Source organism: Brevundimonas diminuta (assembly GCF_050310045.1).
Classification (GTDB): domain Bacteria; phylum Pseudomonadota; class Alphaproteobacteria; order Caulobacterales; family Caulobacteraceae; genus Brevundimonas; species Brevundimonas diminuta_F.
Genome location: NZ_CP190005.1, coordinates 2,820,300 through 2,910,000, shown reverse-complemented (window position 1 = coordinate 2,910,000; position 89,701 = coordinate 2,820,300). Strand labels below are relative to the sequence as shown.

The window sequence follows — 89,701 nt, the reverse complement described above, 5'->3', positions numbered from 1 at the left end:
TCTCCGCGAAATCTATTTAGGTAGAGCGTCCGACGAATACCCTGGGGGGTAGAGCACTGGATGGTTGCGGGCTGCGCGAGCGGTACCAATACTAACCAAACTCCGAATACCCAGGAGTACTATCGGGCAGACACACGGCGGGTGCTAACGTCCGTCGTGAAAAGGGAAACAACCCTAACCATCATCTAAGGCCCCCAAGTCATGGCTAAGTGGGAAACGATGTGGGATTGCTTTGACAATCAGGAGGTTGGCTTAGAAGCAGCCATCCTTTAAAGAAAGCGTAACAGCTCACTGATCAAGCGATCCTGCGCGGAAAATGTAACGGGGCTAAAGCCATGCGCCGAAGATATGGGTTTGCAGTTTACTGCAAGCGGTAGCGGAGCGTTCCGTAAGCCTGTGAAGGTCAACCGTGAGGTTGGCTGGAGGTATCGGAAGTGAGAATGCTGACATGAGTAACGATAAACAGTGTGAGAAACACTGTCGCCGAAAGACCAAGGGTTCCTGCGTAAAGCTAATCTGCGCAGGGTTAGTCGGCCCCTAAGGCGAGGCTGAAAAGCGTAGTCGATGGGAAGCAGGTAAATATTCCTGCACCAGCTGGATGTGACGGATGGCATAAGTCGTCGGGGCTTATTGGATTGTTCCCGGCGGTGGCGTCGTCCCTGGAAATAACTCCAGCAGAGACCGTACCCGAAACCGACACAGGTGGTCAGGTAGAGTATACCAAGGCGCTTGAGAGAACTGTGCTGAAGGAACTCGGCAAATTGCACGCGTAACTTCGGAATAAGCGTGACTCACCCTGGGCAACCAGGACTGAGTGGCACAAGCCAGGGGGTAGCGACTGTTTAGCAAAAACATAGGGCTCTGCGAAGCATCAATGCGACGTATAGGGTCTGACGCCTGCCCGGTGCCTGAAGGTTAAAGGGAGGAGTGAAAGCTCCGAACTGAAGCCCAGGTAAACGGCGGCCGTAACTATAACGGTCCTAAGGTAGCGAAATTCCTTGTCGGGTAAGTTCCGACCTGCACGAATGGCGTAACGACTTCCCCACTGTCTCCAGCACAGGCTCAGTGAAATTGAATTCCCCGTGAAGATGCGGGGTTCCCGCGGTCAGACGGAAAGACCCTATGAACCTTTACTATAGCTTCGCCTTGGCGTTAGCGACCGTATGTGTAGGATAGGTGGGAGGCTATGAAACCGGGGCGCCAGCTCTGGTGGAGCCATCCTTGAAATACCACCCTTACTGTCGTTGACGTCTAACCGAGGGCCGTTATCCGGTCCCGGGACATGGCGTGGTGGGTAGTTTGACTGGGGCGGTCGCCTCCCAAAGTGTAACGGAGGCGCGCGATGGTTAGCTCAGACCGGTCGGAAATCGGTCGTCGAGTGCAATGGCATAAGCTAGCCTGACTGCGAGACTGACAAGTCGAGCAGAGACGAAAGTCGGCCATAGTGATCCGGTGGTCCCGCGTGGAAGGGCCATCGCTCAACGGATAAAAGGTACTCTAGGGATAACAGGCTGATTTTGCCCAAGAGTCCATATCGACGGCAAAGTTTGGCACCTCGATGTCGGCTCATCACATCCTGGGGCTGGAGCAGGTCCCAAGGGTACGGCTGTTCGCCGTTTAAAGTGGTACGTGAGCTGGGTTCAGAACGTCGTGAGACAGTTTGGTCCCTATCTGCCGTGGGTGTTCGAAGCTTGAGAGGATCTGTCCCTAGTACGAGAGGACCGGGATGGACATACCTCTGGTGGACCTGTCGTGGCGCCAGCCGCGCAGCAGGGTAGCTAAGTATGGAATAGATAACCGCTGAAAGCATCTAAGCGGGAAACTAACCTCAAAACAAGGCTTCGCTGAGGATCGTGGAAGACTACCACGTTGATAGGCCAGGTGTGGAAGCGCGGTGACGTGTGAAGCTTACTGGTACTAATAATCCGATCGGCTTGATCGTTTCTCAGCAAAACTCATTCGACTTTACTTGTCGAAATCAAAGACAATATCTTCTCATTCGTGTGTGTCGGGTTGACCTGGTGGCTCTGTCGGAGGTTCCCCACCCGATCCCATTCCGAACTCGGTCGTTAAGCCCTCCAGAGCCGATGGTACTTCGTCTTAAGGCGCGGGAGAGTAGGTCGCCGCCGGGTCTACCCGACACACATGAGTGATAGTCTCGAACCTTCTTCCTTTACGCACCGCCTTGCCGCGGGATGGAGCAGCCCGGTAGCTCGTCAGGCTCATAACCTGAAGGTCGCAGGTTCAAATCCTGCTCCCGCACCCAGTGATACCCCACAGGCACCCCCTGTGGGGTTTTCTGCTTTCTGGACCTGGCCCAGCGCCAACAGCGCCGCCAGGCTGCCGTGCACCTCCAGCTGGAACTTGCCCAGCCCCTCCGCCGGGATGAAGTCCACGCGATCGATCAGTTTGCGCAACTCCGCGCGCACCTCCTCGCCGTCGTCGCCTTCGATGGCCTGGTGCAGGTTTTCCGCCAGCCGCCGATAGGCCTCGGCCGCGCCGGGGTGCAACTGGATCACCGACGGGGCGGCGTCGACCGCCAGTCGGGCCTGGATCTCGCTCCGGCGGGCCTTCAGCGGCGCGCTGATCGTTTTCAGTTCGTCCGTCTCGATCGCGCCCTCCAGGCACATGGTCTGCGCGCGCTTCAGTTTGCGCTCAATCTCCGCCAGTTCGCGTTCCAGCGGCGCCCGTTCAACCTGAAGGGCCCGGCGCTCCGTCTCGGCGGCGGCGTGAAAGGCTCTGACGGCCTCCGCGATCGCTTCAGGCGACAGCAGGTGGGTCTTGATGCCGGTGAGGACGCGCTTTTCCACTGTCGTGGCGGCGATGATCTTGCCGTTGGAGCAGGTCCCGCGTTCGCGGTGTCCGCTGCAGTTATACTTGCCGGCGTTCAGGGTCATGCTGAAGCCGCACTGCTTGCATTTCATCAGGCCGGAGAGGAGGCGTTTCGGTTTGCGGCCCTGGGCGGCGGGCAGGGCGGACAGTTCCGCTTTGCGGCTCTGCACCCGCGCCCAGAGTTCATCATCTATGATGCGCAGTTCCGGAGCGGGCTGACGGATCCAGTCTTCCGGCGGATTCAGCACCGATGAGCGGCGTCCGGTGTCGGGGTGTTTGCGGTAGCGGCGCCGATTGAACACCCGCACGCCTATATAGAGTTCCTGGTGCAGGATGCCGTCGCCTGTGCGGCGGTCGCCATGGATGGTCGACGGCGTCCATGTCCCGCCCCGCGGCCCGGGCTCGCCTGCTGCGTTCAGGCTGTGGGCGATGGCGCGAGGCGATTCCTTGTCGGCGTAGCGCGCGAAGATCGAATTGATCACGCTGGCCTGATGGAGGTTGGGCTGAAGTTCGCCCTTGCCGACGATGTCATAGCCGTAGCAGCGGCCGCCGCCCGAGAAGCCGGCCTTCACCCGTGCGGTCAGGCCGCGACGCGTCTTCACGGCCAGGTCGTGAAGGAAGAGTTCGTTCATCGTGCCTTTCAGTCCGATGTGAATTCTGTCGATCGGGCCTTCGGCTAGGGTCTTCAGCGTGACTCCGGCGTAGGAGAAGCGTTTGAAAATGCCGGCGATGTCCTCCTGGTCGCGCGACAGCCGGTCGAGCGCCTCGGCCATGACATCGCTGACTTCGCCGCGCTCCACCGCAGCGAGGAGGGCGCGCAGTCCTGGCCGATTGGCGATCGCGCTGCCGGAAACGGCCTCGTCCGTGAACACGAGAACGTCCGTGACGCCCTCAGCTCGGCAGGCCTCGCGCAGCAGTGCGATCTGGTCTGCGGTCGATCGGGCGTTCTGGAGGTCGGAGGAATGGCGGCCGTAGAGGGCGCGTTTCTTAGGTGGAAGAACCAAGGGAAATCCGGTTTGAAGTTTTCTGCAAAAAAGGGGTTGACGGGGCCTGTCGTGCTGCCTTATATGAACGGATAGGGCGATTTATGCCTGTAACTTGACATTGCTGTCTGGCTATCGCATTCTGCGGGAACATTCAACCCGTGGAGTGCTTATGCGCGTCGCCCATGGGGCTCCGGCGGACGTCGATGCCCTTGACCAGAAAGAATATTCCGTCCGGCTGATGGGCGGTGAGGCGCTGCGGATGCGTCTGGAGGCTGCGGACCTGTCCGCCGTCAGCGAGCAGTTGCGTCGCGAGCGGGCCCTGGTCGGCCACCTCATCATCGAAGAGGACGGCTATCCGGCGATCGTCGAAGCGCTCGTGCCCAGCCATCGCATCCAGCTGGTGCTCGCCCATGACGACTGACGCCAACGTCATCCGCCTGTCGCCGCGGCCGGACCGCCGTAGTCCGGCGCGGCCGCTGATCCCTCCCTGGGTCGAAGACGCGTCGACGACGTCTTGTGAGGCGGCTGTCTCCCTCCTCCTGCCGACGATCCGCGCCCTAGCGCGGCTGGCGCGTCAACGCGCTGCATCCGCGGTCGGCGACTGATCCGCGGCCGCGTTCAGCGGCCGACCACCCCCAACAATCCGGTCCGTCGTCATTCGCGCTTCCGCGCGAAGCCGATGACGTGCGCCCTGAAATCCAATTCGTCTGTCGTCCCCTCGCGGAGGCTCAACGGCGGCGCCCACTAATGGAAATACAAATGAACGAAGATCCCGCTCTCTCTGCCGAACAGCCCGCAGAACCCACCCAAGAGGCTGGCGTCCGCACGCAGATGATCTGCGACGGCGTGGTCTACGACATGATCCTGGAAGTCGATCCCAATGATCCGGATCACTTCCACATGCGTCGCGTCCAACCGGAGGCGCAGCAATGAGGGGCCGTTTCTTGGGGCGCCGCACGGGGGAGGGGCGACCTTCGCCGGCGAACGACGAAGTGTTGGCTGCTGTTGTTAAACGGTTCCAGGCGACGGCCACGTCCCTGTCGCAGATTGACGAACTGCGGTCGCAGCTTGAGGCGGCCGGCTTTGACGGCGTCGGCATCTGCTTCGAACGTATGGCGACTGGGAAGATCGACACCTTCGTCACCTACGTGACCGGTCCGACCGACGGTGCGGGCAGCAGCGAGGGAAATCGATGAAACGTCAGGTCTCCCATTCGTTCGAAGAGCTGTTGCGACAGCAGCGTCTCGAGCGCCACGAGACGGAATTTCAGACAGGCGAACCCTGTGATGAGTTGATCCCCATCGTCTTGGCGCTGGCGCGATTGGACGCACAAAGGCTCGCGCGAGAACGCGCCTTTATGGAGCGTCATGCCGCCATTGACGGCGAGGTGGCGGCATGACGTTTCAATCCCTGAAGAACAAGCGATGCGTCGGCTATGCGCGATATTCCACCACTCATCAGCGCCAGGAGTCGATCGAGGATCAACTCAGGATTTGCGAAGAGTATGTGCGCGCACAGGGTGGAATCTGGGTGGCGTCTTACTCCGACCCTGAATGCAGTGGCCAGTCCTTCATGGGGCGTCCGGGATTTGCGGCGCTTATGGCTGATGCCGAACGCCGCACGTACGAATTTCTCGTCGCTGAAGATCTGGACCGGATAACGCGGCAGGCCTCGGGACTTCATTCCGTTCTCGAAGAGCTCGAAGCCTTGGATATCGGTATCCACACCGTTCGTTCTGGCGAAGTGACGCAGATGGCGGCGACTTTCAGCGCCTTTCAGAACGCCGAATACGCCAGGAACATGAGTTTGAAGTCCCGCCGTGGAGTGGAAGGAACCGTCCTTAAGGGGCGTCAATCCGGGCGGCTTCCATATGGCTATCGGAAGGTTCCGGTCATCCGCCCGGATGGGTCGATAGAGAACGGCCATCGTGAAATCGTGGAGACGGAAGCGGGTGTGATCCTTCGCATGTACCGTGACTATGCTGCGGAGTTGAGCGTTAGAGACATCTGCCGCGCCTTGACGGAGGAGGGTGTTCCAGGACCCGGCGGACGGCCGTGGCGTCCTGGCGCCCTGTATGGCAACAAACACAAGGGTACAGGCATCCTGCGCAATCGGCTCTACAAGGGCGAGACGGTTTGGGGTCGTACGGAGATCAAACGGAACCGACGCGCCGGTACGAAGAAGGCTCAGGTGCGGGCACAGCACGATTGGACTGTCGTCGCGGCTCCGGATTTGCGGATCATCCCCGATGATCTTTTTGATGCGGTGCAGGAACGTCTGGCCGCGAATGAGACGCCTGATTTCCACACCAAACGCAAGGCTGAATACCTTCTGTCAGGCTTGTGCCGGTGCGGCGTTTGCGGTGCGAAGTACCAAGTTCTTCAGGTGAAGATGGGCTGTGTCGGCCGGGCGGAGCGCCATGCTTGCAGCAACCGCCGGCGCGTCGATCGCGAAGAGATCGAAGGCGTGGTGGTCGGCGTGCTGGCGTCTGAGTTCCTTGAGCCCCGCTTTATCCAGCCTTTCGTCGCGGAATACCGCCGTGAGTTGGAGCTGGCTCAAAATGAGTGGGGAGCCAAGCGAAATGAGCTGCAGACCCGACTGGACGGCCTGGAGAAAGCCAAGCAGGTCCTGACGGGCGATTTGCGAAAGGGCGATCTGCAAGACGCCGTTCGCAATGTGGTCCTGGAAGAACTCGCCAAGGTGGAAAGTGAACGCGCTATGGTTGTGCGCGCGCTGAAGGCTGAACCCGCGGGCGCCGATCTTCCTCTCGATGATGAGGCGATCATCGCCCGCATGCGGGCGGTCGTCGCCGATCTCCAGGCGAATCTGGCCTCTGACGAACGGGACGCGGCTCGAGCGCGCGAACTCATTCGGTCGCTTATCGAGAGCGTGACGATCTCACCCATTGAGGAGGAAAACGCTGATGGGCGCGGCATTGGACCGGTCCGCATCACCGTTGTGGGCAACCTCACCCGTGCCCTGGGTTTGGCCGACCTCAGTCGCGTGGTTCAGCATGCTTCTCGTCCGGAAAGCATGCAGGGCCATGCGACCGTGCTGGTTGAGTTGGAGATCGACCTTTTCCCGTCCGACATGCGCCTGGAGCAGGGCGGCTACGCTGTTCTGGAGATGATGACGCGTATGTTGGACGACGCCTCCCATCCCGTTTCGAGGAAGGACTTCATCGACGGCTTGGCGGAATTGTGGGGTGAGGACCCTGATTATTCTGAGCGATCGCCACAGGCCGAGCGTGTTCGTTACGCCATGAACTATATGCAGAAGCGGGGGCTGTTGGCGCGCTATGGGTGGAAGGAGCAGGCTGGATATCTTTGGGCTTCTGCTTCGCCCCCGTCGCCTGAAGTCATTCGGCGGCGACGGGAAACGACTGTGCATCTGCCGTTCAATACCACCGAGGTGGATTTGGTCTCGGCGATCTCCATCAGAGTCTATCGCGGGGAGGAAGGCATCGAGGCGGCGGCCTAGGACTACTCGATCACCGGCATGCCCTTGAAGATCGCCGGCGACGGCGGCGGGCCGTCGGTCCAGTGCCAGGTCTCGCGGGTGCGCATCAGCTCCTGCGTGACCTGGGCGGGTACGGCCGGGATGTCGACCGGCGTCGGGGCGTAGGTGCCCGAGGGCGCCAGGTTTAGTCGGAAGCGGTGCGGGAAGCCGCCGAAGCGCACTTCGATCACCATGTCGCGGACCATGCCGTCGGGGATGACGATCTGCTCGGCCAGGATCGCGCCGCCATGCGCCGTGCCGGGGTCGATGGTCGTCGTCTCCAGCATGGTCCGTCCCAAGGTGGAGATGGTCTGACGCAGACGCCGCTGGATGTGGTCGTGCGACGCCTGCAGCTGCCCCGAGGCGCTGCGGTAGGCTATGTCGTGGCGGCGGGGATGATCCTCCATCTCCTGAACGGTGAGGAAGTACTCCACCGCTGCGTCGGCCCAGGCCAGGTTCATCTCGCGCTGGGCGGTCATGCGCGCCGTGTGGCGCAGGTAGTCGAAGTCCTGAACGCTGTAGGGCTGCCCATCCAGATAGAGGCGCACGTCCTCCGATCCGATGTTGATCGGATAGCCCGAGGTGTTGAAGGCGGCGATCGAGAAGAAGAACTTCTGGGTGTCGTTGTACCGGACCGGCAACAGCATGATCGCGCCCGCCGGGCCGTTGGACACCATCAAGGCGTTGCCGCGCGAGAAGCGCACGCCCACGCCGTGATCGGCCGTGGGGATCATCCGCACCTCCGGCGGCGGCGTGGTGGCGCAGCCGGCCAATGCAGCAATGGCTGCCATGACCGCAGTTCTAGGAAACATCGACTTCATCGCCATGACCGCCCCCTCCGTTAGAACTGAACGGGCGTGCCGGCGATGCGGCCGCAGAACTGGTTCCAGGCGCCTTCGAAGTAGGTGGTGTTCAGTTCTTCACCGCCGTCGATCAAAGCCGAGGCGTCGCCTGTGCGATCCACGCCGGCTTCGAACCGCTGAAAGCCCGACATGCCGCCATAGGCGTTCCGACCGTTCACCTCGCCGCAGAACATGGTCGAGCCGTTGGAGTGTTCGATGCGGCGCACATTTCGGAACTGGGCGGATGACGGATCACGCAGCTTGTCCGTCACCGCCCGACGCGCAGCGGCGCGAATGCGCGTCGGCGTCCAGTTCACGGGCGGCGTACGTGCGCGCTGGGCTTCGACGCAAGCCGCATAGGCGCCGCTGGCGATGTTCCGCATCCGCGCCATGACCGCATTGGGGCTGCCGGGCGGGTAGCCGCCATTCGTGGAGCAGTCGTCGGACTGTGCAGATGCAGGTCCTGCGGCTGTGAAACTCAACGTCAGCATGGCTCCAGCCAACAGAATGCCCTTGGACATTATATGCCTCCCTATCAATAGGCAACATAGTGCCCATGAAGGGTTGCCAGAAAGTTAGGCAAGATAGTTCCTAGAGCTTGTGCGGCGTCGCAGTCCCCATGCGCCCATGCGATGGGAGGACCGAGTCGGCGCCAATGTGAGGCGGTTGAGGCGAGCGAAAGGGCTCAGCCAAGAGGCGCTTGCGCATGAAGCGGGCATGGCAATGCGCTATCTCGCAGGCATTGAGCGCGGCGAGGAGAACCCCTCATTGGCGTTCCTGGTGAAGTTGGCGGAAGCGCTAGAGATTCATCCTGCGCAATTGTTCGATTGAACAGCGGCTTCTGACTGAGGCTGTGTGAAAACACCTTCTATCCGAGCGAATTAGGGTAGCCTCCTGAGGTCAGCAGGAGGTGGATTATGAGCCGCTTCGTTCAGGGTGCCGATCGTCGGCAGCAGACGCTGCTTCCCGAATGTCTCGATGACTATGTGGCCGAGGATAATCCGGTCCGGGTGGTCGATGTCTTCGTCGATGAGTTGGATCTGAAGGGGCTGGGGTTTGACGGCATGACGCCGGCGGCGACGGGCCGACCGGCCTATCACCCGGCCCTGATGCTGAAGCTTTACGTCTACGGCTATCTGAACAAGGTGCAGTCGAGCCGACGACTGGAGCGTGAGGCGCAGCGCAACGTCGAACTGATGTGGCTGACGGGACGGCTGCGCTCCAGGCCCGGATGGACCTGAGGCCTCGCGCCATGCGCGAACGGCGAAGCCTGGTCGAACATCCGTTCGGCACGATCAAAGCCTGGATGGGCCACACCCACTTCCTGATGAAGCGCCTGCCCAACGTGAAGACCGAGATCAGCCTCCACATCCTTGCCTACAACATGAAACGGGTGATGGCGGTGCTGGGAGCGAAGACCCTGATGAACGCGATCAGGGCCTGAAACGATGGCGCTCTGCGCCTCAAGGTCTGATCCGGATCGAACCTGCTCCGCGCGTTCTTACACGGCCTCGACTCATCGCGGAAGTTCAGAAGGTCCGCTCTGTGGAAGCAACTCAACCCCGAATAGCTGCCCCGGCCCCAGCCGTTTATAGAAGCCGAGCGCTTGGGCGTTCTGCTCATTCACATCGACCGTCAGCCTCTCATACGCCCGCAAGTGAAAGCTATGGAGGCGGCGATCTCACGTGTGGCGGAGCTAGGACCTAGGGTGTCATCATCGACGAGATTGACCTTGAAGCTGTCGAAGCGAGGTGGACAACGGGCAGTCGCCGGTGATGCCAAGTTCATCCGGAAGCGATGCAGCAGTCAAAATATCCCGGGCAGGCTGAATGGCCCGCCCGGGCAATAGGTTAGAAAGAGCGACTCAGGTTGATGAAGGCGGTCCGCCCGGCGAAGTCATAGGACGATACCAGCGGCGCGTTTCCGAACACCGAGTACCAGGACGTCGCCGAAATTTCCGGCGGGTTCACGTTGAAGACGTTTCGTACGCCGAAGGTGGCGGTCCATTCGTCGGCGCGGATCTGCGCCGAGAGATGGTGCAGGAAGTAGTTTGGCGTACGCAGGTTGTAGATGGACGTGGCGGGATCAAGTTTGCGGCGCTCATAGCCGCTCATCTCTCCAACCCATTCCGTACCCCAGCGGACCAGCCAGTTGTCCACGGCATAGGCTAGGTCAGCCGTCCCACTGTATCGGGGAAAGCCAATGTCGCCTGCGCTTTCGATTGCGGGGTCGTCAGCGAACAGGGTCTGTTCTTGGGTAGCCATGTAGCTGACGCCCAGATTGAATGCCACCTGGCCGGGGCCGACGTCGTTGCGATAGCGCAGGTTGTAATCGACGCCCTTGACGATATCGGTGGCGATGTTGACGTAGGAGTCGAGGACGCGCACGTGGCCGGTGTCCTCATTCCGGCTAATCAACCGACATAGCCCCAGACGCTTTTTGAACTCGTCAGGCGTCGATGCATAACAATCGTTCAGGATATTGGAAGAGCCCAGTTGTGAGACGCCGTTGTTGACCTCGATTTCATAGTAGTCGATCGCCAGAGCCAGGTCGCCCCAGCCCTTCTTGAGTCGTGGTGTAAAGACGCCTCCAAGTGTGAGGTTGCTGCTGGTTTCCGCAGCAAGGCCCGTTTCGGCTCCGCCGCGTTGGATGATTTTAATGCTTCCCTTTTGGGTGAATCCTGGCGCTAGCCCTTCCGAAGCGCAGTTCGCCTTGATGTAGGCGTCCTTGGTCTCGAAATTGTTGCAGGGATCCAGCAGAGCGTTACCGAAGCCAGACGTGTCGCCCACGAATTGCTCGTAGAGGGCGGGCGCGCGGTAGGAGGTGCCGTAAGAACCGCGGAAGCTCAGCCAGTCATTCATGCGCCAGAATAGACCAAGCTTGTAGGTGGAGTCGTCGCCGTAGGAGGCGTAGTCGGTATACCGATAGGATGCTGTCAGGCTCAGATCCTGCACCAGCGGCAGGTTCTTGAGCAGGGGCACATCCAACTCGCCAAACAGTTCGACCACCGAATCGTCGCCCTTGGTGATGTCGGACGAGGTGTAGTTGAGGAGGTCCGATGCGCGTGACGCCTCTGAGGGGGTGTCGAGCAGCGAAGCGCGGCGATATTCCGCGCCGAAATAGGCCATGACCTGACCTGCCGGCAACGACCACAGCGGTCCATCGATCCCGGCGGCCAGGACGGTTTCCTCATAGGTGGTCCTGCCGATATCCACCGGTGAGACATAGGCTAGGAAATCGGCCGGCATCTTGCCTTTGAGCATATCCGCCGAAAGGGCTGGCGCGGCGATGCAGTCGGGATTCTTGGAGAGTTCTCGACAGACGAACTTGCCGTTTGGTCCCTCCACGACATCGAGGGCTTCCGACAGGCGGCTAATGAGGTACTGGCGTTGACGGTATTCGGCGTCGGAGCGGGCGTAGCTGAAATAGCCGTCGTATCGCCAGCCTTCGAGAGGCGTCAGATCGCCTTTCAGTCCGATGATGTGACGCTGGAAGTCGACGTCCTGGTGGGCTGTGTTCTGGTCGAGCGTGAAGGCCTTGACGGCCACATCCTTGCCCTTGCTCATGCCTTCGTCAGCACCGTAGCGGCTCCATGAAAGACTGGATGGAAGCAAGGGGCTACCGACGGCGTAGTCGGGGTTAAACTGGCGTGTCCCAGTCTGATAGGATTCCCGCCGCGAATACATGGTCTCGAAGTAGGCTTCTGCATTGCCCAGGGCGTTCAGCATATAGCCGCCTTCGGCGTAGAGGTTCAGGTTTTTCGTGGGAGAGATCAACGAGCGGTTCAGCATCTGGTCGTCGAATGAATCGCGCACGTCCAGGTTGACGCCCGTGCCGCCTACGCCTTCCCACCCGACGAAACCTTTGTCGACGGCAGGGTTAGGGCGCCACCGGTTGAACTGGTCGCCGATAGCGCCAGGCGCGCCGACGCCCGCGCGCGTGCTGGTGCCGATCAGGTTGATCGAAGCGCCTGAGCCGTTCGTCGGGAAGCACTTGGCCTTGCCAGTCGTCGGATCAATGTAATCTAGGCTGGCGCCCGTCTTGGGATCGCGCTGCATCAGGCGGTTGCAGCGCGCAAAGTCGCGATCTCGCAACGTCATTTCGTTGCGTTCGAAGTAGTCAGCAGCACCGGCCAGGCGCCACGTATCGCCTCTAAGGCCGCCGACGATCGACAATCGGCTGTTCTGGCCAGCCCCGCCTGCGTCCAGAGGGATGTTGGTCGTGGCGTTGATGGATAGTCCTTCGAAGTTTTTGCGCGTTTGCAGGTTGATGACCCCTGCGACGGCGTCAGAGCCATAAACAGATGACGCACCGTCTCGCAGAACTTCAACACGTTCTATCATGGCGCTCGGCAAGACGTTGAGGTCGGCCGCGCCTACCGAACCACGCGTGCCAGCGGGAGAGACGCGACGGCCGTTAAGCAACACGAGTGTCCGGGTGGAACTCATACCGCGCAGACCGATGGTGTTTACCCCCGCGCCTCCGTCGACGTTGTAACCAGCGCGGGAATCATCGGTCTGGGTCACGCCGCCCGTGATGGCGGTGCCTTGGAGAACCTGGGCTGTCGAGGCGTATCCCTGAAGTGTGGCGTCTTCGCGAGTGACGACCTGAACCGGCGAAGGCGAGTTGTAGACGTCTCGGCGGATGCGTGAGCCGACGACGATGATGTCCTCGACGTGGGTGGCTTGGGCTTCGTCAGCTTCCGCGTGGGCGGAGGTGCTGGGGATCGCCAAGGCCAAGGCCAAAGCTGATCCGGCCATTAAGAATGATTTTTGGTAATGCATGTGTTTCTCGATCTGGTCGCCTACGCGACGCATTTATTGACGCCTGCGTTTTCAAAAGAAGCGCAGGTCGAGAACGCTATTTTGCAAATAAATTACTTCAACAATAATTGCTTCAGAATAAATCAATTCATATAGGTGATGCAAAATAGCATCGATATGTGTAATATTACAGCAATCTGGCAAAATATGGTCTTATGCTTTATCGTGATAGAAGATCCAAATCAGCGAATACTCTCTCTCGTACAGGAGGCGGACGGGATGAACCCGTCGATCTGGGCCTGAATATGCTTGTCCAGAGCGCTATAGCCGTCCTGATTCACGGTGACGCCCGCGACGGCGACGCCCCTGGTCGGGCTGTAATACGCGACGGTGCCCCAGAAACCAGAATGCCAGTAGGCTCGGGCCTGCCCCTCGCCGTAGGCCATCAGCCCCATGCGGTAGTGGTCGCCGCCGGGGTGGGCGCCGGGCCGCGTCATCTCGGCCAGGGTCTCGGGCCGGGCGAAGACGCGGCCCTCGAACAGGGCGGCCATGAAGCGGGCCATGTCGCGCGCCGACATCACCAGGCCGCCGCCGCCATACAGATCCATGGAGGCGTCGATGCCGGTCGCCTCGCGCTCGCCCAGGAACTGACGGGCGCGGTCGGGCGCGGTCCCCGGCTGCGGCTCCATGATCTCCCACCAGGTGGAGGCCAGACCCAGCCGGTCCAGGCCCAGCTGGTCGCGCACCGCTGCAGCCAGGGACTGGCCGGTAATCCGCTCGATCATGTCGCCCAGCAGGATGTAGCCGGTGTCGGAATAGAGGAATTTCTCGCCAGGCGCGCCTTGGGGCCCGGCGTAGCTCATCGACAGCCGCACCAGGTCCTCGCGCGACCAGCGCCGTTTGGGATCGCCGAACAGGGTCTGGGTGAAGCGCGGGTCCGAGCCGTGGTCGTAGAGACCCGAACTATGCATCAGCAGATGGCGCACCGTGATCCGCTCGGTATCGTAGCCCCGAGCGCGTAGCAGGGCGTCCAACTCGGGCGCGATCAGGCCTGTGATCGACGCCTCCAGGTCCAGCCGTCCCTGCTCCCACAGGCGCAGGACCGTAGCGGCGGTGAAGGTCTTGGTGTTGCTGGCGATGCGCAGCGGGGTGTCGACCGTCATCGGGCGACCGGCGTCCGCGTCGGCCAGGCCGACGGCGGCGCCCCGGCCCTGGGGAAGGCAGCGCCCCTCCAGATGAATGGCGGAGGGGCGGGGCAGGGCGGCGACAGCGCTCTGCAGCGCTGCCTCGGCAGGCGAGGCGGTCAGCAGGGTGGCGGCGGCGAGGGAGGCCAGGCTCATGCGAACCCCCGCTTGCGCAGCAGGGCCGCCGGATCGGCGTCGCGCCCCATCAGCATGCGATAGGTTTCGGCCGGGTCGCGGCTGTTCCCGACCTTCAGGGCGATGTCGTAGTAGCGACGCGACAGCTCGGGGTCGAAGAAACCGCCCGGCGCCGTGGCGAAGCGCTCGCCCGCGTCCGCCACCAGGGTGTCGGCCCACAGATAGGCGTAATAGCCCGCCGAATAGCTGTCGGACGCGAAGATGTGGCCGAACTGCGGGCTGCGATGGCGCATGACCAGTTCGTCCGGCAGGCCGATCTCGGCCAGCACCGCCTTCTCGAAGGCGGCCGGGTCCGATGGCGGCGTCTCGGCCAGGTGGTAGCGCATGTCGACGATGGCGCTGGCCAGGAACTCGACCGTGGCGAAGCCCTGGTTGAAGTGACGGGCGCGCTCGACCTTGTCCATCAGCTCTGTCGGCATCGGGCGGCCGGTCTCGTGATGCAGGGCGAAGCGGCTCAGGATCTGGCGGTCCGACAGCCACAACTCCCACATCTGCGACGGGAACTCGAGGAAGTCGCCCGGCACATTGGTGCCCGACACGGACGGATAGACCACGTCCGAGGCCAGGCCGTGCATGCCATGACCGAACTCATGGAACAGGGTGGTGGCGTCGTCCCAGGAGATCAGCGCCGGACGGCCCGGCGCAGGCTTCACGAAGTTCTCATTGTTGGAGACGACGGGCGTGACGGCGCCGGCGAACCGCTCCTGGCTGCGGATCTGGTTCATCCAGGCGCCCGAGCGCTTGCCGCTGCGAGCGAAGGGATCGAAGTAGAAATAGCCGATATGGCGGCCCTGGGCGTCCTTGACCTGCCAGGCGGAGACGTCGGGGTGATAGACGGGCAGGTCGGCCGCCACGACGGTCCAGCCGAAGTTGCGTCCGACGGCCCAGAACATGGCGTCGCGCAACTGGTCCAACTGCAGATAGGCCTTCACCTCGCCTTCATCGAGGTCATAGCGCGCCTTGCGCACCTTCTCCTGATAGTAGCGGTAGTCCCAGGGCGCGATCTTGATCCCGCCGCCTTGGCCATCGGCCAGCGTCTGCATGTCCCGGACCTCTTCATGGACGCGGGCGACAGCCGGGCGCCAGACCTGCTCCAGCAGGGTCATGGCGCGTTGGGGCGTCTGGGCCATGGTGTTGTGCAGGCGCATATGGGCGTGGGTCGGGTGACCCAGCAGGCCCGCGCGTTCGTGGCGCAGCTTCAGGATGTCGGCGATCAGCGCCTTGTTGTCGTTGGCGTCGCCGTTGTCGCCGCGCATGATGAAGGCGGTCCAGACGCGGCGGCGCAGGTCGCGGTCGTCGGCGTAGGTCAGCACGGGGTCGACCGACGAACGCGTGTTGACGATGGCCCAGCGCCCCTTCAGCCCGCGCTCTTCGGCGGCCATGGCCAGGGCGTCGATGAAGGCGTCGGGCAGGCCGCGCAGGGCGGCGCGATCGTCGACGACGATCCAGGTCTCTTCGTCGGCCAGCAGATTGCGGCGGAAGGCGGTGAATTTCTGCGACAGCTCCTGGCTGATTTCTCCGACCCGGATCCGGGCGGCGGGCGACAGTTCGGCGCCGCCGCGGATGAAATCGGTGCGGTGCAGCCAGACGACGCGCTGCTGCTCCGGCGTCAGATTCAATGTCTCGCGCGTCGCCTCCACCGCCTTGATGCGGGCGTAGAGGGCTGCGTTCTGGTTGATGGCGTTGGCGTGGGCGGCGAATAGGGCCTCCAGCTCGGGTTGGGCGGCGCGGAACTCGGGCGTGGACAGGCTGGACGACAGAACGCCGTAGATCGTTCCCGCCCGCTCCAGCGCGCGGCCCGAGGCCTCATAGGCGGCCACGGTGTTGTCGAAGGTGGGGGCCGCGCGGTTGACGGTGATGCGGTCGATGTTGGCCAACTGGTCCTTCATGGCCTGGACCAGGGCGGGCTTCAGGTGCTCGACCTTGACCTTGTCCCATGGCGGAACCCCGCCGTTCGGGCCGGGCCAGGGCGCATAGACCGGATTGCCGGCCAGGGCGGCGGCGTCGCGCACGAAAGTCACGCCGCCGATCGAGGCCGCGCTGGGCCGGGCGGTCAGGAACAGGGAGGCGGCGGCCGAGGCGGCCAGCATGCCGCGCCGCGACAGGGCGGGGGAAGTCGTCATGGGTATCTCCGAAAATGGGGGCGCGATCAGGCCCCAGCCGTGCGCGTGTCGGGCGTCAGTTGTTCAAAGGTCAGCCGCCAGCGTCCCTCGGTGCGGCGGAACAGGTTGATCCCCTGGCCGCCCCCGCTCAGGACGCGGCCATCGGCCAGGGTCCCGCGATAGCTGTAGCGGAAGGTGCAGGCGGCGAAATCGGCGCCGTCGATCAGCCATTCTCCCTCGGTCATCTCGTAGACTTCGTCCGGCAGGATGGACCAGGTGCGTTCGAACCCGGCGCGCACGGCCGCGATGCCTTCGTGACGTTGATCCGAGAAGACGAAGACGGCGTCCGAGGCGATGACGTGGCGCTCTAGAAGGCTGAAGTCGTGACTGTTGATCAGGCCGCGATACAGCTGGAACACCCCTTCGGCCCAGCGGTCGTCAGGACCGCGCGCGGCGACCCGCGCGGCGGGCAGCAGGGCGGCCCCGGCCGCCAGGGTCAGGGCCAGACGGCGGTCGAGAAGGGTCTTCATCCGGCGCACCTCTGCAAGGTCGTCGTGCGGGGCGCCGGGCTTGTCGGCGCCTGGCTCTGGGTTTGGGCGCTGAGGCGCATCATCTCGTATCTCTGGGTGCGCGGCGCGGCGCCGAAGCGGCGCAGGGCCTGGGCGATGGGCGAGTCCGCCGGCTCGTCGCCCAGGCAGAGGCGGCGTCCCCGGACGCGGGCGGCCAGGGAGGCGATGACGGCCTCGGCCGCATGGCTGCTTTCCGCCGCCACGTCGATCAGCCGGGACACCCCGCCCGAGTTCTGCTCGACGGCATAGGCGGCGATCCCCAGGCTCGAGCGCCAGCCGAGCACGGTCAGCCGGTCGCGCAGGACGGCGCGCATGACATTGGCCTCGCTGCGTTGCCAGGGGGCGGCGCTGACGCCGACGTGCAGCCGGCGATGCAGGTCGGGCAACTGTTCCGGCTGAAGGACCACCAGCGGATCGGCCCCCGCGCCCATGGCCGGGCTGTTGAAGCTGACCAGGCGGCGGCGGTCGACGAAGCCGGCCGAGGCATAGAGCCGCCGCGCCCGATTGGTGGTCATGACCTCAAGGCGGGTCTCGGTCGCCCCGGCGGCCTCCAGCACGCGGCACTGCCGTCGCATCAGGGCCAGGCCGATGCCGGTGCGCCGATGGGCGTCGATCACGCCGAAGCCGCCGACCCAGGCCTCGGCCCCCGCGGCGGCGGCGAAGGACAGACCCACGGGCACGTCGTCCGCGACCGCCACCAGCGACAGCCTCAGGTCGATGGCCGACATGGAGATGAAGCGGTCGAGCTCGTCCTCGGTGAAGGGCAGGGGGACGGGATAGTTGGCGTAAACCTCGCGCCACAACAGGGTCAGTTCGCCCAGCGGCAGCACGTCGGCGGGGTGGAAGTCGAGCGAAGGATGTCTCACTCCAGTGCGCTCCAGTTGTCAGATGTCGAGGATGAGGGGCGCGACGCCGTCCTGGCGGGTGCGTTCCAGACGGGGCGTCTGGCCGGGAGACCAGGCGGGCAGGCGATGGGCCACGCGATAGGCCAGGGGAATGCCGGCCTCGCCCTCCGCCGGGCGCATCGGGCGCGGCGTGGCGACGAACTCGACCTCCAGGGCGTCATGGGTCACGAGGACAAGGGCGTAGCCGTGGCCGCCCAGGTCGGCGAAGGCCAGGTGCGGCGCGACCTCGGGATTGGAGACGGCCAGGGCGTCCTCGACCCGGCCGGTCGCCTTCAGGGCGTAACAGGCGCGCACGCCGTGGCGCACCGCCAGGTTCATGGCGGGCTGGACCGGCCCGCTCTGGGGCGGGCGATGCAGATAGGCGGGCGACAGCGGCCGATCCAGCGGCAGGGCCGCCTCTGCCGCCTCGAAGCTGGACGGGGTCGAGATCGAGCCGACCACGAACTCGGCCGCCGTCGGGCGATAGTCGCTGGGCGGCAGGTCCGGCGACAGCAGGCCGGCGAAGAAGCTGTGCCGGTCGCCGACCAGGGTGACGACATTGGTCACGCCCTCGGCCTCGAGGAAGGCTAGCAGTTCGCGCCGCTCGGCCGGATAGCCGCACCAGTCGTCCGTGCCGTAGAGGCCGTAGCCTTCAGACGGCCAGTCGGCCTCGATCCCCTCGGGCAGGTTCTGCCAGTCGGTGCGCCGGTGCAGCATGCCGACCGAATTGCCCCACAGCTTCCAGCGCGCGGTCGAGCCGGTCAGCCGCTCTTTCAGCCAGGCCTTCTGGCGGGCGCCCAGCATGCTGCCGGGCCGGGCGTCGCGTCGCGTGTTGGGCAGGTCCTGGCCGCCGAAGCGGATCGTGGCGGGCGCGCCGCCGGGCAGGGCGCGGCCCGCGTCCAGCGCCTCGACCGCGTCCTGGGCCGCGTACCAGGGGAAGCCGCGCACGGCGAAGGGGGCGGCGTCCTCCCGCTCGGCGGCCGCCTGGGAGCGGAAGGAGCGGTTATCGGTCAGAATCAGCTCGACATGGGCACCCCAGCGCAGGGCGCGGGTGATCAGCAGGCTGTTGATCGCCGCCTGATTGTCCGCCTGATGCGACAGGCCCTCGGCGTCGAAATCGGTCAGGGGCGCGTCCTTCACCGGAGGGGGCAGGAAACGCTCCAGCCCTTCGATGTCGCCGCGCACGCGCGCGGGAATGTATTCGAACCAGGCCTGGTTGGCCGCCGCCTTCAGGCTCTGGGCCGGTCGCGAGCCGTCGTAGTTGATCTGGCTCTGCCAGCAGCGGTTCGAGAACTCGTGGTTGTCCCAGACGCAGATGAAGGGCCACAGGGCGCGCGCGTCCTGGATGTCAGGGTCGGCCAGATAAGCCTGATAGACGTGGCGATAGTCGGCCACGGTGGTCGGGACCTGGATGGCGCCGACGCGGGCCCCCGTCGGCAACGGGCCGATCTCGCGCACCGTGCGACCCTGCAGGGTCGGCTGGTCCTCGGGCGACCAGATCATCTCATAGATGAAGTCGCCCAGATGCAGGACGAAGCGCAGCCGCTCGGCCTCGGGCTTGCCTGCGTCCTCGACCATCATGCGCCGATAGGGCGTCGCATAGCCCAGGTTGACGTTCTGACAGCTGACGAAGGCGAAGCGGGCGGGGGTCGCATCGTCCTCGGCTGGCGCGGTGAAGGTGCGGCCCGTGCGGCTGGCCGCGCCGTCGGCGTCGATGAAGCGGTACCAGTAGGTCCGCCCCGGCTTCAGCCCGGCGACCAGCACCCGGCAGGTCCAGTCGGCGGTCTCCAGCGGCGTGAGCGAGGCCCGGGCGACGACGCGGCGGAAGCCTTCGTCCTCGGCCGCCTCGACCGTCAGGGCGCCGCCGTCCCGGCCCGCGACCGGCGGGCGGCGGGTCCACAGGATGACGCTGTCCGGCTGCGGATCGCCCGAGGCCACGCCCTGGGGGAAGCGATCGGGCGCAGGACGCACGGCGCGCCTCGACCCTGCGGAGGCGGGGCCGGCCAGGACGAGTGCGGCCCCGAAGGAGGCCGCGGCGGCGGCGAGAAATTCACGACGGTCGGCAGGGCTCATCAAGGCTCACTCGTTGTGAAGAGGGGCGCCGTCCGGGCTCAGGCCCAGGAGGCTGCGAAGGCCGGGGGGATGCAGGCCCGCGATGCTCAACTGCGGCGCGAAGTCGGGCTCGGGCACGGGCAGGGCGTGCAGGCGTATCTCGGCCGACAGAGCGTAGTGCTGATGGACCGAAAGATAGACGCTGTCGCTCCACAGGGCGTGGCGGACCTCGCCCAGATCCGGGGCGAACAGGGCCAGAAGATGCTGGCTGGCGTCCGCCGCCATCCGCAGTTCGGCGCCCGGCCAGCGGTTCAGCACGCCCTCGGCCGTGCGGGAGCGGACGACCTGATAGCCGCCGGGACGCGGCTCGGCGTGGTCATAGACGACACCGCACGTCATCACGCCGCGCTGGACGGCGCGCGCCAGACTGGCGGCCAGCCGGGCCTCGACCTGAGGAAAGCAGTCAAACGCCAGGGTCTCGACCGCGGCGTCGATCATGGCCTCGGCTTGGGCCCAGACCTGTTCCGGGGTGCGAAGCTGATAGAGCCGATCTTCGGGCTGGTGTGTCTTCAGTTGCGCCAGGGCGCTGACGGCGGCGTCGGTCTGATCGAGGAAGCGCACGTTCAGGGCGCCGATCAAGGGCTCGGGCGGCACCGCCCTGAAGGCGCGCGGCTCGCCGCCGTCGTCGATGACGGCTCCCTTCTGCACCAGGGTCGACAGCGCCTTATAGGTGTTGGCCTGCGCCTTGCCGATGCCCTGGGCGATCCGATAGCCGGTCGACGGCCCGGCGCGCAGCAGCTCGCAATAGGCGAGCGCTTCGGTTTCGGTGAAGCCGAGGGGCATGAGGGTCTCTTCAGGCGACATGGGCATAAACCTAGTTGCGATGGCTGCTATGGAAAGTGAAATCGGCGTAATGTCGCCGACACAATTTCATCATTACAGATTTCTCATTTGACGACTAGTTGATGCTACTAGTCATTGTCGTCGCATGAATATCTCCGCCTTTCTCCTGTCCGCCGCGGTCCTGGCGACTGCCGTCCCCGCCCTGGCCGAGACCGCCCCCTCGGCCGACATCCTGTTGCGGCGCCACGCCGCCTGGCGCGGCGGAAGCGCCTTCGACGGCCTGACGGGCCTCAGCCAGTCGGGGACTGTGACCACCACCGGTCTGCAGGGCGTGATGCGGCTGTGGCTCGCCGTCGGCCCGGACGGCGTGCGGCGCTCGCGGCAGACGGCTGAAATGGGGCCGGTGCATGAAGACGCGGGCGTGACCGAGGCCGGAGGCTGGAGCCGCACCATGAGCGGCCAGATCGAGACTCTGTCGCGCGAGCAGGCCGAGGAGGAACTGAACGCCGTTGGTCTGATGCTGGGGCGGCTGCCGCGCGGCGCGCGACCCAGCGTGGGTCCGGCCGAGGTCGTGGACGGGCGGGCCTGCCTGCCCGTGGCGGCGGACGCCGGGCGATGGCGCTATGAGTTGCTCATCGATGGCGCCGACGGCGCTCTGTGCGGGGTGCGCCTCAGCGCGCCGGGCGAGGGTCGAATCGTCCTCTATTCCGACTGGCGCTGGGTCGACGGCGTGCGCCTGCCCTTCCATCAGACGGTGGACGACGACGACGACAATTCCGACGGCCAGGTGGTGATCGACAGCCTGACGGTTAACCCGTCGCTGGACGACGCCGTTTTCGCCCGCCCCCAGGCCGTCCAGGTGGTCCGCTTCGATCCGGGCCGCACCGACAGCGGCTGGCTGGATTTCGAGCTGTTCTCGCAGCGCCGCCTCTTCATTCCCGTGACCGTCCAGGGACGGACCGTCGACGCCATGCTCGACAGCGGGGCCGAGGTCACAGTGGTCGATCGCGCCTTCGCCGAGCAGATCGGCCTGATCGGCCAGGGCGGGGTCACCGCCGTCGGCACCGGCGGCAGCGAGACCGTCTCCATCGCGCGCGGCTTCGACGTGCGCCTGGGCGGCGCGGAGCTGAAGGGCGTGACTGTGGCGATCATGGACCTGTCGCCGATCACTCAGGCCCTGGGGCGCCCCGTGCCGGTTCTGCTCGGCAAGGAGATGATGAACCAGGCGATCACCGACATCGACTTCGCCGCACGGCGAATTCGCCTGGTGGCGCCCGAGGCCTTCGCGCCGCCGCCGGGTACGGTCGAACTGCCCCTGACGCCGGTCAAGGGTCTGCGCGCCGTACCTGTCGCCATTGAGGACGGGCCGACCGTCATGGCCATGTTCGATCTGGGCAACGGTTCGCCGCTCGCCCTGTTTCCAGGCTACGCCGCTCAGGCGCGGGTGCTGGAGGGACGGCGCGCCTCGGCCGTTATGGCGGGCGGGGTCGGAGGGGCGGCGCCGTCCGCCCTGTTCAACCTCAGCCGCCTCAGCATCGGCGGCCATGTATTCGAGAACGTGCCGACGACCCTGCGCCCCGCAGACGGCGTCTGGGCGCGCGACGACGCGGCGGCCAACGTCGGCCTGCCGATCTTCTCGCGCTTCCGTCTGATGATCGACTTCGGCGGCGACCGGCTGTTCCTGCAACCGGGGCCGGATGTGGCCAGACCGCTGGCGCGTGATCGCTCGGGCCTGAACACCATCGTGCGCGACGGCAGACGCATCGTCCGCTTCGTCGCCCCGGGCTCTCCGGCCGAGGCGGGCGGATGGATGGCGGGCGACGTCATCATCGACATCGATGGCGGCGGCATCGACCCTGAGAACCACTGGGGCGAGGCTGCGGCTGGGCGCCAGGTAAACCTGACGCTGGAAGGCGGCGAGCGCCGCGCCCTGACCCTGGCCGACTATTTCTGACGCTTCGGCGCCGTACCCGACAGAACCGGATCCCACCGGGAGGAAACCGTGAAGATGAACCTGCGCACCGTCCTCGCCGCCGCCTCGGCTCTCAGCCTGCTGGCCGCCTGCTCCAGCCCCGACGCGGGCCGGGCCGAGCATCCGGCCCCCGCCTATGGGACCTTCGGTTTCGACGCCGCGGGCATGGACCGGGCGGTGCGGCCCGGCGACGACTTCTTCGCCTTCGCCAACGGCGGATGGGTCAAGACGACCGAGATCCCGGCCGACCGCTCGGTGTGGAATACCTTCAGCGTCCTCGCCGAGAAGGCCGACGGCCGGGTGCTGGAGCTGATCACCCAGGCGCGGGCCAGCAAGGACAAGGACGCCGCCAAGGTGGCCGACTTCTACGCCAGCCTGATGGACGAGGCGGCGGCGGAGACCAGGGGCGCCCAGCCGGTCCAGGCCGAACTGGCGCGCATCGCGGCCCTGAACGACCGCCGCGCCCTGTCGGCCTATCTGGGCGGCGTCATGCGGGCGGACGTCGATCCGTTGAACGCCACCAACTACTACACCGACCGGCCGCTGGGCCTGTGGGTGGCCCAGGACCTGGACGAGCCGGAGCGCTACGCCCCCTATCTGATGCAGGGCGGGCTGGGGATGCCGGACCGCGACTACTACCTGGACCTGGCGCCGCGCTTCGCCGACCTGCGCCGCCAGTATCAGGCCCATGTGGCGGCGACCCTGCGTCTGGCGGGTCTCGATCAGGCTGAAGCGCGCGCCGCACGCGTCATGGCGCTTGAGGCCCGTATCGCCCGCAGCCACTGGAGCCAGTTGGACACGGGCGACGTGCAGAAGGCCAACAACACCTGGGCCAGGGCCGAGTTCGCTCAGCGCGCGCCGGGTCTGGACTGGGACGCCTTCTTCGCCGCCGCCGGCCTGGCTCAGCAGCAGACGGTCAAGGTCTGGCAGACCGACGCTGTCGCCGGCCTCTCGGCGCTCGCGGCTTCCGAGCCGATGGAGGCGTGGCGCGACTATCTGGCCTTCCATGCTGTCGACCGCGCCGCGCCCTGGTTGTCCAAGGCCTTCGTCGAGCAGCATTTCGCTTTCCACGGCCAGGCCCTGTCGGGCACGCCGCAGCAATCGCCGCGATGGAAGAAGGCGGTGGCGGCCACCAACGGCGCGCTCGGCGACGCCGTCGGCCGGATGTATGTCGCGCGCTATTTCCCGGCAGAAGCCAAGGCCGAGGTCGAGGCCATGGTGACCAATATCAAGGCCGCTTTCGCCCGCCGCATCGAAGGGCTGGACTGGATGTCGCCCCAGACCAAGGCCGAGGCCCAGGCCAAGCTGAAGGCGATGCGCGTCGGCGTCGGCTATCCCGCCACATGGCGCGACTACGCCAGCCTGACGGTGCGGGCCGATGACGCCTTCGGCAACCTGGAGCGGTCCAGCCTGATCGAATACCGCCGCCAGTTGGCCAAGCTGGGTCAGCCCGTTGATCGCGGCGAGTGGTTCATGGTCCCGCAGGAGGTGAACGCCCTGTTCGCCCCGTCGCAGAATTCCATCATCTTCCCGGCCGCCATCCTTGAGCCGACCTTCTTCGATCCCAATGCCGATCCGGCCGTCAACTATGGCGCGATCGGCGGCGTGATCGGCCATGAGATCACACACGGCTTCGACAACCTGGGGTCTCAGTTCGACGCGCGCGGGCGGCTGCGGGATTGGTGGACGGCCTCTGACAAGGCGCGCTTCACCGCGGCGACCGATCAGTTGATCGCCCAGTACGACGCCTACAAGCCCTTCGACGATGCTTCGGTGAACGGGCGCCTGACCCTGGGCGAGAACATCGCCGACGTGGCGGGGCTGTCTGCGGCCTTCGATGCGTGGAAACTGTCGCTGAAGGGGGCTGAGGCGCCGGTTCTGGATGGCTTTACCGGGGAGCAGCGCTTCTTCCTGGGCTGGGCCCAGAACTACCGCAGCCGCTACCGCGATGCGGCCCTGCGTCGCCGCCTGCTGACCGACGTGCACGCGCCGGGCCCCTATCGTGCGGACGCCGCACGCAATCTGAGCGCCTGGTACGCCGCCTTCGACGTTCAGCCGGACGAGGCCCTCTATCTGCAGCCAGCCAAGCGCGTGCCGGTGTGGTAAGTCGCGGCTGAGCGAGCAGGGCGGGGGAACGAGAGACCTATGATCGACATGACGCGCATGAACAGGCGAGGGATGCTGGCGGCCGGCTCGGGCCTGGCGTTGGCGGCGGCCTCCGGCTCGGCCTGGGCGGAGACGAGCACCGCCGACGCCCAACTGGATGCCCTGCTGGACGGCCAGCTCCAGGCCGGGTTGGACCGGGCGCCGGAAGTGGTGACGGGCCTGGGCCTGGATGTCGGGGCGCGTGCGGCCCAGCGCTTCAAGCTGGCGGATCGGTCTCAATCGGCCGCCACGGCGGCGCGGGACAAGGCGGCCGCCGATCTGGCCGCCGTGCGCGCGGTGGATCCGGCGCCCCTTTCGGCCGAGGCGCGCCTGAGCCGGGAAATCGCCCTGTTCCAGCTTGAATGCTCGGCGGGCTACAGGGCCTTCCCTTTCCACAAGTCGGAAAGCTGGCGCGAAAGCCCCTACATCGTCAGCCAGATCGGCGGCGTCTATTCCACGACGCCGGATTTTCTGGACGCGCAGCATCCGGTCAAGACGGCCGAGGACGTCGATGCGGCCCTCTCGCGCATGGCCGCCTTCGCCAGGGCCCTGGACCAGGACACCGACCGGGCCGAGGCCAACGCCGCCGCCGGGATCGTCCCGCCCGACTTCCTGCTGGACGGCGCCCTGGCCCAGTTGAAGGCCCTGCGCGACGGCCAGGCGCGCGATAAGGCCATGATCCGCTCCCTGACGCGCCGCGCGCGCGACCAGGGGCTGGACGATCCCGAGACGGCGGCCGTCGCCCTGTTCGAGGGGCCGATCCGCCAGGCCCTGACGCGCCAGATCGCGGCGCTGGAGCGCCACCGCGCCCGCGCCGTCCACGACGCCGGGATCGGTTCGCGCCTGCCGGACCCCGAGGCCTATTACGCGCTGAACCTGAGGACCTATACGACCACGGCCTATTCGGCGGACGAGATCCACCGCATCGGCCGCGACCAGGTGGCCGAACTGACCGGCCGCCTCGACGGCCTGCTGAAGGCCCAGGGCTATACGCAGGGCACGGTCGGCGCGCGCGTCGCCGCCCTGAACCGCGAGCCGCGCTTCCTGTTCGCCAACACCGACGCCGGACGCGCCGAACTGTTGGCCTATCTGGAGACCGAAATGGCGCGGGTTCGCGCCCGGATGCCCGAGGTCTTCGCCACCGTGACGCGCGGCGGCTTCGAAATCCGCCGCATCCCGGTCGAGATCGAGGGCGGGGCGCCGGGCGGCTACGCCTCGGGCGGCAGCCTGGATGGGACGCGGCCGGGCGTCTATTACATCAATCTGAAGGACACGGCGGACTGGCCGCGCTGGAGCCTGAAGACCCTGACCTATCACGAGGCGGCCCCCGGCCACCTGTTCCAGGGAGCCCTGGCGCGCGAGGCGGGGGACCTGCCCCTGTACCGCCGTCTGACCGGCTTCTCGGCCTATTCCGAGGGCTGGGGCCTGTACGCCGAACGTCTGGCCGACGAGATGGGCTTCTACGACGACGATCCCTTCGGCCGCATCGGCTATCTGCAGAGCTTCCTGTTCCGCGCCGCGCGCCTGGTGGTGGACACCGGCCTGCACGCCAAGGGCTGGAGCCGCGAAGAGGCGATCCGCTACATGACCGCCACCGCCGCCGAGCCCGAGAACCGGGCCACGCGTGAGATCGAACGCTATTGCGCCGCGCCGGGCCAAGCCTGCGCCTATAAGTTGGGCGAGATTGAGATCGCCCGCCTGCGGGCCGAGGCCGAACGCCGTCCCGGCTTCTCGCTCAAGGCCTTCCACGACCGCGTCGTCATGTCCGGACCTATGCCGATGACGGTGTTGGCCGGGCGCCTTTGAACGCCGGGATTTCAAATTTCGCAGCCGCCGGGATCGGCCGCGTTCCAAATTAGTCCAGGAAACACTCATGATGAAACTGCTTCTGGGCGTCGCTGGCGTCGCCCTTCTGCTCCCGGCCGCGGCGCTGGCGCATGACGGTCACGCCCATACCTGCATCGACGAGACCTGCGCGGTCGCCACCTTGTTCCAGACGCCGGCCGCCCAGGGCGGCGCCTCGGGCTGGCAGGGAACCGATGCGCCCAAATACGGAACCTGGGGCTTCGACCTTTCGGGCCGCGACACTTCGGTCAGGCCCGGCGACAGCTTCTTCCGCTACGCCAATGGCCGCGCCCTGTATCAGATGACCATTCCTTCGGACCGCACCTCCTACGGCTCCTTCGCCCTGCTTCGCGAGCTGTCGGACAACCGCATGATGAAGCTGGTGCAGGACCTGGCCGCGCGCACCGACCTGGCGCCCGGCTCGGACGAGGCCAAGATTGCTGACGCCTATCGCGCCTATATGGACCAGACGCGCGTGGATCGGTTGGACGCACAGCCCCTTGCTCCCTACCTGGCGGCTATTCGCGCTGCGAACACCCATGAGAAGTTCGCCGCCTACCTGGGCCAGATCCAGGGCCAGATCGGGTCGTCCTTCTTCGGCGCCAGCATCGGCGTCGATCAGAAACATCCGACCCGCTATGCCGTGACAATCGGTCAGTCGGGTCTGGGGATGCCCAACCGCGACTACTATCTGGACGCCCGATACGCCGACAAGAAGGTGAAGTATCAGGCCTATGTCGAGCGGATGCTGACCAACATCGGCTGGGCAGATCCGGCCGTCGCGGCAACGGCTGTCGTCGCTCTGGAAGACAGGATCGCCGAGGCCCACTGGACCCCGATCGAGAACCGCAACCGCGACAAGACCTACAACGAATACACCCTCCAGACCCTGGCCGCCCAGGCACCCGGCTTTGACTGGGCCGGCTATTTCAACGCCGCCGGCCTGGGCTCGGTCGATCGTCTGATCGTGCGCCAGAACACGGCCATGCCCAAACTGGCCGCCACCTTTGTCGAGACGCCGATTGGCACGCTTCAGGCCTGGCAGGCCTTCCATGTCGCCGATCAGGCGGCGCCCTATCTGTCGCAGCGGTTTTCTGACGTCGAGTGGGGGTTCCGTTCTCGTGATCTTGAAGGACAACCCGAGCAACGCAGCCGCGAGAAGCGCGCCGTTGGTTTTGCGGAAGCGGCTATGGGCGAGGCGGCGGGCCGTCTGTACGTCGCCGAATACTTCCCGGCCGAATCCAAGGCCAAGGTGGAGGAGCTGGTGGCCAATCTGCGCACCGCCCTGTCGCACCGTATCGACAACCTGACCTGGATGGGCGCCGAGACCAAGGCGGCGGCGCAGGAGAAGCTGCGCAAGTTCACCGTCAAGATCGGCTATCCGGACAAGTGGCGCGACTATTCCGCCCTGGAATTCCGCGCCGATGACCTGTTCGGCAACAGTCGGCGTCTGGCCCAGTTCGAGTGGGAGTATCAGCTGAACCGTCTGAACCAGCCGGTCGACAAGGCCGAGTGGGGCATGACCCCGCAGACGGTCAACGCCTATTACAGCTCGGTCAACAATGAGATCGCTTTCCCGGCCGCCATCCTGCAGCCGCCCTTCTTCGATCCGGACGCGGACCCGGCCGTCAACTACGGCGGCATCGGCGGCGTCATCGGCCACGAGATCGGCCACGGCTTCGACGACCAGGGCTCCAAGTCCGACGGCGACGGCGTGCTGCGCAACTGGTGGACCGATCAGGACAAGGCCAATTTTGAGGGCCTGACCAAGCGTCTGGGCGCCCAGTACGACCAGTTCGAACCCGTGCCCGGCCACCCCGTTCAGGGCGGCCTGACCATGGGCGAGAACATCGGCGACGCCGCCGGGACGGCGGTCGGTCTGGAGGCCTATCACCTGTCGTTGAAGGGCCAGCCCGCCCCGGTGATCGACGGCACGACCGGCGACCAGCGCTTCTTCTACGGCTGGGCCCAGGTCTGGCAGTCTATGTATCGCGAGGACGCCATGAAAAACCAGATCGCGCGCGGGCCCCACAGCCCTCCCGAATTCCGCGTGATCGGCCCGCTCCGCAACATTGACGCCTGGTACAAGGCCTTCGGTGTTCGGTCTGGAGAGCGCTACTACCTGAATCCGCAAGAGCGAGTGCGTATCTGGTAGAAATATTAGACTAGGTAGCCACTGACATGCCCCTGAGTTTCATCCAGCGGCGACCAGCGTCCTTGGGTTAGTTACGCCTCGCAGCGTGGGGTGAGCAACAGGCCGGGCCGCGCAGCTTTCATACTGCGCAGCGGGTCGGCCTGTTGCGGTCAGACTGGCGGCAAAAGCCTCCGGGGTGAGGTAGCCGATCGATGAGTGCGGCCGGCGGGTATTGTAGTCCAGCGACCAGGCGGCGACCTTCTGGCGGGCGTGGTCGAGGCCGAAGAACAGGCTTTCGTTCAACAGTTCGTCGCGCATCCGCCCGTTGAAGGATTCCACAAACCCGTTCTGGGTCGGCTTGCCCGGCGCGATGTAGTGCCAGTCGACGCCATGATCCTGCGCCCAGGCCAGGATGGCCGTGGACGTGAACTCCGTGCCGTTGTCGCTGACGATCATGGCAGGACGGCCCCGCCGAGCGATGAGCGCAGTCAACTTGCGCGCGACGCGGCGTCCCGAGATCGAGGTGTCGGGGATCGCCGCCAGGCACGCGCGGGTGACGTCGTCGACCACGTTGAGAATTCGGAAGCGACGGCCCGTGGCGAACTGGTCGTGCACAAAGTCCAGCGACCAGCGGGCGTTCGGCCTGGCCTCGACCAGGATCGGCGCCCGCGTGCCGATGGCGCGAGGACGTGAGCGGCGCTTTCGCAACGTCAGGCCTTCCTCGCGATAGAGCCGGTAGATCCGGTTCTTGCCCGAAGGCTCGCCCTCACGCCGCAGCAGCACGAACAGACGGCGATAGCCGAACCGTCGCCGCTCCACAGCCAGCGCGCGCAGCCGCTCCCGCAGCGCCGTGTCCGGCTGATGGCAGGAGCGATAGCGCACCGATTTTCGATCGACCTTGATGATGGAGCAGGCCCGCCGCTCGCTGACGCCGAACGTCGCCTTAAGATGGGCGACGGCCTGGCGCATCGCCGCGGGCCCTACCACTCTTTTGAAAGCAGATCGTTCAGCGCCGCCTTGTCGAGCATGGCGTCGGCCAGCAGGCGCTTGAGCTTGCCGTTCTCGTCTTCCAGGGCGCGCAGACGCTGGGCGTCCGACACGCTCATCCCGCCGAACTTGGCCTTCCAGGCGTAGATCGTGCCCTCCGACACGCCGTGCTTGCGCGCCAGCTCGCCCGCTTTGGCGCCGGCCTCGTTCTCCCGCAGGATCCCGATGATCTGCTCTTCCGTGAATCTCGCTCGTTTCATTCCGTCCGTCCTTTCAAGGGCCGGACTCTAGCTCCGCGTGGAGGAAATTCTCAGGGGCACGTCAACGAAATCAGACGGCCGTCACGAATATGCGCCACGGCGCCGTCGTGGCCAGGATTATACGACAGGATGTTCACGTGAGGACTGTTCGGGGGCTGATCGGAGGAAGTGAGTTGGCCCTTGAAGCGTACATACGGTCAAGGTTGTGCCTGACGGTGGTTTCCTCTTTGGACGGGCGGTCTGTAGTCGCGGCTCCGACTCCGCGAGCGCATGTTGTAAGCGACGCACTCGCTCAGACGCTGCGGCAACTTAACCAGTTGAAGGTCCGCTTCCGGCAGTCGGGCCGATGTTGGGCGCGGCTGATCTATGAGCGCCCGGGCACTCACGCGCCCGTCAGGAAAGGAAGAAGTCGTTGCAATTCGACAAAATCGGTCTTGGTGAACAGGGAGCGCGATCTCGCAAACTCGGTTTAAAGGGCCGGGCCTTCGTCGGTCGGCCTAGGTTTTCTCGTGACCAAAGCGATGGCTTCAGTAGGCACCGACGATCTTTATGACCTTCTTGCACTGAGCGCGAAGTTGGGTCGGATCCGGAGGCGAGGTGCCACGGTGGTGGTCTGGTCGGCTGAACTCATTCAGGCTGCGTAGGTCCACCCGATGGACGTGAAGGTGGTCGGCGGCCCCGGCTGCGTCGATCTCGTCTATCATGGCACCAAGGAGCGTCCGGGCCGCGAAGCGGCCGGGGAACCGCAGGTCGATATACTCCTCAACGAAGACCCTGATGTCGCTCGCCAGCAGCGCCGGTGAGCAGCCGGCGAGATGCAAACCTGTTGAGGCGTAGGCGCGGATCCGTTCGGCCCGCCGCACGTAGTCGGCCTTTACTTCGTCCTCGACATTCCAAGCCTTCAGGTTGGCCACCCAGTCGCTCTCGGCGACGATCTGATGCTGGGTCACCACCAGTGAGCCCTTGTCCTTCTCAATCAGGTGCAGAAAGCGGGGATCATGCGATAGCACTACAACTTGTCGAGCGCTGGCAGCGATGAGGCGGATCTGCGACGCGGTCTCGAACTGACGAGCAGTATCTTGGCTGTTAAATGGGTCGTCGAAGACTATGATGCAGTCACCGAGGTCAGCGCGCTGCTGGACCTGGGTGATGAACAGCGCCAGGGCCAAGCTGGATTTGTCGCCGGCGCTGAGAACCGTGCGGAAACTCGGCTTTATCGCTGTTCCGGCCTCGCCCGCCTTGAGGATGTGGCCATTGACGTCAATGCAGTATTCGGTGTTCGGGTCGCGCCCGACATAGCTGGCCTTGGTCTGGCACAGGCGGAAGTTGGCACCGAACGCTTCCAGCAGCTCATTAATTCCGGCCTCATACGCGGTCGCCGTCGTTTCGACGTGCGCGGTCAGCGCCTTCTGTGCATTTGAGCGGTCGATAGCCAACCTCGCACGCTCGGCGGTTTTGGATGTCCAATCGCCGCACAGGGTCTTCAAGGGCTCGTGAGCCTTGGCCTGGAGCGCGACCCGTTTGTCGACCGCCTCATGGAGCTCACGCATCTGCGCTGACGTCAGCTGCGTGGCAGTCTCCTTGCGAACGACCTCGATCGCCTGATTGCAGGCGAGGATCTGACGAGCATGGTGCTCGAGGCGTTCGATCGCTTCCCGGGCGTTTCGTTCCTCATCAGCATTGAGCAGGAGCGGCTGCAGCGGCGCGGCGACTTTTCTCTCCAGGGCCGCCATGACCGGACTGAGCGCCTCGTCGATCGAGGCGAGGTCGGGTTCACCGAGGTCGTCCAGCGGCGGAAGTTCGCCGACCTGGCGCCAGAATTCCATCGACGACCGGTTGGCCTGCACGACTTCTCGGACACTGCCCGTTTGCCCGACCGCCAGCAGAGCCTTGAAGACCGACAGTTGAGCGTCTAAGGCGCTGACGAGTGTGGTGAAGGCGGAGCCAAACATCACCTTGAAGTCAGCCGCGATCGCGGATGGCTTCAGGTCCTGATCACAGTAGGGGCAGGCATCGCTAGCGTGGTTAGTCCCGTAGACGAGCCAGCGCCGCCCGCTTGTATCGAAACCATGCCTGGTCATGTGATCGACGATGCGCCGTTCGGCGCTCTCGCTGGCCCCGTCAAGAACGTCTGCGAGAGAAGCGATCACCTCGTCCATATTCGGGAGTTGCTGCCAGATGCCGATGTTCTGGCGTGTTCGCACCTCGCTTGCCCGCTGGGCGGCGACGAGTCGGCGCCGACGCTCGTCGATGCGCGCTTGGATATCGTCAGGGATGTCCGCGGCGGTGAACCCCGAATAGTCGTTAATTGAGGGATGGGCCGCGTGGATCGCTCGCTCTATATCCTTCAGCTCAGCGTTGAGCTTAGTGTTTCTAGTATCAATATCATTGACGGTCTCAGCAAGGCGGACCCCGGCCGCGCCGACGATCACTCGCAGGAGCTGGCGCTTGTTGTCCCGAGTGACCTCGTCGGCCGTATGAACGTTGCGGCGGACGAACTCGCCGTCAAATGTCAGGATGCTGGGCGGACTGCGATTCCAGGTTCCGTTCTGAAAGACGACAGAGCCGGTCGGATCGAAGGTGAGCGCCGCTTCAGGCGGGCCAGCATTGCCCAGATGCTGACGTTCATCGATGGGGGTGGAGTTCTGAACCGCGGCGGACCGGAGCACCGCGCAAAGGGTGGTCTTGCCGTATCCGTTTCTCGCAAACAACAAAGCCAGTGGCCCAAGTGCGTCGGCACGCTGCTTGAATGACGTGAAACGCCCAATGTTCTTCAGCTGATCAATGCGCGTAAGCACTTAGAGCCACCCCCTCTAGAAACGAACGTTACATGGCGACTTTACTGAACGCTACCCAGGGTCGTCGAACTCAGAGCGCCCGACGGCGGCGCGGCCCCGCAACCTTCGGGTGGAACGGCTCCGCGGCCGCTTGGACGCGGTCTGCTCACCGTTCAGATCATGGCTGACGCTTCGCGACATCCCAAAGGCCGAACGTCAGCTTTCGGGCAAGGCGTCTATGTCCGCTCATGGCGCATTTCGTTGAAAAAGGCGGCCTCCGGCAATTGGCATGAGGGCGCCGCGCTGATTCACTCTGGTCGTTGAGACCGGAGGTGCAGCGATGATGGGCTAGCGACGGGTCGATCAGTCGGCGCTGTTCTATGAGTTCTCGCTGGAGCAGCATGTGCCAGCGGACCATCTGCTGCGGGCGATCGACCGGTTCGTGGAGCTGGACGGGCTACGGGCGCATCTGGCGCCGTTCTACAGCGCCATCGGCCGACCTTCGATCGATCCGGAGCTGCTGATCCGCATGCTGCTGGTCGGCTATTGCTTCGGCATCCGCTCGGAGCGGCGGCTGTGCGAGGAGGTCCACCTGAACCTGGCCTATCGCTGGTTCTGCCGGTTGGGCCTGGACGGCGACGTGCCGGACCACTCGACCTTCTCGAAGAACCGCCATGGCCGTTTCCGCGACAGCAATTTGTTGCGGGAGTTGTTCGAGACGGTGCTACGGCGATGCATCGCCGAGGGTCTGGTCGGCGGCGAGGGTTTCGCGGTCGACGCCAGCCTGATCAAGGCCGACGCCAACCGCCAGCGCTGCGTGCCCGGCGACGAAGGCCTGCCGCCCGAGGCCGCCAGCCGCGCCATCGACGAGTATCTGGCCGTACTGGACGACGCGGCCTTCGGCGGCGCGACCCCGGTGACGCCCAAGTTCATCTCGCCGGCCTCGCGCTGGACCGGCGCCAACAAGGGCCTGGCCTTCTTCGCCTATGCCACCAACTACCTGATCGACCTGGACCACGCGATCATCGTCGATGTCGAGCCGTCCACGGCGGTGCGCCAGGACGAGGTGACGGCGGCCCGCACCATGATCGAGCGTGCGCGCGAGCATCATGATCTGTGGCCCGCCCGGCTGGCGGCGGACACGGCCTATGGCTCGGCCGAGATGTTGGACTGGCTGGTTCACGACCAGGGCATCGAGCCGCACATCCCTGTCATCGACAAAGCCGAGCGGATCGACGGGACCTTCTCGCGCAGCGACTTCGCCTATGACCACGCCGCCGATCTTTACCGCTGTCCGGACGGCAAAGAATTGAGGCAATATCGTCGAGCCTTCCGCGCGGACCACCCCGATACCCCGCCGGATAACACCTATCGGTATCGCGCCAGCAAAATGGATTGCGACGCCTGCGCGCTCAAGAGCCGCTGCTGTCCCAACGCGCCGGCTCGGAAAGTGACCCGCTCCATCCACGAAGGCGCCCGGGACTTCGCCCGCGACATCGCCAAGACCGACGCCTACGTCGTGTCCCGGCGCGAACGGAAGAAGGTCGAGATGCTGTTCGCCCACCTCAAGCGCATTCTGAAGCTGGATCGACTGCGCCTGAGAGGCCCCAACGGCGCCAAAGACGAGTTCCTCCTCGCCGCCACAGCCCAGAACCTGCGCAAACTGGCCAAACTGATCCCGCCGCCGACCCCAGCAGCCGCCTAAGCCAGGAGAGAGCCGCCGCGTCCGTTACTGGCGGCGATCTCAGCAACCGCCTTTTTCAACGAAATCGGCGCATTGCGGACTTCGAGGTGCCCCAGCAGCTATGTCATGAAGCTGATTGTCGGTGTGAGGTATCGCCCAAATCCTGCTCCCGCACCCAGCATTACCTCACACCCGGACGTGAGGCTCTGATCTACAGAAACCCCATGGCCTCCAGCCGTGGGGTTTTTTGCTTTCTGGGCGCCCCCAAGCCGAGCAGGACGGCGAGGCTGCCGTGCACCCGCAGGTCGAACTTGCCCAGACCCTCCAGCGGAATGAAGTCCACGCGCTGGATCAGCTTGCGCAGTTCCGCGCGCACCTCCTCGCCGTCTTCGTCCTCGATGGCCTGGCGCAGATTCTCGGCAAGCCGCCGATAAGCGTCAGCGGCGCCGGGGTGCAACTGGATCACCGATGGCGCGGCGTCGGCTGCCAGTCGGACCTGGATCTCGCTGCGGAGGGTCTTCAGCGGCGCGCTGATCGTCTTCAGTTCTTCGGTTTCGATTGCACCCTCCAGGCACATGGTTTGCGCGCGCTTCAGTTTGCGCTCGATCTCCGCCAGTTCGCGCTCCAGCGGCGCCCGTTCAACCTGAAGGGCCCGGCGCTCCGCCTCGGCGTCGCCTGGCTGGCGGTGCGTGAACGCAGGGGCTGTGACCAGAAATCTGCCAATACGGCAGGAGACAGCCGGTCAAGGTGCGGCAGGGCGTAGTGCTTGTTTGATAATCATTATCATTTGCGCTAGGGGATCTGCTCCTGCTGTTTCCGGACCTTCGCCATGCCTTCGCCCCTGCCGCTGTCCGAAGACGAGATCGGAGAGACGGACCGACGGCTGAAGGGTCTTGTGCGTCGCCGGGTGGGCCACCGTGAGGATTCCGAGGATATCGCTCAGGACAGCTGGCTGCGGCTGGCGTCTTCGGTGCGGGGCGAGGGAGCGCCGATCGTTAACGGACCGGCCTATCTGTTCCGCATCGCCCGCAACCTGATCGTCGACCACAGGCGCCGCGAGGCGACGCGGCCGCCGGTCGATGGCGACGACGCCCTGTCGTTGGCGGCCGACCCCCGGCCCGATCCCGAGCGCGCCCTGATCACCCGCAGCGAACTGGCGCGGATGGACCACATCATCGCCGCCATGCCCGCGCGGCCGCGTGAAGTCTTCCGCCTGTCGCGGATTGAAGGGCTGTCCTTCGCCGAGATCGGGCGTCGGATGGGGCTGTCGCGTCAGACGGTGCATGAGCATATGGGCCGGGCGCTGCTCGCCATGCAGATGGCGGCGGATGCGGATTTCGACGCAGAGACCTGACAAAGGACGCGGTCTTTCGTCCCCCTTTCAAGGGAGCGCCTGCACCGGCGCGCGAACCGCATGAGACGGATGTGAACCCAAGGCGAAGTCAGGCTAGGGCCGATCCGGCGACGGAGGCGGCGATCACATGGTTCGTGCGCCTGCACGACGACCCGGCCGACACCAGTCTTCGCGCGGATTTCGAGGCGTGGCGCGGGGCGGATCCGAGCCACGGCCGCGCCTATGACCGGCTGCAGCGCCTGTGGGGCGCCGCGGCGCATCTGCCCGCTCTGGCCGGGTCGGGATCGACGCCGGGGCTGGGGCCGCTTGCGGATCGGCGAACCCTTTTACGCGGGGTGGTCGGGCTGGGTGGAACGGCGGCTGTCGGTCTGATCGGCGGGCGTCTGGCGCTGGGGCCTCGTCCTTTCGCGACCTATGCGACACGGCCGGGCGAGACCTTGCGCGTGACCCTGGCGGATGGGTCGCGGGTCGAACTGTCGACGCGAACGGCTGTGGACGTGGACTTCAGCACCCGACGGCGGCGCCTGCGTTTGCTGGGCGGAGAGGCGTGGTTCCAGCCGTCGGGGGCGGATCATCGTCCCTTTGTCGTGGAGGCGGCGCGCGGCCGGATCAGTGCGGTTGAGGGCGCGTTCGCGGCGGTGGTCGAGCCGGGCGGCGTCCGCGTCGGCGCGACGGCCGGCGCGGTACGCGTCGCGCTGGGGCAGGCGACGGCGCAACTGCAGGCGGGTCAGGGCCTGTTCTATGGCGGGGCCGGTCTGTCGCAGGTCCGCGCCCTGCCTCACGAGAGTCTGGCGTGGCGTGACGGGCGTCTGGTCTTCATCGATACGCCGCTGCGGCGCGTTGCGGCCATGCTGGACCGCTGGACCGGCGGGCGCACCGTTATTCTGGATGAGGCGCTGGCGGCGCGGCGCGTGACCCTGATCACCCGCACGACCGAGGCCGCTCAGGGGCTGGAGCGGCTGGCGCAGGCGACGCCGATGCGCATCCGGCGCGGCGGAGATCTCTTCACCCTTCTGACGACAAATTGAAAATAAATCTCATTCTTACCTGACGGTGGGATGACCCCGTCGTCTTTCTCATCGAGGGCAGGCGCCGACAGCCTGCCGATTTATCCCATGTGAGGGGCGTATGAAGACGAGATTGGGCGGCGGCCGGGCCCTGATGATGGCCGCCTTGATGGGCTCCACAGCATTGGGCGGCGTATTCGCGTCCGTCGATCCGGCGCGGGCGCAGGCGCAGGAAGCAGCCTTCGACATCGAGGCCCAGCCGCTGGGCGCGGCGCTGGCGGCCTATAGTCGGACGACCGGGGTGAACGTGGTCTATGGCGGGACCATGCCGGGCGTCCGTTCGCCGGGCGCAGTCGGGCGGATGTCGTCGTCAGAGGGCCTGTCGCGCATACTGGCGGGCAGCGGCCTGACCTATCGCTTCACCGGGGCGCAGACCGTGCGGCTGGAGCCTGCGCCCCAGCGCACGGCTCAGGACGGCGTGATCCAGCTGGGCGCCGTGCGGGTCGAGGGAGCGAGCGCCTCCTCCGGCGTGACCGGCGCGGGCGCAGGGCTCAGCGACGACGCGGTCTACAGCGAGCCGGCGCCGGTCGCCCATATCAGCACCGACCGCATCGAACGTTATCGCGGCTCCAGCCCGGCGGACGTGTTCCGCGGGACGCCCGGCGTCCTGTCCGGCGAGGCGCGCAACGGCGCAGGCGCCATCGACCTTAACATCCGGGGTCTGCAGGGCTTTGGCCGGGTGACGACCAAGATCGACGGCGCCGAAAACGCCGTGACCGTCTATCAGGGCTATCAGGGCGTCTCGAACCGCACCTTCATCGACCCGGATTTCATCGCGAACGTCGACGTCACCAAGGGCGCCGACGCGGCGGCGTTCGGCAACGCTGGGTCGGTCGCCATCCGCACCCTTGAGGCCGGGGACATCGTGCGCGAGGGCGAGACATGGGGTCTTCGGGTGCGCGGCGGTCTGCGCGGCAACACATCTGACCCGACGGCGGGCGACCGCAGCGGCTATGTCTATCGCTCAGTGGTCGGAACGGCCGAGCCATCGGCGACCGGCATGGACCGTCCCGGCGTGCTGGAGCCGACCAGCGGCTGGGCCAGCATCGTCGGCGCCTATTCCAGCGACGCGATTGACCTGCTGGCGGGCTATACCTATCGCGAACAGGGCAATTTTCACGCGGGCGAGCATGGCCCTGTGGCGCGTCCGCTGAACATCGGCGACACCAAGATCTGGAGCGGCATCCAGCCGAACACCATGATCAATGCCGGGCTCGCCAACTATCGCGCGGGTGAAGAGGTGTTGAACAGTCAGTTGCAGACCGAGTCCTGGCTGGCCAAGGCGACGGCCCGTTTCGGCGACGGCCAGTCGGTGCAACTGGGTTATAACGCCTATCGCAGCGAGGCAGGCGACCGTCTGGCTTCGCGCCAGACCAGCCGCGAAGGGCAGGCCGAACAGCAGGCGCGCACGGCGGGCACGCGGCTGGACACCTATACGGCGCGTTATCTGTGGGCGCCGTCCGACAGCGATCTGATCGACCTGAAGGCCAACGCCTACTGGTCGCATCTGGAACTGCGCAACCCGATCCGCGGGGGCCGTCTGGCGACGCCGAAGAGCGTGGGGCTGAACGAGAATTTCCGCGTCGGCTCCGACAGCGACCTGTGGGGCGTGGATGTCAGCAACCGCTCGCGCTTCTACCTCGACAGCGGCGATCTCGAGCTGAACTACGGCCTGTCCTATCGCGGCGAGGACACGCGCGGCAGCCGCCACTCGGCCATGCTGGAAGGGTGGAACACCCCGCGCGACGGCTTCCGGCACGAGGTCGCAGGCTTCGCCAAGGGCGCCTATACGCCGCGCGACTGGCTGACCCTGAACGGCGGCCTGCGCTACGCCCACTATTGGTCCGAGGACCGCTTCGACGCCTATGAGGTCTATCAGAACACCCCGGAGCGGCAGGGCATCCGCATGGACGACGGCGGATTCAGCCCGTCGCTGGGTCTGGTGCTGCGGCCGATGGACGGCGCGCAGCTGTATGTGAACTATTCCAGCACCCTGCGCGCCCCGGCCCTGACCGAGACCATCTCGGCCTTCAACAGTTTCGTGGCCAACAAACAGATCCAGCCGGAACGCTCTAAGAACTGGGAGCTGGGCGCCAATCTGATCCGCAACGACCTGCTGGCGCAGGGCGACCGAGCCCAGTTCAAACTGGGTTATTTCCACTGGGTCGTGGACGATTACATCGCGCGCAACGTCCGCACCGAACCGACGATCACACTGAACATCGAGAACATCCATCAGGCGCGGTTCGAGGGACTGGAGTTCAGCAGCCGCTATGAGCTGGGCGGCCTGACGGCGGACTTCGCCGCCAACTACTATCTCGACATCGCCTATTGCCGCACGGCCGACAGCTGCGGGCAGAAGTCCCTCTACGGCGACTACGCCACAAACCACGTGCCGCCGGAATACAGCCTTGAACTGAGCCTGTCCCAGAAACTGATGCAGGAGCGGCTGACGGTCGGCGGGCGGGTGCAGCACACCGGACCGCGCGCGATCGGCCACGGGGATGTGACGGCCCAGGGCGCGGGCCAGTTCGTCGCTTTGGTTGACTGGAAACCCTATACGCTGACCGATGTGTTCGCCGACTATCGCATTACGGACCGTCTGACAGCCAGCCTGCGCGTCGAGAACCTGTTCGACCGCTATTACATGGATCCGCTGGGGCTGGTGACGCAGCCGGGGCCGGGGCGCACCGTCTCCTTCAGCCTGACACAGCAGTTCGGCGGCGATCGCCCGATCACGTGGCTGGAGCCCTTCAGTCTTGAGCCGGGCGAGGTCACGCGCGACTGGACCGGATTCTATGCCGGGGTGCATGCGGGCGGTCAGTCCGCCTCATCATCGGGCAGCGCGACCACGCTGAACGGCGCGGCCAATCCCAATGCAGAGCGCGAGGCGGCGAAGTGGAGCGCGCCCAGCGGCCTGATGGGACTGCAGGCCGGCTATAACCACCAGCTGGCGAATCGCTGGGTGGTCGGCGTCGAGGCGGACTGGACCAATACCTATCTGCGCGACCGGGTGAAGACGCTGTCGCTGGATCCGGACATGGCCGAAAAGGGCTATCTCGAAGCCGACCGGGCCTTCGGCGTCAGCTGGACGGCGGGCGTCCGCGCCCGTCTGGGCTATGCCTTCAGCGACCGGCTCATGGCCTATGGCGCGGGCGGTCTGGCCCTGGCGCACGAAACCCAGTCGCGGGATCAATACATTTCGAACTCGGGCCATGTCTCGGCGCCTCTGGGCAGCGAGACCGGCATCTTCTTCGTCGAGCGGGCCTCGGCGACGCGCAAGGGCCTCTCGGCCGGACTGGGCGCCGAATACGCCCTCAGCGACCGTTGGTCCCTGCGTGCGGAATACAACTACAGCCGCTTCGGCAAACAGGATGTGGACTTCGCCCAGGCGCGGGCGGGCACCGGCGCCCACTACACCAGCCAGCGTCAGATCGGGGTCGAAATCTATGACCCGTCCAAGGATCCCGGCATGGCGTGGCTGTGCGCCATCGACGCCTCATTCTGCCGCCCGCGCGAACGGCCGATCTATGAGACGATCCAGCACACGGGAACCTCGGAGGTCGAGGAAGGGCGGCGCACGTCCAGCGATCTGGACCTGCACGCTGTCCGCATCGGCCTGAACTTCCGGTTCTGAGGCGAGGATGGCGATGACTGTCCGAATCGAGCCAGGGGCAAGGCCGCGTCGACGGCGACGAAATGCCTGGGGACGGGGCGTGGCGACGTCGCTGGCGCTGCACGCGGCGCCTCTGATCGCCGCAGGCGGTTTCTGGGCGACCCATCCTGAGCCATTGGCGATCCCGGATCAGGTCTTCGAGGTCGAACTGGTGCGGATGCAGGCGCCGCCTCGGCCGCCTTCCGAGCAACCGCCCGGTCCGCAACAGACCGAGGCGCCCGCCGCGTCCGCGACGCCCAAACCGCTGATTCAGCCGCGCCTTCAGGCGATGGTCCCGGCCAATGTGGAAACGCTGCCGCTGACGGTGGACCCGGCGCCCGCGCCCACCGTCTCGGCCGCCCCGCCTGCGCCCGAGACGACGGCGCCGCCCGCCCGACCTGCGCCTGCGGCGGCGGTCGCAGCCTCGGCCCGGACGTGGGAGGGGCTGCTGCTGGCGCACCTTGAACGCCGCAAACGCTATCCGGCGGAGGCCCGCGCCCAGCGCCGAGAAGGCGTGGCTCATGTCCGCTTCACCATGACCCGCGACGGCCGCGTACTGTCGGCGGAGCTGGAGCGCAGTTCAGGCCATCCGGCGCTGGACCGCGAAGCGGAGGCCCTGCTCCGCCGCGCCCAGCCCCTGCCCAAACCCCCGCCGGAAATCACCGGCGATCCGATCAGCCTTTCGGTGCCAGTGGAGTTCTTCATGCGCAGCCGTTAGGGCGCAGCGATCTTGTGGAACTGGAGGGAAGCGCCAGGCGCGCTCAGGACGGATGATCGTGTCGGTTAGCCTTATATCCCGAGCATACAGGGTAACTTTTTGTCATTTATGACGATGTTGCCCGCTTTCTCGGGCGGGTGCTGTTACGAAACCGCCCTCGGATTCACAGCAAGAGATTCCTCTTCTCCATGAAGATCAGCATTCTGATGGCCGGCGCCCTGATCGCCGCCGTAGCAAGCCCAGCTCTCGCTCAGGAGGCCGTCTGGACGGGCGAAGGCTCTTTCGGCGCGGGCTTCACGAGCGGCAACACAGATACCAGCGACATGGGGCTGGGGTTGAAGCTGTCCCGCAAGACAGGCGACTGGAAGGTCGCGCTGGAAGCCCTGGCTGATTATGGCAAGACCGACGGCGTCGAAACCAAGAACCGCATGTTCCTGGCCGGTCAGGCGGATCGCGATTTTGGTCCGCGCGCCTATGGTTTCGGCCGCGCCTCACATGAGCGGGACGAATTTTCCGGCTTCGAGAGCCGCACCTTCCTGGGCGCCGGCGCCGGCTATCGCGTCATCGTCAGCGAGCGCACGAACTGGGCTGTTGAAGGCGGTCCCGGCGTGAAGTTCGATGAGGTTCGCCAGACCACTCTGCCAGGCCCGGTCGTGGTTCCGGGCGAAACGGAAACCAGCTTTTCCTTCATCGCCGGCTCCAGGTTCAGCCACGCGTTCAACGACAGCGTCAAACTGACGAACGACACCAACGTCCTGTACGCGAAGACCTCGACCCAGCTGACCAATTCGCTGGCGGTCACCGCAGCCCTGACCGGCGCCCTGTCGGCGCGCTTCTCGATTGACGTGCGCCACGATACTGATCCGCCCTTCGGTTTTGACAAGACGGATACGGCGACGCGCGTGTCGCTGGTCTACGGCTTCGGCAAGTAATAACCGGAGCGGACAGGGCCGGGGACGACTGTGCCCGGTCTCTGGCCCGTGATCTGAGGCGCGGCGGCATCAACCACATGATGCGGGATGTCGCCGCGCATTTCGTGCGCCATGCGCATGACATCAAGAATGGATGAGACGCCGAGTTTCTTCATCGCGCGCGCCCTGCGCGTTTTTACCGTGATTTCCTTCACGCCCAGTCGGGCTGCCGTCTGCTTGTTCAGATAGCCGTCGAGGGCCAGTTCAATCACATCACGTTCGCCGGGCGTCAGTGTACTCCACAGCGCCTGGATGGACCGCATATGCTGCGCCTGGTCCAGCCTGAGCCGGTCGCGTTCCAGGGCGGCCTGGATGGCGTCCAGCAGGTCCTGATCGCGGAACGGCTTGGTCAGGAAGTCGACGGCGCCGTCCTTGATGGCCTTGACGCCCATGGCGATGTCGCCGTGGCCGGTGATGAAGATGACCGGCATCCGTATCCCCAGACTGTCCATCTGCTGATGGAAGTCGACGCCGCTCTGTCCCGGCATCCGGACGTCGAGGACCAGACAGGCGGGCGCATCGTCATCTCGCGGATGGGCGAGGAAATCCTGAACCGAGGCGAAGACATGAGTCTTCAGCGACACTGACTCCAGCAGGTCGGCCAGACCGGCGCGGATCGAGGCGTCGTCGTCGATGACGTGAACCACAGGCGTAGCCGGGGATGGGGTCATGCGGCGGCCTCTGATGCGATGGGCAGGCTGAAGGCGAAACAGGCGCCGCCCAGCGGGGAAGGCGTCGTCCAGATGCGCCCGCCATTGGCCTCGACGATAGCGCGGCAGATGGTCAGGCCCAGACCGAAGCCGCCTTCCTTGGTGGTCCAGAAGGAGTCGTAAAGGCGCTCTTCCGCCTCTGCCGTCAGCCCTTCGCCGTTGTCGGCGACCGAGACCTGCAGGCGGCCTTCGACGTGGGCGGTGGCGATGGTCAGGCGGGGCGCTCGTCCCGCCGAGACGGCGGCGTCCAGACCGTTCAGGACCAGATTGCTGACCACCTGTTGAACCTGCACCCGGTCGGCGAAGGCCAGAGGCAGGCCGCCGGGCAGGGCGGTCGTGATGACGGCGTCTTCGGCGCCTGCGGCGGAAGACGACAGGTCGATGATCTCCATCACCGCGGCGTTCAGGTCGAAGGCGACGGAGGCGGGAGCTTCATTGCGGGCCAGACGGCGCACCCGGTCCAGAATGTCGCTGGCGCGCCCGGCGTCCAGCACGATGCGGTCGACGGCGGCCAACGCCTTGGCGGTGTTGGGCTGCTCCTGCGCCAGCCAGCGGCGACCGGCCCCGGCGCTGGCGGCGATGGCGGCCAGGGGCTGGCTGACCTCATGGGCGATGGAGGCGGTCAACTGGCCCAGAGTGGTCAGGCGGGCGATGCGGGTGATGCGTTCGCGCGCTTCGTGGATCTGGGCTTCGGCGCTTTTCAGCTTCAGGCCCAGATAGGCGGTCACGGCGATGGCGACGATGCTGATGCCGGTGTTCACCAGCCCGATCTTGAAGTCGCCCGAGGGCGTCAGGACGAAGCTGACGCCCGTCAGAATAATGCAGGCGACCGCCAGCCCCGCCACCATCCGCGCGCTCAGGAACCGCGTGGCGACCAGCATGACCGCCGTATGGAAAATGGCGACGGCGACGGCGTAGTCGGTGATGGTGTCGGCGATGAAGATGGCGACGACGGCGGCGATCAGGGCGACCAGCACGGCGGTGTAGTTCGATCTGCTGCGGGCGGTCGTCGTCACCAGGGCCATCATTCCGTTTCGTCGCTTCAGCTTAGGTTACGGCGCAGGCCTTGTCGCCCACGCCGCGCCGCCGTCTGCGTCAGACCTCCAGGATGCGCCAGCGGGCGGCGGTGACGCGCGGTTCAAGACTGAGACGGCCGACGATCTGCTCGACCAGACGGTCCTGCCGCGTCTCGGCGTGGATCACGGCGCGGACCTCGACATTGGTGGAGCCTTCCAGATCGGCGCTGACCAGTTCACGAATGTGCAGCAGCCCGCCCAGACCGCCCAGCAGCAGGGCGCGGACGTGGGCCTCGGACTCGCTCTGGCAGACCATGCTGATGGAATAGAGGCTTTCCAGTTCGGTCTGGTCATTGGGCTGGCGATCCAGAAGCTGGACCAGCGGACGTAGCAGGGCGTTGACGGCGATGATGAAGGCGGCGCTGATCGCCGCATGGAAGAACAGTCCGGCGCCGCACATGGCGCCGACGGCGGCTGAGCACCACAGGGTCGCCGCCGTGTTCAGGCCGCGCACGTTCAGCCCTTCCTTGAAGATGATGCCGCCGCCCAGGAAGCCGACGCCGGAGACGATCTGGGCGGCGACGCGGGTGGGGCTGGTGTCGCCGTCGAACTGGCCTGCGAACTGGACGAAGCTGGCGGCGCCCAGCGCCACCAGCGTATTGGTCCGCAGCCCGGCCAACCGCTGGCGCCACTGGCGCTCGAAGCCGATCAGGCCGCCCAGCAGGAAGGCGCCGCCCAGCGCCAGCACCACCTGCCCCATGTCGCTGAAATCGGTCATCCGGCGCCTTTCGCGTGTCAGCGGCGCTGGAAAGGCGCGCCGCGGAAGGTCAGTCCCAGTGTCACCTGAGTTTCACGGCCCCCGTCGGGCAGGCCGATGAGGAAGTCGAAGTCTAGCGGTCCCTGATCGGGGGTCCAGCGCAGACCAGCCTGAACGCCGAGCGTCTCCCTGTAACGCTGATAGGCCTCGGCCATCAACATCAGGTCGGGGCGCAGGTCGTATTCGATCTGGGCGCCATAGAAGGCGGCGTTGCGGCGATCGGCGGACGGGTCGTGGCTCCAGGCCAGATTGGCGTTCAGGCGCACCGTGTCCGACACCTCGAAGCTGACCGGCATGGTCAGAGCGGCGCCGGAGAATTCGCCTGAGCGGGCGCCGATTTGCGCCTCGGCGGCGACGGCCCAGTCGATGCGGCTGTCCTCGCGGCCCAGGTTCAGCTTGAGCGCCGGGCCGAAGGCGCCGTCCCAGCGGCTGTCGGCGCGCTCGGCGGTCAGTCCGGCGCCGATTTCAAGCCGCGGCAGGCTGTGGAAGGTGCAGGCGGGCGAGGCGTTGACCAGGCCCGTGTTATGGCGACCCCAGGTGGTCCAGGTCTCGACGTGGCACAGGCCGGGCGTCTCGACCCCGGCGTCATCGATGGCGTGCGGGCCGGCGCCCGCATTGGCGCTCGGCAAGCCGAACAGGAAGAAGGCGCCCAGCATGACCAGATAGGCCAGCAGGGCGGCCAGACGGCGCCAGACCAGACGCAGGATCGACAGGGAGGCGTAACGGCGGAAGGGCGGGCGGCGGAAGGGAGGCGTGACACAGGTCATCGGCGGTTCTCTCGGCAGGGGCGACGGCGAACAGCCGTCACGGCGGCCGCAACCGCGCTCAGTCGGTGTCGGCCGGAACAGGGGGAGGAAGGACGGTCTTTCGACCGCCGTTACTGGACGGGTCGTCCATCAGGGCGGGCTCCGTATTCAGCGGGACGGGGGTTTGGCTGGACCCCTCAGGGTCAGGCTGTGAAGCGCACGGCGTTGCAGGGCGCTGGCGACATAGAGCAGGACGCGGGCTTCGGCGGGACTGATGTCCCCCCTGCGCGCCCATGACAGGGTGAGCGTGAGCAGACGCCGCGATGCGACGGCGGCCGCCCATCCGGTCAGGCGCTGCAGGCGGGATCGGCGGCGGGGTTTCGTCCGCGCCATCGGCGCCGGTCTGGACCGGGGATGCAGACGGGGCAGGACGACGGAGCGGGGCAGGATCAGATCGCGCATGGGCGCCTCCTCTCGGCTGTGGAACCGGGCGGTCGGACAGGAAGCCCTGCCGACCGCCCTTTCGTTCAGCTCAGATCAGAACCATTGGCCGAAGCGGCGGACGTAGAAGGTCTTCATGCCCTGGGCGACGATGCAGTAGGCGACCAGGGTGCCGACCAGCCACGGGAAGTAGGCCATGGGCAGGGGTGTCAGACCGACCATCGCGCCGATGGGCGAGAAGGGCAGCCAGATCCCCAGCGCGCAGACCAGACCCGTCGCCAGCAGGACCGGAAGGGTGGCCGTGCTCTGGATGAAGGGGATCTTCTGGGTGCGCAGCATGTGTACGACCAGGGTCTGGGACAGCAGGCCCTCGATGAACCAGCCGGACTGCAACAGCGACTGCATCTCGACCGAGTTGGCCGCGAAGACGTACCACATCAGGGCGAAGGTCGTGATGTCGAAGATCGACGACGTCGGCCCCATCCAGACCATGAAGCGGCCGATGTTCTTGGCGTCCCACTTGCGGGGCTTGCGCAGGAACTCATCGTCCATCTTGTCCCAAGGCAGCGCCAGTTGGGAGAAGTCGTACATCAGGTTCTGGATCAGCAGGTGGATCGCCAGCATCGGCAGGAAGGGGATGAAGGCGCTGGCGACCAGAACCGAGAACACGTTCCCGAAGTTCGAGCTGGCCGTCATGTTCAGGTATTTGATGATGTTGCCGAAGGTCTCGCGACCCTTGATGACGCCTTCCTCCAGAACCATCAGGCTCTTTTCCAACAGGATGATGTCGGCGGATTCCTTGGCGATGTCGGTGCCGCTGTCGACCGAGATGCCCACGTCGGCGTCGCGCAGGGCCGGGGCGTCGTTGATGCCGTCGCCCAGGAAGCCGACGGTGTGGCCGTTGGCCTGAAGGCTCTTCAGCACGCGCGACTTCTGCAGCGGCGTCAGCTTGGCGAAGACGGTGCGCTCCTCGACGATGCGGGCCAGCGTCTCGTCGTCCATCGCCTCGATGTCGCGGCCCAGCACGGGCTGGCCCGGCTCCAGACCGACCTCGCGGCAGATCTTGGCGGTGACGACCTCGTTGTCGCCGGTCAGCACCTTCACCACTACGCCATGCTCGGCCAGGGCGGCGATGGCGGGACGCGCCGTCTCCTTGGGCGGATCGAGGAAGGTCAGGAAGCCTTCGATGACCAGATCGGCCTCGTCCTCGACCACATAGCGGTCGCGCGCCTGATCGGCGGGCACGTCACGGGTGGCGACGACCAGCACCCGGAAGCCGTCGGCGTTATGGTTGCGCGCCATCTGCACCAGACGCGCGCGCGCCTCGTCGTCCAGCGGGCGGGTGACGCCGCCGTCGCGCACGGCGACCGAGATGGCCAGCATCTCTTCGACGGCGCCCTTGCAGATCAGCGTCTGGCCGCCGTCTGTCGCTTCGACCACGATGGACAGGCGGCGACGCACGAAGTCGAAGGGCAGTTCATCGACCTTGGCGAAGGCGCTGACCAGCTCCAGCGCATCGGGGCGCTTGTCGGCGAAATCGACGACGGCCCGGTCCATCAGGTTCTTGACGCCGCTCTGGTGGCGGCTGTTTAGCCAGGCCAGTTGCAGCACCTGGTCGCTGGCGGCGCCGCTGGCGTCCAGGTGGTGGGCCAGGATGATGCGGTCCTGCGTCAGGGTGCCGGTCTTGTCGGTGCACAGCACGTCCATGGCGCCGAAGTTCTGGATGGCGTTCAGGCGCTTGACCACGACCTTGCGGCGCGACATCGCCAGGGCGCCCTTGGCCAGGTTGGACGAGACGATCATCGGCAGCATTTCCGGCGTCAGCCCGACCGCGACGGCCAGGGCGAACAGGAAGGCCTCCATCCAGTCGCCCTTGGTGAAGCCGTTGATCAGCAGGACGATGGGCACCATGATCAGCATGAAGCGAATCAGCAGCCAGCTGACGCTGTTGACGCCGCGGTCGAAGGCTGTCTCGGCGCGCGAGCCGACAATGGCCTTGGCCAGAGAGCCGAAATAGGTGCGCGGGCCGGTGGCCACGACCACGGCCGTCGCCGTGCCGCTGACGACGTTGGTGCCCATGAAGCAGGCGTTGGGGTGATCCAGCTGATCGGCGTCGTCGTCCACCACGGCGTCGGCGGACTTGGCGGCCACGGCGCCCAGGGTGTCGTATTTCTCGACCGGGATGGCTTCGCCGGTCAGGGCGGCCTGGCTGACGAACAGGTCGCGCGAATCCAGCAGCCGCACATCGGCCGGCACCATGTCGCCCGCCGACAGATAGACGATGTCGCCGACGACGACCTCGGCCATCGGCGTCTCGCGCAGTTGGCCGGTCGTCGTCTCATTGTCGCGACGCTTGACGGTGGCGGAGTTGCCGACCATGGCGTTCAGCGCCTCGGCGGCCTTGGCCGAGCGGAACTCCTGCCAGAAGCGCAGCACGGCGCTGAGGCCGACCATCACCAGGATGATGACCACCCCGACATAGTCCGCCTCTTCGCCCGCCCGCAGCGGCAGGAAGATGTCCGTCACCGAACTGATGGCGGCCAGCGCCAGCAGCACGCCGATGAAGGGGTTCTTGAACGTCAGCAGCAGTTGCATCAGGGCGGACAGACGCCGTTCGCGCGCTACGGCGTTGGGGCCGTCCTGCGCCAGACGATGGGCGGCCTGTTCGTCGGTCAGGCCCTCGGCGGAGATGGCCATGACATCGATGTCGGCGGGGCGGCGCGCGGCCGCGGCGCGGGCGCCGGGCGGTGATTGGGATGCCGATGGCTTGAAGGAGATGTTCATGACTTCGATCTTCTGCTGCGAAGGCGGCCGACGGCGCGGCCCGACCGCGCATCACAGACGAGCAGCCGGACCGCGCCGTGCAGCGCACAGCCGGTTGGGAAAGAGTGGGCGTGTCGAGAGAAGCCCCCTGACCGGGGGAGCAGGTCAGGGAGCGTTCAGAACCGGACGCGGCGGCCCGGTCGAGGGCAGGAAGCAGGCTTCAGGAAGCGGCTGTGAAGCCCGGCGGCGTCAGCCTATGGCGCGCGTTCGCGCGGCGGGAACAGCGCGGTCGAGCGCGGCGCCCCGGTGGCGTTGACGTTGAAACGGGTCATACGCCGTATCCGTCGCCGCATCCGTCAAGGGCGCCGCGCGCCTGATAGGCGGCCAGAACCAGTCCCGCGCGCATGAACCACAGGCGCGGCGGCACGGAAGCGGGCGTCTTGACGCGGTCTTCGATCTTGATGGCGTCGGCGTTCTTCGATGCGCCGTCGGTAGATGCGCCGGAGCGCGCGGGGCGACGATTCAGGGCGGCGAACCGCCACGCGTTGATCGCGAGGTTCATGTCTCAACTCCTTGACGGCCGCACAGCCATCAGGACGAGACCTGACTATTCAGACTCGCCCCGAAACCCTGTGCGTGGCCATCTGTCGACTACTGTCGCTTGGCATTTCGGGTTTCCTGTTGCTGCCCGGATGACTCTTGTATCCGGACGTTTTCTGGATAGCGCCTGTAGTCATGCAATGCCACCGCAATCGAGTTCGGGCGCCAGGTCTTTGGACTACAGGGGATATACTTTGGTATATCGGCATGCTGCTTCGCTGTGCGACGCGCCCGGCGCAGGCCCGTCGGGGCCATGCCGGGGCGCCGGATCAAAAGCAGGTGAGCAGGGACGCGTCGGTCAGCGCGGCTGGGGGCGTCCGGCCTCGATAAAGGCGCGGATGGAAGGATAGACGGTTGCGCTGCGCTGGCCGTCGCACACCATGTCCTTGACATAGGAATCCAGAGAATTCCGTGCAATCGGCTCAAAATCGTAGCCGTCGTCGATGCGCTCCTGTTCCGCGCCATCAGGGCCGTACAGGATTTCGACACCCGGCCTGGACTGTTTGGCGCCGCAGCGGATGCTGATCTCGCCCGCCGAATAGGACAGATCGTCAGCCGGGCCTGTCGCCGGTACGCGCGCGAGCACCCCCGTGCGGACATCGCCGGCTTCGGTGATGGAATCCACATCCAGCATGAAGGCGGTGGCCGAGCTGCGCGAGACGACATGCCAGCTCTCGGCCATGGCGGGCCCCGCCATAAGCGCGGCGGCGACTGCGGTAATGGTGATGACAGTGGTTTTCATCGCATCCTCCCCAGAAAGCCTGAGTTCACTCCTGTTGGAGAAAAAAGACAATGGTCTGGCTATTTACAGCTCAGGTCGAGGTTTCGCCGTTATCGAAGGTCAGGCTGGCGCTATGCGCCATTCGCACTGTTTCGCCCTGTTGCCTGCCGCTCTGATCTGCGGGTTGATCACAGCCGCTTCGCCTGCTGCGGCGGAAGCGCAGACGCGCCCCGGAACAGCCGCTGCGACCGTCGCTCCGGTTATCGCGCCGTTCCAGTCATCGCGGATTCTGGTCGAGACGAAAGGCCAGGGACCGGACGTGGTGCTGATCCCCGGCCTGGCTTCGACTTCAGCGGTGTGGACGCGCACGGCGGCGGCGCTGGAAGGGCGTTATCGCGTGCATCTGGTGACGGTGCGCGGCTTCGGCGAGACCGCCGCCGGGGGCAACGCCGAGGGTCTTGTCGGCGGCCCGACCGCCGCCGAGATCCGCCGCTATATTGATGAGCAGAACCTGCAACGACCCGCCCTGATCGGCCATTCGATGGGCGGCCAGGTGGCGCTGCGCGTCGCCGCCGATGCGGGCGACCGGGTCGGCAAGGTCATGGTGGTGGACGCCTCGCCCTTCTTTCCGTCGCTGATCAGCCCCGGCTCGACCGCCGCCGATGTCGAGCCTCTGGCCCGCATCGCCTATCAGGGCCTGATGCTGCTGGGCGATCAGGCGCTGCGGACACAGGCCGCGTCGATGGGGCTGGAGCTGGGCGGCGCCGCCGACAATGTGCTGGGCGGTCTGGGCTGGCAGGGCGGCGATCGCCGGGTTTTGGCGCAGGGGCTGTATGAGGTGATGGTCACGGACCTGCGCTCGCGCCTGCCTTTGATCGAGGCGCCCGTCACGGTCGTCTATGGGTGGAGCCCGGATGACAGCAGCCCGCGCAGCCACGTCGACGGTCTGTTCCGCGCAGGCTACCGCTCCCTGCCGCGCCCGGCGACATTCGAGCGGATCGAGGGCGCCGAGCACATGGTCATGATCGACCGCCCGAAACAGTTCCAGCAGGCGGTCGAACGCTTCCTGCGCTGAGGCTCAGGCGATGGCTTCCAGCGCCTCCAGCACGGCCGGGCCGTAGCGGTCCAGCTTGCCCGCCCCGACGCCGGGAATGACGGCCAACTGATCCAGGCCGCGCGGCTCCTGCAGGGCGATCTCGACCAGCGTCTTGTCCTGGAAGATGACGTAGGGCGGCACGCGCTGCTCAATGGCGCGCTCGCGGCGCCAGGCGCGCAGGGCCTCAAAACGCGCGCGCACATCGGCGTCCAGTCCCTCGACCGCCAGATTGCGCCCGGCGTTGCGGCGCGGCCGGTCCTCAGCCACTGTGCGCGTCGGCGGCTCCTTGACCCGCACCACCCGCTCGCCGCGATAGACGGCGCGCACGGCCTGCGGATCGCCCAGGCGAACCAGAGGCTTGCCGTCGTTGGGATCTTCGACCAGCAGGCCCTCGAACATCAGATGGTCGATGACGTCGCGCCAGCCGACCAGCGACAGATCGGCCCCGACGCCCCAGGTCGACAGGCCCGCCTCCCACGGCTGGACATCCTTGGTTCGGCCGGTCAGGTGGTCGATGACGCGCGTGCGGCCGAAGCGTTCGCCCAGCCGCTGCACCGCCGCCAGGGCCTTCTGCGCCGGGACCAGGGCGTCGAAGGTGGCGGGCGGGTCGCCGCACACGTCGCAGACGCCGCACGGCTCGGCGTCCTGCTCGCCGAAATAGCGGCGCACCGATTGCGGACGACAGGTCGCGCCGTCCAGCATGGCGAACAGCTGGCGCACCTTGCGGGTCTGGACCTGTTTGACCTCATCGGCCATCGGGCGGCTGTCGAGACGGCGCAGCGACCAGGCGATGTCCGACGGGCCATACAGGGTGATGCCCTCGGCCGGTTCGCCGTCGCGCCCGGCGCGGCCGATCTCCTGCCAGTAGGCCTCAAGGCTGCCGGGCGGATCGGCGTGGATGACGAAGCGCACGTCCGGCTTGTCCACCCCCATGCCGAAGGCGATGGTGGCGACCATGACGGTCCCGTCCTCGGCCAGAAAGCGCTCCAGCCGCCGGTCGCGCTCGCGGGCGTCGAACCCGGCGTGATAGGCGATGGCGTTGGTCCCGGCGTCGCGCAGCGCATCGGCCACCCGCTCGCAGCCGTCGCGGCTGCCGCAATAGACCACGCCCGAGCGGCCGCGCCGTTCACGCACCAGTTCGACCACGCGGGCGTCGGTGCGGGCGCGTGAGCCGTTGACCTTGCGCTCGGCGGTCAGCTGGAGGTTCGGGCGGGCGAAGCTGTCGACGAAGACACGGGCCTCGCCCAGCTTCAGCGAGGCCAGGATGTCATCGCGCGTACGGGCGTCGGCGGTAGCGGTGACGGCGATGCGGGGCACACGGGGGAATATTTCGGCGAGGCGTCCCAGGGTGCGATAGTCGGGACGGAAGTCGTGGCCCCACTGAGACACGCAGTGGGCTTCGTCGATGGCGATCAGGCTGATGGGCAGTTCGGCCAGCCGTTCCAGCATCGACCCCGACGCCAGTCCTTCGGGCGAGACATACAGCAGGTCCAGTTCGCCCGACCGCGCCGAGCGCCAGACGGCCGAGCGCTCGTCCATGGTCAGGCCGGAATCGAGCCGGGCGGCGGCCACCCCCTGCTGTTTCAGCGCCTCGACCTGATCGGTCATCAGGGCGATCAGCGGCGAGACGACCAGACCCACGCCCTCGCGCAGAATGGCGGGCACCTGATAGCAGACGCTCTTGCCGCCGCCGGTCGGCAGCACGGCCAGCACGTCGCGCCCGGCCAGCACTTCCTCGATCACCGAGGCTTGCAGTCCTCGAAAATCAGCATGGCCCCACACCCGCTCCAGCAGGGTCCGCGCCTCGTCCAGTGTGGGCGAGAAGTCAGCGGGCGGTGGGAAGTCCAACATGGCGGCCGTTGTGCCGTATTCGGCCGGGGGTGTCACCCGCGAACCCTTCACCGTTTGTGGGAGAAAGGACTATAGGCAGCGCATGACCACGCTTATCTATGGCCGCCCGCCTGCAGTGTTTGATCCGCCCTCGACGGCGACGCAGACCTCGCCTCTGATCCCCGGCTCGATGGCGCTGGAGGCGGTTGCGTCCGGATCGGCCGACGCGGTGGTGCTGTATGCGCCGCCCGGCGCCGTCGAGCGTCGCTATACGCTGGCGCTGGCGCTGAAGGCGCTGAAGCCCGGCGGGCGATTGGATGTCATGGCGCCCAAGGACAAGGGCGGCTCGCGGCTGGGCAAGGAGCTGAAAGCCTTTGGTCTTGAGGCCGCCGAGACGGCCAAGGCCCACCATCGTCGCTGCATCGTCGTCCGGCCTGAAGCGGCCGAGGGGCTGGACGCCGCGATCGAGGCGGGCGCGCCGCGCCTGGTTCCGGGGCTGGAGGCCTGGTCGCAGCCGGGCGTCTTCGCCTGGGATCGGATCGATCCAGGCACGGCGCTGCTGGCGCAGGTGCTGCCGCCGCTGAAGGGGGCGGGCGCCGATATGGGCTGCGGCTTCGGGGCGCTGTCGACGGTGGTGCTGCGCTCGCCCGCCGTGACGGCCCTGAGGCTGGTCGACATCGACCGGCGCGCGGTCGAGGCGGCGAAGCGCAATGTCGAGGACGCGCGCGCCAGCTTCGACTGGGCCGACGTGCGGACGCTGGAGGCGCCGGGCGATCTGAACTTCATCGTCAGCAACCCGCCCTTCCACGACGGCGGAGACGAAGACCGGCGTCTGGGTCAGACCTTCATCCGCAAGGCGGCCGAGATGTTGAAGAAGGGCGGAACCGCCTGGATCGTCGCCAATCGCCACCTGCCCTATGAGGCCGAACTGGACGCCGCCTTCAAGCGCGTGCGGATGGTCGTGGATCAGGGCGGCTACAAGATTTTCGAGGCGGTGAAATAGTGGCGGGCAAGATTCCGACATCGCGCGTGGACAAGCTGTTGGGCTCGATGGGCTACGGCTCGCGGGCCGAGATGGCGCGGCTGGGCAAGGCGGGCGGCATCGTGCTGGACGGCGCCGACCTGACCGATGTGTCAAAGCGCATTCCGGTGACGCCCGATCTGCCGAGCCGGATGGAGATCGACGGAGAGCCGCTGGACCCCGTGCCGGGGCTGGTTGTTCTGCTGAACAAGCCACTGGGCATGACCTGTTCGCACAAGGAAGACGGGGCGCTGGTCTATGAAGTTCTGCCTGACCGCTGGCGGCGGCGCGATCCGGCGATCTCGACCATCGGGCGGCTGGACAAGCAGACTTCGGGCCTGCTGCTGCTGACGGACGACGGCGACCTGCTGCACCGGGTGATCTCGCCCAAGCGGCATGTGGCCAAGGTCTATCGCGCGACGTTGGCGCGGCCGCTGAACGGGACGGAAGGGGCGCTGTTCGCCTCGGGCGAACTGGTGCTGGAGGGCGAGGACAAGCCGCTGGCGCCCGCCGTGCTGGAGGTCGTGTCGCCGACCGAGGCCCTGCTGACGGTGACGGAGGGCCGCTATCATCAGGTGCGCCGGATGTTCGCGGCGGCGGGCAACCATGTTGAGGCCCTGCATCGCGAGAGGTTGGGCGGGCTGGTGTTGCCGGATGATCTGGCGCCGGGCGCGTGGCGGCTGCTGTGCGAGGAGGAGATCGCCTCGATCTTCGAGGGCGGCGCATCATGACCCTGACCAAGATCTGCGGCCTGACGACGCCGGACACGCTGGATGCGGCCCTCGATGGAGGGGCGGCCTTTGTCGGGGCGGTGGTGTTTCCCAAGAGCCCGCGTCACATTCCGCCGCTGCACGCCGCGACCCTGTTTGATCGTGCACGGGGCAAGGCGAAGGTGGTCGCTGTTCTGGTCGATCCGGACGACGCCCTGCTGAGCGAGGTCGCCCTGATCCTGCGGCCGGATTTCATCCAGCTGCATGGCCATGAGACGCCCCGGCGCGCGGCGGAGGCGCGGCGGCTGACGGGGGCGGGGATCATCAAGGCCCTACCGATCCGGGATGAGGCGGACTTCGCTGATGTCGCTGAATGGACTGGCGTTGCCGATCATCTGCTGTTCGACGCCAGGCCGCCGAAGGGCGCTGATCTGCCCGGCGGGGTAGGGGCCTCGTTCGACTGGAGGCTGATGCAGAAGCGGTCGCTGCCGGCAAACTGGTTCCTCGCAGGCGGGCTGGATCCGCAAAATATCACCGAGGCGGTGCGGATTTCCGGGGCGCCGATGGTTGATGTCTCCTCTGGCGTTGAAAGCGCGCCGGGTGTTAAGGACCGGACCCTGATCAAAGCTTTTCTGGACGCCGCATCGCGGTCCTGATTTCGTCGCCTTCCTCCCTGATGACTTTCGTGTGCCGGATATCGTGAACGCTTCCCTGTCGAACTCCTACGCCTGGCCTGACGCCGAGGGCCGCTTCGGTCCCTATGGCGGCCGTTTCGTGCCTGAAACCCTGATGCCTCTGATCCATGAGCTGGAGGCGGCCTATGCGGCGGCCAAGGCGGATCCGACGTTTCAGGCCGAACTCGACGGCTATCTGGAGCACTATGTCGGCCGCGCCAGCCCGCTCTATTTCGCCGAGCGGCTGACCGAGCATTTCGGCGGAGCGAAGATCTGGCTGAAGCGCGAGGACCTGAACCACACGGGCGCGCACAAGATCAACAACTGCATGGGCCAGATCCTGCTGGCCCGCCGCATGGGCAAGACGCGCATCATCGCCGAGACCGGCGCCGGTCAGCACGGGGTCGCCTCGGCCACCGTCTGCGCCCGCTTCGGCCTGCCCTGCACCGTCTACATGGGCGCCGTCGATGTGGCCCGGCAACAGCCGAACGTCTTCCGCATGAAGCTTCTGGGCGCTGAGCTGAACCCGGTGACGGCCGGTGCGGCGACGCTGAAGGACGCCATGAACGAGGCGATGCGCGACTGGGTCACCAATGTCGCCGACACCTATTACATCATCGGCACGGCGGCGGGTCCGGCCCCCTATCCGGCCATGGTGCGCGATTTCCAGTCGGTGATCGGCAAGGAGATCAAGGCCCAGAGCCAGCGCCAGCTGGGCCGTCTGCCCGACGCCGTCATGGCCTGCATCGGCGGCGGATCGAACGCCATCGGCGCCATGCACCCCTTCATCGCCGACGAGAGCGTGCGCCTGATCGGGGTCGAGGCGGCGGGGCACGGCCTGGACACCCCCGCCCACGCCGCCAGCCTGAAGGGCGGCCGCTCGGGCGTGCTGCACGGCAACCGCACCTATCTGCTTCAGGATGCGGACGGCCAGATTCTGGAGGGGCACTCCATCTCGGCGGGTCTGGACTATCCGGGCATCGGGCCGGAGCACGCCTGGCTGCACGATCTGGGTCGCGGCGAATATCTGTCGGCCACCGATTCAGAGGCGCTGGAAGCCTTCCAGCAGCTGTGCAAGCTGGAAGGCATCATCCCGGCGCTGGAAGCCTCGCACGCCCTGGCGCGCGCAGGCGACGTAGCGCGGGAAATCGGCAAGGACGGCGATCTGGTAATCGTCCTGTCTGGACGCGGGGACAAGGACATCAACACTGTGGCCCAGCATCTGGGCGTGGAGCTGTGATGATAAAGAGCCTGCTGATCGTCGCCGCCCTGACGGCGGGGTCGCCGACCCTGACGCTGGCGCAGAACAACGCGGCGCCTGCGCCCCAAGCGCCGGTGCAGACCGCGCCCAGCGCGCCGCCGGGTCCGCCCGCGACAGGTATTCCTGTCCTGCCGCCTGCCGCCGAGGCGCCCGAATGCGGGGGCCTGCTGCGCAGCCCGGCCTTCTGCGTGACGGCCCAGCTGGATCAGATCGGCGCCCTGGCCGAGGCCTATGAGGCGCATCTGGCGCCTCTGGGCTGGCTGCCCGCTGACGGTGACGACAACCGCATCATCTTCGTGCGTCGCCGCGACGGCGGCGGCTGCGACGGCCTGCAGATGGTCGCCTTCTATGACGAGACGAAACCGGCAGAGGCGACCTCGCCGGGCTTCCTCGGCTTTGCTGTTATTCCGGGCGACGTCTGCACCGCTGCGCCCGCTGCTTCGCCCTCAGGAGGGGCCGACCAGTGACGACTGCGCGTATCGACGCCCGTTTCGCCAAGCTGAAGGCGGAAGGCCGGGCCGGTTTCGTCCCCTATGTCATGACCGGCGATCCCAGCCGTGATGAGGCGCTGGAAATTCTCAAGGGCCTGCCCGCAGCGGGCGCTGACCTGATTGAACTGGGCCTGGCCTTTTCGGACCCGATGGCCGAGGGGCCGCCGATCCAGCGCGCCGCCCTGCGTGGGCTGAAGGCGGGGATGACCCTGCGCGGCACGCTCGATCTGGTCGCCGATTTCCGCAAGGTCGATCAGGACACGCCGCTGATCCTGATGGGCTATCTGAACCCGGTGGAATCCTATGGCTATGAGATCTTCGCCCGCGATGCGGCCGAGGCCGGGGTGGACGGCATCATCGTCGTCGACTGCCCGCCGGAAGAGGCCGCGCCTCTGCTGGCCGCGCTGAAGGCGGCTGATCTGTCACTGATCCGCCTGGCCACGCCGACCTCCGATGACGAGCGTCTGAAGGTCATCGCCGAGGGCACGTCGGGTTTCGTCTACTACGTCTCGGTCGCCGGGGTGACCGGGGTGAAGGAGGCCGTGGCCGCCGAGGTGGCGCCCGCCGTCGAGCGCGTGCGTCGCGCCGCCGATCTGCCCGTCGCCGTCGGCTTCGGCGTGAAGACGCCGGAACGCGCCGCCGAGATCGCCCGCGTCGCCGACGCCGTCGTCGCCGGTTCGGTGTTCGTGAATGAGGTCGCCGCCGCCCTTGAGGCGAACGAACCGGCTGTTCCGCGCGTTCTGGCGAAGGTGAAGGCGCTGTCCGATGCAGTTCGCACCGCGCGCACTAGTGCTTCCGTGACGGAAAACGTTTAAAGGCCGCCCATGGTCGATAAAAATCCCGAGAACAAGGCTCGCGGCGGTTGGCTGTCGCGTTTCGCGCCCGGTGTGCGCAAGATCGTCAGCACGCGCGACACGCCTGACAATCTGTGGGTCAAGGATCCCGACACGGGCGAGATGCTGTTCCGCTCGGACCTAGAGGCGGCACTGTGGGTCACGCCGTCGGGCCGTCATATGCGGATCAATGCGCCCACGCGCCTGAAGGCCACCTTCGACGACGGCCTGTTCGAGAGCATCGACACGCCCGACGTGCCGGAAGACCCGTTGAAGTTCTCGGACGGCAAGCCCTATCGCGATCGTCTGTCGGGGGCGCGCAAGGCGGCGGGCCGCAAGGACACCATGGCCATCGGCTATGGCCGCATCGGCGGCGCGCCCGCCGTGGTCATCGTTCAGGACTTCACCTTCATGGGCGGGTCTCTGGGCATGGCGGCGGGCGAGGCCTTCATCGCCGCCGCGCGTGAGGCCATCAAACGCAATGTGCCCTTCGTCTGCTTCACCGCCGCAGGCGGGGCGCGGATGCAGGAAGGCGCCCTGTCGCTGATGCAGATGGCGCGCACCACCCTGGCCATTCAGGAAGTGAAGGCGGCCAAGCTGCCTTACGTCGTGGTGCTGACCGACCCGACCACGGGGGGCGTCACGGCCTCCTACGGCATGTTGGGCGACGTCCATCTGGCCGAGCCGGGCGCCCTGATCGGCTTCGCCGGTCCGCGCGTGATCGAGACCACCATCCGCGAGAAACTGCCGCCGGGCTTCCAGCGCGCTGAATACCTCAAGGACAAGGGCATGGTGGACAAGGTGGTGTCGCGCGCCGACCTTCCTGAGACGCTGGGCCTGATCCTGTCCATGCTGATGAGCGGTTCGGCCCATAAACCCAGCGGGAAGAAGGCGGCGTAAGCAGCCCCTATGGACCCGATCTCGGAACGCCTGCGCGCCCGGCATCCTCAGCGCATCGACCTGTCGCTGGACCGGATGCAGGCCCTGTGCGCCGCACTCGGGAATCCACAGGATAGGCTGCCGCCGGTGGTCCATGTCGCCGGAACCAACGGCAAGGGTTCGACCGTCGCTCTCATCCGGGCCATCGCCGAGGCGGCGGGTCTGCGCGTTCACGCCTATACCTCGCCGCATCTGGTGCGCTTCAACGAGCGTATCCGGCTGGCGGGGACGTTGATCAGCGACGACGCCCTGAACGCGATTCTCGACCGGGTCGAGGCGGCGATGGCCGAGACCGGCGGCGAGGCCACGGTGTTCGAAAGCACTACGGCGGCGGGCCTTCTGGCCATGAGCGAGACGCCTGCTGATCTGGCGATCATCGAGGTGGGTCTGGGCGGATCGCTGGACGCCACCAACGTCATCGCCCGGCCCCTGCTCAGCGTCATCACGCCGGTCGATCTGGACCACGCCGAGTTTCTGGGCACGACCATCGAGGGCGTGGCGGGCGAGAAGGCGGGCATCCTGAAAGCGGGCGCGCGCGGCGTCGTGGCGCGCCAGTCCGAGGCGGCCATGGCCGTTATCGGGCGCCGCGCGGTTGAGGTCGGCTCGCCCCTGACCGTCATGGGCGTGGATTTCGACGCCTGGGCCGAGCGCGGCGGCCTCGTCTATCAGGATCAGGAGCGGTTCCTTGACCTGCCTGCGCCCGCCCTGTCCGGCGCGCACCAGTTCGATAATGCGGGCGTCGCCATCGCCGCCGCGCTGGAGCTGGACCTGCCCGAAACCGCCATCGCCGAGGGTCTGAAGGCCGTGCGTTGGCCCGCGCGGATGCAGCGGCTGACCAACGGTCCTTATGCGGACAAGGCCCAGAAAGCGGACGCCGAACTGTGGCTGGACGGCGGGCACAACCCCCACGCCGCCCGCGCCCTGGCCCGCGCCCTGTCCGACCGGCAGGCGCGCGCGCCGCGCCCGACCGCTCTGATCGTCGGTATCCTGGCCAACAAGGACGCCGGCGGTTTCTTCGAGGCGCTGAAAGGGATCGACGCTCAGGTCTTCACTGTCGCTTTCGACGGAACGGCCGCCGAGCCGGAGGCCCTGGCCGCTGTCGCCCAAGGGCGCGGTTTCGGCGCCATGGCTGTGGAATCGGTGGACGCCGCGCTCGACCGCGCCTTGACCCTGGGCGCCGGAAGGGTGGTCATTTGCGGCTCGCTCTATCTGGCGGGCGAGGTGCTGGGCGCCAGCCGCGAGACCTGGCCGGTCTGAACCAAGCGCGCCGGCTCTCCCTCCCCGTCCCGGGGAGGGTGGTCGCGAAGCGACCGGGTGGGGAGGGCCAGGCGATCCCGAACGCAACGATCCCGAGCAGGTCTTTCGCTTTCCACACTCCTGTGACGCGCATGAAAAAAGGCGGCGCCACGTCAGCAGCGCCGCCCCCACCCGGTTTCGGCCTGACGGCCTCAACCACCCTCCCCGGGACGGGGAGGGAAAAGTCGTGCGTGTGTCAGTCCGCCTTCACGCCGGCTTCGGCCAGCCATTCGACGATCTTGCCCTTGGGCATGGCGCCGACCTTCATCGAGGTCATCTGGCCGTCCTTGAACAGCATCAAGGTCGGAATGCCCTTCACGCCCATCTTCGACGGGACCATCGGGCTGTCGTCGATGTTGACCTTGGCGACCGTGACCTTGCCCGCCAGTTCGTCGGCGATCTGCTCCAGCGCCGGGCCGATCTGCTTGCAAGGGCCGCACCACTCGGCCCAGAAGTCCACCAGAACGGGGGTCGAGGACTTCAGGACGTCGGCGTCGAAGCTGTCGTCGGTGACTTTCACAGTCGCCATTTTAGTCTCCTTAAGAGCGCTATCGCTCGCCGCGCGGCGGCTCGCTGCTTGAGCGCGGAATATGTTTCGCGCCGACCGAGGCGTCAGCGTTCAGGCACAGATGTGGGTGCGAATCCCCGACAAATCAACGCGCATTTTCGAGAGCGGCGTCCATCAGGTCCTGCGGCACGGCCATCATCTTCGGCCCGTCGGTCCAGACCAGGGCAGCCTCGACCGCGCGGTCTGGATAGAGGCGGCGCAGGACGGCGGCGTAGATCGCCATCTGCAGAATATAGGCCGGATCGGCGTCCTCGACGTCATCGGGCGCGGGGCGGTTTGACTTGAAGTCGACCGCCAGAACCCGCTCGGGCGTGACCACCAGCCGGTCGATACGGCCCGAGATCGACACGCCGCCAGGCAGGTCGGGCGCCGTCCCGGTCACGGCGACCTCGGCGCGGCTGTGGGGACCGAAGACGGGGGCGAAGCGGGCGTCGTCCAGCACCCCGAAGGCGGCGGCGATCATCTCGGCGCGCTGATCCTCGGTCAGGTCGCGTTCGTGCGCCAGCATCCGTTGCGCGGCGTCGGGGCGGTCGGAGGCGGGCAGGTCGGGCAGACGCTCCAGCAGGCGGTGGATCAGGTCGCCGCGTCGGAAACGGCCCAGCCCGGCGCCCAATCCTGAAACATGGCCTTCGCCGCGCGCCAGGGGCGACGGCGCCGGGATGCGCTTCTGCTCCTGCATCTGCGAGGGCGAGGCGAAGCGGGCGGCGGCGTCGCGCGGCGGGTTGCTCCGCGCCCAGGCGGGGGCCTCAGGGCGGGTTTCAGCCGTGGCGACAGCGGCGGGCAGGCTGTCGGGATCGGCGCCGTAGCGACGGACGCCGCCGTCCAGTTCACGCACCTGATCACCCAGCCGGTTGAAGGTCTCCTCGATCACCGACCACCAGTCCCCGGCCTCGGGCGCGCGTTTGGAGCCGCGCCCCATGACGATCACCCGGTCCCGCGCACGGGTCAGGGCGACGTAGAGCAGGCGCAGGGATTCATCGCCGACCCGCGCCTCGCGCGCCGCACGGGCGTCGGCTGAGGCGGGGCAGTCCTCTTTCGATGAGCCGGGGCACATCAGCCAGGCTTCGCCGTTCTCGGTGGCGACGGGCATCAACGACGGCCCCTGCGCCTTCGCCTTCATCGTCGTGTCGGGCAGTATGACGACCGGCGCCTCCAGCCCCTTGGCGCCGTGGACGGTCATGACGCGGACCTCGCCGCGCGGGCCTTCCAGTTCGCGCTTCACCTCGACATCGGCGGCTTCCAGCAGGGCGAGACAGGTCTCCAGATCGGTCCCGCCGCGCCCTTCGGCGGCCAGCACCTGATTGAGGGTCTCGTCGACGGCTTCCTCGGCCTCGCGGCCCAGACGGGTCAGGATGCGGGCGCGTCCTGATTGGCCGGTCGCGTCCACCCGGTTCAGCAGGCGGGAGAAGAAGCCGAAGGGATCGAGGTCGCGGGCGCCGCGCGCCGCGCGTAGCAGGTCCAGCGCCCCGCCCCACTCCGGCCGCTCGTCTGCCCGGCGCTTCAGTTCGCGCCACAGGCCGTCGCGCTTCTCGCGGCCCGCCAGCTCGAACAGGCTGTCCTCGTCCACGTCGCAGAAGGGGCCGCGCAGCACCTCGGCCACGGTCAGGTCGTCGCCGGGGAAGAGGGCGAAACGGGCCAGGGCCTTCAGGTCGTCGAAGACGATGTGCTGCGACAGCTTCAGCCGGTCGGCGCCCGCCACGGGAGCGCCCGCCGCCTTCAGGGCGCGGATGATCTCCTCGAAGGTCGCGTCGCGGCGGCGGACCAGGATCAGGAAGTCGCCGTAGCCGCAGGGACGCGCGGCGCCGCTCTTGCCGAAGACGACGGCGCCGCTCTCGACCTGACGCCTGATCTCGAGCGCAAGCGTCTGGGCCATGCGTTTGCGGGCGCTGGCGGTTCCTTCCTGATCGACGGGATCGGTCCAGGCGTCGCGCTCGGGCGGGGCCTCGTCGATGAACAGGGGCCACAGTTCGACGGCGCCGGGTTGGCCCAGGCGGGCGGCGGTGTGGTGCGGAATCTCGCCCGTTTCCCCGACCAGGGCGCGGGCGCGTTCGGGCGTGGCGAAGACGGCATCCACGAAGGTCAGCACTGCCTCGGTCGAGCGGTAGGAAGTCTCCAGCGGCACGCCTTCGAAGGCGCCGCCCGCCCCGGTGATCAGGCTGTCATAGACCTGCGCTTCCTGCCGCAGCCGTTCGGGCCGGGCGCCCTGGAAGGAATAGATCGACTGCTTCTCGTCGCCGACGGCGAAGACGGTGCGGTCGGTGTCAGGTGCGGTGAAGAACTCGCCGGTCAGGGCGCGCATGATGGCCCACTGTTCGGGGGCGGTGTCCTGCGCCTCGTCGATCAGGACGTGGTCGACGCCGCCGTCCAGCTTGTAGAGCACCCAGGCGGCGGTCGAGCGAACGGTCAGCAGTTCGACCGTGCGCGCCACCAGATCCGAGAAGTCGAGCGCGCCGTGCGCCGTCTTGGCTGCCTCGTAGAGGGCGGCGTGGGCGTTGGCGAGCGTCAGCAGCCTGATGGTGTCGTCGGCGACCTTGGCGGCGCGCAGCTGGTCGCGGGCGGCCAGAAACTTGTCCTGAAGATCAGCCAGCCAGCCTGCGGCGTCGGGCGGCACCTGCTTGGTCGCCATCGATTTGCGGGGCGAGCCTGAGCCGGTCAGGAAGACGACGCCCAGACCGTGGAAACTCCAGTCGTGGTCGAGGGCGTGGATCAGTTCGGCGGCCCGATCCTTGTCGGTCTTGGAACCGGTGGCCATCAGCTCGGCCATGCGGCGGACCTCGCCCCGGTCCAGCCAGCGCATGAAACCGGTCTCGATATCTTCCGGCGTCGCTTTCGGATCGGCTCCGGTCAGGACGTAGGGGCCGGGCGCGCGGCCGTCGGCGACGCGGGCGACATAGTCGGTCAGTTCGGCGCGCTTGGCCTCGATCAGGGCCAGCAGATCCTGGAAGCGGCCCCAGTCCAGCTCGACCGCGAAATGGCTGTAGGCCGCGCCGACCGGCCCTTCGGCGTCGGCCAGAGCAGCGCGGGCCAGGTCTTCGCGCGCGGCATGAGACAGGGCGACGGCCGCCTCGTTCTCCAGCACGGTGAAGCGCGGCGACACGCCTGCCTCGATGGGGAAGCGACGCAGCAGCTTTTCGCAGAAGGCGTGGATGGTCTGGATTTTCAGCCCGCCGGGCGTCTCCAGGGCGCGGGCGAACAGGCGTCGCGCCTCGGACAGGCGGGCGGGGTTGAGGGCGCCGGGGTCGCTGTCGTCCAGCTTGGCCAGTTCGGCCGACAGTTCGCCGTCGTCCATGACGGCCCATTTGCCGAGCGTCTCGAACAGGCGGGCCTGCATCTCGGCGGCGGCGGCCTTGGTGTAGGTCACGCACAGGATGGCCGAGGGCGCGGCGCCGCCCAGCAGCAGGCGCGCCACTCGGCTGACCAGGGTGGTGGTCTTGCCCGAACCGGCGTTGGCGGTGACGAAGACCGAGCGGGCCGGGTCGGCGGCCCGGGTTTGGGGATTGAGGGCGCTCATTCCACCTCTCCTTCTTCGCCGCCGCCGATGACGTGCCATTCCCAGACGCGAGCCAGCAGGTTGTAGGGGCTGTAGCTGCCCATCAGATGAGGCGCGGCCCACGAGAGGTAGGGCGTCTCCGGCCTGTCGAATTCGGCGACGCGGGCCATCAGGCCTTGCAGGGCGGCGTCGGACAGGATTTGCGCTTCCGGCCCGGCCGCGCGTACGGCGACCTCGCCCGCCTTCTTGCGGCCGACGACGCGGACGTAGGTCAGTTCTTCCGGCGAGACGGGGCCGTTGGTGTCCTTGAAGCCGCCGGCGGCCAGGATGGCGCCGGTCAGGGTCAGCTGGGGGGCGAAGCCCGCCTTGATCTGTTTGGCGCTCGGAACCTGGCCGGTCTTGAAGTCCATGACGGCGGCAGACAGGGCGCCGACCTCGATGCGGTCGGCGTAGGCCTTGACGGTAAAGGGGCCGCCGGGCGCCTCAAAGGTCAGCGCACCCTGCTGTTCGATCATCAAGGTCACGCCGCGCGCGCGGCGCTCAGCCTCGAACCCGGCCAGCCAGCGGGCGGCGTTCCGGGCCAAGGGCGCCTCGCGGGCCATGGCGGCGTCCTCGAAGCCGTGGGCGCCCAGCTCCTCCAGCAGCAGGCGCTCGATCACCGCGTCGAGATCGTCCGGCAGCAGGTCGGGCCAGTCCTCGATCAGGCGCTCGATGGCCTTATGCACGGCGTTGCCGCGCGCCAGGGCCTCGGCCGAGGCGCCGGGGCGCTCCATCGGTTCGAGGTTCAGGATGCGGCGGGCGTAGAGGGCGTAGGGGTCGCGGACCCAGCGCTCGACCCCGGTGACATAGAGGCTGCGCGGCCGGCGCTCGACTGGGGGCGTGGGCGCGGGGCGCGGGGCAAGGCGGGCCGGGCCGGGCGGCGGGGCGTCGAGGGCTTCGGTCCAGTCGGCGACGTCTTGGGGGGCGCTGAGGCTGACAGGGGTGTCGGGGGCATCGGCGCCGCGTGTCAGCATCTCCAGCCGCCACAGCCAGCGCGAGCGCACGGCGGGCTGGCCGCCGCGCCGCTCGCAGTGGACCAGGACGGCTTCGTCGGCGCAGGCGGCCTGAACGAAGTCCTGCGCCGTCTGGCCCAGACGCCGCTCGGGCGCGGGCAGGGGCAGGGCGGCGCGCATCGGCCGCGACAGGAAGGGATCGACCGGGGCGGCGTTGGGCCAGACGCCCTCCTCCAGTCCGGCCAGAATCATGCGGTCGGCCCGCGCCAGCCGCGCCTCGATGGCGCCGAGGATGCGAAGGGACGGATGGGTGGCGCCGCCGGTGCGCACCGTCGTCTCGGCCAGCAAGGCGCCGATCAGATCGGCGAACTCGGCGGGCGTGGTCTGGCCCAGCGGGCCGCCGCCCTCGATCAGGGCGGACAGCAGGGAGGCCGTCGCCTCGCCGTCCGGCCCGGCCCAGGCGTTCTGACCCGCCAGCGCCTCGATCAGGGCGGTCAGGGTGCGGGCGGCTTCGTCCGGCGGACAGGGGCGGGCGGTCGCCAGCGCCTCCAGCCGGTCGGCGAGGGCTTGCGCCCCCTTCAGACGGGCCAGCTTCCAGTCGGCCAGCGGCAGGCCGCCGCGTCGAGGCTGGGTCGCCTTCAGCAGGCGTTCCTGCAACTGGGACCAGCGGCGCGGACGCGGGCCGCGCAGGGCGTGCTCCTCAAGCGCTTCGGCGGCGTCTATGAGCGACGTCTCGCCCAGATCGAGGCGGACCAGAGGGTGCTTCAGCAGGGCCAGCAGGGTCTGGGGCTTCAGCGGTTCGGCCAGGAAACGGGCGCAAAGGTCGACCAGCACCCCCGCCGTCATCCGCGACAGCGGCTGGCCGGTGGAGGAGTCGGCGACAATGCCCCAGCGCGCCAGCCGCGCCTCGACCCGGCGCGACAGCTGCAGGTCCGGCGTCACCAGGGCGCAGGTGATCGGGCGGCCGTCGGGCGTGCGGTGCTCGAGGCTCTCGCGCATCATCAGGGCGACGGCGGTCGCCGCCTCCTCCTCGGCGCGGACGGACAGGACGGTCAGGCCCGACAGGCCCTCGGCGATGGGGTCGGCGGCGCGGCCCGCCTCGGCCGAGCGAGCGCGAAGGCGCTTGATCTCGCGACGCCAGTCGTCGGTGGCCTCGGCGGGACGAAGGGCTTCGTTGATCAGGCGCTGGCGGGCCAGACCGCGCGCCTCGACGGCGAGATCGAGCGGCGGCTGGAACCACGGCTGGACGGCTTCGCGCGCGACCTCGGCGCGGGCCAGCAGGGCCTTCAGCGCGGCCTGCGGGTGCTGGTCGTCGATGCGGTCCCAGGCGTCGGCAGCCAGATCGAGGTCGAGGCCGGGCAGGACGACCACGCCCTGCGGCGAGCTGGCGACGGCCTTCAGCACGTCGGCGGCGGCGGGAACGGTGCCGGTGGACCCGGCGGCGATGACGGGGGCTTGCGGCGGGCGGGCGTCCCAGGCCTCGGCCAGACGGCGCAGCAGGGTCGCGCGGCGCCACGCCGGATCGACCAGACCCAGCGTCTCCAGCCGCCTGGGCCAGGCCTCGACGGCGAGGCCGAGGAAGCGGGCGCTCTCGCGCCAGTGCTCGGCCAGATCCTGTTCGGCCAGGGTAGCCACGCGCGACAGGTCGGAGACGTCTTCCAGTTGGCAGGAATCGAGGAAGGCGCCGAGCGCATCGGCCATTTCGAGGGCGCGCAGGGGCTTCATCCCCGGCTCGAATTCCTCGGCGATCATGCGCGCCATCTCGAAGCGGCGCGTCAGGGGGGCGATGGCGGGCGGCAGGTCCAGGCCCAGTTCGCCGGGGGCGAAGGGCGGCTCGTCCTCTTCCAGATCGCCGAGCGGGCGGACCTGGGGCAGCAGGACGGGACGCTCGCCCGCCAGCTTGCCCAGCGCGAAGGAGAAGGCGCGGGTGGCGCGGCGGTTGGGCAGCAGGATGGTGGCGTCGGTCAGGGTCTCGGGCGGGGCGTCGCCCAGCCAGTCCAGCACCCCCGCCGCCAGGTCTTCGAGGAAGGGTCGCCAGGCGGGCACGGCGCGCCAGCGCGGCTCGCTTCCGGCGAACGGATCGAAGCGTCCCCCCGTCATGGTCAGGTCTCCGCCTTCAGCCGGGCTTCGGCCTCGTCGCGCGCCTGCGGGTCGCCGACGTGCATCCAGTCGCCGTCCAGCACGCAGCCGAACAGGCGCCCCTCGGAGGCCGAGGCGCGCCACAGGGGGCTGAGCGAGAAGGGGCCATCGGGGCCGTGGTCGGCGTAATCAGGGCGGGTGATGTGGACGCCCATATAGGCGTAAGGGGCGCTGGCCGCCTCGCCCCGGAAAGTCAGAGCGCCGTCGTCGCCGAGGAAGAAGTCGCCGCCGCCTTCGAAGCCGATGGAGCCTTCGCGGCGGGCCAGAAGCAGGGCGGCGTCCATGCGCGTGGGATCCCACAGGCGGATCAGGTCGCCCAGAGCATCGCCGCGGTCGATCCAGACGCTGTCGATATTGGCGACGAAGACGGGAGCATCGCCCAGCAGGGGGCGGGCCTTCTTCAGGCCGCCGCCGGTCTCCAGCAGTTCGGCGCGCTCGTCGGAGATGCGGATCGTCGGGCGCGTGCGGGCGGACAGATGGCTTTCCAGCCGGTCGGCGAACCAGTGGACGTTGACCACGGCGTCGGTCACGCCCGCCTCGGCCAGCCGGTCGAGAACATGGTCGATCAGCGCCCTGCCGCCGACCTCGACCAGCGCCTTGGGCCGATCGTCGGTCAGGGGGCGCATCCGCGTGCCGAGCCCGGCGGCGAGAACCATGGCGGTGGTGGGAGCGGTCATCGACGCGCATCCTCCGGCACGTGGCGGTCCATCCAGGCGGCGACGGCTTCGAGGCCCGGCGCCTTCAGATTGGCGTTCAGGTGCGCCCACATGCGCGGCATGAATGCGGCGTAGCGGGGCTTGCCGTCGCGGGCGATCAGGCGGGCGAAGATGCCGAGAATGCGCGCCTCGTTCAGGGCGGCCAGACCGGCGTAGGCGGCCATGAAAGCCTCGCGGTCGGTCTCGGGGCGGAGGGCGAAATAATGGTCGAGCGCCAGGGTCTCCAGCTCGGGCGCCACGTCGCGACGGGCGTCCTGCAACAGGGAGTGCAGATCCCAAGACGGGTGGGCCTTTACCGCGTCCTGGAAGTCGATCATCCCGACGCAGGCGGCGCCAGTGCGGCCGTTCAGCCGGATCAGGTTCTCGGCGTGATAGTCGCGGTGAGCCATGACGTTTGCGCCCGCCTCGCCCGCCGTCGTGATCGGCGCCCACGCCGCGCGCCATTCGGCGATGGCGGCATCATCGAAGCTGAGGGCGGGGACCAGTTTCGGCAGCCAGTCGACGAACAGGTCGGCGCCGCCTTGCAGCGCCGTCTGGTCATAGGTCAGCAGGGGCCAGTCGCCCGCCGGGCCGGTCAGGACCTCGGGCGTCGGGGCGGCGTGCAGGACGGCCAGGGCCTCGACAGCGGCGCGATAGAGGGGGGCGGGATCGGCGCCGTCCTCGATGACGCGGGCGAACAGGGCGTCGCCGAAATCCTCGATCACGGCCAGGCCGTTGGGGGCGTCTACGGCGACGATTTCGGGCGCCGACAGGCCGAGCGATTTCAGATGGGCGGCGACGGCGGCGAAGGCTTCCACACGACCGGCGGACAGGCGGGCGACGGCGTTCCAGCCGTGGGCGTGGCGCTGTTCCGGCGTCCACGACGGATCGCAGGGGCGGCTCTCGGCGGCGGGGGCCTGATCCATCAACATGAGGGAGGCGCCCGAGGCCGTCGTCAGCCGCTCGTAGCGCCGCGTCGAGGCGTCGCCGGCCAGCGGCGTGCGCGTGGCCTCGGCCAGACCGGCCGAGCGCAGAAAATCGAGACGGAGGGCTTCGCGGTCAGACATGGAGTTCCTTCAGTTTGACTTCCCACGCGCCTGCGCCGGAAACGGTCGCAACTCTTCCTGAGAGACCCCTATCGCCGCCCTCGCGAAGGGCGGCTGCCTGAGGAGCGGGTTCCGAGATTTCGATCGTCAGTCGGTCGGGGCCGAGCATCCGGCCGGGATCATCACCCAGCCGTTCGGGCCATTCGATCAGGGCGCAACCTTCGTCCAGCGCCTCGTCCAGCCCGACTTCGAAGGCCTCTTCCGGACGGGTCAGGCGATAGAGGTCGAAATGGGCGATGGGCGGGTCGCTCTCATAGAACTGCACAAGAGTAAAGGTCGGCGACGGCACGTCCTCGTCGGGGCGCGTCAGGGCGCGGATCAGACCCCGCGCCAGCGTCGACTTGCCCATGCCCAGCGGGCCGTAGAGCAGGACGGCCTCGCCCGGCGCCAGCAGGGGGGCGATGGCTTCACCGAGGCGGGTGGTGGCGTCGGCGTCGGGAAGGTCGAAAGTCATCATTCTGAGATCATCAGGCGAAGGTCGCGTCTGGATCGGCGGCCAGGGTCCGCTCGACGAAGGTTTTCAGTTTCAGCGTGGCGGCCTGTGCGTCGACGTCCAGCGCCAGCGGCGGGATGGGGCGGCCGACGATCAGGTCGAAGGCGCGGCCCTTCTTGTTCAGCAGTTCGTGGAAGAGGGTGATGTCGCGCAGTTCCTGCGACACCTTGTCGAACAGGTGGAACAGGCGGCTGGTCGGCCCTGCGACGTGGATCGGGATCACCGGCGCCTCATATTTGCGGGCCAGCGAAGCGGCGGTGGCGGCCCATTCGGGGTCGGTCAGCAAGCCGTCCGGGCCGACACGGGCCAGACGCCCGGCCGGGAACATGACCACGCAGCGTTCGGCCTCGAACGCCTCTTTCGCCGCCTGAAGCGTGGCGCGGGTCTTCTCGCGCGTGCGCTTGGCCGTGACCCATTCGACGGGGACGACGGTCTCCGACAGGCGCGGCGAGACGCGCAGCGCGTCGGCGTTGGCGAAATAGATCAGGTCGTTGCGCACCATGCGCAGGGCGTCGTGCACGGCCAGGCCGTCAGCGATGCCGGTCGGGTGGTTGCAGACGACCAGACAGCGGCCTGATGCGGGCAGGCGGTCCAGATGCGCCGTCCGCACCGTCAACTCAAGCAGGTCGGAGACGTAGTCGAGCGCCTGTCGCCCGCCCATCGGGCCGATGGCGTCGGCCATGCGCCGCGCCTTGGCGTAGTCGAGCAGGCCGTAAAGGGCGGGGCGGACCAGCGGCCAGGCGGCCGATCCCGTCAGCCGGGGCGCGCGCTCGGCGATCAGGACGTCGACGATGTGGGGAGCCGGACTCATCGTCTGCTTGTCGCCGAGGCGGCGGCGGCGGGCAAGCGCCATCCGGCTTGGCTAAGCTGGAACGGCCCCTTATGCAGGACGCCTGACAATGGTTTCGGAGTGTTAAGCGTAATGACCCGGTCACACTGGATGACGGCGGCGGCCGTTCAGATGATGCTGCTGGCAGGCGGCCTTGCGGCGACGCCGGTCATGGCGCAGCAGGCGCCCGTCGCGGCGGCTCCGGCTTCGGCGCCTCAACCATCTGACCGGCTGGGCCTGAAGGATCTGGCGACGATGGAGCGCGTCGGCGATCCGCGCGTCTCGCCGGACGGCCGCCGGGTCATCTACGCGGTGACGACAACCGATTGGAATGGCAACAAGAACCAGACCGGCCTGTGGATGGCCGATGTCGACGGCGCTGCGGCGCCGCGCCGACTGGCGATCTCGGAAGGCGGCGTCTCGGGCGCGCGCTGGGCGCCGGACGGGCAGTCGATCTATTTCATGTCCGCGCGCGGCGGCTCGAACCAGGTGTGGCGCGCCGATCGTGACGGCATGGCGGCGGTTCAGGTGACGACGCTGCCGACCTCGGCGTCCGGCTTCCGCTTCACGCCGGACGGCAAGGCGCTGATCCTGGGCGTTTCGATCTATCGCGACTGTGAGACGCTGGAATGCACCCGCGACCGGCTGGCCGAGCGGGCCAAGTCTGGTCAGCAGGTCTACGACCGCTATCCCTTGCGTGTCTTCGATCACTGGTCGGATGGGCGTCAGAGCCACATCTTCCTGCAGCCGCTGAACGGCTCGGGTCTGGCTGACGGTCAGCCGCGCGATCTGACGCCGGGGCTGGATGCGGACATCGGCGTCGGCGAAGGCGGCCTGACCATTTCGCGCGATGGCCGGACCCTGATCTATGCGACGCGCCTGCAGGGCGACCGCGCGCCCTTCACCAACAACAGCGACCTCTATCGCCTGAATCTGGACGGCGGCGCGGCGGTCAACCTGACCGAAGGCAACACCGGGCCGGACAATACGCCCGCCCTGTCGCCGGACGGACGGCGCCTGGCCTGGCTGGCCGCCCCGCGTGAGAATGTCGGCGGCGATCAGGCGGTGGTCATGGTGGCCGACGCCAACGGCGCCAACGCTCGCCAACTGACGAACTGGGATCGCGGTCCCGGCGGCCTGACCTGGCGCTCGGACGGGCGGGCGCTCTACGTCACCGCCGCCGATGAGGGGCAGAACCGCCTGTTCGAGATCGACGCCCGCAACGGCGCGGTGAAGGCCCTGACCGACATCGGCGCCGTCAACGAGTTCGACGAGGTCGGCGGCGTGCTGGCCTATGCGCATGAGAGCTTCACCGCCCCGACGCAGATCTTCATCGCCAAAAACGGTCAGCCTGCCCGTCAGGCGACCCAGCACAACGCCGAACTGATCGCCCGCATCGATCTGCCGCGTCCCGAAGAAATCCGCTTCCCCGGCTGGAACAATGAGACGGCGCACGGCTGGGTGTTCAAGCCCGCAGGCTATGTCGAGGGCCGCAAATATCCGGCCATTTATCTGATCCACGGCGGGCCTAAGTCGCCCTGGACCGAGGGCTGGTCCTACCGCTGGAATCCGCAGACCTATACGGCGGCGGGCTATGCGGTGGTGATGGTGAACTTCCACGGTTCGCCGGGCTATGGTCAGGCCTTCACCGACGCCATCAACGATCACTGGGGCGACCGTCCGCTGGAAGACCTGCAGAAGGGCTGGCAGGCGGCGCTGGCGGCCAATCCGTGGATCGACGCAGAGCGGGCCTGTGCGCTGGGCGCCTCCTACGGCGGCTATATGGTCAATATGATCGCGGGCAAGTGGAACGAGCCGTGGCGCTGCCTGGTCAACCACGCCGGGGTGTTCGACGTGCCGCAGCTGATGAACGCCATGGACATGTCGACCTTCATCTATGAGTTCGGCGGCCCCAGCTGGGATCGCAAGGATGTCTATGACGTCCACAACCCCGAAACCTATGTCGGCAACTGGAGGAAGCCGATGCTGGTGCTGCACGGCTCGAAGGACTTCCGCGTGCCGATGGAGCAGGGGCTGGCGACCTTCTCGGCCCTGCAGCGGCTGAACATCTCCAGCCGCTTCGTCCATGTGCCGGACGAAAACCACTGGGTGCTGAAGCCCCAGACCTGGGTCAACTGGCAGCAGGAGATCCTGGACTGGACGGCGCAGTGGACGAAGGAAGAGCGCTGAACCGGGTCTGAAACAGGAGACTTTGCGGGCGGCGCATGGCGGTGTTACGCCTTCGGGCGGATTTCACATCACGCATGAGGAGCGCCGAATGCGCCGTCTGCCCCATCTTCTGTCCGGCCTCAGCGCCGCCGCCCTTCTGACCGCCACGGCCCTGCCGGCGGCGGCCGAGGGGGCGGCGGCGCCTGCCGCTGTCGCGCCTGCCGCTGTCGCGCCTGCCGCTGTCGCGCCTGCCGCTGTCGCGCCTGCCGCTGTCGCGCCTGCCGCTGTCGCGCCTGCCGCTGTCGCGCCTGCCGCTGTCGCGCCTGCGGCGTCGAACGCCTTCACCTATCAGGACATGATCTCGGCCAACCGGCTGGGCGATCCGCAGGTGTCGCCGGACGGGGAGTGGGTGGTCTATTCGCTGACCACCACCGATGTGGCGGCCAACAGGCGCTCCAGCGCCCTCTACATCCTGAGCCTGAAGGGCGAGGCCCAGCCGCAGAAGCTGGCCATTTCCGAAGGCGGCGCCAACACCGCCCGCTGGGGCGCCGACGGCAAGCTGTATTTTCTCTCAAGCCGTTCGGGGTCGAGCCAGGTCTGGGTCTCGGCCGACAAGGGGGCGACGGCGACGCAGGTCACGGCCCTGCCGACCGACGTCAACGCCTACCGCATCAATGAGACGGGCGATGCGGTGGCCGTGTCCCTGGCCGTCTATCCTGACGCGGCGGACCTGAACGCCTCGGTCGCGCGCGGCAAGGTCGAAGCCGACAGGAAGTCGACGGGTCAGGTCTATGACCGGATGTTCGTACGCCACTGGGATACGTGGAACGACCACACCCAGAACCATCTGTTCGTCCAGTCGATCGGCGCGGACGGCAAGGCGGGCGGCGACCCGGTCTGGGTGACGAAGGGCTTCGACGGCGACACCCCCTCCAAGCCGTTCGGCGACGAGAGCGAGTTCACCTTCGCCCCCGATGGCCAGTCGCTGGTCTTCTCGGCGCGTAAGGCGGGGAACAGCGAGCCGTGGAGCACCAATTTCGACCTCTACAGCGTCGCCGTTTCGGCGCCCGGCCAACTGACCAATCTGACCGAGGCCAACCCGGCCTGGGACACCGGCCCGGTCTTCTCGCCGGACGGCCAGACCCTGGCCTATCGCGCCATGGCCCGTCCGGGCTTCGAGGCGGACAAATATTCGATCTTCCTGCGCGATGTCGCTACCGGCCAGACGCGCCAGATCGCGGCCAACTGGGACCGTTCGGCCGACACCCTGCAATGGTCGAAGGACGGGAACACCCTCTATACGACGGCGGGCGATGTCGGTCAGACCCGCCTGTTCGCCATCGACGCGCGCAACGGGGTGGTGACGCCGCTGACCGGCGAGGGCCACGTCGGCGCCTTCGCCCAGACGCCTTCGGGTTTCGTCATGGCGGTCGACACCCTGACCTCGCCCACCGACCTGTACTTCAAGACCTATCGCGGTCGCGAAATGCCGCGCCGCCTGACGAATGTGAACCCGCAGCTGGCGAACAAGGCCTTCGGCGAGGCCGAGCAGTTCAGTTTCCCCGGCTGGAACGACGAGACGGTCCACGGCTATGTCATTAAGCCCGCTGGCTACGTCGAGGGTCGTAAATATCCGGTCGCCTTCCTGATCCACGGCGGGCCGCAGGGCTCGTTCGGAAACAGCTGGTCCTATCGCTGGAACCCGGAGACCTATGCGGGCGCGGGCTATGCGGTGGTGATGATCGATTTCCACGGCTCGACCGGCTACGGCCAGGAATTCACCGACGCCATCAGCCAGCACTGGGGCGACCGCCCGCTGGAAGATTTGCAGAAGGGCTGGGCCTTCGCACAACAGAAATACAGCTTCCTTGACGGGAATAACGCCTGCGCGCTCGGGGCCTCCTACGGCGGCTATATGATCAACTGGATCGCGGGCAACTGGAGCGACGCCTTCAAATGCATGGTCAACCACGACGGCGTCTTCGACACCTTCGGCATGGGCTATGGCACTGAAGAGCTGTGGTTCACGGAATGGGAATACGGCGGCACGCCGTGGGAAAATCCCGAGGGCTATCAGAAGTTCAACCCGGCCAACCACGTCCGGAACTGGAAGACGCCGATGCTGGTGATTCAGGGCGACCTCGACTTCCGCATCCCGACCTCGCAGGGCCTGTCGACCTTCACCGCCCTGCAGCGCAAGGGTATCGACAGCCGTCTGGTCTTCTTCCCGGACGAAAACCACTGGGTGCTGAAACCGGCCAACAGCCTGCAATGGCACAATGAAGTCTTCGGTTGGCTGGACAAATATCTGGCTAAATAAGACAGGCGGATCAGGGGGCGCGGTCCGTCGGGACCGCGCGCCCTTGTTTCTTGGAGTGGTGATGACGCGACGAGGCCTTCTGGCGCCGCTGCTGGCGACTGTGGCGACGGCGGCCTGCGCGCCGATCATGGGCGAGGGCCTGTCGACGCCCGCTCCGCTGGGGCCGCCCGGCTGGCGCAGGGCGCGCGCCGCCTATGGGCCTGATCCGCGACAGACGCTGCGCCTTTATCGGCCCGCAAGGGCGCGGGGGGCGCCGATCCTCATTCTGTTGCCCGATGACGCGCCTGCGGCCGAAGACGAGCGAACCGCGCGCGATCTGTCGGAGCGCGGCTTCATCGTGGCCCTGGTCGACCGACGGACGGCGCCGGGAAGCGTCTTTCCGGCCTTCATCGCCGACGGGGCGTCGGCCGTAGCATGGCTCTCAAAGCGGGCCTACGATCTGGGCGGTGATGCGGTCCGCGTCGGCGTGCTGGGCATGGGCGAAGGCGGTCGCGCGGCGTTGATGCTGGCGCTGGACCGTCGCTATCTGGCGGCGGCGGGCGCATCCGGCGCCGTGCGCGCGGCGGCGGCGCTGGGCGCGCCGAATAGACCCGATGCGACCTTCACAGATCCGTCCGCCTATGCGGCAGGCGCCGATGCGCCGCCTGTCTGGCGTGGGGATCGCGACGACCTCGCGGACGCGGTCGCCTTCCTGCAGGCGGCGCTGGGCTAGGTGTTGAGTCCCGGCATCTGGTGGATCGGATCGGCGATAAATTTTCCGGATCTGAAGTACAGATTTTGGCGATGCATTCGCAGGGGGCGAGGCCATCGAGAGTCTTGGGCCTGCGGGCGACCTTATAGGCGGGCATCAGGTCTGCGAGGTGAGTACGACGTTCGTCGTGGCGGTCATAATGGAAGCGTTTGACGGCGGCGTCCTTGGTGGTGCGGTTCATCCGTTCGACCTGATCGTTGGTCCACGGAGGGTTCGGCTGGATCCTCCCTCGTTTCGGTGGACGCCCATGCTAGCGTTTCGGAACTGGGGCTGCACGAGACGGTGCTTCTCGATGGATGACGCCGCTCGGGAGTAGATGCGGTTGATCGACTGAGCGGCAAGCCGCACACGGTGGACAGCGATAACGGCACGGAACTGACCTCGTCGGCGGTCCTGCGCTGGTCGCAGAAGCGCCGGGTCGAGTGGCGCAGCAGGCCGGACTCCAGGGCATTTTGCACCTGTCCGCACGGACGGATTCTACAATGCTCCGGATGGGGCCGAGGTCAGAACCAGGCTCTGACGCCGACGACGACGCGGATGTCTTCGGGATCGAGACTCCGCGCCCGGGCGTAGTCGGCCGTGGCGCCGAGTGAGCGGCTCCATTCGACGCCTGTGTAGGGGGCGAGTTCCCTGCGCACCTCATAACGCAGGCGCAGGCCCGCCCTGACCGAGGTCAGACCTGACCCTGTCTCAAGCTCCGGGACGCCGTCGGCCGACAGGTCGACTTCGATTGCGGGTTGCAGGATCCAGCGATTGGTGATGCGCAAGTCGTATAGGGCTTCGATGCGGGCCGCCAGGTCGCCTTTGTTCGACACGAAGGCGGCGGCGCCTATCTCGAACCATGAGGGCGCGACGCCCTGGACCCCGACAGTCAGGTACGCGGCGTTGTCGCCGTCGGAGCGGAAATCATGACGCACGCCCGCCTGTAGATCCCAGAAGGGGGCGATGGCGCGGCTGTAGAGGGCCTGAACTTCGGCCTGGCGCAGCTTGCCGTTGATCTCGCCTTCGCCCTCGGTTTTCCACCAGAAGCGGTTGATGTCGCCGCCGGTCCAGCCCTGGGCGCTCCAGTTGTAGGTGTTGGCGCCGTCGCCGAAGCCGGCTTCTAGGGAATCGATCAGCACGGCGGTGGAGCGGATGTCGCCGTTCTCGGCCAGAAGCTGTTTACGCGCCGCCGCCATGACGACCGGGTCGAACAGCAGGTCGGCGGCGTGCGCCGGGGCTGCGCGCGCAGCGGCGGGGGGCGGGGCTTCGACCATGCGGCCGCCGACGGCGTCCACGCTGGTCGGGATATTCGGTCCGCCGCGCGCGGCGCTCATGTCATGACCGGCGTGCGGGTCGGTTGAAGTCGCCTGAACCGGAGCCGTGGCGTGAGCCGCATGGCTATCAGCTTGGGCGGCGCCGCGCCTCGCGTGACCATTCATGTCGTGGCCCGTGTGAGAGTCGGCCGCCGTCGTTGCCTGAGATGTCGGCGCCGGGGCCGCTGCGGGGGCGTGCGCCGCATGGTCGGCGTGACTTTGGGCCATGGCGGGGCCGCCAGCGGCCAGCATCAGGGGGGCGAGCGTCAGGCAGAGGGCCTGAGCCAGAGAAAGGGACTTCACCAGGCGGCTCCATCCAGCGGGCGAACGGTGACGACGTTGAACATGCCCGCGTGCATGTGCATCAGAAGGTGACAGTGGAAGGCCCAGTCGCCGGGCGCATCGGCGGTCAGATCGAAGGTGACCTTGCCGCCCGGGGCGACGTTGACCGTGTGCTTCAGCGGCTGGTGGCCGTCATGGCCGTTGACCAGTTCGAAGAAGTGGCCGTGCAGGTGGATGGGGTGGGCCATCATGGTGTCGTTGACCAGGGTCACGCGCACCCGCTCGTTCAGCTCAAAGCGGATGGGTTCGACCACCTCCGAGAATTTGCGCCCGTCGAAGCCCCACATGAACCGCTCCATATTGCCGGTCAGGTGGATCTCCATGGTGCGCGAGGGCGCGCGGCGGTCCCGGTTCGGCGTCAGGGCGCGCAGGTCGGCATAGACCAGCACGCGGTGATCGACATCATCCAGCCCCTGCGGCCGATCGGCCAGACGGTTGGACGGGGCCGGGGCGATGGCGTCGACGCCGACGCCGACCGCCATGTCGGCGGGAGCGTTGTTCGGATCGCGCATGTTGTGGCTCATTCCGCCGTGATCCATCGGCGCTGCCGCCGCCGCGGCGCCTGCCGCTGTCCCATGCCCCATGGCGGCGTGGTCCATACCTGCTGCGCCGTGCGCACTGTGGTCCATCTCGCCCATGCCCATGTCCTTCATGGTCAGGTTCGGGATCTTGCGAAGCGGCGGAACCTCGGCCGTCATGCCCAAGCGCGGCGCCAGGGTGGCGCGGCCCATGCCCGAGCGGTCGATCGCTTCGGACACGATGGTATAGGCGCGGTCCTCAGTCGGGCGGACGATGACGTCATAGGTCTCGGCGACCGAAATCTGGAACTCGTCGACCTCAACCGGGCGGACGTGTTCGCCGTCGGCCTGAACCACGGTCATGGCCAGTCCCGGGATGCGGACGTTGAAGATCGACATCGCCGAGGCGTTGATGATGCGCAGGCGCACCCGCTCGCCCGGTCGGAACAGACCGGTCCAGTTCTCCTGCGGGCCGTGGCCGTTGACCAGATAGGTGTAGGTCGTGCCGTTGACGTCCAGGATGTCGCGCGGATCCATGCGCATCCCGCCCCACATCCGGCGCTCGGACAGGTTCATGCGGTCCGACCCGTCCAGAAGCCCGGCCAGCGTCGTCTTCTGCATGTTGAAGTAGCCGGGGCTCTTCTTCAGCTTGTCGAGGATGTCGTGCGGATGCAGGAAGCTCCAGTCCGACAGGACCAGGACGTGCTCGCGGTCATAGGCGACCGGGTCGGCGCCCGCCGGGTCGATAACGATGGGGCCGTAGTGACCCATGGCCTCCTGAAGCCCCGAATGGCTGTGATACCAGTAGGTGCCGGACTGCTTGAGCGGAAACTCATAGACGAAGGTCTCGTGCGGCTTGATGCCGGGGAAGCTGATGCCGGGCACGCCGTCCATCTGGAACGGCAGCAGCAGGCCGTGCCAGTGGATGGAGGTGTCTTCCTCCAGATGGTTGGTCACTGACAAGCGCACATTCTGCCCTTCGCGCATCCGCAGCAGGGGGGCGGGCAGCACGCCGTTGACCATGAAGGCGTGGCCGGTGCGGCCGCCGACGGTGAAGCGGGCGTCGCCGACGCTCAGGTCGATGTTCGGCCCGGTCAGGGTCGGCAGATCGGCGCGCAGGCCGGGCGACCCGGTCTGCGCCCAGGCGGGCAGAAGGCCCTGAAGCCCCAGTATGCCGCCGCCCATGGCAGCGCCTCGCAACAGGGTTCGCCGGTCCAGTGATGATGTCGCCATGAAGTCCAGTCTCGGCCAGCTTTTCCGTCGCAACGGATCGTGCAGGGGGAAGGGGTCTGACTGGAATACGTAAGGGTTGCGTCGCCCCCTCGCAGAGCCGGTCTGCGTCAGGGCGCCGCACCTTTAGGACGAACTGGGCCGCTATGTCCGGATACGGCCCAGTTTCTGGTCCAGCATCCGGCGCGCCCGGCAGATACGGGTTTCGACCGCCTTGGGCGTGACGCCCAGCAGTCGGGCGATCTCGACGTGAGAACGCCCCTCCAGCGTCGCCAGCAGCAGCGGCGCCTTCAGCGCATCGGGCAGATCGGCCAGGGCGCGGTCCAGCGCGGCCATGCGGCGGCGGTCGTCCAGCCGGGTCTCCGCTCCGGGCGTTTCATCACCTGCGGCCATGGCTTCTGGCGCGTCCAGCCCCATGACCCCGCGCACGATGCGCCGGACGGCGCGCTTGCGGCCCCAGTCCCGGCATTTGTTGAGGGCGATGGCGCGCAGCCACACGTCGAACGGCCGTGCCGGATCATAGCTGCGGATCGCCAGCCATGCCGCGACATAGGTTTCCTGCAGCAGGTCGCGCGCTTCGTCCGTATCGCCGACGTAACGGCGGATGAAACGGTGCAGGTCGCCGCTGGTCGCCGCCATCAGGGCGCTGAAGGCCGCCCGGTCGCCGCGCGCCGCGCGCGCTTCGTCAGTGTCGCCCAGGGTCGTCACCTGCGACCTTCACCGCGGCTCTTGCGTCAGGGCGTCCGCGATTTCCCGGTCGAAGACGCGCGCCTGTTCCGGCGTCAGCACGGCCCGCATCTCGAACACATGGGCGATGGTCGCCTTCTGCAGGGCGCCCATGGCGTCGTGGAAGCGGTCGACGGCGGCGCGGACTTCGGGGGTGTCGCCCTGACTGGCGGCGATCGCGTTCGCCAGTTCGCGATTGGCGGCGCGCAACTCGCTTTCGAGCGCTTCGCGTTGCACTGCGAACCGGGCCTCTATTGCGTTCAGTCGGTCGTCCTGCTCTCCTGTCGGCTTCAACCTGCGATGTACGATGTCGTGGACGCCGGGTGTTTCATTCCGCTTCATCATCCAGCCCGCCGTCCACCAGGCGCCGCCGCCGCTGGCCAGGGCGGCCAGCGCCACAGTCAGGGCCATGGACTTCCAGCCTGCGCTCATCCGCCGACCTCCAGCCGCGTCATGGGGGAAAGACCGGCCGACACGCTGAATATCTGGATGTCAGAGCGTCCCGGCTGGAACGCCTGTCCCGACAGACCGCCGTTGGCGACGCCGACCAACAGGGCGACAGCCGTGACGGTCAGCCGGACCTGACGGGCGCGGCGCTGCTCCAGCCGTTTGTCGATCCGGCGCCAGACGTCGGCCTCAAGGCTGTCGGGAGCGATGTGGCTGTCCGGAAAGGGGGGCGCCAGCATATGCCGGATGTCGTCTGTCATTCTGCACCTGTTTCGGCTTTGCTTATCCCTACGCGGGGGAGGGAAGTTTCCCTTGCCGATAGCGGTTCATCCAGGAGCCGGGCACAGGTGCTGGTCCGACGCGCGCCGTCTTTTGCCTGCTATGGCGCGTCAACCCGGACGACCGTCAGGTCTGACAGGCTGATCTCGCCATGGAAAACGCCTTCCATCACCAGCAACCGGAATTCGACCGCTCCAGGCGCCGCCCAGTCGTGAACCATTTCGATCTCGAAGACACCTGGTCGCCAGGGCCGGAATTCCTGACTGCTGTAGACTTCGATTCCGCCCCAGTCGGCGCGGAAAAGATAGCGCGCTGAATGGTCGTCCACGGACAGGGTGAAGGTTGCCTTCCATCGACCTGCGGGTATTTCGAAATAGGGGCCATGAACGATGGTGCGCGGCCGGCCGGTCAGATCCAGCGTTGAAAAGCCGCCGGCGTGCATCGGCGGCTGTAGCCAGGACAGGACTTCGCCGGACCACGTCGCCTTGCCCTGCGAATAGATCTCCAGGGCCCGGGTCATGGGGCCGGGCGCTGTGCGAATCCCTTCCGGGCGCATCACGTCCAGATCGGGGAACAGGCGTAGCGCGCCGGAATCGACGACGTCAGGACCGAAAACCCGGTTTCGGGGCAGCAGGGCCAACCGTGCGAAGTTCTGGGTTGCGAGATGCACGATCCCGTGACGTCGGGCCTGATCGACCCCCTCGGGCACGATGACGTCCGGCGTGTCCAGGATGGCGGCGATCCGGCGGGCGTCGGGCTGGCGACCGAGCGCCTTTTCGGCCGAGGCGGTCAGCAGCAGGGCGCGGTCCGCGTCGGCGGGCGCATCGCCATGGTCCGTATCATGAAGACGACGCCCGGACCGGGCGGCTGCGGCCTGCAGGGCGGCGATCCACGCCTGCCGACCCTGCTGTTCGGGCAGGACGATCCAGTCGGCGTTGGGCATGGGCGTCGTCATGCGGCCCGCAGCCAGGTGTAGACTTCGACCGCCTCCTGGATGTCATCGAACATCTTGGCGCGGCCGCTTTCGATGATGAGGGCGCGATCGCAGTATTCAGCGATCAACTGAACGTTGTGCGAGGCCATGAGGAAGGCGCGGTGGGCCTGTTTTTCGAACAGACCTTCCTGGCATTTGCGCTGAAAGCGAGCGTCGCCGACCGCCACCAGTTCGTCGATCAGATAGCAATCGAATTCAATGGCAAGGGACAGACCGAAAGCCAGGCGGGCGCGCATCCCCGAGGAGTAGTGCTTGACCGGTTCGCTCAGCGCCTTGCCCAGTTCGGCGAAGTCGTCGACGCGTCTCAGGGTCTCCCTGTAGTCCTTCTCATAGAGGCGGGCCAGGAAACGGACGTTGTCCAAGCCTGACAGGCTGCCCTGAAATCCCCCGCCGAACCCGATGGGCCACGAAGAACTCATCCGCCAGGAAATCGAGCCTTCGGTGGCGGGCATGACCCCGCCCAGCATCTTGATCAGCGTCGACTTGCCCTGCCCGTTGCGGCCCAGAATGGCCAGCCGTCCCGATCGGCCCAGATCGAAGTCCAGACCGGTGAACAGCGGCTTTTTCTTGCCGTGATAGGTCTTCGAGACGTTGCGGACGCGAAGGCCGGGATCCGTTTCGACGTCGAGCGTCATCAGTCCTGCCTGTGTTCCCGCACGCCGGCCCAGATCAGCCAGCCCACGCCGTAGATGAGCAGTGCCGACGCCAGCACGGTGAGAATGGCGCGCCAGCGCCGCGGCTCGGTCGGCTTGTCCGCCAAGCTGGGTTCGACGATGCGCTCCAGATAAAGCTTCTGGCGGCGGGCCTCCTGTTCGGCCGACAGCAGGGCGGCCGTCGCCTGGGCGAGCTGTTTGTCGGCGATTTCTCGGCGCAGGGTCAGTTCTTCAAACGGCCCGATCTTGGCGGCCAGGGAGGTGGCGTCCCCTGCCATCCGGGCGCGGGCCTCTTCCACCTGACGCTCATAAGCGGCGATGCGATTGTCCAGGATCGGCAGCTGCGGGCTGGACGGCGCTTCGGCCGCGACCTGGGCGCGTTCGGCACGCAGCTGGGCGATGGTCACCAGCAGGCCATTGATGACGCCGGTGCTCTCAGCGGCGGCCAGGCGCGGATCGATGAAACGGGCGTTGTTGCGAAGGGCGGTCAGCGCCTGTTGCGACTCGGAGACTTCGGTCTGCGCTCGCTCTAACGCGGCCTTGGCGTCGCGCACGGCGTTGCCCGAGGCGCGTTCGTTCAGGCGGTTGATCAGCGCTTCGCCGCTGGCCAGCAGGGCCTTGTTGACGTCCTGAGCCTCCTTGGCGGTGAAGGCTTCGACACGCAGGGTGCTGATGCCGGTTCCGGCGTCATAGCCGACGACCATGAAGCGCTTGAACGCCTTGTAGAGGCCTTCCTCGCTCCGGGATTCACCGGGGCGGGGGTAGCGGGACAGGAAGTCGGTGCCCGGGTGGTCAAAGACCTTGTTGAGGTCAAAGGACTGTTGCAGTTCCTTCAGGCCGTCGCGTGAGGAAATATACTCATGCACGGCGAAGGCGTCGTTCATGCCGTTGGAGAAGCCGACCCCCTGAAGAGCCAAGCCGACCGCCGAAGGCTGGCCCACATTGGGCGAACGCACGACGAAGCGCGCCTCCGAAACGTAGCGGGGGGAGGCGATCATCAGGAAATAGGTCGCCGCGACCAGGGTGGGCAGGACGACGACCAGTATGAAGCCCAGCGGCAGCCGTTTCCATATGTCCACGGACTTCCTGCGGGGACCCTCAGTGGCTTTGAGGGGGCCGACGTAACTGATCTTTTGCTCAGCCATGGAGTGGTTTCGCCTTGGAAAACGTGGGCTCTGTCATTCGTCTGCAAGCCGGTCACGGGCGCCTGCGATCATCGCCAAGCCTAGCAGATTGAGCATGGCGCCACATAGCAGGGCGTAGGGAGGGTCGAAATGCGTCGGGGTGAATTCGCTGAATACGCCCGAACGTATCATCTCCACGCCATGCACAAAGGGGATGAGAAGGATGATTTCCTGATATCTGGGCGGCAGCCAGGCCACCATGGCGAAAGCGCCCGACAGGGGGATCATCAGATAGCTGATCAGGCTGAGCAGTCTTTCAAACACCTCGAACCGCATGGCCAGGCCGGTCAGGACCAGGGCGAAACCGACCGCGACCCAGCACAGCAGCAGCCAGCCGCCGTAAAGGTTCAGATAGTTGGTCGGAGCATTGGTTTCGCCGATGGCGAACAGGACCAGGTAGACGATGATGAAGGCGATCGTCGTGCCGCCGATCTCCAGCACGATCCGCGCCGTGAAGATGTGCATCGGCTTGACGTCGCGGTGATACAGGATCCCGATGTTCGACCTCAGCGCCGAAGACAGGATGGCGATCAGGTGGCGGATCAGGATCAGCGACATATAGCCCGTCATCACGAACGGGGCCAGGCGTATGCCGTGCTCATAGGCCGGTTTGGTGAAGCTCCACAGGATCATCACGCCGAAACAGAAAAACAGGGGTTCGGCGACCATCCAGGCGAAGCCCAGACCTTCACGGCCGAACCGCGTGACCATTTCACGCATGGTCAATGCGCCGATGATTCTCAGGTGGCGGGCGGCTTTTGCGAACATCGAACGGGTGTTGACGCAGCGATGCTGCAAGGAGCTTGAAAAGGCGCTGTAATGTTTCTGCGCCGATGGCAGCCGAACATAGCCCACCCCGGCTGCCGTGCAACTGTTTCCTCGGCGGACAGCCAGGAAAGGCGAGGCGCACCCGGCGTTTAAGGCTGGCGCAGCCGTTGCAGGACGGCGCGGGCGGCCTCGGCGGGGGGCATCCGTTCGGCGGGGATGAGCACATCGGGCTTCGGCGGCGCTTCATAGGGGCTGTCGATGCCGGTGAAGTTCGTCAGTTCGCCGCGTCGGGCCTTGGCGTACAGGCCCTTGACGTCCCGCCCTTCGGCGACCGCCAGCGGAGCGTCGACGAAGACCTCCAGAAAGCGGATGTCGCCCATCATTTCACGGGCCATATCGCGTTCGGCGCGGAAGGGGGAAATCAGACAGACCAGGACGATCAGCCCTGCGTCCGCCATCATCCGGGCGGCTTCGGCGGCGCGACGGATGTTCTCCACCCGGTCGGCGTCGGTGAAGCCCAGATCGCGGCTCAGGCCGTGACGCAGGTTGTCGCCGTCGATCAGATAGGTGTGGCGACCTTCGGCGGCCAACTGTTCTTCGACCAGGTTGGCGATGGTGGATTTGCCCGCGCCGGACAGGCCCGTGAACCACAGGACGGCAGGCTCCTGACCCTTGAGTGCGGCGCGGCGGGCGCGGTCCACACGGATGGACTGACGGTGGATGTTGTGGGCGCGACGAAGGGCGAAGCGGATCATGCCCGCCCCCACCGTAGTCCGACTTATCCGGTCGATCAGGATGAAGCCGCCCAACTGACGGTTCGTTTCATAAGGGGCGAAGGCCACGTCGCCGCCCAGCGACAGGTGACAGACGCCGATGTCGTTCAACTCCAGCGTCCGCGCGGCCAGGGCCTCCAGGCTGTTGACGTTCACCTTGTGCCGGATGTCGGTGACGGAGGCCGCGACCGTGCGTGCGCCCAGCTTCAGGTCGTACTGGCGGCCGGGCAGCAGAGGGGCCTCATCCATCCAGATCACGGTCGCTTCAAACTGGTCTGCGGCCTCCAGCGGGTCAGCGGCGGCGCACAGGACATCGCCGCGCGACAGGTCGATCTCGTCGGTCAGGGTCAGCATGACCGATTGACCGGCGATGGCCGCGTCGCGGTCGCCTTCGGGCGCCAGAAGGCGGGCCACCTGCGAGACGACGCCGGACGGCACGGCCCGGACGGCGTCGCCAGGACGCACAGTTCCGGAGGCGATCAAACCGGTATAGGCGCGTAGGTCCTGATCGGGGCGCACGACGCCCTGCACCGGCAGGCGGAAAGCCTGATCCGGGTCCGTCGTTACGACAGGCAGCTTCTCCAGCGCCTCTATCAGGGTCGGACCGTTGAACCAGTCTGCGCCGCCGCGAGCGACGACATTCTCGCCAGTCGCGCCCGACAGGGGGATGGCGCGCGCTTCAAGGCCGATCTGTCGGGCATAGCCGTCGAACTCTGTCGCGATCCGATCGAAAGTTCCTGCGGACCAGTCCGTCAGGTCCATCTTGGTCACAGCCAGGATCACTCGCCGAACCCCCATCAGGGCCAGGATGTGGGCGTGACGTCGCGTCTGGGTCAGCATCCCTTTGCGGGCATCCACCAGGATGACGGCCGCGTCGGCGGTCGAGGCTCCGGTCGCCATATTGCGCGTATATTGTTCATGCCCCGGCGTGTCGGCGACGATGAAGCTGCGCGTTTCCGTCGAGAAGTAGCGATAGGCGACATCAATGGTGATGCCCTGTTCCCGCTCGGCCAGCAGGCCGTCGACCAGGCGCGAGAAGTCGGGCTGGCCGTCGGCGTTCAGGATGCTCGCCAGCTGGTCCTCCGGCACGGCGCCCAGGTCATGCAGCAGGCGGCCGATCAGGGTCGACTTGCCGTCATCGACCGAGCCGCAGGTGATGAAGCGCAGCAGGTCGCGCTGAGGGGCGGGTGTTTCAGCGTCGGGCGTCATCAGAAATAGCCCTCCTGCTTCTTGCGCTCCATCGATCCGGCCTGGTCGCGGTCGATCAGGCGGCCCTGCCGTTCGGAAGTACGTGAGGCGCGCATCTCGGCGATGATCGTCTCTAGGCTGCAGGCCTGGCTCTCGATGGCGCCGGACAGAGGATAGCAGCCCAGAGTGCGGAAACGCACGGTGCGGATTTCCGGCGTCTCGCCGGGCAAAAGCCGCATCCGCTCGTCATCGACCACGATCAGTGCGCCTTCTCGGCGGACCACGGGGCGGGGGGCGGCGAAATACAGGTCCACGACGGGGATGTTCTCGGCGGCGATGTAGTCCCAGACATCGAACTCGGTCCAGTTCGACAGGGGGAAGACGCGCATGCTTTCGCCCGGGGAAGCGCGGGCGTTATAAAGATTCCACAACTCTGGACGCTGGCGGCGCGGATCCCAGCGGTGGCCGGGGCCGCGGAACGAGAAGACCCGTTCCTTGGCGCGGCTGGCCTCTTCGTCACGTCGCGCCCCGCCGATGGCGGCGTCGAAACCGTGCAGGTCCAGCGCCTGCTTCAGCCCTTGCGTCTTCCACATGTCCGTATGGACGGCGGAACCATGTTCAAAGGGATTGATCCCAAGGGCTTCCGCCTCAGGGTTGCGGTAGACGATCAGCCGCGCTCCGCTCTCGGCCGCCATGCGGTCGCGCAGAGCGTACATGGCTCGGAATTTCCATGTCGTGTCGACGTGCAGCAGCGGAAAGGGCGGCGGCGCCGGGTGGAAGGCCTTGCGCGCCAGATGCAGCAGGGCGGCTGAATCCTTGCCGATCGAGTAAAGCAGCACGGGGCGGGCGCATTCGGCCGCCACTTCGCGCAGGATGTGGATGCTTTCCGCCTCCAGCCGATCAAGATGGCTCAGGCGTTGCGGCGTCAGGGCGGCGCTCATGACTCAGGACGTCGCCAGGCCGACCTTGGCGTACAGGTCCCGCAGGCGCGCCTGATAGGCGGCGGGGGTGAACTTTCCGGCCTGGCCCAGACCTCGCGCTTCCAGATCGGCGCGCAGGGCTTCATCGGCGTCCAGCGCCTGAATGCCGCGCGTGATGGCCTGAACGTCATAGGGGTCGACGACCAGGGCAGCATCCCCAGCCACTTCGGGCAGTGATCCGCCGGTCGAGGTCAGCACCGCCGTCGACAGGGCCATGGATTCCAGCACCGGGAGGCCGAAGCCTTCATACAGCGACGGAAACAGCGTGGCCCTGGCGCCCCGGATCAGGCTGATCAGCATGGAGAAGGGCATATACTCATACTGACGGATCCTGTCGGCGCTTGGTCCTCCGTCGCGCTTGACCTGGTTCAGCAGGGCGGTTTCGCCCTCATCCAGCCACGCGCGACCGCCGATGATCACCAGCGGCGTCCTGCTGCCCGACGCCAGATAGGCCTCGACGATGCGGCCCAGGTTCTTCTTCGGTTCGATGGCGCCGAAGTGCAGGAAATAGCCCTTCCAGCCCAGGTTGAAGACGCCTTCAAGCTCAAGTTCCACCTCGGCCTGGCCGCGTCCCGTCAGGGAGGGCGGCAGGTCCACGGCCTGGTAGGTGTTGGTGACGCGGTCCTCCGAGACGCCCAGCAGGCGGATGACGTCCTGACGCGTGGTCTCGGACACCACGGCGATATGGTCTGCCCGCGCGGCGACGACCTCGCACAGCTTCATGTAGACGGCCTTGTCGTCCATCGTCGTATGCGGCAGGCGCAGGGGGATCAGGTCGTGAATGGTGTAGATGTTCGGCACGCCCTGCGCATACAGAGGCAGGGTCGCCGTCCAGTGCATCACGTCGGGGGCGGGGGCCTCCCTCGCGGCTTCAAAACGCACAGGCGTCTCCCTGCCATAGGCGGCGAAGCAGCGGTTGGCGGTCAGGAACAGGTTCTGCGCCGCCCAGAAGCGGTCCACAGCGGGACGACCGCCGGCGCGGCTGGGCCAGATCACCTCGCCTGAGGGCAGGATGGCGTGGGCCTCGCGACCGAAACGCGACATGTAGGTGTCGCGGAAACGCTGCATCTTCTTCTTGCGGTTCAGCTTTTCGGGCGGGCGCTCCGCGTCGGTCAGGGCGGTTTCATTGACGACGTTGCTGGCGCGCCGTGGGGCGGGCGGCCCGTATAGCGCCTGGGTTCCCAGACCGATTTCCCGCGCGTTCAGCAACAGGTTCCGGCCATAGGTGGCGATGCCGGAGCCCTTCGCCAGCGCCAGGTTGAAGCCGTCAATGCAGATGGAAGCCATGGTGCCCGATATGCTGTCGAAGTCTCGCGACTGTGGACGACAGGCCGGGCGGCAGGTCAAGGGGGCAGCCGCGTGTTAAGGTTTACGCCGTGTTTAATCCTGTAGCGCGCGGGCCACTATTCTCAAATTAGCAGTGACATCAGCGCCTTTCTGCTCGACCGGAAATGGCAACGCTGATAGGGACGCCGCAGGTGACCTTTCCTGTCGCCCACTTGTCAACAGACCTCGGAGGGCCGCATTTCATGCGTGTCAAGAGTTTGATCCTGGCGTCGAGCGCGGCGGCCGCCCTGGCCCTGTCGGCCGGCGCTGCTTCGGCGGAGCCCGATGGCTGGTACGGCGCGATCGACGCCGGCTACCATATGATCGACGACATCAACACGGAAGCTTCGGCGACCGGTCACCACTGGAACTGGGAAGTGAACGACGGCTGGGCGGCTTTTGCGCGTCTGGGCTATCGCTTCAACCCGAACTGGCGTGTTGAGCTCGAAGGCGGTTACCGCTCGGGCGACATCGGCAAGGTCCGCGCTGTCTCGGGTCCGAACGGCCTGTGCAACCTGACCCCGGCCACCGGCCCGTGCCATTCGCCGGAAGGCGACATCACGGCGACGACCCTGATGGGCAACGTCATCTATGACTTCGGTTCGCCGGAATGGACCATCCGTCCGTTCGTGGGCCTGGGCGTCGGTGTGAACCGCGTCAAGACCGACACCACGGGCCGTCTGCGTCAGAACCCGGGCGTCACCTTCACGGCTGACGACACCTCGACCAAGTTCGCCGCTCAGGCGATCGCCGGTCTGGCCTGGGCCGTCGGCGACCGCGCCAACATCGACCTGACCTACCGTTACCTGACGGGCGACATGTCCTTCGACACGACGCAGTCGGCCGGCCCGGTCTTCGGTTCGCTGTCGGGCGACTACGACCAGTCGCACACCGTGACGCTGGGTCTGCGCTATGCGTTCGGCGCCGAGCCGGTGGCCCCGCCGCCGCCCCCGCCGCCGCCGCCGCCCCCGCCTCCCCCGCCCCCGCCGCCTCCGCCGCCGCCTCCGCCGCCTCCGGCCAAGCCGGCTGCGCGTCAGTTCGTGGTCTACTTCGACTTCGACCGTTCGGATCTGACGGCGGAAGCCCGCTCGGTGGTGTCGCAAGCCGCCAACTACGCCAAGTCGGGCGCTCCGACCCGTATCCTGGTCGTCGGTCACACCGA

Annotated in this window: 70 protein-coding genes, 1 tRNA gene, 2 rRNA genes and 3 pseudogenes (2 of these 76 only partly in view); 34 read left to right on the top strand and 42 right to left on the bottom strand. The window is 66.8% G+C overall.

Translation table 11 applies throughout. The features are described 5' to 3' along the window. From ACORJG_RS13980 to ACORJG_RS13970, 3 genes are all read left to right on the top strand, one after another. Window positions 1–1,942 (top strand): 23S ribosomal RNA (locus ACORJG_RS13980) (it extends 839 nt beyond the left edge of the window). A 75-nt stretch (window positions 1,943–2,017) separates the two neighbouring features. Next, a 5S ribosomal RNA gene (rrf, locus tag ACORJG_RS13975) occupies window positions 2,018–2,132 on the top strand. A 57-nt stretch (window positions 2,133–2,189) separates the two neighbouring features. After that, a tRNA-Met gene (locus ACORJG_RS13970) sits at window positions 2,190–2,266 on the top strand. Here ACORJG_RS13970 and ACORJG_RS13965 read toward each other — a convergent pair. Beyond that, a complete protein-coding gene (locus ACORJG_RS13965) occupies window positions 2,223–3,836 on the bottom strand; it encodes a recombinase family protein (protein ID WP_427793064.1) in 1,614 nt (537 codons plus the stop codon). The genes ACORJG_RS13970 and ACORJG_RS13965 overlap by 44 nt on opposite strands. A 151-nt stretch (window positions 3,837–3,987) precedes the next feature. Here ACORJG_RS13965 and ACORJG_RS13960 point away from each other — a divergent pair, with 151 nt between their 5' ends. The 5 genes from ACORJG_RS13960 to ACORJG_RS13940 all read left to right on the top strand — a co-directional run bounded on the left by ACORJG_RS13960 (window position 3,988) and on the right by ACORJG_RS13940 (window position 7,298). After that, a complete protein-coding gene (locus tag ACORJG_RS13960) occupies window positions 3,988–4,239 on the top strand; it encodes a hypothetical protein (RefSeq protein WP_427789919.1) in 252 nt (83 codons plus the stop codon). Window positions 4,240–4,577: 338 nt separating this feature from the next. After that, on the top strand, window positions 4,578–4,751 hold the full coding sequence (locus ACORJG_RS13955; RefSeq protein WP_312120737.1) for a hypothetical protein: 174 nt from the start codon (window positions 4,578–4,580) through the stop codon (window positions 4,749–4,751). 11 nt (window positions 4,752–4,762) lie between these two features. Further along, the gene (locus ACORJG_RS13950) at window positions 4,763–5,014 is read left to right on the top strand and encodes a hypothetical protein (protein WP_427789917.1); all 252 of its coding nucleotides are present in this window, start codon (window positions 4,763–4,765) and stop codon (window positions 5,012–5,014) included. Then, window positions 5,011–5,217 (top strand): hypothetical protein, encoded by a 207-nt coding sequence (locus ACORJG_RS13945; RefSeq protein WP_427789916.1) that lies wholly within the window; start codon window positions 5,011–5,013, stop codon window positions 5,215–5,217. The genes ACORJG_RS13950 and ACORJG_RS13945 overlap by 4 nt, the downstream gene beginning before the upstream one ends. Beyond that, window positions 5,214–7,298: a recombinase family protein gene (locus tag ACORJG_RS13940; RefSeq protein ID WP_427789914.1), complete on the top strand. Its 2,085-nt coding sequence runs from the start codon at window positions 5,214–5,216 to the stop codon at window positions 7,296–7,298. Before ACORJG_RS13945 ends, ACORJG_RS13940 begins: the two co-directional genes overlap by 4 nt. A gap of 2 nt (window positions 7,299–7,300) precedes the next feature. Here the strand turns inward: ACORJG_RS13940 and ACORJG_RS13935 are convergent, their stop codons facing one another. Next, complete coding sequence (locus ACORJG_RS13935; protein ID WP_427789912.1) at window positions 7,301–8,143, bottom strand: hypothetical protein; 843 nt, start codon at window positions 8,141–8,143, stop codon at window positions 7,301–7,303. A gap of 14 nt (window positions 8,144–8,157) precedes the next feature. Further along, window positions 8,158–8,679, bottom strand: coding sequence for a hypothetical protein (locus tag ACORJG_RS13930; protein ID WP_427789910.1), 522 nt, complete (start codon window positions 8,677–8,679; stop codon window positions 8,158–8,160). Between the two features lie 106 nt (window positions 8,680–8,785). Here ACORJG_RS13930 and ACORJG_RS13925 point away from each other — a divergent pair, with 106 nt between their 5' ends. From ACORJG_RS13925 to ACORJG_RS13915, 3 genes and pseudogenes are all read left to right on the top strand, one after another. Next, entirely contained in the window at window positions 8,786–8,989 is a 204-nt protein-coding gene (locus ACORJG_RS13925) for a helix-turn-helix domain-containing protein (protein ID WP_087138713.1), read from the top strand. A gap of 86 nt (window positions 8,990–9,075) precedes the next feature. Further along, window positions 9,076–9,375, top strand: a pseudogene (locus ACORJG_RS13920) (transposase); the annotation flags it as partial. Window positions 9,376–9,410: 35 nt separating this feature from the next. Then, a pseudogene (locus tag ACORJG_RS13915) lies at window positions 9,411–9,602 on the top strand (transposase); the annotation flags it as partial. A 406-nt stretch (window positions 9,603–10,008) separates the two neighbouring features. Here the strand turns inward: ACORJG_RS13915 and ACORJG_RS13910 are convergent. From ACORJG_RS13910 to ACORJG_RS13880, 7 genes are all read right to left on the bottom strand, one after another. Further along, complete coding sequence (locus ACORJG_RS13910) at window positions 10,009–12,975, bottom strand: TonB-dependent receptor plug domain-containing protein (protein WP_427789908.1); 2,967 nt, start codon at window positions 12,973–12,975, stop codon at window positions 10,009–10,011. A 188-nt stretch (window positions 12,976–13,163) separates the two neighbouring features. After that, a complete protein-coding gene (locus ACORJG_RS13905; protein ID WP_427789906.1) occupies window positions 13,164–14,261 on the bottom strand; it encodes a serine hydrolase domain-containing protein in 1,098 nt (365 codons plus the stop codon). Next, window positions 14,258–16,423, bottom strand: coding sequence for a M3 family metallopeptidase (locus tag ACORJG_RS13900; RefSeq protein WP_427789905.1), 2,166 nt, complete (start codon window positions 16,421–16,423; stop codon window positions 14,258–14,260). Before ACORJG_RS13900 ends, ACORJG_RS13905 begins: the two co-directional genes overlap by 4 nt. 26 nt (window positions 16,424–16,449) lie before the next feature. Then, window positions 16,450–16,932, bottom strand: a complete 483-nt coding sequence (locus ACORJG_RS13895) for a YybH family protein (RefSeq protein ID WP_427789903.1) — start codon at window positions 16,930–16,932, stop codon at window positions 16,450–16,452. Continuing rightward, window positions 16,929–17,837, bottom strand: a complete 909-nt coding sequence (locus tag ACORJG_RS13890; RefSeq protein ID WP_427789901.1) for a GNAT family N-acetyltransferase — start codon at window positions 17,835–17,837, stop codon at window positions 16,929–16,931. Before ACORJG_RS13890 ends, ACORJG_RS13895 begins: the two co-directional genes overlap by 4 nt. Before the next feature lie 18 nt (window positions 17,838–17,855). Next, complete coding sequence (locus ACORJG_RS13885) at window positions 17,856–19,928, bottom strand: alkaline phosphatase D family protein (RefSeq protein WP_427789899.1); 2,073 nt, start codon at window positions 19,926–19,928, stop codon at window positions 17,856–17,858. A 6-nt stretch (window positions 19,929–19,934) separates the two neighbouring features. Next, a complete protein-coding gene (locus tag ACORJG_RS13880) occupies window positions 19,935–20,750 on the bottom strand; it encodes a TrmB family transcriptional regulator (RefSeq protein ID WP_427789897.1) in 816 nt (271 codons plus the stop codon). A gap of 145 nt (window positions 20,751–20,895) precedes the next feature. Here ACORJG_RS13880 and ACORJG_RS13875 point away from each other — a divergent pair, with 145 nt between their 5' ends. The 4 genes from ACORJG_RS13875 (at window position 20,896) to ACORJG_RS13860 (ending at window position 28,867) form a co-directional block, all read left to right on the top strand. Continuing rightward, the gene (locus ACORJG_RS13875) at window positions 20,896–22,704 is read left to right on the top strand and encodes an aspartyl protease family protein (protein ID WP_427789895.1); all 1,809 of its coding nucleotides are present in this window, start codon (window positions 20,896–20,898) and stop codon (window positions 22,702–22,704) included. Between the two features lie 54 nt (window positions 22,705–22,758). Then, a complete protein-coding gene (locus tag ACORJG_RS13870; RefSeq protein WP_427793062.1) occupies window positions 22,759–24,828 on the top strand; it encodes a M13 family metallopeptidase in 2,070 nt (689 codons plus the stop codon). A 39-nt stretch (window positions 24,829–24,867) separates the two neighbouring features. Then, window positions 24,868–26,673 carry a DUF885 domain-containing protein gene (locus ACORJG_RS13865; protein WP_427789893.1) on the top strand — a complete coding sequence of 602 codons (1,806 nt, stop codon included), beginning with the start codon at window positions 24,868–24,870 and terminating at the stop codon, window positions 26,671–26,673. A 67-nt stretch (window positions 26,674–26,740) separates the two neighbouring features. Next, window positions 26,741–28,867 carry a M13 family metallopeptidase gene (locus ACORJG_RS13860; protein WP_427789891.1) on the top strand — a complete coding sequence of 709 codons (2,127 nt, stop codon included), beginning with the start codon at window positions 26,741–26,743 and terminating at the stop codon, window positions 28,865–28,867. Window positions 28,868–28,906: 39 nt separating this feature from the next. Here the strand turns inward: ACORJG_RS13860 and ACORJG_RS13855 are convergent. Further along, a protein-coding gene (locus ACORJG_RS13855; protein WP_427789889.1) for an IS3 family transposase occupies window positions 28,907–30,093 on the bottom strand; the annotation gives its coding sequence in 2 pieces (ribosomal slippage) (window positions 28,907–29,835 and window positions 29,835–30,093; 1,188 coding nt in all). 527 nt (window positions 30,094–30,620) lie between these two features. Continuing rightward, window positions 30,621–32,891, bottom strand: a complete 2,271-nt coding sequence (locus ACORJG_RS13850; RefSeq protein ID WP_427789887.1) for an AAA family ATPase — start codon at window positions 32,889–32,891, stop codon at window positions 30,621–30,623. 352 nt (window positions 32,892–33,243) lie between these two features. Here ACORJG_RS13850 and ACORJG_RS13845 point away from each other — a divergent pair, with 352 nt between their 5' ends. Continuing rightward, window positions 33,244–34,575, top strand: coding sequence for a transposase (locus tag ACORJG_RS13845; protein ID WP_427793061.1), 1,332 nt, complete (start codon window positions 33,244–33,246; stop codon window positions 34,573–34,575). 190 nt (window positions 34,576–34,765) lie between these two features. Here the strand turns inward: ACORJG_RS13845 and ACORJG_RS13840 are convergent, their stop codons facing one another. Continuing rightward, window positions 34,766–35,131: a hypothetical protein gene (locus ACORJG_RS13840; protein ID WP_427789885.1), complete on the bottom strand. Its 366-nt coding sequence runs from the start codon at window positions 35,129–35,131 to the stop codon at window positions 34,766–34,768. 252 nt (window positions 35,132–35,383) lie between these two features. Here ACORJG_RS13840 and ACORJG_RS13835 point away from each other — a divergent pair, with 252 nt between their 5' ends. The 5 genes from ACORJG_RS13835 (at window position 35,384) to ACORJG_RS13815 (ending at window position 42,280) form a co-directional block, all read left to right on the top strand. Next, window positions 35,384–35,908, top strand: coding sequence for an RNA polymerase sigma factor (locus ACORJG_RS13835; RefSeq protein WP_427789883.1), 525 nt, complete (start codon window positions 35,384–35,386; stop codon window positions 35,906–35,908). Window positions 35,909–35,979: 71 nt separating this feature from the next. Then, window positions 35,980–36,936: a FecR family protein gene (locus tag ACORJG_RS13830; RefSeq protein WP_427789881.1), complete on the top strand. Its 957-nt coding sequence runs from the start codon at window positions 35,980–35,982 to the stop codon at window positions 36,934–36,936. Window positions 36,937–37,036: 100 nt separating this feature from the next. Continuing rightward, window positions 37,037–40,612: a TonB-dependent receptor domain-containing protein gene (locus ACORJG_RS13825; RefSeq protein WP_427789879.1), complete on the top strand. Its 3,576-nt coding sequence runs from the start codon at window positions 37,037–37,039 to the stop codon at window positions 40,610–40,612. 79 nt (window positions 40,613–40,691) lie between these two features. Then, window positions 40,692–41,348 carry an energy transducer TonB family protein gene (locus ACORJG_RS13820; protein ID WP_427789877.1) on the top strand — a complete coding sequence of 219 codons (657 nt, stop codon included), beginning with the start codon at window positions 40,692–40,694 and terminating at the stop codon, window positions 41,346–41,348. Window positions 41,349–41,536: 188 nt separating this feature from the next. Beyond that, window positions 41,537–42,280: a DUF481 domain-containing protein gene (locus tag ACORJG_RS13815; RefSeq protein ID WP_427789875.1), complete on the top strand. Its 744-nt coding sequence runs from the start codon at window positions 41,537–41,539 to the stop codon at window positions 42,278–42,280. On the opposite strand, the gene ACORJG_RS13810 is transcribed toward ACORJG_RS13815, so the two are convergent. From ACORJG_RS13810 to ACORJG_RS13775, 8 genes are all read right to left on the bottom strand, one after another. Next, entirely contained in the window at window positions 42,262–42,990 is a 729-nt protein-coding gene (locus tag ACORJG_RS13810; protein WP_427789874.1) for a response regulator transcription factor, read from the bottom strand. The two genes, ACORJG_RS13815 and ACORJG_RS13810, sit on opposite strands and share 19 nt — an antisense overlap. Next, entirely contained in the window at window positions 42,987–44,045 is a 1,059-nt protein-coding gene (locus ACORJG_RS13805) for a sensor histidine kinase (protein WP_427789872.1), read from the bottom strand. Before ACORJG_RS13805 ends, ACORJG_RS13810 begins: the two co-directional genes overlap by 4 nt. Before the next feature lie 79 nt (window positions 44,046–44,124). Beyond that, window positions 44,125–44,823, bottom strand: a complete 699-nt coding sequence (locus ACORJG_RS13800; protein WP_427789870.1) for an MgtC/SapB family protein — start codon at window positions 44,821–44,823, stop codon at window positions 44,125–44,127. A gap of 17 nt (window positions 44,824–44,840) precedes the next feature. Next, entirely contained in the window at window positions 44,841–45,629 is a 789-nt protein-coding gene (locus tag ACORJG_RS13795) for a hypothetical protein (RefSeq protein WP_427789868.1), read from the bottom strand. A 147-nt stretch (window positions 45,630–45,776) separates the two neighbouring features. Next, on the bottom strand, window positions 45,777–46,070 hold the full coding sequence (locus ACORJG_RS13790) for a hypothetical protein (protein WP_427789866.1): 294 nt from the start codon (window positions 46,068–46,070) through the stop codon (window positions 45,777–45,779). Window positions 46,071–46,145: 75 nt separating this feature from the next. Next, window positions 46,146–48,833: a magnesium-translocating P-type ATPase gene (gene mgtA, locus ACORJG_RS13785; protein ID WP_427789864.1), complete on the bottom strand. Its 2,688-nt coding sequence runs from the start codon at window positions 48,831–48,833 to the stop codon at window positions 46,146–46,148. A gap of 307 nt (window positions 48,834–49,140) precedes the next feature. After that, window positions 49,141–49,374, bottom strand: coding sequence for a hypothetical protein (locus tag ACORJG_RS13780; protein ID WP_427789862.1), 234 nt, complete (start codon window positions 49,372–49,374; stop codon window positions 49,141–49,143). A gap of 336 nt (window positions 49,375–49,710) precedes the next feature. Continuing rightward, entirely contained in the window at window positions 49,711–50,154 is a 444-nt protein-coding gene (locus ACORJG_RS13775; RefSeq protein ID WP_427789860.1) for a hypothetical protein, read from the bottom strand. Window positions 50,155–50,266: 112 nt separating this feature from the next. On the opposite strand from ACORJG_RS13775, the gene ACORJG_RS13770 reads away from it, so the two are divergent. Continuing rightward, window positions 50,267–51,208 (top strand): alpha/beta fold hydrolase, encoded by a 942-nt coding sequence (locus ACORJG_RS13770; RefSeq protein WP_427789858.1) that lies wholly within the window; start codon window positions 50,267–50,269, stop codon window positions 51,206–51,208. 3 nt (window positions 51,209–51,211) lie between these two features. Here ACORJG_RS13770 and recQ read toward each other — a convergent pair whose 3' ends face one another. Further along, a complete protein-coding gene (gene recQ / locus ACORJG_RS13765) occupies window positions 51,212–53,080 on the bottom strand; it encodes a DNA helicase RecQ (RefSeq protein WP_427793059.1) in 1,869 nt (622 codons plus the stop codon). Window positions 53,081–53,162: 82 nt separating this feature from the next. Between recQ and ACORJG_RS13760 the strand changes: the two genes are divergently transcribed. From ACORJG_RS13760 to ACORJG_RS13725, 8 genes are read left to right on the top strand one after another with little or no spacing between them, the layout of a single operon-like run. Further along, on the top strand, window positions 53,163–54,062 hold the full coding sequence (locus tag ACORJG_RS13760) for a class I SAM-dependent methyltransferase (protein ID WP_427789856.1): 900 nt from the start codon (window positions 53,163–53,165) through the stop codon (window positions 54,060–54,062). Further along, window positions 54,062–54,811: a pseudouridine synthase gene (locus ACORJG_RS13755; protein ID WP_427789854.1), complete on the top strand. Its 750-nt coding sequence runs from the start codon at window positions 54,062–54,064 to the stop codon at window positions 54,809–54,811. The genes ACORJG_RS13760 and ACORJG_RS13755 overlap by 1 nt, the downstream gene beginning before the upstream one ends. After that, the gene (locus ACORJG_RS13750) at window positions 54,808–55,446 is read left to right on the top strand and encodes a phosphoribosylanthranilate isomerase (protein WP_427789853.1); all 639 of its coding nucleotides are present in this window, start codon (window positions 54,808–54,810) and stop codon (window positions 55,444–55,446) included. The genes ACORJG_RS13755 and ACORJG_RS13750 overlap by 4 nt, the downstream gene beginning before the upstream one ends. 43 nt (window positions 55,447–55,489) lie before the next feature. Further along, entirely contained in the window at window positions 55,490–56,704 is a 1,215-nt protein-coding gene (trpB, locus tag ACORJG_RS13745) for a tryptophan synthase subunit beta (protein ID WP_427789852.1), read from the top strand. Continuing rightward, window positions 56,704–57,192, top strand: a complete 489-nt coding sequence (locus ACORJG_RS13740; protein WP_427789850.1) for a hypothetical protein — start codon at window positions 56,704–56,706, stop codon at window positions 57,190–57,192. Before trpB ends, ACORJG_RS13740 begins: the two co-directional genes overlap by 1 nt. Continuing rightward, window positions 57,189–58,031 (top strand): tryptophan synthase subunit alpha, encoded by an 843-nt coding sequence (gene trpA / locus ACORJG_RS13735; RefSeq protein ID WP_427789848.1) that lies wholly within the window; start codon window positions 57,189–57,191, stop codon window positions 58,029–58,031. The genes ACORJG_RS13740 and trpA overlap by 4 nt, the downstream gene beginning before the upstream one ends. A gap of 9 nt (window positions 58,032–58,040) precedes the next feature. Further along, a complete protein-coding gene (locus ACORJG_RS13730) occupies window positions 58,041–58,949 on the top strand; it encodes an acetyl-CoA carboxylase carboxyltransferase subunit beta (protein WP_427789847.1) in 909 nt (302 codons plus the stop codon). A 9-nt stretch (window positions 58,950–58,958) separates the two neighbouring features. After that, window positions 58,959–60,245 carry a bifunctional folylpolyglutamate synthase/dihydrofolate synthase gene (locus tag ACORJG_RS13725; RefSeq protein WP_427789845.1) on the top strand — a complete coding sequence of 429 codons (1,287 nt, stop codon included), beginning with the start codon at window positions 58,959–58,961 and terminating at the stop codon, window positions 60,243–60,245. 235 nt (window positions 60,246–60,480) lie between these two features. On the opposite strand, the gene trxA is transcribed toward ACORJG_RS13725, so the two are convergent. From trxA to ACORJG_RS13690, 7 genes are all read right to left on the bottom strand, one after another. After that, entirely contained in the window at window positions 60,481–60,813 is a 333-nt protein-coding gene (trxA, locus tag ACORJG_RS13720) for a thioredoxin (RefSeq protein ID WP_003168818.1), read from the bottom strand. Between the two features lie 124 nt (window positions 60,814–60,937). Continuing rightward, window positions 60,938–64,363, bottom strand: coding sequence for a double-strand break repair helicase AddA (addA, locus tag ACORJG_RS13715; RefSeq protein ID WP_427789843.1), 3,426 nt, complete (start codon window positions 64,361–64,363; stop codon window positions 60,938–60,940). Next, window positions 64,360–67,434, bottom strand: coding sequence for a double-strand break repair protein AddB (addB, locus tag ACORJG_RS13710; RefSeq protein ID WP_427789841.1), 3,075 nt, complete (start codon window positions 67,432–67,434; stop codon window positions 64,360–64,362). Before addB ends, addA begins: the two co-directional genes overlap by 4 nt. Window positions 67,435–67,436: 2 nt before the next feature. Further along, window positions 67,437–68,150: an N-acetylmuramate alpha-1-phosphate uridylyltransferase MurU gene (gene murU, locus ACORJG_RS13705; protein WP_427789839.1), complete on the bottom strand. Its 714-nt coding sequence runs from the start codon at window positions 68,148–68,150 to the stop codon at window positions 67,437–67,439. Continuing rightward, entirely contained in the window at window positions 68,147–69,235 is a 1,089-nt protein-coding gene (gene amgK, locus ACORJG_RS13700; protein WP_427789837.1) for an N-acetylmuramate/N-acetylglucosamine kinase AmgK, read from the bottom strand. The genes murU and amgK overlap by 4 nt, the downstream gene beginning before the upstream one ends. Continuing rightward, entirely contained in the window at window positions 69,228–69,731 is a 504-nt protein-coding gene (tsaE, locus tag ACORJG_RS13695; RefSeq protein WP_427789835.1) for a tRNA (adenosine(37)-N6)-threonylcarbamoyltransferase complex ATPase subunit type 1 TsaE, read from the bottom strand. The genes amgK and tsaE overlap by 8 nt, the downstream gene beginning before the upstream one ends. A gap of 10 nt (window positions 69,732–69,741) precedes the next feature. Next, window positions 69,742–70,620, bottom strand: a complete 879-nt coding sequence (locus ACORJG_RS13690) for a 1-acyl-sn-glycerol-3-phosphate acyltransferase (RefSeq protein WP_427789833.1) — start codon at window positions 70,618–70,620, stop codon at window positions 69,742–69,744. Window positions 70,621–70,689: 69 nt separating this feature from the next. On the opposite strand from ACORJG_RS13690, the gene ACORJG_RS13685 reads away from it, so the two are divergent. From ACORJG_RS13685 to ACORJG_RS13675, 3 genes are all read left to right on the top strand, one after another. Beyond that, entirely contained in the window at window positions 70,690–72,786 is a 2,097-nt protein-coding gene (locus ACORJG_RS13685) for a prolyl oligopeptidase family serine peptidase (protein WP_427789831.1), read from the top strand. Between the two features lie 88 nt (window positions 72,787–72,874). Beyond that, window positions 72,875–75,085 (top strand): prolyl oligopeptidase family serine peptidase, encoded by a 2,211-nt coding sequence (locus ACORJG_RS13680; RefSeq protein ID WP_427789829.1) that lies wholly within the window; start codon window positions 72,875–72,877, stop codon window positions 75,083–75,085. A 61-nt stretch (window positions 75,086–75,146) separates the two neighbouring features. Then, window positions 75,147–75,797, top strand: coding sequence for an alpha/beta hydrolase (locus ACORJG_RS13675; protein WP_427789827.1), 651 nt, complete (start codon window positions 75,147–75,149; stop codon window positions 75,795–75,797). Here the strand turns inward: ACORJG_RS13675 and ACORJG_RS13670 are convergent. From ACORJG_RS13670 to ACORJG_RS13610, 13 genes and pseudogenes are all read right to left on the bottom strand, one after another. Then, window positions 75,794–76,044: pseudogene (locus ACORJG_RS13670) on the bottom strand (IS481 family transposase); the annotation flags it as partial. The gene ACORJG_RS13675 and the pseudogene ACORJG_RS13670 sit on opposite strands and share 4 nt — an antisense overlap. 295 nt (window positions 76,045–76,339) lie before the next feature. Beyond that, window positions 76,340–77,434 (bottom strand): copper resistance protein B, encoded by a 1,095-nt coding sequence (locus ACORJG_RS13665; RefSeq protein WP_427789825.1) that lies wholly within the window; start codon window positions 77,432–77,434, stop codon window positions 76,340–76,342. Next, window positions 77,431–79,224 (bottom strand): copper resistance system multicopper oxidase, encoded by a 1,794-nt coding sequence (locus tag ACORJG_RS13660; protein WP_427789823.1) that lies wholly within the window; start codon window positions 79,222–79,224, stop codon window positions 77,431–77,433. Before ACORJG_RS13660 ends, ACORJG_RS13665 begins: the two co-directional genes overlap by 4 nt. 141 nt (window positions 79,225–79,365) lie before the next feature. After that, on the bottom strand, window positions 79,366–79,929 hold the full coding sequence (locus ACORJG_RS13655) for an RNA polymerase sigma factor (protein ID WP_427789821.1): 564 nt from the start codon (window positions 79,927–79,929) through the stop codon (window positions 79,366–79,368). Between the two features lie 9 nt (window positions 79,930–79,938). Then, window positions 79,939–80,379, bottom strand: a complete 441-nt coding sequence (locus tag ACORJG_RS13650; RefSeq protein ID WP_427789819.1) for a periplasmic heavy metal sensor — start codon at window positions 80,377–80,379, stop codon at window positions 79,939–79,941. Further along, window positions 80,376–80,654: a hypothetical protein gene (locus ACORJG_RS13645; protein WP_427789817.1), complete on the bottom strand. Its 279-nt coding sequence runs from the start codon at window positions 80,652–80,654 to the stop codon at window positions 80,376–80,378. The genes ACORJG_RS13650 and ACORJG_RS13645 overlap by 4 nt, the downstream gene beginning before the upstream one ends. Window positions 80,655–80,773: 119 nt before the next feature. Next, window positions 80,774–81,628 (bottom strand): hypothetical protein, encoded by an 855-nt coding sequence (locus tag ACORJG_RS13640; RefSeq protein ID WP_427789815.1) that lies wholly within the window; start codon window positions 81,626–81,628, stop codon window positions 80,774–80,776. After that, the gene (locus ACORJG_RS13635) at window positions 81,625–82,302 is read right to left on the bottom strand and encodes an ABC transporter ATP-binding protein (RefSeq protein ID WP_427789813.1); all 678 of its coding nucleotides are present in this window, start codon (window positions 82,300–82,302) and stop codon (window positions 81,625–81,627) included. Before ACORJG_RS13635 ends, ACORJG_RS13640 begins: the two co-directional genes overlap by 4 nt. Next, window positions 82,302–83,399, bottom strand: coding sequence for a chain-length determining protein (locus ACORJG_RS13630; protein ID WP_427789811.1), 1,098 nt, complete (start codon window positions 83,397–83,399; stop codon window positions 82,302–82,304). Before ACORJG_RS13630 ends, ACORJG_RS13635 begins: the two co-directional genes overlap by 1 nt. Window positions 83,400–83,498: 99 nt before the next feature. After that, the gene (locus ACORJG_RS13625) at window positions 83,499–84,272 is read right to left on the bottom strand and encodes an ABC transporter permease (protein WP_427789809.1); all 774 of its coding nucleotides are present in this window, start codon (window positions 84,270–84,272) and stop codon (window positions 83,499–83,501) included. A 149-nt stretch (window positions 84,273–84,421) separates the two neighbouring features. Next, a complete protein-coding gene (cysC, locus tag ACORJG_RS13620; protein ID WP_427789807.1) occupies window positions 84,422–86,254 on the bottom strand; it encodes an adenylyl-sulfate kinase in 1,833 nt (610 codons plus the stop codon). Continuing rightward, window positions 86,254–87,174, bottom strand: coding sequence for a sulfate adenylyltransferase subunit CysD (gene cysD / locus ACORJG_RS13615; protein WP_427789805.1), 921 nt, complete (start codon window positions 87,172–87,174; stop codon window positions 86,254–86,256). Before cysD ends, cysC begins: the two co-directional genes overlap by 1 nt. Before the next feature lie 3 nt (window positions 87,175–87,177). Then, a complete protein-coding gene (locus ACORJG_RS13610; protein ID WP_427789803.1) occupies window positions 87,178–88,500 on the bottom strand; it encodes a glycosyltransferase family 4 protein in 1,323 nt (440 codons plus the stop codon). A 242-nt stretch (window positions 88,501–88,742) separates the two neighbouring features. Between ACORJG_RS13610 and ACORJG_RS13605 the strand changes: the two genes are divergently transcribed. Next, window positions 88,743–89,701, top strand: partial view of an outer membrane beta-barrel protein gene (locus ACORJG_RS13605; protein WP_427789801.1) — the 5' portion only. 199 nt of this gene lie beyond the right edge of the window; only the first 959 of its 1,158 coding nucleotides appear in the window; its start codon is at window positions 88,743–88,745; its stop codon lies off the right edge, out of view.

What these genes read in the sequence shown, in the direction of transcription:
- ACORJG_RS13660 (WP_427789823.1), bottom strand. Translation starts at nt 79,224, where the DNA reads ATGGCGACATCATCACTGGACCGGCGAACCCTGTTGCGAGGCGCTGCC.
- amgK (WP_427789837.1), bottom strand. Translation starts at nt 69,235, where the DNA reads ATGTCTGACCGCGAAGCCCTCCGTCTCGATTTTCTGCGCTCGGCCGGT.
- mgtA (WP_427789864.1), bottom strand. Translation starts at nt 48,833, where the DNA reads ATGAACATCTCCTTCAAGCCATCGGCATCCCAATCACCGCCCGGCGCC.
- ACORJG_RS13610 (WP_427789803.1), bottom strand. Translation starts at nt 88,500, where the DNA reads ATGGCTTCCATCTGCATTGACGGCTTCAACCTGGCGCTGGCGAAGGGC.
- ACORJG_RS13645 (WP_427789817.1), bottom strand. Translation starts at nt 80,654, where the DNA reads ATGACAGACGACATCCGGCATATGCTGGCGCCCCCCTTTCCGGACAGC.
- ACORJG_RS13650 (WP_427789819.1), bottom strand. Translation starts at nt 80,379, where the DNA reads ATGAGCGCAGGCTGGAAGTCCATGGCCCTGACTGTGGCGCTGGCCGCC.
- ACORJG_RS13800 (WP_427789870.1), bottom strand. Translation starts at nt 44,823, where the DNA reads ATGACCGATTTCAGCGACATGGGGCAGGTGGTGCTGGCGCTGGGCGGC.
- ACORJG_RS13685 (WP_427789831.1), top strand. Translation starts at nt 70,690, where the DNA reads ATGACCCGGTCACACTGGATGACGGCGGCGGCCGTTCAGATGATGCTG.
- ACORJG_RS13955 (WP_312120737.1), top strand. Translation starts at nt 4,578, where the DNA reads ATGAACGAAGATCCCGCTCTCTCTGCCGAACAGCCCGCAGAACCCACC.
- ACORJG_RS13925 (WP_087138713.1), top strand. Translation starts at nt 8,786, where the DNA reads ATGCGATGGGAGGACCGAGTCGGCGCCAATGTGAGGCGGTTGAGGCGA.
- ACORJG_RS13770 (WP_427789858.1), top strand. Translation starts at nt 50,267, where the DNA reads ATGCGCCATTCGCACTGTTTCGCCCTGTTGCCTGCCGCTCTGATCTGC.
- tsaE (WP_427789835.1), bottom strand. Translation starts at nt 69,731, where the DNA reads ATGATGACTTTCGACCTTCCCGACGCCGACGCCACCACCCGCCTCGGT.
- ACORJG_RS13865 (WP_427789893.1), top strand. Translation starts at nt 24,868, where the DNA reads ATGATCGACATGACGCGCATGAACAGGCGAGGGATGCTGGCGGCCGGC.
- ACORJG_RS13760 (WP_427789856.1), top strand. Translation starts at nt 53,163, where the DNA reads ATGACCACGCTTATCTATGGCCGCCCGCCTGCAGTGTTTGATCCGCCC.
- ACORJG_RS13640 (WP_427789815.1), bottom strand. Translation starts at nt 81,628, where the DNA reads ATGACGACGCCCATGCCCAACGCCGACTGGATCGTCCTGCCCGAACAG.
- ACORJG_RS13885 (WP_427789899.1), bottom strand. Translation starts at nt 19,928, where the DNA reads ATGAGCCCTGCCGACCGTCGTGAATTTCTCGCCGCCGCCGCGGCCTCC.
- ACORJG_RS13725 (WP_427789845.1), top strand. Translation starts at nt 58,959, where the DNA reads ATGGACCCGATCTCGGAACGCCTGCGCGCCCGGCATCCTCAGCGCATC.
- ACORJG_RS13675 (WP_427789827.1), top strand. Translation starts at nt 75,147, where the DNA reads ATGACGCGACGAGGCCTTCTGGCGCCGCTGCTGGCGACTGTGGCGACG.
- murU (WP_427789839.1), bottom strand. Translation starts at nt 68,150, where the DNA reads ATGACCGCTCCCACCACCGCCATGGTTCTCGCCGCCGGGCTCGGCACG.
- ACORJG_RS13875 (WP_427789895.1), top strand. Translation starts at nt 20,896, where the DNA reads ATGAATATCTCCGCCTTTCTCCTGTCCGCCGCGGTCCTGGCGACTGCC.
- ACORJG_RS13940 (WP_427789914.1), top strand. Translation starts at nt 5,214, where the DNA reads ATGACGTTTCAATCCCTGAAGAACAAGCGATGCGTCGGCTATGCGCGA.
- ACORJG_RS13780 (WP_427789862.1), bottom strand. Translation starts at nt 49,374, where the DNA reads ATGAACCTCGCGATCAACGCGTGGCGGTTCGCCGCCCTGAATCGTCGC.
- ACORJG_RS13935 (WP_427789912.1), bottom strand. Translation starts at nt 8,143, where the DNA reads ATGGCGATGAAGTCGATGTTTCCTAGAACTGCGGTCATGGCAGCCATT.
- ACORJG_RS13625 (WP_427789809.1), bottom strand. Translation starts at nt 84,272, where the DNA reads ATGTTCGCAAAAGCCGCCCGCCACCTGAGAATCATCGGCGCATTGACC.
- ACORJG_RS13740 (WP_427789850.1), top strand. Translation starts at nt 56,704, where the DNA reads ATGATAAAGAGCCTGCTGATCGTCGCCGCCCTGACGGCGGGGTCGCCG.
- cysD (WP_427789805.1), bottom strand. Translation starts at nt 87,174, where the DNA reads ATGAGCGCCGCCCTGACGCCGCAACGCCTGAGCCATCTTGATCGGCTG.
- addB (WP_427789841.1), bottom strand. Translation starts at nt 67,434, where the DNA reads ATGACGGGGGGACGCTTCGATCCGTTCGCCGGAAGCGAGCCGCGCTGG.
- ACORJG_RS13790 (WP_427789866.1), bottom strand. Translation starts at nt 46,070, where the DNA reads ATGCGCGATCTGATCCTGCCCCGCTCCGTCGTCCTGCCCCGTCTGCAT.
- ACORJG_RS13910 (WP_427789908.1), bottom strand. Translation starts at nt 12,975, where the DNA reads ATGCGTCGCGTAGGCGACCAGATCGAGAAACACATGCATTACCAAAAA.
- ACORJG_RS13815 (WP_427789875.1), top strand. Translation starts at nt 41,537, where the DNA reads ATGAAGATCAGCATTCTGATGGCCGGCGCCCTGATCGCCGCCGTAGCA.
- addA (WP_427789843.1), bottom strand. Translation starts at nt 64,363, where the DNA reads ATGAGCGCCCTCAATCCCCAAACCCGGGCCGCCGACCCGGCCCGCTCG.
- ACORJG_RS13880 (WP_427789897.1), bottom strand. Translation starts at nt 20,750, where the DNA reads ATGCCCCTCGGCTTCACCGAAACCGAAGCGCTCGCCTATTGCGAGCTG.
- ACORJG_RS13810 (WP_427789874.1), bottom strand. Translation starts at nt 42,990, where the DNA reads ATGACCCCATCCCCGGCTACGCCTGTGGTTCACGTCATCGACGACGAC.
- recQ (WP_427793059.1), bottom strand. Translation starts at nt 53,080, where the DNA reads ATGTTGGACTTCCCACCGCCCGCTGACTTCTCGCCCACACTGGACGAG.
- ACORJG_RS13945 (WP_427789916.1), top strand. Translation starts at nt 5,011, where the DNA reads ATGAAACGTCAGGTCTCCCATTCGTTCGAAGAGCTGTTGCGACAGCAG.
- ACORJG_RS13870 (WP_427793062.1), top strand. Translation starts at nt 22,759, where the DNA reads ATGAACCTGCGCACCGTCCTCGCCGCCGCCTCGGCTCTCAGCCTGCTG.
- ACORJG_RS13835 (WP_427789883.1), top strand. Translation starts at nt 35,384, where the DNA reads ATGCCTTCGCCCCTGCCGCTGTCCGAAGACGAGATCGGAGAGACGGAC.
- ACORJG_RS13860 (WP_427789891.1), top strand. Translation starts at nt 26,741, where the DNA reads ATGATGAAACTGCTTCTGGGCGTCGCTGGCGTCGCCCTTCTGCTCCCG.
- ACORJG_RS13930 (WP_427789910.1), bottom strand. Translation starts at nt 8,679, where the DNA reads ATGTCCAAGGGCATTCTGTTGGCTGGAGCCATGCTGACGTTGAGTTTC.
- cysC (WP_427789807.1), bottom strand. Translation starts at nt 86,254, where the DNA reads ATGACGCCCGACGCTGAAACACCCGCCCCTCAGCGCGACCTGCTGCGC.
- ACORJG_RS13905 (WP_427789906.1), bottom strand. Translation starts at nt 14,261, where the DNA reads ATGAGCCTGGCCTCCCTCGCCGCCGCCACCCTGCTGACCGCCTCGCCT.
- ACORJG_RS13730 (WP_427789847.1), top strand. Translation starts at nt 58,041, where the DNA reads ATGGTCGATAAAAATCCCGAGAACAAGGCTCGCGGCGGTTGGCTGTCG.
- ACORJG_RS13795 (WP_427789868.1), bottom strand. Translation starts at nt 45,629, where the DNA reads ATGACCTGTGTCACGCCTCCCTTCCGCCGCCCGCCCTTCCGCCGTTAC.
- trxA (WP_003168818.1), bottom strand. Translation starts at nt 60,813, where the DNA reads ATGGCGACTGTGAAAGTCACCGACGACAGCTTCGACGCCGACGTCCTG.
- ACORJG_RS13635 (WP_427789813.1), bottom strand. Translation starts at nt 82,302, where the DNA reads ATGACGCTCGACGTCGAAACGGATCCCGGCCTTCGCGTCCGCAACGTC.
- ACORJG_RS13775 (WP_427789860.1), bottom strand. Translation starts at nt 50,154, where the DNA reads ATGAAAACCACTGTCATCACCATTACCGCAGTCGCCGCCGCGCTTATG.
- ACORJG_RS13960 (WP_427789919.1), top strand. Translation starts at nt 3,988, where the DNA reads ATGCGCGTCGCCCATGGGGCTCCGGCGGACGTCGATGCCCTTGACCAG.
- ACORJG_RS13840 (WP_427789885.1), bottom strand. Translation starts at nt 35,131, where the DNA reads ATGTGCCTGGAGGGTGCAATCGAAACCGAAGAACTGAAGACGATCAGC.
- ACORJG_RS13900 (WP_427789905.1), bottom strand. Translation starts at nt 16,423, where the DNA reads ATGACGACTTCCCCCGCCCTGTCGCGGCGCGGCATGCTGGCCGCCTCG.
- ACORJG_RS13825 (WP_427789879.1), top strand. Translation starts at nt 37,037, where the DNA reads ATGAAGACGAGATTGGGCGGCGGCCGGGCCCTGATGATGGCCGCCTTG.
- ACORJG_RS13680 (WP_427789829.1), top strand. Translation starts at nt 72,875, where the DNA reads ATGCGCCGTCTGCCCCATCTTCTGTCCGGCCTCAGCGCCGCCGCCCTT.
- ACORJG_RS13690 (WP_427789833.1), bottom strand. Translation starts at nt 70,620, where the DNA reads ATGGCGCTTGCCCGCCGCCGCCGCCTCGGCGACAAGCAGACGATGAGT.
- ACORJG_RS13895 (WP_427789903.1), bottom strand. Translation starts at nt 16,932, where the DNA reads ATGAAGACCCTTCTCGACCGCCGTCTGGCCCTGACCCTGGCGGCCGGG.
- ACORJG_RS13750 (WP_427789853.1), top strand. Translation starts at nt 54,808, where the DNA reads ATGACCCTGACCAAGATCTGCGGCCTGACGACGCCGGACACGCTGGAT.